Source organism: Staphylococcus sp. GDY8P54P (assembly GCF_017892645.1).
GTDB lineage: Bacteria > Bacillota > Bacilli > Staphylococcales > Staphylococcaceae > Staphylococcus > Staphylococcus ureilyticus.
This window is the reverse complement of the sequence record NZ_JAESLN010000010.1, coordinates 113,523-228,865: the sequence shown is the minus strand read 5'-3', so window position 1 is coordinate 228,865 and position 115,343 is coordinate 113,523. Positions and strand designations below refer to the sequence as shown.

Here is a 115,343-nt window from a genome sequence, read left to right as displayed (position 1 = left end):
GAAGCGCTATTTCAACTTCAATATCATCTTTGGATTGATGCACATAAATCGGTTCTTCATGAATAGGTTCTTTATTTTCATTTAACATTTCAACGTAAGATTTTATACCACCTTCATAGTGATACGTATCTTCACGAACCTCTTCTTCTCTTTCATCTCTTAAAGTAATTGAAATACCTTTATTTAAAAATGCTAGTTCTCTGATACGTTGTTGCAATACTTCATAATTGTATGTTGTTGTTTCAGTGAATATCTCAGGATCAGCTTTGAAACGAATCGCAGTACCAGTAGAACCAGTACTCTCATCGGTTTTACCAATGATTTTCAAATCAAACTGAGGGATACCTTTTTTGTATGCTTGGTGATATATATTTTCATCTTTATATACATATACTTCCAAATCTTCCGATAAAGCATTTACAACAGAAGATCCCACACCATGGAGACCACCAGAGACTTTATAACCGCCTCCACCGAATTTACCACCGGCATGTAGTACAGTTAGAATAACCTCAACGGCAGGACGTCCCATTTTCTCTTGTATACCAACAGGGATACCACGGCCGTTATCTGTTACTTTTATCCAATTATCTTCTTCAATAATAACCTCGATTTGGTCAGCATAACCAGCAAGTGCTTCGTCAATACTGTTATCAACAATTTCCCAAACTAAGTGATGCAGCCCTCTTTCTGAAGTTGAGCCTATATACATACCTGGTCTTTTACGAACCGCTTCTAGACCTTCTAATACCTGAATCTGACCAGCACCATAATCTTCCGTGTTGTTCACATCTGACAATGCTTCCACCTTCACTTTCCGTTACTTTATAATTTCGCCATTATTAATGCGATAAAGTTTAGCGTTTTTCATAATTTCATGATCAATGCCATCAACTGATGTTGTCGTCACAAATGTTTGTACTTTATGTTGAATTGTGCTCAATAAATGAGACTGACGTGAATCATCTAATTCACTTAACACATCATCTAGCAATAAAATGGGGTACTCGCCTACTTCAATATTCATCAGTTCAATTTCTGCAAGTTTGATTGATAATGCCGTCGTTCTTTGCTGTCCTTGCGAACCGTAAGTTTGAGCATCCATACCATTTACGTTGAAACCTAAATCATCTCTGTGAGGGCCAAACAAACAGACACCTCTATCTTTTTCACGCTCTTTGTTATCATCTAGTAAAGTTAAGACTTCCTCTAAGCGTTCCGTCTCACTTTTTTCTTCAGCATCTAATTTGATACTAGGAAGGTACTTTAATGACAGTGTTTCATTCTCATCCGTAATACCAGAATGAATAGGTTTGGCTAATGATTCTAGTTCTTTAATAAAATGTTCACGTCTTAATGTAACTTTGAGTGCATATGCTGCAAATTGTTGGTTTAAGACGTCAAGCATAGTGCTATCAGTCTTTTGACCATATTGCAATTGCTTCAAATAATTATTCTTTTGTTTTAAAATTCTTTGATATTGAGACAAATCGTTTAAGTAAACAGCTGAAATTTGTCCAAGTTCCATATCTATAAATCTACGTCTTATTTGAGGTGCCCCTTTGACAATGTTTAAATCTTCAGGTGCAAACAAGACAACGTTTAAGTGGCCTATATACTGTGTTAGCCTACTTTGTTCTAAGTGATTGATTTTAACCTGTTTACCCTTTTTAGTTATAAACATCGTTAAAGGCATTTCTCCATATCTATAACTGAGTTCACCCTCTATTTTAGCATAGTCTCGATCAAAACGTATGAGTTCTTTATCATTTGATGTTCTGTGACTTTTAGCTAATGCTAATGTATAAATAGATTCTAATAAATTAGTCTTCCCTTGCGCATTTTCACCAATCAATATATTGACTTCAGGGTGACAATTTAGGGTAATTGACTCATAGTTACGATAATTGTCTAGCTGGAGTGTCTTTAGTTTCATTCTTCACCTTGATGTATAATCAAAAATGAACCGACTTCTGGTATAACGATGTTATCTTGATGGTTTAATTTTTTACCACGACGTAATTCGCGCTCACCATTGATCATTACTTCAAAATCTTGCAGGAACCATTTCGCTTGACCACCAGATTCAATAATACCTTCTGTCTTTAGAAATTGCCCTAAAGTAATGTCTCCATCAACAATTACTTCTTCAACCAAATCAATCACTCCATTCCTTTTAAACTCATCTATATATTATACCTTTTTTCGAGAAAAATTTCATGCAAAATGCAGATGGAAAGCGTTTTCTTATGTATGATTTTTACTATTTTTGAAAATTATTTATAAAGGTACTTTTAACAATGTAATACTCATATATTATAACAAACTTTTATTCGTATTATTCTATTTCTTTTAAAAATATTCTAACTAAATAATTATTTATTAATGTTTTTAACTACGCAATACTTCATAAAAGTATTTTTATATAAAGCGAATGGCTAATATTGTGATTTTGAATTTTAAAGACTTTCTCAGCTTAATTATTAATTTTAGGTATCATAAGTCTAAAAAAGTTTAAGTTGCTTATATTTAAGCTCTAAGTAGCTTGTACGTATCTTTGAATATTTATTATTAATATATCTTTATCAATATACACGTTTCATTTTATGAAATTACTTCTAAAAAAAGAGTGAGACAATGATTTAAATGTGACAGAGTTTAAGACAAGATAAAATTCTAACCTTTTCTACTTAAGTTGTCTCACTATGTTTTAAATATCCATATTATAAAAACCCGAGACATCAATTTGTCTCAGGTTCTATCTCTTTAAACAAAAGTTTAATATGTTCTGATTGGTAAAATTAATTGTGTAACTGAATCATCATCTTTTGGTTTTAAAATAAATGGTTTCATCGTACCAAAGAACTCAACTTCCACTTCATCGTTATCGATTGCTTTTAGTGCATCCATCATATACTTAGAGTTGAATGAAATTTTTAAATTGCCACCATCAACGTTATCCGCTTTTACTTCTTCTTTTACAGTACCGATTTCTGGTGATGTAGAGGATAATTCAACTAATTCATTACCTGTACTTAATTTAATAACATTGTTTCCACCTTCACGTGCTAATAGAGAGGCACGATCAATAGCATGATAGAAATCTCCGTTATCGATGCCTATTTTAATTTCATAGTTTTCTGGGAATAAACGTGAAGTATCTGGATAGTGACCTTCTAAGAGACGTGATATAAAGTTTATATTTCCGACTTTAAATAGCACTTGGTTTGAAGCAAAGAAAATATCGATATCTTCTTCACTATCTGACATAATTTTATTTAATTCTGCTAAAGCTTTACCTGGAATAATGACATTTTTATTTTCAGATTCATCTTCTAAAGCTACTTTTCGCACAGCTAAGCGGTGTGAGTCAGTCGCTGTGCATATTAATTCATTATCCTGTATAAGCCAGTTAACACCAGTGAGTACTGGGCGTGTTTCTGAGGTGGACACTGCGAAATTTGTTTGTGCTATCACGTTTTTAAGGACTTTTACAGATAATTGAATCGCATCATCACGTGAAACTTGTGGTAATAAAGGATATTGATCTGGATCTAAACCACTTAAATTAAATTCTGAATGTCCAGAAGTTATTAAAGTTTGGAATTGTTCATTTGTTGACAATTTAACTTCTTTTCCTGGTAGTTTTTTAATAATATCTACAAAGAAACGACCAGGGAGTACAACTGAACCAGTTTCTGCAACTTCAATAATATCTTCTCCATCTACTTGTTTAGGAATTGTAATTTCTATTGAGATTTCTGAATCTGAACCAGTAAGTATGACTTCATTGTTTTTAACTTCAATTTTTATACCCGTTAGTATCGGTAATGTAGTTCTTGGGGAGATTGCTTTTAATGTGTCATTTAATTGATTTATAAAATAATCTCTTCTAATTGTAAATTCCATTTTTAAACTCCTTCCAGTCGTTTATATAATAATTATATAGGTTTTAAACCCGTAGTAATAATAGTAGGGCTTGTGGATTAGGGGATAACTCAAATTAATACAATCATGTCATTGTTTGACGACTGTGGATAACTTGTGCACAGTGTGTACTACTTTTGCACATTGTCCACAAAGTTAAAAAAATAAGTTATTTTGTTATACCTCTAAATTGATTCATTAATCTGTTATAGTACAGATTGTTTTATTGGTTTCTAATTTCTTTTTCAAGATTTTCGACTTCTTGTTTAAATGTCGGATCATTATTGATATCCTTCACAATTTTTTCATGTGCATGAATAACAGTAGTATGATCACGTCCACCAAACTCTTCCCCGATTTTAGGTAGTGAGAAGTCGGTTAATTCTCGTGATAAATACATTGCAATTTGACGTGGATATGCAATTGATTTTGTACGTTTTTTGGCACTAAAGTCTTCTATTCTCACACTATAGTATTCTCCAACAACTTTTTGGATATCTTGTATAGTAATTTTTTTAGATTTAGGTGCTTGGATGATATCTTTTAGCGCAGCTGCTGTTAATTCAGTTGTGATCGGTTGTCCTTGTAATTTTGAAAAGGCTAATACGCGATTAAGTGCACCTTCAAGTTCACGTATATTAGATTGTATTTGATTAGCGATATACGTCAGGGCTTCAGTAGGAATATTTATATTTTCTTCACCAATTTTTTTCTGTAAAATTGCCATTCTTGTTTCGTAATCCGGTGGAGTAATGTCTACTATTAATCCCCATTCAAAGCGAGAACGTAATCTGTCTTCTAATTTAGCAATTTCTTTAGGTGGTCTATCACTAGAAATAACAATTTGTTTATTCGCTTGATGTAAATCATTAAATGTGTGGAAAAATTCTTCTTGAGTTTGCTCTTTGTTTTGAATAAATTGTATATCATCTATTAAGAGCACATCGATATTACGATATTTTTCTCTAAAACGTTCAGTTTTATTGTCTCGGATAGATTTAATGAATTCATTAGTAAATTTTTCACTAGATGTATAGATTACTTTGGCATCTGGATTATTATCTAATACATAATGGCCAATAGCATGCATTAGATGGGTTTTACCTAATCCCACACCACCATATATAAATAATGGGTTATATGCTTGGGCTGGTGCTTCAGCTACAGCTAAACTTGCAGCATGTGGGAATCTGTTTCCAGGGCCGATGACGAATGTTTCAAATGTATTATTAATATTGAATTGTTCATCACCCATTTTTGCTACATCCACTGTATCAAGATCTATCTCTTTTTCATCAGTACTCTGATTAGCATCTTGCTTTTTTTCAGATTTTAAACTTTCTAATTCATCTTCAGAGTAAAATACTGGCGTAATTTCATGACCAATAGCTTCATATAATGCAGATTGTACGATTTCAACATAATGTGTCTTTAACCAATTAGCTACAAAGGGATCGTCAATGACTACAATAGCTTCATCATTTTGCAACGAATAAAGTTTTGTATCTTTCAAAAAAGTTTGATAGCTAGGATAGCTGACTTTTTCTTGAGCTAAAGTTAAAACGTTTTCCCAAATTTCTTGTTCTGACATAATAGCAAACTCCAACTTTCTATATTTTAAAAGTTATACACAGAAATAACATGTGTGAATAAACATAATCACAAGTTGTTAATAATTATCCACAAGTTACACACATTCAGTGGATAACTCACAGTGAATTATAAGTTACACACAACCATTTAGGATATATTTTTATAAATTAATCCCTTATTTATCAATATTTAGATAACTTATCCACACAATTATACTTTTTAACAAACACCTCTGTCAAATGGATGTGAATATGTTGTTAAATCGTCAATAAACCTGTGTATAGATGGAATATTATCCACAAAACAAGCGTGTATATCTGTGAATAAGTGGATAACTTACAAGAATGAATAGTATATCAAAAAATAACCAATTTGTGGTTTTGGGAAATAATTTATAAAAGTGTATGAAATTTGTATAATTGAAAAATCGATAGATTTGAAGCGAAAAATATTTATATGCTAAGGTGAATCTACTATATTAATAGATGTATTTATCAATACAGTTTTAAAGTATCAAGTGCTGATTTGTATTATTAGCAAGATGAAAATATGCTTGAAATTGATGCTTGCTTTATAAAAAAGATTTTGTTATATTGTAGTAGTTGCTTGAATTATGACTAGAAATTAATAATATTAAATCAAGACTTGAAGCAAAAAGCTTATATTAATTTATCTATTATAATAATTAGATAACCGAATACAGATGGAGGTGTTTTTGCATGGTAAAACGTACTTATCAACCAAATAAACGTAAACATAGTAAAGTTCATGGTTTCAGAAAACGCATGAGCACAAAAAACGGTCGTAAAGTTTTAGCGCGTCGTCGTCGTAAAGGCCGTAAGGTATTATCAGCATAAGATCACTGACTCATCAGTGGTCTTTTTTTTGGTTTAAAATAACGTAAATTAATAGCAAAATTATTGTTATTATTAAAAATTCAATACATGTTATGGCTTGATATATAATAATGAATGTAATGAAAAGATAAGCGAGTGATGTTTCGTGGAGAAAGCATACCGAATTAAAAAGAACAGTGATTTTCAATTTATATACAAAAAAGGAAAATCAGTAGCAAATCGTCAATTTGTAGTCTATACGAAACCTAATAAAGAACTAGAACACTTTAGACTGGGTATTAGTGTTTCTAAAAAATTAGGTAATGCTGTTGTTAGAAATAAAATTAAGCGTGCTATTCGTGAAAGCTTCAAGGTGCATAAGCAAAATATATTACCAATGGAAATTATTGTCATAGCTAGACAGCCAGCTAAAGATATGGATACTCTTCAAATCCAAGCAAGTTTAGAACATGTTTTAAAAATCGCTAAAGTTTTTAATAAACGAATTAAATAGGGTAGGGGAGATTGAATATTTAAGACTTACGTCAGTCTTACCTCAGACAACCCTTAGGCCAACTTCTTATATTTTTTAAACAAGATGTTAGCTTTTTAATCCAAAACTATTTACAATATTATAATGATAAATTTTAGAATAAAAGGAGGCGAGATGGATGATGGATTTAGATACGATAACGAGTATATCCACACCTATGGGTGAAGGTGCTATCGGTATTGTACGTTTGTCAGGTGTTGACGCAGTAAATATTGCAGACAAATTATATAGAGGGAAGGAACCATTAGAACATGTACCTTCTCATACAATAAATTATGGACATATTGTTGACCCTGAGACAAATGAAGTGGTCGAAGAAGTAATGGTGTCTGTCTTACGTGCACCGAAAACATTTACTAGAGAAGATATCGTTGAAATTAATTGTCATGGTGGTATTTTAACCATCAACAGGGTATTAGAGTTGACGATGACACACGGTGCTAGAATGGCAGATCCTGGTGAATATACAAAACGTGCGTTTTTAAATGGGCGTATTGATTTATCTCAAGCCGAAGCGGTGATGGATTTTATTCGTTCTAAAACCGATCGTGCATCTAAAGTTGCAATGAATCAAATTGAAGGTCGTTTAAGTGATATGATTAAGCGACAGCGACAATCCATTCTCGAAATCCTTGCACAAGTAGAAGTTAATATAGATTATCCAGAATATGATGATGTGGAAGATGCCACAACAGAAGTATTATTAGAAAAATCGAATCAAATTAAGTCAGAAATTAATAAGTTATTAGATACAGGTACACAAGGGAAGATAATGAGAGAAGGTTTGGCAACGGTCATAGTTGGTAAGCCTAATGTTGGTAAGTCATCCATGCTAAATAACCTGATCCAAGACAACAAGGCGATTGTAACAGAGGTACCTGGTACGACTCGAGATACTTTAGAAGAGTATGTAAACGTCCGCGGTGTACCTTTAAGGTTAGTAGATACTGCTGGCATACGTGAAACAGAAGATATCGTTGAGCGTATTGGTGTAGAGCGTTCACGCAAAGCTTTAGGTGAAGCGGATTTAATCTTGTTTGTGTTAAATTATGACGAACCTTTAACAGAAGAAGATCGCAAGCTATATGAAGTTATTAAAAACGAAGATGCCATTGTCATAATTAACAAGATGGATTTAGACAAACGATTAGATATTTCAGAAGTTAAAGAAATGGTTGGAGATATGCCAATCATTCAAACATCAATGCTAAAACAAGAAGGTATTGATCAGTTAGAGATACAAATTAGAGATTTGTTCTTTGCAGGAGATGTCCAAAATCAGGATATGACATATGTATCGAATTCAAGACATATTTCATTGTTAAAACAGGCGAGAAATTCAATTCAAGACGCTATAGATGCTGCAGAAGCTGGTGTGCCAATGGATATGGTTCAAATAGACTTAACGAGAACTTGGGAAATTTTAGGTGAAATTATCGGAGAATCCGCAAGTGAAGAATTGATAAATCAGTTATTTAGTCAATTCTGTCTAGGGAAATAAAAGGGAGGAAAAAAATATGGCTCAAGAATATGATGTAATAGTAATTGGAGCCGGACATGCTGGTATAGAAGCTGGACTTGCTTCAGCAAGACGTGGTGCCAAAACGTTAATGTTAACAATAAATTTAGATAATATTGCATTTATGCCATGTAACCCATCAGTTGGTGGCCCGGCTAAAGGTATAGTAGTTCGTGAAATAGACGCATTAGGTGGCCAAATGGCAAAAACAATCGATAAAACACATATCCAAATGCGTATGTTAAATACTGGTAAAGGACCAGCAGTCAGAGCACTTCGCGCACAAGCAGATAAAGTACTTTATCAACAAGAAATGAAACAAGTCATTGAAGATGAAGAAAACCTTGAAATTATGCAAGGCATGGTAGATGACTTAATCATTGAAGATGAAGTTATCAAAGGTGTACGTACGAACATTGGTACAGAATACTGGGCAGATGCAGTCATTATTACAACCGGTACATTTTTACGTGGCGAAATCATTTTAGGTAATATGAAATATTCAAGTGGTCCAAACCATCAATTACCATCTATTTCACTAGCTGATAATCTTAGAAATCTTGGATTTGAAGTAGTGAGATTCAAAACAGGTACACCACCACGTGTTAACGCCAAAACGATTGATTATTCTAAAACAGAAATACAACCAGGTGACGATGTTGGTAGAGCGTTTAGTTTTGAAACAACGGAATATATTTTAGATCAGCTACCTTGTTGGTTAACATATACGAATGGAGAAACACACCAAGTTATAGATGACAATCTACATTTATCTGCGATGTACTCCGGTATGATTAAAGGTACAGGACCTAGATATTGCCCATCAATTGAAGATAAATTTGTAAGATTCAATGATAAACCTAGACACCAACTTTTCTTAGAACCAGAAGGTAGAAATACTAATGAAGTATATGTACAAGGACTATCAACAAGCTTACCTGAACATGTTCAACGTCAGATGTTAGAAACAATCCCAGGCTTAGAAAAAGCGGATATGATGCGTGCAGGATATGCCATTGAATATGATGCGCTTGTACCAACACAATTGTGGCCAACACTAGAAACTAAAAAAATTAAAAATCTATATACTGCAGGACAAATCAACGGAACTTCTGGCTATGAAGAAGCGGCAGGACAAGGCATCATGGCTGGAATTAACGCAGCGTCAAGAGTATTAGGCGAAGAAGAAGTCATCTTAAGTCGTTCAGATGCTTATATTGGTGTCTTAATAGATGACCTTATAACAAAAGGTACAAATGAACCATACCGTTTATTAACATCTCGTGCAGAATATCGTTTATTATTAAGACATGACAATGCAGATTTACGATTAACAGATTTAGGTTATAAATTAGGTATGATTTCTGAAGAACGTTATGCACGTTTCAATGAAAAACGTCAAATGATAAAAGATGAGCAAGCACGCTTAAATGAAATTAGAATAAAACCTCACGAACGCGTACAAGAAATTATTGAAGCGCAAGGCGGTTCTCGTTTGAAAGATGGTATATTAGCTTTGGAATTATTGCGTAGACCTGAAATGACGTATAACTTAATTCTAGAAATTTTAGAAGAAGAAAACCAATTACCAAGTGATGTAGCAGAACAAGTTGAGATTCAGACAAAATATGAAGGCTATATCAATAAGTCGTTACAACAAGTTGAAAAAGTAAAACGTATGGAAGAAAAGAAAATTCCAGAAGACTTAGATTATAGTAAAGTCGATAGTTTAGCGACTGAAGCACGCGAGAAATTAGCGGAAGTTAAACCGTTAAATATTGCGCAAGCATCTCGGATTTCAGGTGTGAATCCAGCAGATATTTCGATCTTATTAGTGTTCCTAGAACAAGGTAAAATACAAAGGGTGGAAAGTTAAGATGAGTGTAAAATGGTTAACTGAGCAACTCAGCACACAAGGTATCGAACTTACAGAGAATCAACAACATCAATTTCAAACGTATTTTCAAATGCTCGTTGAATGGAATGAAAAAATGAATTTAACAAGCATTACTGAAGAACATGAGGTGTATTTGAAACATTTTTATGATTCGATTGCACTCAGTTTTTATACGGATTTGACACAAGCGCAAACAATTTGTGATATTGGTGCTGGTGCTGGTTTTCCAAGTATTCCATTAAAAATTATTTATCCTAATTTAAAAGTTACAATTGTAGATTCATTAAATAAACGTATCCATTTTTTAAATCAGTTAGCAGAAGCATTAGATTTAGAAAATGTGAGTTTTGTACATGATCGCGCAGAAATATACGGGAAGGGAGACTACAGGGCGTCTTATGATATTGTAACTGCACGTGCAGTTGCTAGACTTTCCATATTAAGCGAATTGTGTTTACCGTTAGTTAAAAAGGGTGGACAATTCATTGCTTTAAAATCAGCTAAAGGCGAAGAAGAATTGGAAGAAGCGCGTTTTGGTATAGGAGTCCTCGGTGGTAAACTTCAGGATGTCATTTCATATGAATTACCAGAAGATGCTGGTGAAAGGCAAATAATCAAGATAGATAAGAGAAGCGAGACACCAAAGAAATATCCAAGAAAACCAGGAATGCCCAATAAGTCTCCATTACTTGAAAAAGAAAAGTGATTTAATACAACTAATTTAGAGGGAGCGCATAAAATATGAAGAAACCTTTTTCTAAATTATTTGGTTTGAAAAATAAAGATGACATTGTTGGTTATATTGAAGAGGATCATAATAGTGTTGAATCTATTCATACTGAACGTATTGTGCCAAATCGTTATCAACCAAGACAAGTATTTGAGCCAAATAAGATTAAAGAACTCGCAGAATCAATAGATGAGCATGGATTGTTACAACCGATTGTAGTGCGTCCTATAGAAGAGGATATGTTTGAAATTATTGCTGGAGAGCGTAGATTTAGAGCCTTACAATCGTTGAATAAGACATACGCAGATGTCATTATCAGAGATTTAGGCGATGAAGAAACTGCAGTGGTAGCTTTAATAGAAAATATTCAACGTGAAAATTTATCTGTTGTTGAAGAGGCAGAAGCTTATAAGAAACTTTTAGAACTAGGCGATACGACACAAAGTGAATTAGCTAAAAGTGTAGGTAAAAGTCAAAGTTTTATAGCAAATAAATTGAGATTACTAAAATTAGCGCCTAAAGTGATAGAACGTTTGCGTGAAGGCAAAGTTACAGAACGTCACGCACGTGCGATGCTAAGTTTATCAGATGAAGATCAAGAAACATTAGTGGAAACGATTATAAGCCAAAAGTTAAATGTGAAACAAACTGAAGCAAGAGTAAAACAAAAAGTTGGCCCTGAAAAAGTGAAAGCGCAAAGTTTTGCATTTGAAAAAGACTTAACAGATGCACGTGAAGCGGTAGGCAAAAGTTTAGAAGAACTTGAAAAAAGTGGCATCAAGTTTGAACATCAAGCGAAAGACCATGATGATTATTATGAAATCAAAATTAAACTTTATAAAAAATAACATTTGAGGTTAATTAAACATATGACCTCCGCAAAAAGTACAACTTCGTTTTAATTTAAATGAGGTTGTACTTTTTTTATTTATTATAAATATTTATGAATTAGTTATCATTTAAATACAAAGATTATTTTAAAAGTATTATTTATTTTATATTCCCTAAAAATTAAAAATAAATAAATAAAAAAACGTTTGTAGGATTGTAGAATAATAAAATATGTGATTAAATTAAGAAAACGCTTACATATTAAAGGGGGATTTAAAATGGTAACGTTTATTGTATCTATTATATTATTAGTTATAGGTTATTTCACTTATGGGAAGTATATTGATAAAATGTTCGGAACGAAACAAGATAGGCCAACGCCGGCATATAATCAACGTGACAATGTTGATTATTTACCTATGAAGACGTCATCAAATTCACTCATTCAGCTATTGAACATTGCAGGTGTAGGTCCGATTTTTGGACCGATTATGGGCGCATTATATGGACCAGTAGCATTTATATGGATTGTTGTGGGATGTATTTTTGCAGGTGCAGTGCATGATTATTTGACTGGAATGATTTCAATTAGAAACAAAGGGGCACACTTACCGGAGCTTGCTGGTAAATTTTTAGGTCAGGTCATGAAACACTTTGTAAATATCTTCTCAATTTTATTATTATTGCTTACTGGTACAGTTTTTGTGACAAGTCCAGCGTTGTTACTACATAATTTATTAGATGGTCGCATTGCATTAGGTATCATTATCTTTGTGATTTTTGTTTATTATATTTTGTCTACAATTTTACCTATAGACAAAATCATTGGACGCATTTATCCAATTTTCGGTGCATTATTACTCATTAGCGCAGTAGGTATAGGTTTCCGTCTTATTCAAACAGGTGCACCGATACCTGAAATTAATTTGAAAAATATGCATCCAGACGGTGCTCCCATATTTCCACTACTATTTTTTACAATTACTTGTGGTGCTTTATCTGGTTTTCATGCTACACAAACGCCTATTATTTCGAGAACGACAAACAAAGAGAAAAATGGTCGCTTTATATTCTACGGCATGATGATTGCTGAAGGTATTATAGCTATGATTTGGGCTGCTGCAGGCATGAGTTTATTTAATGGATATAGTGGATTAAATGATGTTTTAGCACGTGGTGAAGCCGCACTTGTTGTAAGTGAAGCATCACATCTATTATTAGGTTCTGTGTTTGGAACGATTGCAGTACTGGGTGTTATCATCTTACCAATTACCAGCGGTGATACTTCTTTCCGTAGTGCACGTATGATTATAGCTGATTATTTAAATTATGGTCAGCGTAGTATGTTAAAACGAGTGATTGTAGCCGCACCATTATTTATCGTAAGCTTTGGTTTGACTCAGGTAGATTTTACTATTTTATGGCGCTATTTCTCTTGGGCAAATCAAACTACAGCTGTCGTCGCCTTATGGGTAGGTGCAATGTACTTACTTATTGCGAAAAAGAATTTTTGGGTGGCAGCAATTCCGGCAGTCTTTATGACTTGGAATATTTTCACTTATATTTTAAGTCAGAAGATAGGTTTAGGTTTGGATCTTAATTTAAGTTATATTCTCGCCTTTGTATTCACAATTTTATGGATTGGTTACTTTACTTATCAATATAAAAAAATTACTGCAGGTGCTTCATTTGAATTAGATCATCCTATACCGTATCAACAACAACAAACTGTGACGTAAGTATAAAACGATGATGGATGCTGATTTTTAAAATCAGTGATAAAAGCGAGTTAAAGATGAATGACAATAATGAGAGTAAGATACGTAATTAAAACATAATTTAGTTGCGGTCTTACTCTTGTTTTATGTAAGACTAAGGGATGTCTAATAAATGCTGTAATAGCAGCATAACAAAAAGTTTTTACATAATTAAATGTGCGTATGTCAATATAATTTGGTAGTCTAAATTAGAAACACACTATAGTCTCAAGTTAAAGGAGCTTGGCAAATGAACATAGGTAATCAAATTAAATTTTTTAGACAGCGCGATCATTTATCACAAGAAGATTTAGCCGCAAAATTGTATGTTTTACGACAAACAATTTCAAATTGGGAAAATGATAAAAGTTATCCAGATATACATAATTTGTTAATGCTTAGTTCTTTGTTTCAAGTTTCTTTAGATAACTTAGTTAAAGGAGACATAGAGATTATGGAACAAAAGTTAAAACAGAGCAAATTTAATTTATGGAGTCATTTAATGATTTGGCCTATGTTATTATCCGCAATCTTAGCAGGTCCAACCCTCTACTATTGGACGCCATTATGGATTATAGCTGAAACTATACTTTTAGCGACAATGATTATTTCATCATTTAAAGTAGAATCATTAAAAAAATCGTATAGAATACAAACGTATGATAGGATAGTTGCTTTTATGCATGGAAAAGCCCCTAATGATATCTATAGTAGTAAATTACGTAATACCGTAACTTTTATGTATAGTTTTATACTTTGTGTTGGGTTATTTATAATACTTGTGCTATTAAGTATGTATTTTTTTGATGTATTGTAATAGTTATTTTTCGTAACGCCTTGTAGTTAAAGATTTATTATAACTACGAGGTGTTTTATTTATTAAATATATGATTTTTTCAATCGTATACACTACGCATGAGCAAATATTATTTCTTATAGAATAATATTCAAATTTTAATAATAGTATTGCTTTACCACCCGGGAAATATTAATATTAAGTAAATAATTTGTAAATAAAATATTAAGAAAAATGATTGCTAATTTAGGGGTGATTGTATGTTTCGTTTTTTAAAACCGGCAAAGCATGTGGATCCTTTACCATCTGACAAGGTAGATGATACATATAAAAAATTACGATTACAGGTTTTTTTAGGTATTTTTATCGGTTATGCAGGTTACTATTTGTTGAGAAAAAACTTTTCATTAGCGATGCCTTCTTTAATTGAAGATGGTTTCAGTAAAGGGGAACTTGGTATCGCACTTTCAGCGATTTCAATCGCTTATGGTTTTAGTAAATTTGTAATGGGCACCGTAAGTGATCGCAGTAATGCACGTGTATTTTTAACATTAGGTTTGTTACTGACAGCAACTGTTAATTTATTGCTAGGATTCGTACCATTCTTTACTTCTAGTATTACAATCATGTTTATTATGTTATTTCTAAATGGATGGTTTCAAGGTATGGGATGGCCGCCATCAGGTCGTGTACTCGTACATTGGTTTAGTGTAAGTGAGCGTGGTAGTAAAACGTCTATTTGGAACGTAGCGCATAATGTTGGAGGAGGTCTAATGGCACCGATTGCAACATGGGGCATTTCTATGACTGCGCTTTATAATTTTGGTTATTTAAGAGGGTTTGAAGGCGTTTTTATTTATCCAGGGTTATTGGCGATTGTTATTGCAATTATTGCATATTTTTTGATCAGAGATACTCCTCAATCACAAGGCTTACCACCTATTGAACGTTTTAACAAAGATTATTCAACGACGACGCATGAAACACTTGAAACAGAGTTAACAACAAAAGAGATATTGTTTAAATATGTATTAAATAACAAGTGGGTGTGGGCGATCGCCTTTGCTAATATTTTTGTCTATTTTGTACGTTATGGTGTACTAGATTGGGCACCTACTTATTTAAGTGAAGAAAAACAATTTAATTTAAACGAATCAGGGTGGGCTTATTTCCTTTATGAATGGGCTGGCATTCCAGGAACACTATTGTGTGGCTATATTTCCGATAAAGTATTTAAAGGGCGTCGTGGTCCAGCAGGTTTCTTCTTTATGCTAGGCGTTACAATCTTTGTATTGATTTATTGGTTGAATCCACCAGGTCATGCATGGTTAGATAATTTATCATTAATTGCAATAGGATTTTTAATCTATGGACCAGTGATGTTAATTGGTTTACAAGCTTTAGATTATGTACCTAAAAAGGCAGCAGGAACAGCTGCCGGTCTAACAGGCTTATTTGGTTACTTATTTGGAGCTGTGATGGCAAACATTGTTTTAGGTTTTGTCGTACAACATTTTGGATGGGATTTTGGTTTTGTTTTATTAACCATTATTAGTATTTTAGCGATGCTAAGTTTTATTTTAACTTGGAATAAACGAGGACAAGAACAAGTACATTAAAAATAAGCAATATATGGCGCGAGTGTGAGGTCAACTGAGTGATATTGACTTCATAGTCGCGCCTATTTTTATAAACGAAAATCATTTTAGAAATTATTCGTGTAACGGTTAGTTGTTCATGTAAGCAATAAACCATAGGTATTATTAAAAGAAGAATATTAATAATTGAAATATTATGTTAATAATGGTTATTTAATGAATAATTTATATAAAAATGTGGTAATTAAATAATAAGTGAGTACACTAAAAATTTTTATGGTATCGATACTTCATTGTTTCAATATAAAATGCGGCTCAATACGTTAGTTATTTCATTAGTAAAATACGCATTAAGGCACCAAAAATATATTTAAACGAGCAAAATTGCATGTGCTGTTTTGTATCAGTTTAATTAAGAAAGGTGATTGATTATGTTTAAAATTATTTTACTACCATACTCTTTTGATAATGATTTCGATAACATTCCTGAAAACTTAGCAAAATTAGTCGGCGAAGATTCCACTGTAGTTGTTCATAATGTCATGACTGAAAATGATCTATTAGCGAGTGTACGTTATGAAAATAAACATAAAGAAGATATCATTAAAGAAAAAGAAGAAGAGCTTTCTCCATTTCTTGAAAAATTAAAAGCACAAGGTATTAATTATAAAGTCGCTATCGAATTTGGACCTGTAAAAGATACCATACTTGAGAGAATTAGTTTTGGGGATATGGATGTAGGTGATTTTGATTTAGTAGTAATGAGTAACCATCGCGTGAGTATCGATATCAAACATGTACTTGGAGATGTTACGCATAAAGTTGCTAAAAGAAGTCCTGTACCAGTACTGATAGTGAAATAACATCAAAATTATGTATTGAAATGCTTTTAATGTAGTAACACGCGTTATAATTTCTCAAAAACATCATATTTTTAAGACTAGATTGTAATGCTAAAATTATTTTCTAGTCTTTTGTTTTGAAATTAAAATATGCACAAGTTTATTTTAAAGTAAATGATTTTATCTTTCATAAATATATTTTTAGAAATATTGAACTTTTAGTTTTAGTTTTGTAACCCTTTGATGACGGCTTTAACCGCATTTTATTATATTAAAACAAGCTTTGCTGCTGTTGTTTTAATATATAAAGTCTGTTATTCTGCCTAATGTTCAATTATAAGGGAGGTTACTAATTTTGGAAAATAAACAACATAATGCTAATGGGAAGAAACTGTCTTCTGTTTTTACTTATAGTATTATTATTACCGCAATAGTTGTATTATTGGGTGCAATCTTTCCAACTCAGTTTAATGAAATAGGGACAAATATTACTGGTTGGATTACTGAATACTTTGGTTGGTATTATATGGTTATTGTAGCACTCATGATATTCTTCTGTGTTTTCTTAATATTTAGTCCAATCGGAAAATTGAAATTGGGAAAACCTGAAGATAAACCTGAATTTAACACAATTTCATGGTTTGCGATGCTATTTAGTGCTGGTATGGGAATTGGTTTAGTATTCTGGGGAGCAGCTGAACCAATCAGTCACTTTGTATCACCACCATCTGGAGAGCCACAGTCAGCACATGCTTATAAAGAAGCTTTAAGAGGCGCATTTATGCAATGGGGCTTCCATGCATGGGCAGTATATGGTGTTGTAGCATTAGCGTTAGCTTACTTCCAATTTAGAAAAAATGAACCTGCATTAATTTCAAAAACATTACGTCCAATTTTCGGAAATAAAGTAGACGGTCCGCTTGGTACTGTTATTGACGTAGTATCTGTTTTTGCCACAATTGGTGGTGTTGCGGTATCACTAGGTTTAGGCGCTATGCAAATCGCAGGTGGTCTAAACTACCTATTTGATATTCCGAATAATATTGTGACACAAGGTATTATTATTGTGATTGTTACAATCTTATTCTTAGCGAGTGCTTGGTCAGGTTTAAGCCGTGGTATCCAATATTTAAGTAACGCTAATATTGGTTTAGCTGGCATAATCTTATTGTTTATTTTTATTGTAGGACCAACTGTTCTTATTTTAAATATGCTAACAAGTTCAACAGGTGAGTATTTAAATACGTTATTATTTAACATGTTTGATACGGCACCATTAGATCCACAGAAAAATGAATGGATGAAATCGTGGACGTTCTTCCAATTAGCTTGGTGGATTAGTTGGAGTCCATTTGTTGGTATATTTATTGCACGTGTATCTAAAGGACGCTCAATTAGAGAGTTCGTATCTGGAGTTATGTTAGCACCGGTACTTGTAAGTCTAGTTTGGTTTGCAGCATTCGGTGTTCTAGGTATCGAAACTGCGAAAGATAATCCAAAAATATTTGATATGCCTCCAGAAACTGCATTATTTGGTGTGTTTAATGAAGTACCGTTAGGCTTTGTACTGTCCATTGTGACATTGCTATTAATAGCAACATTCTTTATTACGTCAGCCGATTCAGCGACTTTCGTATTAGGAATGCAAACAACATTTGGTTCATTAAACCCATCAGCTATGATTAAAGTGGTTTGGGGTATTGCGCAAGCATTGATTGCATTTATCTTATTATTCTCAGGTGGAGATAATGGATTAAATGCTCTACAAAATATGGCAATCATGACCGCCTTACCATTCTCTATCATCATTCTTTGTATGATGGTCAGCTTCTATAAAGATGCGAATAAAGAACGTAAATTCTTAGGTTTAACACTATCACCAAACAAACATAGATTAGAAGAATATACGAAAATTGCAGAAAATAGAAGCGGCAATAAATCAGAGTAATTATTAAATATAAGAAATAACTGGGACATAAATTTCAATCTCAAAATAGAGGACTAATTCGTTTTTCAAACGAATTAGTCCTTTTTGTATGAAAAATGTTTTGATTTTGTTCGTGCATGCTTGCCTTGGGATACGGCTCGAGCCTGTAATCTCTCGCTCATATTATTTTCCAGGATTTCATTAAAGTGCAAAATTGCGACTCAGCAAAACAATCGTTCAAAATGAGTAACTAATTGTATAACAACAAAACAAACGTCAACATCTATTATAGAAATAGGTGTTGACGTTTAGGCTTAATACAAAAATATTAAATACTTATCTTTACAGCTATTTTAAAACGTAGAACTTTTTTATTTTATCTTTGTGATGTGAATCGAACAGTATAAAAAGATTTTAGCATGCTGTCATTTTTACAAAAATTGATGAATCTATCAAAATTGATTGAGCGTCATAATGTTTTCTTTCCTGTACTACATCCACGTTTAGAGCCACAAGAATTACATTTACCTGCTTTGGCTTTCTTGAAAAAGTTGAATAATGTAAAAACAACATAACTAATAATAGCTAGAAAGATAATTACATTGATAATAATCGTCATTAAATCACATCCTTAATAAAATAATAATCCAATTTGATAAAAGACAAATGAAAGTAAATATGCAGTGATTAATGGATATGCTACAGCCAATATAGTCCATTTTAGAGAATATGTTTCTTTACGAATGGTCGCAACCGTAGATAAACAAGGAATATATAGCAAGATGAAAATCATAAACGAATATGCTGATAATGGTGTGAAATGACTTTGTATAATATTTACAAGACCAGCTTCGTCTGATGCATAGATAATTGCCATAGAGCTAACGATAACTTCTTTTGCTAAGAATCCAGGTATTAACGTAGCACCCGCCTGCCATGAACCAAAACCTAATGGCGCAACTAATACAGCAAAGAAACTTCCAATTGAATGTAAAAAGCTATCATTAACATCGACATTGAAACCACCGGGACCGGTATAATTCAATAGCCAAATAATTACTGAACCAGCAAAGATAAATGTTCCTGCTTTTTTAACAAAACCTTTAGCTTTTTCCCATGTACTTCTCCACAGTGTTTTGACTGAAGGTAATCGGTAAGTAGGTAATTCGACAATAAATACAGAATCATCATTTTTTAATACTGTTTTCGTTAGTAATACACTTGTTAATAAAGCGACGACGATACCAAGTACGTATAAACTTAAGACGATGAGCGCCTGATGAGATTCAAAAAACACACCTACAAACAGTGCGTAAACGGGTAATCTCGCTGAACAAGACATAAATGGTGCAATCAAAATCGTTGTAAGTCTTTCTTTTTCACTTTCAATGCTACGCGCTGCCATAATACTTGGCACGTTACAACCAAATCCAATAATCATTGGTATAAAAGATTTACCACTAAGACCAAAGTATTCCATAATACGATCCATTAATATTGCAATACGAGACATATAACCAGAGTCTTCTAACAGAGAAATGAAGAAGAAAAGCACCAGTATTTGTGGCACAAATACAAGTACTGCACCCACACCAGCAATAATACCGTCATTGATCAAATCTTGTAAAAATGGAACGAGGCCTAACTTATCCATCAGGTTGGATACTGTATCTGTAAAGGTACCGCCTAAAAATTCATCTAATGCATCGGATATAGGTGTTCCAATCCAAGTGAATGTAACGTGGAAAATAAGCCACATAATGATTAAAAAGATTGGGATACCTAAATATTTATTTGTTAAAATACGATCTATACGATGAGTGAAATATTGTCGTTCTTCATCAGGATATTCAACCGTATCTTTTAAAATATTGTCTATATATGTATTGCGTGTTGCTTGTATTTCATCTCGTATAGAATTATCTAATTCTTCTGATAAATTTTGACGCAATAATGTTATTTCTTTCAAAACAGCGTCATCTAAAAAGTCATGAATTTTTGGATTTTCTAATAAAAATTGTATTGAGATAAAACGTGCCAATTGTTTATCAATAGAGGTGCTAGATGTTAAATGTGATTCAATTTGTGATATTGTAGCTTCAATGTGCTTACCATAATTTAATTTTAATGGTCTATTTTTGGATAAGCCATTGTCTTTCAAAGAATCTAATAATTGATGTGTGCCTTTTCCATTTCTTGCTATTATAGGTAGTAGTGGCAATTTTAATTTTTTCATAAGTGCTTGCTGGTTGATACGAATACCACGTTTTGTAGCAACATCAACCATATTTAATCCAATAATTAAAGGTGCACCTAATTCCATTAGTTGAACTGTAAGCTGCAAATTACGTTTGAGTTGGCTGGCATCTATAATATTAATCATGCCAGAAAATTGACTATTCAATAAATAATCAGTAACAACCATTTCGTCTTTTGATATAGGTGATAATTCATAAATACCTGGTAAATCAACGAGGTCTCCAATATGTTGTTTGAGACGACCTACTTTTTTCTCTACAGTTACACCACTCCAGTTTCCTACATATTCGTATGTGCCAGTCAATGCGTTAAATAATGATGTTTTTCCAACGTTAGGGTTCCCTAAAATACAATAACTGTTAGTCATTGGCTTCCTCTAATTCGATCTGACATGCATCACAGCCACGAATACTTAAGCATTGACCATTCACTTCTAATATACAAGGACCCTTGAACAAGCACTTTTGTTTAATTTTTAACTTCGTACCATTCACTAAACCAAGTGCATTTAACCGATGACGCATGTGTTGATTTTTAATGTTCATTTCTTTGATTTTGTAACTCTTTTTTAAGTCTCCACTTTTTATGCTTAACATAAAACTCACTCTTTCTTATAATGAGATAATAATAATCATTATCAATTATACTATTATGCCAAATATAATAGAAGTAAATTTTAATATAATTCTGTGAATGTTTTGTTAAGCATTATTGCCTGTAACATATATTACTTTGTTTTTTTGATTTTAAAAAATAAAAAGACAAATCATTGAGCAAAGAAATTGCTATCACTACGATGTAATATTACACTTAAATTAAACAATAACTATACTAAGTATGAGATGAAATAACTCAGTCAAAAGATGTTTGGAAGATTAACTGGTGTTCAATGCTTTTGAGTTTCGGATATGAATCATAAATCGTTATATGAAAATATATGTGTGTTTAAAAATTGAATTACATATTGAGATAGGAGGGATTCAAATGGTTATCCGTGATAATAAACGCATAAAAGTAAAACGTTTAAATGAAACGCGCTCAAGTGGGATTTCTGTCATGATTGAAGAAGGTGGTTTGGGAGCTGACCAATATTATCAAATTGAAAAGCAAAATGCGAAAACATCTGAAGAACACTTACATCAATTTGAACATGAAGTAAGTGAAAAAAATAATGCTGAACTGATTGATTTATTAATTATAAATGCGCAAGAAAGTACGAATAAAGCGTATAGTGAGGCGTTAAAGACAATTCAGCAAGAAGTGTTAAACCGAATGAAATCATAAATATTGTATTTAAACCAAGATTTAATAAATAAGAAGATAACCAAGACTATTGATATAACTATTTACAGTTGTATCAATAGTCTTTTTAATATTTAAACATAGGTAAGACTTAGGGTACGATAAATTAAGTGCTGCAGAAATGAAATAATATTCAAATTAAATTAGGCCAACCACGATAATACAATCAACCATAAAGTATACAGCTATAAAAAGCCATGCTACACAGATATATTACTCGTATTTGTCGATGATATTGTTCAATTTATTTAAATAAGCTTCTTTTAGTTGCTTAGGATATATGATATGGACATTTTCACCTAAAGCAATTAAATAATTCACCATATAATCCAGTTCTTCAATATTATAACCACCAGTAATATAAGGTGTACCTTTTATATATTCTAAGTTCATATTGGGATAGTTGTTTTTAGAATATTGCTCTACTCCAAATGGTGTGAGCTGACATTTAAATGTGACATTATGATACGTGCTTTCATATTGTTTTTGAAATTCAGCAAGTTGTTCTTTTGTATAGTTATTTTTTCTCGAAAGATTGATTGTTAATTGTTCGATATAATCACATCGAAATGTACCCCATTTGTCATTTTTTATATCATATGCGCTACAGAACCATATGCCGTTTCTATAAAACAACTCATAAATCTGTAATTCTGTATCAATTTTTTTGTATTGTGTATAACGGATGTGAACGGTTTGTTCATAGATGATAGATTTTAAAATACTAGATAAATATTTTACATGACTGACAGGTGGTACATTATGATAAGTAACAAAATCTAATGTTTTCAAGATCTTATGTTGCTGTTCCGTTGGTATTGTAGCTAATAATTTTTCACTGATTTGTGTATAAGATTTTTGAAAAGGTGTTGTAGATAATAAATCTAAAGCTTTAAGTGCAAAAAAGATTGCTAATACTTCATCATTATTAAAATATATGGGTGTTAACAAATTCTGTGAAATGATTTTATATCCGCCATAGCCCCCGTTTTCTACATATATACTAAGTCCCATGTTTTCTAATGCTTGTACATCTCTTAACGCTGTTCTTTTTGAAATATTAAATTCTCTCATTAAATCAATTAAATGAAAAGCATGTTTGTTACTTAAAAAGATAAGCTCTTGATTTAATCGTTCAGATTTTTTCATATTTTCTCCTTTAAAGGTGACTTATTTAGACACCATTGAAATATATACTTAGGTTAACAAATTTTTAAGGAGAATGTATATGAAAACTTTAATGATTAATGCACATCCTGATTTTAAAAAAGAAGATAGTTTTTCTTTTAAATTAAAAGAAATGTTTCTTGAAGCATATGGACAATTGTATCCAAATGAACAACCAGAAGTTTTGAATTTATATGACATTCAGTTGCCTCGTATTGAAAAAAATCAATTACTGAATGTATGGCACAAGCAACGTGAAGGAGAAAAACTATCCGAAGTAGAAGAACTGATTTCAACCAAAACATCAGAGTTACTACAACAATTTAAAGCTTATAAAAGAATTGTCATTATTTCACCATTACACAATTTTAATATTACGTCACGACTTAAAGATTATATAGATAATATTATGATTGCACGTGAAACGTTCAAATATACTGAAAATGGATCTGTAGGTTTAATGACAGATAATTATAAAGCGTTATACTTACAAGCAAGTGGTTCAATTTATACAAATGATGATCGTTATAAATTATTAGATTTTTCTTATCATTATTTGAAAGCGATGTTTGAAGATATTATGGGGTTTGAAGAATTTTATGTAGTTAGAGCTCAAGGAACTGCGATATTACCTGAAAATGACATTTTAAATGATGCAAAATTAGATTTAAAGCAAGTATTGCCATCATTTTATGCAAAATAAATTGATTGTAATAAGGAGATTAAGACAAAAATAAGATCATATCTTTCATATTATATACGTACCATATAAGAGATAGTTGTATGATAAATATATGAAAAAAGTATGTTTATATAGGTTTTGAAATTACTAAAATGTGTTTATTCAGATAAGAAATATTTAAAATAATCATGCATTTGTAAAAGATTCTTTTTTAAAAGGATATGTACATTACAATTAAAAATCACTATACTGTAATACGTGTTTGTACATTATTAACAAGGAGAAAATTGATGAATCTTTTAAAACAAATTTTCAAAAAGGAAGATATTGCTAAATTTCAAAATAAAGATGCTCATTTAGAGCGTACATTAAGAATAAGAGACTTTTTAGCTTTAGGTGTCGGTACAATTGTTTCTACTGCTATTTTTACGTTGCCTGGTGTTGTAGCTGCAGATCACACGGGTCCTTCAGTCAGTTTATCCTTTCTAGTAGCAGCTATTGTGGCAGCATTGGTAGCATTTGTTTACGCAGAAATGGCATCTGTCATGCCTTTTGCTGGATCAGCATATACTTGGATTAGCATATTATTTGGAGAATTTTTTGGATGGATTGTAGGTTGGGCATTAATTGCTGAATATTTAATTGCGGTTGCATTTGTGGCATCAGGATTTTCAGCTAATTTGAGAGGTTTATTAGAGCCTTTTCATATATCACTACCTCAGTCATTATCTAACTCTCTCGGTACAGACGGAGGTATCGTTGATTTATTAGCAGCTATTGTAGTCATTATTACTGCGGTATTACTATATAGAGGAACGTCAGAAGCGGCCCGTGTTCAAAATGCACTCGTGATTCTCAAAGTATTGGCTATTTTCTTATTTATTATCGTAGGTTTATCAGTGATTGATATTGGTCATTACATACCTTTTATTCCAGAGTACCGTGAAACTGCAGCAGGTGCATTTGGTAGCTGGCAGGGAATATATGCAGGTAGCTCTGTCATTTTTGTTGCTTATATCGGTTTTGATTCTATCGCTTCAAACTCTGGTGAAGCGATTAATCCACAAAAAACAATGCCACGAGGGATTTTGGGCTCTTTACTGATTGCGGTTACTTTGTTTATAATCGTTTCACTTGTATTAGTGGGAATGTTTGACTATGCGCAATATAAAAATAATGCTGAACCAGTAGGTTGGGCTTTGCGTATGAGTGGTCATAGTACCGTTGCGGTTATAGTGCAGGCAGTCTCAGTGATTGGTATGTTTACTGCTTTAATTGGTATGATGATGGCGGGTTCTCGCTTACTTTATTCATTTGGTAGGGATGGCATCTTACCGTCTTGGTTAGGAAAATTAGATAATAAGAATTTGCCGAATCGTGCGTTAATCGTACTATCGATTGTTGCAATTATTATTGGTTCTGTATTTCCGTTTGGCTTTTTAGCACAATTAATTTCAGCGGGTGCGCTTGTAGCTTTTATGTTTGTGACAGTAGGTATTTTTTCATTACGTAAAAGAGAAGGACATGATTTACCAGAACCAGCATTTAAATTGCCTTTTTATCCAGTGATGCCAGTTATTATTTTTATTTGTGTATTTATTGTGTTCTGGGGATTAAGTGGTCAGGCTAAAATCTATACATTAATTTGGTTCTGTGTCGGCATCATTTATTATGTATTGTATATTTTAAAAAATCTTAAAAACATCAAAAATTAAACACATTATGGTTTAGACAAAATCTAAGCATTGATTATTATAGTATGTGTTATTTCTTAGTTGAGTAGAAATTTGGAATTAATCGACATTGTTAATTCCGTTTCTACTCTTTTTTATAGCTTGTCTTAAAGTGAAAAGTAGGAAACATGTTAAAATCTCAGACTAAAATGTAATATAATATGGGTTTAATTGGTAGGAATTGATATGAAAATGCGTTTTAATTAAGTTTTAAAATATAAAATATCACTACTCAATAGAATTGAGTAGTGATATGTATATCATTATTTAGATTTATTAACAAAACGATTTTTAAACATTAGTAGACTAAGTCCAGCAGTTAATGCTAATAAACCAGCACTAATACTTAAAATTTCAGCATTATTCTGTTGTCCAGTATCTGGTAAATTTTGTTGTTCCATTTGGTTATCTTGAGCGTTTGGTGTAACGACTCCTTGTGGTGTATTAATTGATTGATTATTTTTATTGGCAATTTTTTGTGTTTCATTTTCTATAGCTTGTTCGTATGCTTCTGGTGAAACTTCTGTTGGGTTTGGTACGTTATTTTCTAATTGTTGGTAGTCTTCGTGAGACATACCATCAGGTTTTACACCACCATATGGTCTATTACCTTGCGTAGTTTGATGTGCTTGTTGTTCTTCTTTTGCTTGTTCAAAGATACTTGCAACTTTTTCATTATAATTGACTTGAGATAACTCGCCAGAATCTTTTTGCTGAGTAAGTTGTGTTATTTCATCTTGATATGTTTGTGGTAGAGCAGAGATATCAAAGTCCATGTTTGCCCAACCATCACCGTCAGGGTCAGTACTACTTGGTAGCGTTTCTCCTGTAACAGTTTTAGCACCATTTTCCTCAGCATTAGCTGTGCCGTTGATTCCCGTCACTGCTATTGAACTTGCTAATAATGACGTAAGTAAAATGTTTGATTTTTTCATTAATTATCCCCCTTTACTATTATATTAATATCATAAATATAACCCCCTCATCAATATTGTTCAAAACATTTTAAAAGTAAATTAATAATGTTTGCTATAGAATTTTTCCTCTTCGCTAGCGATAACCTTTTTATTGCTAAGATCAATAGTGTTACAAGTACATATTAAATTTTTGCTTTATAGAAATTATTCTATGTTATGTTGTTTTTTTAATGATAAAGCCAAAATGAGTACGATAATCAGTAGAATGCCAATTAATTGAAAACTACGAAACGTAACATTAAGCCAAAAGGCACTTGCTAATATGGCCATAACAGGTTCAATTGTGACGAAAAGCGTTGTTTCTTTTGCCGATAAGTAATTTAAACTTTCAATAAAGAAAAAGAATGCTATAGCGGTTCCAGCAATAATACCAAAAGTTAAATAAAGTGCAGTCGATCCTGTTAAATGAGACCAGTCAAACTGCCATATAAGTGCTTTGAAATTCTTGACAATGCCTGAAATTAACATGGCCCAGCCGACAACTAAAATAGATGGAAACCGAGTTAATAATTGTGTTGCGTAAAGTGTATAGAAAGCAAGTGCTAAGCCTGATATAATCCCCCAAATTACGCTTGGTGTAGATACCACAAGCTTACTAAAAGATCCGTTGGTTAGTAGTAAAAATGTACCTGATAATGTGAGGATAATTGCAACCAAATCAAAAGGTTTAAAGCGTTCTTTACGTCTAATCACATACCAAATAATGATATATACTGGGGCTATGTATTGCAGTAAAGTAGCGACTGCGGCATTACCAAAATTGATAGACGCCATGTAAGCATATTGAACGAGTAACATACCAAGAATTGAGAAAATGATAAGTTGAAATAAGCTATGTTTATTTTTAAATATATCGAATAATGAAGATTTTCTATTTATTATTTTGTAAATCATTAATAAGACGAAGCCACTGATTAATAACCTCGCAGTTACATACCAATTGACATCAATGTCCCTTTGTTGAAAAAGAAAATCTGATACCGTACCACCGAGCCCCCAAAATGAAGCCCCTACAATAGCTAATAAAATACCTATGATTCGAAATTTTGTTTTATTTATCATATCATCACCTGTGAAATATTAATATATTTATACTATAGCGATAAAATAAGCGATATAATATATAAAAATAAGCTTAAAATAGCAAAATATTGAGGTGTCTCATTTATGTATCAAGAAATTATCGTAGAAAATACAAGAGAAGAATTAATACAATTTCCTGATAAACAATGGAAACATATTATTTTACATACACATTTAAATCGCACGATTTTTGGCTATATTCCTATACATTGGCACCACGCATTACAATTCATGTATGTGGTTAATGGAACACTCGATGTTTCAATTGGTGACGACACATTTAATATTAAAAAAGGAGACGGGCTTTTTATCAATTCAAATGTTGTGCATGAGTTAACAAGTGAATTTTCACAAACAGAGTATTATTGTTGGAATATTGAGATACCAGAAACTATCAATTATTTAGAATTTAATCATGTATCAGAAATTATAAATAAAGCACATTATGTCCCCTATATATACTTATCCCAAGATGACAAACAACAAAGAGAACTCTTAGAGATTATTAACTCAGCTGGTCAAATTTATGAAAAACAAAACTCATACTTTGAACTAGATATTACTGCCAAATATTATAAAGCAATAAAATGGTTATTACTGCATTTTGCAGTAGTAAATGAACAAAAGCGTTACTACTTTGATTATCGTATTAAAAGACTGATAACGTATTTGCAAAATCATTTTCACAAGAAAATTTCATTACAAATGTTAAGTGATGAGATTCATATGAGTAAATCTGAAACGGTTAGATGTTTCAAATTTTATGTAAATCAGACCCCTATGCAATACTTGGTGAATTTACGATTAGAACACAGCGTAAGAATGTTGCGTAGTAAACAATCATATACGATTACTGATATTGCAATGGCATGTGGTTTTTCAACAACGAGTTATTTTATTAAAGTTTTTAAAGAAAAATACAAGCTCACCCCAAAACAATTTCAGAAAAAGCAAATAACTGCGACGTCATGACTCAATACGGATTAGAAAAATTGCTAATTATAATGATAAGTAGATACAATAAGTTAAATGCCAAATAAAGGGGTCGTTTTTATGAATATTAAACTGATTGTCATGGACATGGATGGCACATTTTTAACTGATGATAGCCAATTTAATTACGAGACTTTTCAATTGTTAAAAGAAAATTGTGCAAATCAAGATATTCGCTTTGTCTTTTGTACTGGTAAGCAATGTGAGCGTGTAGAAACGATTGTAGGTGATCTCGCAACAAATACATTTATTGTAGGCGACAGTGCAACACGAATTAAATACAATGGGGATTTTATTTACAATGCAGTGATAGAAAATCAAAAAGCAAAAGAAATTATTGATACGATAAGAGCAATTGATGATACACAAACCATTTTGGCTTGTTCGAAAAACGGTGCATACGTGTTAGACAATATTTCTGAATCAGAGAAAAGGCACGTGCATGGTTCTTATCAACATGTGCACTATATTAAAGATTATAACGATATTGAAGATGATTTATTGAAAATTACTGTTCATGACGCAAGTGCTCACTGTAAAGAGACTGCCGACCGTCTAAAACATTTTGAAAAAGATGTTTATATCGTAGCTTCAGATGAATCATGGATTGACATTGCAGACTTGGGCGTGAATAAAGGAACTACAATTAATCGAATTCAGAATTTACTTCAAATTACACCTTCAGAAACTATTGCATTTGGTGATGGGTATAATGATTTAGATTTATTTAAAGCGGCGAAATATAAAGTCGCTATGGATAATGCTTATCCTGAATTAAAAAAAGAGGCAAATTTAATTGCAATTAATAATAATGAAGATGGCGTTGTACAAACTTTAAACTTACTTTTAGGATTTAAATAAAAGTAGATTTTTATATGAATTGGAAAAATAGTAAGAATTCATAAAATAAATTGTACTTTGTATGATAATATCTATCTAGTGCGTATTTTTATATGCAATATTTAGATGAGGAGGTTCATGCATCGTGAGTACAAAGCAACAATCAAACAACAAATTGATTTTAGCTATTGTGTTAAGTGTGTTAACGTATTGGCTTTTTGCTCAATCGTTTATTAATATATCTACACAGGTTCAACATACCTATCAAACAACACCAGGTGTTGTTAACTTATCTGTCAGTTTAGCATCATTTGCTACTGGTATTTTTATGGTCGGTGCAGGTGACGTTTCTGATAAAATTGGAAAACTAAAAATGACTTATATTGGTATCATTTTTAGTATTTTAGGCTCATTACTTATTATTGTGTCTAGTGTGACAGCGTTCTTATTGGTAGGACGTATGTTGCAAGGACTTTCGGCGGCTATTTTACTTCCTTCTACCGTAGGCGTGATTAATGAGCAATTTAAAGGTAAAGAAATGCGTAGAGCATTTAGCTACTTGATGATCGGTAGCGTTGGTGGTATCGGTTTAGCATCGATGGTTGGGGGATTGATAGCGACATATGTCAATTGGCAATCTAACTTTATCATCTCTATCATTATTTCAATTATTGCATTTTGGTTATTGTGGGGAACAGAAGAAGTAGAAAAAGAAAAAATTGACACAAGACCATTTGACTATATTGGGATGTTTTTATTTGCAGTTTTAATAGGAAGTATTACATTGTTTGCCACACAAGGGTTTGAACAAGGTTGGTTCAGTACCTTTTCAATTACATGTTTTGTGATTTTTATAATTTCTACAGTTATTTTTATATTCTTTGAAAGGCAAAAACATGCACCGTTCATTGATTTTTCATTATTCCGAAATCGTGGTTTTGTTGGTTCTTCAATGATCAATGTTGTACTCAATTCTGGCATAGGTACGACGACAGTATTTAATATGTATGCGCAGACAGAATTAGGATTAAATGCCTTTCAAGCAGGACTTGTGACTGTTCCTTATGTCATTATGGCAGTTGTGATGATCCGTTTAGGAGAAAAATTATCCTTACGTTTTGGAGGCAAGCCACTGTTATTGGTAGGACCACTATTTCCAGCAATAGGAATTATGTTTATCAGTTTAACTGTATTACCAACAGATTGGTATGTAGGCATTGTCGTGTTTGGATTTGTCATTTGTGCTATAGGAAATGGCTTATGTGCTACACCAGGAATTACAGTTGCAATTTTAACAATTCCTGATGAAAAAGTTGGTTTAGCTTCAGGTATCTACAAAATGTGTGCGACACTAGGTGGTGCACTAGGCATTGCGCTTAACACAACTATTTTTGCAGCAGTGCAAGTCAACCATAGTGCTAGTGTAGCTGCGACGACTTCATTTTTAACAGGTTTATTGATTATGATTATAGGTGTGATTTTGACTCAAATCATCATTCCTAAAAATATAAAAGCTTAAGCATATATTGAAATTCATTAATAAATGATACCGCGCTATAAATCTCATATTTAAAATAAGGACTAATCCGTAAGATAATCATGGATTGGTCCTTTTATATTGCCGTTATTATGAATTTGATATACATGTTTAATAAGCGAACGGTTTAAACTTATTAACTACTTAAACGATTAGTTACAGTTGTTGATGCTTATTTTACATCATTTATAATGCGAACTTTATAGCTATCACTAAGTCAATTACATATATTTATTAAGTTGATTTCAATTAAGAATCAGTTAAATGAACAATAAATGTTTTAACGCTAACGGCTGTTCCAGTTATTTTTATTTCCCATTCATTGTTTTTAAAAGTAACGTTAACCTTCACCTTACCATTTTTACCAATTTCTTGGCCTTGTTCAACGATAAGATTGAGTGGATGGTCTGAATTGTTATGTATGTATTTAACAAAGTAAGCTCCCATAATTCCAGAAGCGGTTCCAGTAACTGGATCCTCTGTTGTTCCAGAGAAAGGTGAAGAAAAATGACGTGCATGCATATTAGCATCTGGATGATATGTTTCAAAACAAAATGGATGAATAGACACGTTAGGCTTTTCGCTTAATATAGAAGGGAATTGGTCATTGTTGGGTTTCATTTTCTTACAAACAGCTAGACTTGTCACTGGAACCAGAAGTGTCCAAACGCCTGTACTTCCATATAAAACTGGTAAATTATCGACGATATCTTCTTCTTCGATACTTAGTGCATGAGCTAAATCTTTATTAGAGCCATTGAATGCCTCAAATTGTGGTGTGGCATGTTGCATAGTGATATATATTTGGTCATTATGAGATACATTCATTCCAATAGCTAAAATGCCTGCTTTAGTTTCAATTGTAATTTCGTTTTTATTTTTTAGTAATTGTTTTTCTTTTAAAGCATAAATCGTGGCAATTGTTGCATGACCACAAAGGTCCATTTCATGGCCTGGCGTGAAGAAACGTATTCTAAGGTCTGCCTTATCAGATTTAACAGGAAATGCAGTTTCATTAAAGCCAATTTTTGATGCAATTTCTTGCATTTCCCAATCTGTTAAATTTTCTGTATCCAATACAACGCCAGCAGGGTTCCCTTTATTGGCTTCTATACTGAATGAGTCATAATGATAAACCTGCACGGATTTAACCATTTCATTCCTCCTGATTTTTAAATTCTCTATAAGTTGTAGAACAATTTACATGAGTTTGTTTAGCAATTTTACTTGTAGCTATTATTTTAAAAGAATTTTAATTGATTTATCAACTTTATTATCTCTTTATATAGAGGTTATGACGCTTTTTAGCCTTTATATTAAACTTTGACTTATCCTTTTTTTACTGCTTGTACGCATATAAAATAGTTTTTAGTTAATCATTAGGTGTTATGTCGCGTTGTTTATGTATGGATTCCTCTACGTAATGATGAATAAAATTAGTCGAATAAGACACATTCCAAACCCCCCTTACTATTTTCAGTAATAAGGGGTTTTTGTGAATTAAACACAGCTATTGTTTTATAAGTGGATTATTACATTTTGATGGGTAAGAATACAAAATTATGTGTTCCGCAATAGACATAACTATTATTGATATTATTAAAAAGGAAACTATGAATGGAATTAGAAAAAGAGTTTGAATTTTATAATTATGTTTTCAACCGGTTACGTTATATTGGTGACCTCTTACGATAAAAGTACTGACAAAATAGCAGAGAATTATATAGTATAAGTAAAAAGAGGGGGGGCGGTACTATGGAAAGTGACGTACGAGTTCATCTGAAAGTAGACGAAGTTCGCACTATAACAGAAGTAAACATCAATACTTTTGATAGAAAAACAGGTGAAAGTTTATTAGAACACATTAATAATTTCACATTTTCAAATTTAGATAAACTAGGGATTAAAACATCAGAAGGTATATTCATGATCAGTAAATCAGATATCATGTTCGCTGAAATATTTGATAAAGAAATCACAATTACGACAACAGAAAAAGAACTTACAACACGTATGGCTTTAAGTACATTACAACATAAGTTGGCCGGCGCTTTCTTTATAAAAATATCTAAATCATCAATTATTAATGTTCATTTTATAAAGAAAGTTAATCCATCCTTCTCAGGTAATCTAATAGCTACACTTACGAATGGCAAGAAAGTGTCTATATCTCGAAGATACGTCAAAAATTTAAATAAAGCATTAGGCATATAACATATAAGGAGAGGATTATAATGAAAAGAACCTTAAAAGAAATGTTACAAGGTGTCGGATTTAGCAGTAGCATCACGATTATATTTCTCGCAGCTAATCACATGAGCATTGGTTTTGGTGATGTATTAGGAATATATTTCTTTGGAGCTATTTGTGGCTTATTATCTAGTATTTATGTAGTAGAAAGTATACCTTTATTACTGCAATTATTCATTCATTTAAGTGGTAGTGTTATTTCATTTATTGTTGTAGCTTATCTTAATCATTGGTTACCGATGGAGGTTTCCACAGTGGTTTCATCAATTACTATATTTGTGATTATTTTTCTAATATTATGGTTAATATTTTTTATTAATAATCTACTACACAGTAAAAAAGTTAACGCGCAACTAAAAAAGTAAGGAAATGAAGGTTGCCAACAAATAACGATATAAAAGCCAACAGAACAAAGTAATATCATCATTTTTCTTCACATACAGCACATTCTAATGAAACAAAGACGCCACTAAAAATATTAGCATTTTTCAGCAATCACTTGCTTGATATCGCGCTCTAAGGTTTACGATTGAATTATATTCAAAGGAGGTTATATAATATGGGTAAATTTGACAGTCTACAGGACAAAGTTGTAGTTATTGCTGGTGGTGCTAAGAACCTTGGTGGCTTATTAAGCACTACTTACGCTAAAGAAGGCGCTAAATTAGTAATCCATCACCATGATGAAAATTCTTTAGATGATGCAAAAGCGACACTTACAAAAGTTGAAAATCTGGGCGGAGAAGGTACATTATTTTCTGGTGATTTGACCAAGGTTAGCAATGTCAAAGCTTTATTTCAGCATGTTGAAGCAACGTTTGGAAAAGTAGATATTGCAATAAATACTGTAGGAAAAGTGCTTAAAAAACCGATTTCAGAAACGTCTGAAGAAGAATTCGATAGTATGGCGGACATCAACGCAAAGTCAGCTTATTTCTTTATTAAATATGCTGAAAAATCTATGAATGATCATGGTAAAATCATCACTTTGGCTACTGCATTGCTTGCTGCTTACACAGGTTTTTATTCAACTTATGCTGGTGGCAAAGCACCTGTTGAGCATTATACACGCGCAGCATCCTCAGAATTTATGGATAGAGGGATTTCAGTAAACGCTGTCGCTCCAGGGCCAATGGATACGCCATTCTTCTATCCACAAGAAGGCGATGATGCTGTAGCATTCCATAAATCCCAAGCGCTTCATAACCAACTTACAAAAATAGAAGACATCGCGCCGATTATTACTTTCTTAACTTTAGACGGATGGTGGATCAACGGTCAAACATTATTTGCAAATGGTGGTTATACGACTCGCTAGTTTACTTTTTAATCATAAGGAGGTCATTTTGATATGTATTACTTTTTAGCAATATTTAAAGGGAAAGAAACAGATATCAAAATTATTACAGAAGCCAAGGTAATAGATGAAAAGAATGTATCTGTGCCAAGTCATAATTACGTTAAAGCATTAGCCGAAGAGATTATTGAGCTATCGCATCAAAATAATTTATTCCATAATGATATTAAAAGCATTGGTTTGAGTATAGATAATCCTGAACACATTGGTTATAACAGTGTGGCGTCATTAAAACATGATATGACATCAACATTTGGATTTGAAGCTATCATTGACAATGATTATGAAGAACTGCTAGTTCAACTTATGAAATAGACAAAAAGGTGACTTTATAAGGTCACCTTTTTTAGGAGGTAAATTATGCAAGTCAAACAAGTTGCCGATAATTTAGGTATCAGTGAACACACCATTCGATATTATGATAAAGCAGGGCTTTTTCCTTTTGTTCAGAGAAATAAGAATGGCTATAGAGATTTTTCAGAAGAAGACTTATATTGGATTGAATTTATAAAATGCATGCGTCAGACACATATGCCTATATCAAAATTAAAAGAAATTGCGGAGTTATATCATCAAGGCAGTGACACAAAAACGAAGCGGAAAAATATATTTTTGGAACATCAAAAAAATTTAATTGAACAAAAAAAGATTATAGATCAAGGGCTTCAAACATTAGAAGAAAAATTTAAATTGTTGGAGAATGAATAGATAAAAGTACAGCGCGAGTGGTAGCAGCAAGTGATATACAAATGACTGTTTCCTTTTTTGTAGTACCTTACAACAGAAAATGTAATGAATACGTCTGGGACAAAGCAATCATGTTCCAGATTTTTTTATTATCTTTGGATATATCCTTTTTTTAATAAAACATTTTGTTTGCCTAGTTCTCTTTCAATGATTTTCATATTTTCCTTCACACACTTCCAAAACCGTCATAGCAGATGTTGTGTATATTTTCACAATTCACTATAATCGTAAAATTTAAAATTTTTGCATAAATTTCAAAAATAATGGTATATTACATGTAAGGGCTTACATACATGAAGAAAGGAGATATTTATCACTCAATATTTTATTAGTTGGATTAAACATAGATAGGAGAAACTGTATGAAAATTATTCCATTTTCAGATTTGAAAGACATCGTAAAAGAAGGTGATGTTATAGCTCTGGCAGCCTTATCTACAGCAAATTTACCAGCTGAGATACTTAAAACGTTAGTCGAACAATATGATGAGGATCAATCACTTAATAATTTAACGTTCATGCTTGCTAATGATATTAGTGACTATAGAGGTGACAGTTATGATTTAGATTCATTCGTTTCAAGGGGTATGGTTAAACGATTAATCACGAGTATTATTACTGGTTCACCAGCAACGATTCAAGCAATGCAGAACAATGAAATAGAGGCTTATTTCCTTCCTCAAGGTGTTATAACCACACATTATCGAGGAAGTACGGAAGCTTTTCCAGGGCCGATTACTAAAATTGGTTTAAATACAAATGTGGATCCACGTTATTCTGGTGGAAAAGTCAATACATGTACGACTGAGGATTTGGTTTCTTTAATAAATATCAATGATGACACTTATTTGAAATATCAGTTTCCAGAAATTGATGTAGCTTTACTAAGAGGTACATATGCTGATGAAGCAGGCAATATTTATATGAAGCATGAGACACACTTAGGAGAAGGTTTTAGTTTAGCAGCAGCTACGCATAAAAATAAGGGAAAGGTCATTGTTCAAGTGAAAGAAGTGATTCAAAGTGGTCGTTTCAATCCAAATGAAGTGTTTATACCTGGCAAATTAGTAGATTATATTGTAGTGAACCGTGATCCAAAATATCATAGACAAGTGATTCAAACGTACTATGATCCGGCACTTTCAGGACATTATCAAATTACAGAGATGCGAGAACCATATATAGAATTGAACACTCGAAAAGTAATTTTGAGACGTGCTGCTCAATTTTTACTTCAAGGTGATGTCATCAGTATTGGTTTTGGCATAAATAATGAGTTATCCAATGTTTTAACTGAAGAAGGGGTTAATAATTTAGTACAGCCCAATATAGATACAGGCGTGTTTGGTGGTTTGATTAGCAGCGGAAAATATTTTGGTATGAACTATAACTTAAGTGCACGTATGAGACACGATATGACTTGGGATTTCATTTATAACGGAGGCGTTGATATAGCCTTTCTAAGCTTTGCTCAAGTAGATTCCAAGGGTAATGTAAATGTCTCAAAATTTGGCAATAAAATGAATGGCTGTGGTGGGTTTATCGACATAAGTCAAACGGTAAAAACAATTGTCTTTTCCGGTTCATTAGTTGTCGGGGGTCAACTAAGTTATGAACAGCGCAAGGTTAATGTAGAACAAGAAGGTCACATACCAAAATTTATCAATGAAATTGATAATATTGATTTCAATGTTGAAAATGCGTTTTTGCTTGAACAAGAGATTTACTTTGTCACCGAAAGGGCTGTATTTGAACTCACACAACAGGGATTAATGCTCATTGAAATAGCTCCTGGTCTTGATTTAGAGCGAGATATTCTAGCAAATATGGAATTCAAGCCGCTCATTGCAACGCATTTGAAAGAAATAAATAGCGATATTTATCAAGATAAGTGGGGAGGATTGTCTGATGCAATAAAGTCGGATTATCGTATTTAAACTAAGGGGGAGAAAAATATGAACTACGACTGGATTAAAACAAGAGCGACATTTGATGATGAAAAAGCCGCAGTGATTGACCCATTCAAAGGCACAGAATGGACTTATCAAGATTTAAATATTCGTGCAGAAAATTTAGCTAATCATTTACAAGATCAAGGTGTAAAACGTGGCGATGTCGTCGGTATATTTACACCTAATGACGTAGCATTATTAGATTTGATGTTCGCTTCATTTAAATTGGGGGCTGTATACTTACCAATTAACTGGCGTTTGAAAACACAGGAAATAAAAAGTGTGATTGCAGATTCAAATGTCAAACTCATTTTTTACGCTGAGAAGCATGTCTCAAGTTTAGAAGGTATTGCAGATGACTTACTGCACATGGATATTGACTCAAAAGTATATGATGATATAGTAGATCCTTCGCAACACCGTCCTTTCAATACTGTTAATGTGGAAGGAAACGATTTAGCATCGTTAATGTATACAAGCGGTACAACGGGATTACCTAAAGGAGTTATGTTTTCATATGATTCTTTTGTAAATAATCCAATCAATATTGCACTGACTTATAAAATTAATTCGACATATACAACAATTATTTCCACACCAATGTTCCATGTCTTAGGATTTAACGATTTGACGCTGCCTTTATTAATGGCTGGAGGCACTCTGATATTACAGCGTTATTTTAATGGCGAAGCGCTAAATGATTTAATGGCTCAGTACAAACCAAATTATTTAATTCAGATTCCAACGATGTATTATGCCATGTTGGTAGCAGAAAATTTCGACTTAAAAAACTTTGAAAGTATCGATTTCTTAATTCAAGGTGGTTCATCACCTTTACCAATGGTGCAAAAGAAATTTAATAGTTTAGGCTATTCAATTATTAACGGTTATGGCTTAACTGAAGCACCGCTCGTAATGGTCAATACACCGGAAAATGGTGCGCAGAAACCAGGCAGTATTGGTAAACCAGTCATGTTTACGGATATATGCATATTCGATGATAACTTTGAAGAGGTAGAAGTTGGTGAAATCGGTGAACTTGGCGTTCGTGGTAATAATATAACACCTGGTTATTGGAACAAACCTGAAGAAACTGGAAAAACATTTCATGGCGAATATTTCTTAACAGGCGATTTAGCAAAAGTAGACGAAGATGGTGATGTCTATATCGTTGATCGTCGTAAAGAAATGATTATTACTGGTGGTGAGAATGTCCTACCTTCCGAAGTGGAAACGGTATTAGCAGAACACCCACTCGTAGCTCAAGGGGTTGTCGTTGGATATGATAGTCCTAAATATGGTGAATCAGTTGCTGCAGCAGTTGTGCTTACCGAAGATGATCCGGATTTTGAAGCAAAATTAGATGCGCATATGCGTGAAAATATTGCTGGTTATAAAATACCGAGATTATATTTGAAATTGACACACATGCCATTGAACTCTACATCAAAAGCAGACAAATTAGAACTTCAGAAATACATGAATGAGAAAGCTCAAGAAGAAGCCAAAGGTGTTGACGATTTGAATTAAAATAAAATGCTGAAAAGCACAAAATTTTTTTACTATAAATGTAAGCGCTATCAAAAAATGGAGGTTTTAATTATGCCAACAAAAGAAGAAACACTAAAAGCATTGTACCCAGAAGATATTTTAAGTATTGGAAAAGATTTAACGGAAGGCGAAGTGAAATTATTAAAACAATTGAATGATATGTTAGAAGAAAAATATCGTGATTCTGTGAATGAACATTGGTTAAATGCCACTGAGCCAGAAGGTTATTTTGACGAGTTAGGAAAACTTAACTATTTTAATAATCCATTGCTGTTTGAAGGTCGTGAAGGCGCCCGTACACCGAGTCAAATGTTCCAGTTTTTCATGTCATATACGATTGCAAGATTTGATGTATCTTTAGCAACATTGTTAGGTGTGCATCAAGGATTAGGACATAATTCATTTTGGTTTGGCGGTAGTAAAGAACAACAGGCCTATTATCTACCCAAGTTACAATCACATGAATTACGTACTTGTTTTGCGCTGACAGAACCAGAACATGGCTCTGATGTCGCAGGAGGGTTAGAAACAACTGCAAAACGTCAAGGCGATGAATGGATTATTAACGGAGAAAAGAAATGGATTGGTGGAGCAAATGTTTCAGATGTCATGCCAGTCTATGCCGTAGATGTTGAAACTGGCAAACCGAAAGGATTTATAATTGAGCCAAGTCAAGAAGGCGTAGAAATTGAACTGTTAGAACATAAAATTGCACTAAGAATCGTACCTAATGCAAAAATTCGTTTGAAAAATGTTGTCGTCAAAGAAGAACAGCGTTTACAAAATATTAATAGCTTTAAAGATATCGCGAAAGTTTTATATTCAACACGTGCAGGTGTGGCTTATATGGCGACAGGTGCAATGGCTGGCGCATTGAAAGCAACGACAGATTACGTAACAAAACGTAAACAATTCGGTAAAGAAATTAGTAAATTCCAACTTATTCAAGAAAAATTGGCAATGATGCAAGGAAACTTAGCACAAGCCATGACTACATGTGCACAGCTCGCACGTATGCAAGCTAACGGTGAATATGATGAAGTAGCGACTTCAACAGCTAAGATGATGAATTCATTAAGATTGAGAGAGACTGTAGCCATGGGTCGTGGTGTTCATGGTGGTAACGGTATATTAGCTGGAGAATATGATATCGCTCGTTTCTTTGCAGATGCAGAAGCAATATACACATACGAAGGTACACACGAAGTCAATGCATTAGTTATCGGTAGAGCAATTACAGGAGATTCCGCATTTATATAAAGATTTATGTGTAAGATGTTAATGAAAAAATTGGAGGGTTTAGTATGACGATAAGAAAAGCAACAGTGCTAGGTGCAGGAACAATGGGTAGTCAAATTGCTGCACTACTTGTAAATGCAGGCTTAAAAGTTAAATTATTGGATATTGTCATTGATGAAAATGATCCTAACAAAATCTCGAAAAAGGCTTATGAAGCAATTACAAATCCTAAACGTCCACAACTGTTTGATTTATCATTTGCCTCAAACTTATCATACGGTAATTTTAATGAAGATTTACAAGATGATGATGCAGATATATATATTGAGGCGGTTAAAGAAGAAGTGGACATAAAGCATCAAATTTGGGATCAAGTTAAAAAAGTAGCGAATAATGATGCAGTGTTTGCAACAAATACTTCAGGCATTCCAATTGAAGCAATTGCAGAGGTATTTGATGATAGTGATAAAGAAAGATTTTTCGGTATGCACTTCTTCAATCCACCTAGAATCATGAAATTAGTGGAAATTATCCCCAATAAACAAACACATTCAGCGGTTGTTGAACGGGTACAAACCTTTGCAGAAGATGTATTAGGTAAAGGGGTAATTGTAGCAAATGATGTACCTGGTTTTGTTGCCAATAGAGTTGGCACACAAACAATGAATGATATTATGTATCGCGCAGAACAGCAAGGTTTCTCTATTACTGATGTTGATGCATTAACTGGTCGCAGTATTGGTCGACCTAAAATGGGCACATATGGGCTGTCTGATTTAGTAGGATTAGATATTGCTATGGCTGTAATCAAAGGATTGCAAAAAATTCCAGAAGAGCAACCATTCTTCAAAGATGTAACACTTTCTGAAAAATTAGCCGAAAATGGTGCACTCGGAAATAAAACAAAACAAGGGTTTTATAAAAAAGTAAATAAACAACGTTATGTTTATGATGAACAGCAAAATGACTACGTTGAGCCAAAGCAGCCACAACTAGAAATTTTAGGTCGTTTTAGTAAAGACCTTGCCTCAAATTTAGATGTTATCTTTAATGCACAAGATGATGCAGGTGTATTCTTATGGGAAACATTGAGAAATAATTTCTATTATTCAGCATTGAATGTACCAAAAGCTGCGGAAGATTTTAAAGATATTGACCGCGCATTAGTTTGGGGATTCAACTGGAAATTAGGACCATTCCAATTATGGGATTTAATGGGATATGAACGTGTTAAATCTCGTATGAAAGAAGAATTAGGTCAGTTACCAGATTGGATTGAGCAACGCAACGAACCGTTTTATGCTGAAGGTGAATCTATTGAACGCGTGACACCTGTAACAGCTTATATCGATTCAGAATTGTGGGATAGATCCGATTCTAATTTATCTATAGCAAATAAAGATCAATTATTATTAAAATTACAAAGTAAAAATAATGTCATTTCAAATAGCTTTTTATCTGACTTATTAGAAGCAATTGATAAGCTTGAAAATGAAGACTTCACGAGCATGGTGATTTACGCAGGTGGTAACAACTTTAGTGTAGGTGCTAATTTATATCAAATGAAGAAAGCACATGAAGACGGGAAAGTGGTTTCTGAAGTAGGTGAAGCGGTCGAACAATTACACCATGTATTTGCGAGACTAAAACATGCGTTGAAACCTGTTGTAACAGCTGTTCAAGGACGTGCATTAGGAGGCGGTTGTGAACTTGTATTACATTCACCAATTGTTGTAGCGGCGAGTGAGTCTTACATTGGCCTTGTAGAAACAGGTGTAGGTTTATTGCCAGCAGGTGGCGGACTAGCAGAACTAACAGATCGTATTATGCGTACAAATCATAAAAAAGATGATAAACAAGCGTCTATTACCAATATTTTAATGCAAATTGGCTTTGCTAAAGTATCTACAAACGCTTATGAAGCAAAAAGATATGGCTATTTAAAAGAAACAGATACAGTTATTTTAAATACCGAAAGACGTATTGAAATTGCATTGAAACGTGCGCGCTATGAATCTGAAGCGAATTATGTACCACTTCCAAAAACTCAATATATCGCTTTAGGTCGAGACTTTAAAGCGTTAGCGGAAGGTCAATTAGATGCACAGCGTGTGGGTCACTTTATTAGTGATTACGATTATGAAATAACATTGAAGATTGCAGAAGTACTAAGTGGTGGAGATGTTCCACGTAACACCTATGTAAATCAAAGATATTTACAAAAACTTGAAAAAGAAAGATTTTTAGAATTACTTCAAAATAAAAAAACATACGATAGAATTTCTCACATGTTAGAAAAAGGAAAACCGCTACGCAACTAATAATCGAACATTATAGAGGAAAGGGTGAAACTAAATGCGAGACGCGTATATAGTAGCTTATGGACGTTCAGCAGCTGGTAAAGCAAAAAATGGTGCAATGACTCATGAAAGACCTGATGAAGTAGCTGCAAAAGTATTGAAAGGTGTTTTAGAAAGAGTTGGAGGTTCATTTGAACCTAGTATGGTTGAAGATGTCATTGTTGGGAATTCATTTCCAGAAGGCTTGCAAGGACAAAATATTGCTAGAACAATCGCCTTATTAGCAGGGATGCCAAATGAAGTACCTGGTCAAACAGTCAATCGTTATTGTTCTTCAGGCTTACAAACAATTGCACATGCAGCAAATCAAATTATAGCGGACCAAGCAGACATTCTAGTTGCTGGAGGTATTGAACTTATGAGTGCGGTACCGATGGGGGGCAATGAGCCAACCAATAACCCGATACTGCAAGACGAAGATTCTGGTGTATCTTATCCAATGGGGTTAACTGCAGAAATGGTGGCTGACACTTACAAGGTTTCTAGAGAAGATCAAGATGCCTATGCAGTACAAAGTCATGCCCGTGCTGCTAAAGCACAAGCAGAAGGTAAATTTGAAGATGAAATTATTCCGATTGAAGTGAATAAAGTGGATTATGATGAAAATGGTCCGGTCGTATCGCAGGCAGTATTTAAAGATGATGAATTGATTAGACCAGATACGAATCAAGAAGCATTATCTAAATTACCCACTGTTTTTAAGGCGGATGGCACAGTGACTGCAGGCTCCTCGGCACCCTTAACTGACGGTTCAGGCTTTGTAGTAGTAATGTCAGGTGAAAAGGTAAAGGAATTAGGCGTAGAACCAATTGCGAGATTCGTAGGTTTTAAAGCAGTTGGTGTAGATCCTAAATTGATGGGGATTGGACCTGCTTATGCAATTCCTGAAGTGTTAAAACAGGCAAACTTGAATGTAGATGATATTGATTTAGTAGAGTTGAATGAAGCATTTGCATCTCAAACAATCGCTTCAATGAGAGAGACAGGTTTAGATGCTCAAAAGACGAATGTTAACGGCGGAGCAATTGCCTTAGGTCATCCATTGGGTGCTACGGGTGCGATGTTGGTTGGCAGATTACTTTCAGAAATGAAAAAACGCCCGGATACACAATATGGTATGGTAACGATGTGTATTGGTGTAGGTATGGGTGCTGCCGGTATCTTTGAATATGTAAGATAATAGTTTAGTAATTAGCTAGTAAAGTAATAAAACACTGAAATAACTATATTCTGTTAGGAATGAGTATAGACAATGCATATGCTCCCTTCAAAGTGACATTTAAAAAATGAAACTTGAAGGGAGCTTTTCTATGCTGAAAACTATTTTAGTATATGTTCATCGCATATAAAGTGATAAGGCAGGATGAGCATTGATAGGTCAGGTTTATGAGCGTAAGCGTTGCTTTGCTGTGTGTGTAGCTTTGGTTACTTTTTCGTTATTACGTGCTTTTCCTAGACCAAAATCGGGCATGTTAATATAAATATTTTCATATTGATTCGCATCGACATTATAAGTCTCATGATAAAAACCTACAGCATCATTTTGCTTAAGTTCTTTCATAAAACGTCGCCATGCTTTTAAATGTACCGGCATTTTTGAATAAGAAAGTAATTTTTCATTAGATTCCCAATATTGAACAATCATCACACCACGATATTTAAATAGCATTTCAAAAGATAAACATCCCAGCGTTTTATCTTTTGATAATTCTCTGAGCATAGGTGGCATAGCTAAGAGTACAGGTAACCATTTATGAATTTTATACCATTTATTTATACGAAGTCCTATTAGAAAAACTGTGACTGAGGCATTGGGTATTACAGTGTATCTCCCTTTATTCATGTTTTTCACCCTTTCTTTTTGAAAGCATAGCGTTAATTTCATTGATATCGTTTTGATTACGTTTCGCTTCTATTGACCAAATGATAAAATAGACAATTGTATAGATAATGATAAAAGATACTAAAGCTGAAACTTTAAGTGGAAACCATCCCGCTAGTATTGCTAAAGGGAGCATGATAACGAACATTAGGGTGAAGTGCACAGATGTTTTAAATAATAATGATTTTCTAGAACTTGAAAATATGAGTGCTCCAAAACTAAATGTAATACCAATTAATGCCCAGATGATAACTGCGATAAACATTGTTTGTAATTCGCTTAAATATTGAAAGTATAAATGACCCATTGTTGAGACAGGGGAGACTGGATGAAATGAAGTATGTGAAAAAACAACTGAAAAAAATAAAGAAATGATAACTCCAATAGCAATACCTGTGATTGCGCCGTGTAATAAGCGTTTCATAATTTTAAAGCCTCCTTGATTAATGGTAAATACCTTCTTGATGAATAAGTGAAATCATTATTAGTAAAACGAATTTCAATTGTGCCATTTTTATTGAGTTTCAAATAATCAATATAATTAATATTTATTATTTCAGATTTAGAGATTTGTAGAAAATAGGTGTTGATTTGAGATTTGATTTCGTATAGTCGCTGATTCATTGTAAATTGTTTGTCTGCGGTAATCATAGTAAGAATTTTATTTTCTATGCGAAAGGAAATAATATCTTCTTGTTTTATAAAGTGCGTTTCCCCTTTATATTTTCCGGGAAATAACTTCGTTTTGGCTAATTTGTTAATATAGTTTACAATGTCATTCACGTGCTCAGTGTGTTCATTGACTTCAATGATTACTTGATTGTTGTCTAAATGCTGATTATATATTACCTTCACATCCATGCTCAGTTCGCCTCCTTCTTATTGATAAGTAAAACAAATAAATGATTTGATTACCATACAAAATAGGTAAGTGGTTGTAATATTATTCTAAACGGCATTTTTAACAGCAATTTAGTATAAAAAAACCACCTCCGTGCGATTATCTGAAAAATAATCGCTGAGGTGGTTGTAGGATTCATATCAATGTAATGATGATGCAGTGATTGGCTCAACTATTAATAAACATCACGTTGATATCTTTGATTTTTAATTAGTTCTGTTAAATAATCTTCTGCTTGTGCTTGATTAAAGTTACCATGCTGAATGAGTACATTGACAAAAGATTGGTGTACTCCTTTTGCCATCTCTTCTTTGTCACCGCAAAGATAAATGGTTGCACCATTTGTTAACCATTGATAAAAATCTTCCCCATTTTCTTCAATTCGGTGTTGAACATAGATTTTATTTTCTGTATCTCTTGAAAATGCTAAATCTAGTTTACTAAGCACGCCTTGGTCAAGCCATGACTCTAAATCATTGCGATATAGGAAATCTGCATCAATATTTTGATTTCCAAATATGAGCCATTGGTTACCTTTCAATCCTAAATGCGCTCTTTGTTGGAGATAAGCTCTGTAAGGCGCAATGCCAGTACCTGCACCAATCATAATGACTGGTGTTTGTTCATCGTAAGGGAATTTAAAATTAGGGTTCTTTTTAAGGTAAACAGGTAATTTATCACCTAATTGTGTACGATCTGCGAGTTGTACAGAACATACGCCATGACGTTCACGATGATGTGCGTCATATTTAACTACGCGTACAGTGATATGGACGGTATGTGGATTTACTTGATTACTGCTAGCAATAGAGTATTCTCTTGGCGGCAATTTTCTCAATAAGTCTTTTAACATATCAGGTGACAGCGCGACAGGTGTAAAATCTTTAATTAAATCAATGAAATCTCTGCCATAAATATAATCTTGTACCCATTCGTTGTTTTGAACATTTGCATTTAGCATAGGATTTCCAAATAACGCAGCTGCATTATTTAATATAGATGGTGTTAATTTAGCAATTTCAAATTCATTCGTAAGTGCATCCTGTATAGTGGTACTATTACCGCTATTGTCTATGTCTATTGTTGTTGTGCCATCCCAATCCAATGTTTGGATTACTTCTTCTACAAGTTCTGGGTTGTTTTTAGGGATAATTACTAAGCTGTCTCCAGGTTCGTAGGCTTCGCCATACCCTTCTATAGATAATTCAAGATGTCTGACTTCACGGGTAGCAGTTGGTTCAGTTAACACACTATTTTTGATGATTTCAGCATAAAATGGATGTGTTTTTGAATAAGTTGCTTGCGGTTCTTCGACAACGACATCTTCATCTTTAGGTTCATTTTTTGAACTACCAGGAGACATTTGAGACAAAAGTTCAAGCATGTCAATAATCCATTGTTCAGATACTTCTTCAAAATCAAAATCACATTCAACGCGATCAGCTAATCGATGACCACCTAAATCACCTAAGATTTTATCGAAATCTTTGCCCGCTTGACAGAAATCAGGATAGTCTTGGTCACCTAATGCGAGTACTGAGAAGTTTAAATGACTTAAATCAGGTGCCTCGTCACTATGCAGGTAGTCATAAAAATCCAACGCATTAATCGGAGGTTCTCCTACACCATGCGTTGAAGTAATGATAAACACATGGTTAACTTTTGATAAGTCCTCTTGAGGAAAATCATCCATTTCCCAAGTATGAACTGTAAAATCATGTTCTTTTAATTTTGTTTCAAATTCATCAGCAATTTCTTCAGCATTGCCTGTTTCTGTTCCAAATAAAATGTTTACTTCTATAGGCTCATCCGTAGATATTGTCGAATGCGTCGTATCTTCTGTTGGTATTTCTGAATTAGTTGTGTTAATGGACGATGTTAATTCAGCTGTTGCGTTTGCGTGTTCAGATGTTTCAGGATGATCGGTATATTGCGATGGGTCACCTTCATCTGTAGAAGCATTAAGCAAATAGCCACTTAACCAAGACTGTTGATTTGATGACAGTGTTGGCATAAGTTGTTGTATAAGTTCCAATTGATTTTCATCAAAAGGGGAATTTGATTTATTTAATTCCAAAAAGGTCACCTCGTATTGTATTAAAAATTTATAGTAAAGCATGCACAATAACACGCTATTTATATAATAGAATTTAATTGAAGTATAACATTGATTTTAATTTTTTAAATGATAGAGATTATCATCTATTAAAAATCCAACTTATGACCTATGTATTTATTCCATAAAAGTGGGACGGGATAGAAATCAAAAATTGTATTTGATATCAAATTCCCGCCCCAGTTAAGTTGGTAATATGTTGGTGTCTATAAACAGTTAATGATAATTGTTTGTGTAACGTTATTTCAAATAGTTACGTATCAACATAATCATATTTTAGAATTTATTGTCTATTTATAAAAGAGATATATGAATATAAGAAGTGCTCAATTTCTTATATATGATAATGGCTAGGTTTTATAAGTTTCATATTATTGAAGCGAAATGGACCGTTTCGCTTATGGTTTTAAGGTTTGATAGCAAAGGCACGTACTGGAAATCCAGGTGCTTTGTTTGGTTTTGGACTGATAGCATAAATAATGGCGCCTCGTGTAGGCAGTTGATCTAAATTTGTTAGTAACTCAAGTTGGTAGGTATCTTGACCTAATACGTAACGTTCACCGACAATATCACCATTTTTGACAACATCTACTGAAGCATCTGTATCAAACGTTTCATGACCGATAGATTGGACTTGTCTATCTTCAAGTAAATATTGTAAGGCATCCAAGCCCCAACCAGGTAAGTGTAGTTGTCCTTCTGCATCTTTATTTTCAAAATGTTCAATATCTGGCCAACGTTTGGACCAATCACTGCGAAACGCAACAAATGTGCCAGGTTCGATTGAACCATGTTTAGTTTCCCATTGTTTAATATGATCACGCGTTAAAATAAAGTCAGCATCAGCTGCCACTTCTTGTGAAAAGTCTAAAACAACTAATGGTAATACGAGTTCTTTTAGATCAATTTCATGAAGATAGCGCGTTTTTTCGACAAAATGTATCGGGGCATCTATGTGAGTCCCATACTGAGTCACAATATTCCAGTTTTGGACATAGAAACCATCGTCGGCAACATTAAATAGTGTAGAAACTTTTGCGCGTTCAAATTCACTAAAACACGGAATTGTTTCATCAAAAGTATGGGTTAAGTCTACCCATGTTGCAGTTTTTAATTGTTCTAACTGTTCCCATAGTGGATATGTCATTGGTATCACCTTCGTCATTAATGATTAAACTGTTGCAGGGTTTGTTGATTTACGTAATTTGTCTACTGAATTTACAAGCACAGTCAATGATTCTCTCACTTCATCTTCTTTACGTGTTTTTAAACCACAATCTGGATTAACCCAGAATAAAGAACGATCAATTTCTTGTAGCGCTCGGTTAATTGCTTCTGTGATTTCTGCTTCAGTAGGGATACGTGGACTGTGGATATCATATACCCCTAATCCAATACCTAAGTCATAAGTAATATCTTCAAAATCTTTAATTAAGTCGCCATGGCTACGAGATGTTTCTATTGAAATAACATCTGCATCTAAATCATAAATAGCATGAATGATTTGGCCAAATTGAGAATAGCACATATGTGTATGAATTTGCGTTTCATCGGCAACAGATGATGTAGCTAATTTAAATGAGTGCACAGCTTTATTAAGGTAATCTTCATGATATTCTGAACGTAATGGCAAACCTTCTCTCAATGCAGGTTCATCAACTTGAATAATTTGGATACCAGCTTTTTCTAAAGCTAAAACTTCTTCATTAATCGCTAATGCAATTTGGTCTTGTACGGTTTCGCGTGGCAAGTCTACACGTTCAAATGACCAATTCAAGATAGTCACTGGACCTGTAAGCATACCTTTTACTGGTTTATCCGTTAAACTTTGTGCATAAAGTGTCTCTTTAACTGTTAAAGGCTCTGTCCATTTTACATCACCATAAATGATAGGTGGTTTTACCGCACGTGAACCGTATGATTGTACCCATCCATACTTCGTCACTAAGAAGCCTTGTAATTTTTCGCCGAAGAACTCTACCATATCATTTCGTTCAAATTCACCATGGACTAAGACATCTAATCCGATATCTTCTTGGATTTTAATCCAGCGCGCAATTTCATTTTTTAAGAATGTTTTATAATCTTCATCTGTAATTCGATTATTTTTCCAATCTGCACGGAATTTTCTTACTTCTTGCGATTGTGGGAATGATCCAATCGTTGTCGTTGGTAAATCAGGTAAGTTGAGACGTGCATCTTGTGCTTTTTTACGCACTTTAAAAGGTGACTGACGTGTAGTACGCACACTGTCGAAATCATACTCTAGATTTTTAAATGATTGATTTTGGAAGCGCTCATAACGTGCTTTCAATTCATCAAATTTCTGACTGTCATTGTCATTAAATAATCGTCTTAAAGCATCCAATTCATCTAATTTTTCAGTGGCAAAACTCAAACCTTCTGCGATGGATTCGTCTAATGTTTCATCATCTAATGATACTGGTACATGTAACAATGAAGAAGATGGTTGAATAACAAGGTTATTTGTAGCACTTTGTAGTGTGTCGATTAATGATTTTTTAGCTTCAATGTCTGCTGCCCACACATTACGACCATCTATAATACCTGCATAAAGTGTTTTGTTTTTGTCTAGTTCGCCATTTTTAATTTGTTTTAAGTTATAGCCGTTATCATGTACAAAATCTAAACCTAATCCTTTTACAGGTAAGCTGTTGAGGAATTTTAAGTTGACACGTTCAAAATAAGTTTGAATCACAAGGTGATTACTTACGCCTGCTTCGTCAAAATAGTTATAAGCAGTACGTGTAATATCTTCAAATGGTGCACTATCATCTTCCACAAGTACTGGTTCATCGATTTGAATGTATTCCGCGCCTGCATCTACTAAAGACTGTAAAACTTCTTTATATAAAGGTAGTAAAGTATTTACTTTTTCTTCAAATGATTGCGAACCGCCCTTAGAAAGTTTTACGAATGTTATGGGACCCACAATTACTGGGTGCGCATTCACATTAATGGATTGTGCATATTTGAAGCGCTCTAATAATACATTGTCATTTAATTTTGGCTCTACGTTGTCCCATTCAGGTACAATATAGTGATAATTTGTGTTGAACCATTTGATTAATGCACTTGCAACATGTTCTTTATTACCTCTGGCAATGTCGAACAATAAATCGTTGTCTAATGCTCTGCCTTGGAAACGTTCTGGAATAATATTGAATAATAATGATGTATCAAGAATATGGTCATAAAGAGAGAAATCTCCGACAGGGACACTCGTTAGATTATAGTTCTTTTGTAGTAATAAATTCTCTTTATGCAAGTCTGTTAATTGTTGATTTAATGTAGGGGCATCTATTTTATTAGCCCAGTAACCTTCTATTGCTTTTTTCCACTCTCTTTTTCTGCCTAATCTTGGGAAACCTAAATTTGATGTTTGAATTGTCATAATATTGCCTCCTGTTTACTTGAAGTAATTGATTGTGAATATGATGCGAGTGCTAAAGTGTAATCGACTTTCTGGAACGGTGTAATTAAATATAAGCCGTTAAAATATTTATGGACGGTATCTATAAGTTCCTTAGAAAGTTTAAGGCTTAATGCTTTCGTTTTTTCTTTATCGTCTTTAACAGCTTCAAATTGTTCTAAAATGTCTTCGGATAGTTTGATTCCAGGCACTTCGTTGTGTAAAAATAGTGCGTTATTATAGCTAGTGACTGGCATAATGCCAATAAAGAATGGTACGTCTAAATGTTTGGTTGCTTCATATATTTCTTCGATTTTTTCGGTGCTATAGACTGGCTGTGTGATAAAGTAGTGTGTGCCACTCTCTATCTTTTTCTCAGCACGTTTGACTGACCCTTCGAGTTTTCGAACATTTGGATCAAAAGCACCTGCGATGTTGAAGTTCGTTTTCGTCTTCAGCGCATCACCATCTGTGTTAATACCTTCGTTAAAGCGTAATGCAATTTCTGTTAAACCTTTGGAGTTCACATCGTAAACATTAGTTGCGCCGGGTAAATGACCAATTTTTGATGGATCCCCTGTAATGGCTAGTATTTCATTTACATTCAGTAAGGATAGGCCTAATAAATGTGATTGTAGTCCAATGAGGTTACGATCGCGACACGTGATGTGAACGAGCGGTTCAATATTATATTGTTGTTTGATGATACTTGCTGCTGCGACATTACTGATACGCACAGTAGCTAAAGAGTTATCTGCTAAGGTCACCGCATCAATATGAGCATCATCAAGTTTTTTGATATTTCTGAAAAATGTTTCTGTATCTAAGTGTTTTGGCGTATCCAATTCTACTATAATAGTGGGACGTGCTTTGACTTTCGTTGTTAAGTTTTGTTGTTGTACATTGTTATGTGAAGGACTATTATATTTTTTAATAGGTATTACATTTTTACTGGATACCGGTTTGAGATTGGCTACAGAGGACTTAATGTATTGAATATGTTCTGGTGTAGTCCCGCAACACCCCCCGATAATCCTAACGCCTTCTTTGATCAACTGCTCTGCCACTTTACCGAAGTATTCGGCATTATCACTGTATTTAAATCGACTATTTTCAATATCTAATAAACTTGCATTGGGATAGCAAGATAAATAGGCATTGTCAGGTAATTCAATATGTGAAAATGATTGTTGCATGTGGTGAGGACCATGGTGACAATTGAGTCCAACGATATCAGCACCACTGTCGACAACGCGTTGTAAAGCTGTATTAATTTCCGTACCATCTCTCAAGTAATTTGTGTTTAATGCTGTTAATTGAGCAATAATAGGAATATGATGTTTGCGTTTTGTAGCTGTAATAATGTTGGTCAGCTCTTCTAAATCATAATAGGTTTCGAAAAGTAAACCGTCGACGCCTTCTTCAACTAAAGTATCTACTTGGATCTCGGTATGATATTGAATGGCTTCTAAACCTAAATCTTCCTGTTTTACACCTCTAAATCCACCTACGGTACCTAATATAAATGTTTCATCATTAGCTGCTCTTTTGGCAATTTGTACTGCGGCTTTGTGTATTTCTTTAACCTTGTGTTCTAAACCAAATACTTTTAATTTTTCAAAATTTGCACCATAAGTATTGGTCTGAATAATATCTGCACCAGATTCAATGTAGGAGCGATGTATCCGTTCTATTTTGTCAGGATGGGTTAAATTATATGCTTCTGGACAAGTATCTAAACCATCAGAATATAGAATGGTTCCCATTGCACCATCAGCGACTAAAATGTTCTGTTTCAGTTTGTTGATGAGTTGACTCATTGAAGGCCTCCTTCAGTGCGTAGTTTAAATCAGCAATTAATTCGTCAGCATTTTCTAAGCCTACACTTAATCTAAATAATCCAAATGTAATATTGCGTGCTTCACGAACTTCTTTTGGTACAGCAGCATGAGACATAGTAGCAGGGTGGGATAAAATCGTCTCAACGCCACCTAAACTGACAGATACAAGTGGTAGCGTGAGCGCATCTACAAAAGCTTGCGCTTTTGATTCATCTTTAAGTCTTAAGCCTAAAACAGCACCACCATGTTTTGCTTGAGATAAATGTAACTTGTCATTTCCTGGGTAATAGACTTCTGCAATTTCTTCGCGCTGCGTTAAGAAATCATAAACTTTTTGTGCATTCTCAACAGATTGATTGAAACGTACAGACAACGTTTTTAAATGCTGTGCTAACGTCCAGCAATCATGTGCAGACAATGCAGTTCCTGTACCGTTTTGCAATAGATAAAGTGCGTCTGCTACTGCTTTATTATTTGTGATAGCAGCGCCAGCAATGATATCACTATGACCACCCAAGAATTTTGTAGCACTATGTACGACGATATCTGCACCTAAAGCTAAAGGTGACTGACCAAGTGGTGTCATAAATGTATTGTCAACAGCGAGTAATAGTTCGTGTTGTTGTGTGATACGAGAGACGCCTTTAATATCAGTGATTTTAAATAATGGATTAGATGGTGTTTCAATATAAACCAGTTTTGTATTTGATTGAATCGCTTCTTCAATTTCTTGTAACTGTGTTGTGTCTACCGTGGTAAATTGAATATTAAAGCGTGTCAAAATTTGTTCTGTTAATCTAAAAGTACCACCATAGACATCATCTGGGAGAATGACATGATCACCTGCATTTAATGTGAGTAGTACAGCTGAAATGGCTGCAATACCTGATGCATAAGCAAATGAGTAATCGCCCCCTTCAAGTGCTGCTAATTTTTCTTCTAACAAAGCACGATTAGGGTTGCCACTTCGCGCATAATCATATTTAGCGTCACCACCTAAAACTTTTTGATGAAATGTCGAAGATGCATATAATGGTGGATTAGCTGAATCGTAATCAACACCTCTTTGTGCATCAAATACTACTTCTGTTTCTTTAGATAAACTCATATAATCACACTTTCTTTAGATTTTTCTAATGCTTGTATAATGTCTTGTTCAATGTCTTCGTAATCTTCAACGCCGATGGATAATCTCAGTAAATGTTCATCAATGCCTCGCTTTTCTTTTTCTTCATCTGGCATGTCAACGTGTGTTTGTGTATAAGGAAATGTGATAAAAGTTTCTGTTCCCCCTAAGCTTTCTGCAAAAATACATACTTTTAAGTTTTCTAAAAATTTATCGGCTTTATAATTTTTATTTAAGCGTAGACTCATCATTCCCGTTCGACCGCAATATAAGACCTGGTCAATGCCGGTTAAGTTACAACATCGTTTGGCTAATAATTGAGCATTATATTCTGAACGGTCCATTCTTAAATGTAATGTTTTTAAACCACGTTGTAGTAAGTAGCTATCAAAAGGTGATAAAGTTGCACCAATCATGTTATGAAATTCACCTAATTTTTCAGCTAAATTTTCATCTTTAACCGTCACGACACCAGCAAGTACATCATTATGCCCACCTATGTATTTCGTAGCAGAATGTAGTACAATATCTGCACCATCTTCAAGTGGTGTTGAGAGATATGGTGTTAAAAAAGTGTTGTCTATAATCGTTAGTAAGCGATGCTTTTTGCTTAAAATATAATATGGATCAACGTCTACTTCTTGCATTTGTGGATTTGAAATCGTTTCTATAAATAGCGCTTTAGTATTTTCTGTAATGCTTTCTTTAACAGTTTCATAGTTTAAGAAATCAACATATTTGAAATGTACACCGTATTGTTGCTCATAAAAATCAAATAATCTAAATGTGCCACCATAAAGGTCGAATGAAACGAGTATTTCATCGCCAGCTTTAAATAAATTACATATTAATTGTATGGCTGCCATGCCACTTGCAGTAGCAAATGAAGCAGTACCACGTTCTAACTTGGCAAATGATTCTTCAAAAGCTGAACGTGTTGGGTTTTTAGTTCTTGTATAATCAAAACCCGTCGATGTTCCTAAATGAGGGTGCTGATATGCTGTTGATAAATAAATTGGATTTGCAATCGCTCCTGTTGCATCTTGTGTCAGTGCGATTTGTGATAACTCAGTATTTTTCATAATACAGATAACCTCCTTTAAAAATAAAAAAAGCTTCCGTCCTTTAAACCCGAATCAATCGGATGTAAAGGACGAAAGCTTAGCTCGCGGTACCACCTTTGTTTGTTACTTTATCACTAAAGTAACCTTATCCAGTACGCCAAATTGCATTCATTACTTGTACTGAACGTGCGCTACCGTAATATGATCAAATAAAAAAACTCACTGCCACTGAAAGTGAAATGAGTATTAACGACATATACAACGCTTGGAATAATCCAGTACGCCATTAAGCAAAATGTTAATACTGTATCGCTATAACGGGCGATCCCGTTGACACCTCATATTGGCATCAACACTCAAAGGCCATTTTCAAACTTTCTTTCTGTGTCTCCTTTCAGCAAGTGAAGACTCTCTGTGTCAGCAGTGTAAGTTCTACTTTCCTTATTACTGTGTGTTGCTATTTCAAATTTGTTATCATTTAGATTACACATTAAAATAACTTTTGTCAATAACTTATCTGAAAATTTTGATTTAACCGATAATTTAAAATGATATTTTTCATTGCTGTAGTGATGATATACTATGTTTAACTAAAAAGGTCATTTTTATTTAAGAAAGTAGGTGTAAACGATGAATGATGCTATAGATGAACGACTCAAAGTAGATCACAATGCGCACGTAAAAGAAATAGCACTCAATAGCATTAAACCTAATCCTTATCAACCTAGGAAATCATTTGATCAAGAACGTTTGGAAGATTTGGCTGAGTCGATAAAACTACATGGTATTTTACAGCCTATCGTGTTACGAAAAACAATATCTGGTTATAACATTGTAGTAGGTGAGCGACGTTTTCGAGCATCAAAACTAGCAGGATCAACGACAATACCCGCCATCGTTAAAGTGCTATCTGATGAAGATATGATGGAACTCGCTGTGATTGAAAATCTACAACGCGAAGATTTAAATGCGATTGAGGAAGCAGAAAGTTATCGTAAATTAATGGATGAGTTAGCGCTAACACAGCAAGAAGTGGCACAGCGATTAAGTAAATCTAGACCATATATTGCCAACATGTTGCGTTTACTACAATTGCCTAAGGACATTACTCAAATGGTCAAAGATAACAAACTATCAGGCGCACATGGACGCACGCTATTAGCGATAAAAGATAAGCAAAAGATGAAAAGCATAGCTAAGCAAGCCTACCGGGAGTCTTGGAGTGTACGTACATTAGAACAATATGTAAATGAAAACACTGAAAATAAAAAATCTATTAAATATAAGTCGCATACAACTAAAAAACCTAAGTTTATACAACAACAAGAGCGACAGCTAAAAGAACAATATGGTTCAGCTGTAACGATATCTAACAAAAATAAAAAAGGTTACATCACTTTTGAATTTAAATCTGAAACTGAGTTCAGAAGATTAATACACCAATTGAACGAGAAATATAATTAAAACAAGAAATTTTACCCATCGTTTGAATTAAGTAATAATAATAAATAACAAACCTAAAACCACATGCGAACTGATATACCACCAGGTGTATGTGGTTTTTAAGTTTGCAAAAATGAATTATCAATATAATATATTTTATTTTAGATTATATAGTGAATAAAAATGAGCGATATTTTTCAATATATTATCTTTTTTAAAAATCATTAATCAAAAAATAGTTACAAATTAATGAATATCGAATGTGAAATTTATGTGAAATTAAACACATTTGCTTGTAAGCAAAATAATGTAGTTCAATAATGGAAGTGAAGGAATGACTAGGAGGGGTTTTATGTTAAATCAAGAAGAAATAAAAACAATAAGAGAAACGGTACCATTATTGAAAGATAAAGGACAGACAATAACATCAACTTTCTATAAAAGATTATTCGAACAACATCCTGAATTGAAGAATATGTTTAACCAGACCAATCAAAAAAGAGGATTACAATCTTCTGCATTAGCGATGGCAGTATTAGCGGCGGCAGAAAATATAGATGACTTATCATCAATTGTTCCCGCAATTATGCCTGTGGTTTACAAACATTGTGCTTTACAAGTAAAAGCTGAGCATTATCCAATCGTTGGTGAAAATTTGATTTGGGCAATTCAACAAGTGACTGGCTTAAAAGAAGAAGATCCTATTATCCAAACTTGGATTAAAGCATATGGAGAAATTGCTGATGCATTTATTGGTTTAGAAAAAGAAGTTTACAGTAAAATGGCTTGGGATGGCTTTAAACCATTTACTGTAACCAATATCACTGATGAAACCGAAATCATTAAATCTTTCACAGTAACATCAGACGACATTGATTTAAGTCAATTTGTACCTGGACAATATATTACAGTAGATATATCTAGTGATAAGTTGCCTTACAGAGCTAAAAGACATTATTCCATTGTAGATGGTGACAAAGATTTCTTAACATTCGGTGTACGTAGAGACGTTACGGAAGAACATGAAGGTGAAGTATCTACAGTACTACATGATGAAGTCAAAGTGGGAGATACGCTATTTTTATCTGCGCCAGTTGGTGGATTTGGATTGGCAAACAAAGATCATAAACAATTATTCATAGGCTCTGGTGTAGGCGTGACACCTCTTGTTTCAATGTATAAAGAAGCGGTTGATGCTGATTTAACTTCAACATTCCTTCAATCAACATCAGATGCTCAAAACGTAGCATTCGAAGAAAATTTAGAAGCAATCACAGCACAATCTTCAGTAGCACAATTTGATAAACATTTCCGTAATCAAGACGGATTTATAGACGCTGAACAATTAAAACAATACCTTGATGGTGAAACAGAAGTTTATGTATGTGGTGGTAATTCATTCTTAAAAGCTATGATTCAAGAATTACAGAAATTAGAAGTGCCAATGGACCATATTCACTACGAAACATTCATTCCAAGATTGAGTTTTTCAGTATAGTGTAACGCGTTTTACACATTTTATATAAATTAAAAAATAAATCATAAAATAGATAGCTCATTTTATTTATCTGGAGACTTTTCATATTTTTTAAATAATAACCTCGACTAATAGTTTAGTCGGGGGTTTTTTATTTTATGTTGCGCAAATATTTTTCAAATATATTAAAAATACAAAGACATGCTGCCAATTAAGTAAAATTTCCCAATTCATAAAACCATATGAGCATAAATTGTATGTATAAAAACAGTCATTAAGTTGCCGCCTTATAACGCTTTGTAAAAATAATGAAAATTTTAGGTTTATATTATTGACCTATTTAATTCAAGAGAGTAGTATAAACAAAGTACTTTGTTAAAAGTACTTTTATAAAACTATATATGCGTGTTAGAAAGGATAATTAAGATGAAATTTAGTGATTTTTTAAAATCAAAAGGGGCAATTGGCGCAATATTTATGGGGATTTTTTATGGATTAGTGATGTTGGCCATCTTTTTACCTGGTTACAAAGCGATGCCAGGTAATATTGATAAATTACCTATTGCAATCGTTAACGATGACAACGGAGATTATGGTAACCAAATATCAAAACAATTGAACAACAGTTTACCGTTCGATCATATAAAAAAAGATATTTCTAATTCGAAAGCAAATAATCAGTTGGAGCATAATGAATTGAATCTTGTAATTCATATACCTCGAGATTTTTCAAGTAATTTAAAATCTGAAAAGGGTACAGCAGGGCTAGATTTTAAAGTAAATGATGCTTCTCCAACAATGATTAGTCAATCTATGGATTCAATTGGAAGTGAAATTAATAGTCAGCTTAGCAAGCAATTTTCTAATCAAACAACTGAAGGTGTATTAAAACAAGCAAAAATACCTGATGAACAAATGGACGGTTTAATTAAGCAAATCAACGCTTCTTATTCTGGTAACATTAATCATATAAATAAAATGCCATCAAGCATGAATTTTAAAATGTTACCTATGTTTTTAACTTTAGCTGGATATGTAGGCGCAATGATTGGAGCGATGCAATTAGTTAGTGCATTTAAAGAAAACAGACACAGAGCTAGTAAAACCAAGTTGTTTATCTATGTGCAACTAACAGCTCTAATCATTGGATTAGCTTCTTCTGTCATTTCTTTAGGTATTGCTTATTTAGTCAATGATTTAGAAGCTGATAAATTCTTAAGTATTTTTGGTCAATTAGTATTGAATTATTGGGTTTCCTTTAACTTTACAGCAATCGTCGTATTCTTAATAGGACAGGCAGGTATGATTTTAAATATTCCTATTTTACTCATACAAACAATTGCTAATGGGGCAACAATGAGTCGTGATATGATGCCTACAGTTTATAACTGGATGAGTCATATTTCCCCAATGTATTATTCAGTTCAGGGTCACTTTGCAAACATTTTTGGAAGCATACCACAAACACCTTATATTTTATCTATGGCAGCTGTAGGTGTCGTTGCTATGTTCGTTAATATTGTTATCGTTACGTTTCTTTATAAAAAAGAATCCGATATCGTTTTTGAGAATTATAAAAATACTAACGAAACGCTTGCAAACTATTAACACCTTCTTTAGTTCTGTTAAAATAAAGGTATTAAGAAAAAAGGAGCCTTTAATAATGTCTATTCAAATATTTATATTAGGGAAATTAATGGAAAAAAACAGTTACCCTTATTTATTAAAAAAACAGCTATCAGAACCTATACCTTTTGATAAAATGAGCGGACTAACAGAAAGTAAGCTTTATTATAATTTTGAAGCATTATCCAAAAAAGGCCTTGTAGAAATAGTGGAGACAATTAAAGAAGAAAATCGTCCAGATAAACAAGTATTTCAAATTACTGAAAAAGGTAAACAAACTTTGCCTAAATTGATATATAAGTTATTCGAGAACGCTAAAGAAATTAACGAAATGTATGTTGGTATTGCTTATCTCAAATTTGTAGATAAGCAAAAAGTAATTAATATCTTAGAAAGCAAAGTTCAAGATTATAAACAAATGTTGATACAATCAAAAGAGATAAAGTATAAGATTCAGGTAACTACTGAAAATGAAGGGTTATTAAATTTTATGTCGGATCATTTTAACACTAAAACAAATAATACAATTCATTTTTTAGAAAAACTGATAACACTTATTGAAAATGATAATGTATGATATTAAAGATGGAACAAGTAACGTAAGAGGCGTTACTTGTTCTTTTTTACGTTGTTTTGAAAAGATTGTACTTTATATATATATCTACAATGAGAAAAAATGTTTAATATGTTTCGGACAATACTTTTAATTATTATAAAGAAGTAGTACAATATAATTAAAGAAATAAAATTTTGGAGGGATACCCAAGTCTGGCTTAAGGGAAATTAATAGTTAATATTAATTAGAAACATCTTGCTTGCGTTGGTTCGAATCCTTCTCCCTCCGTTAAATCATTTACCAAGCCTTTCAAGAGCTTGGCTTTTTTTATGATTTATATTGTTCAATGCATTATAAATTCAAATAGAAAGTAGGTTTACAATGTATTTCACTCACTTAAACATTGATGAATTTGAAAACTTTATTCATAACCATGCGGCACATTATACCCAAAGTGCTAACCATTTTCGTTACAGAAACCAACATAAAAATGATGTGCATATTGTAGGTGTTAAAGATAATGAAGATAACGTCATAGCAGCATGTCTTTTAACAGAAGCACGTTCCTTCAAATTTTTTAAATATTTTTATACACATCGTGGTCCTGTTTTAGACTTTTCTGATTATCAGTTAGTAAGATTTTTCTATAAAAGTTTAACGAAGTATTTGAAAAAGCATCGGTGCTTATATGTTTTAACCGATCCATACATATTAGAAAATATAAGAAATGCGCAAGGCGAAATATTAGAAAGCTATAACAATAAACCACTTATCAAGACTATGGAAGATATAGGTTATAAACATCAAGGATATACGGTAGGATATTCTCAAATAAGTCAAATTCGTTGGTTATCAGTTTTGGATTTAAAAGATAAAACAGAAGATGACTTACTTAAAGAAATGGATTACCAAACGCGTAGAAATATTAAGAAAACATACGAAATGGACGTGCGCGTACGTACACTGGCTATTGAGGAGACAAGTAGATTTTTTAAATTATTTAAAATGGCTGAAGAAAAACATGGATTTAAGTTTAGAGATCAGCAATATTTTGAAGAAATGCAAAATATTTATCATGATAATAGCATGTTAAAATTAGCATATATCGATTTGTCAGAATTATTAGTAAAGCAAAATAAGCAATTAGAAAAGTTGAATAAGGACTTAGAAAATACGAAAGAAAGCTTAGAAAACAATCCTAACTCGAAAAAAAGTAAAAATAAATATGATCAAGGATTACAACAAATAAAAGCACAAAAAAGAAAAATAACTGAAACAGAAGCATTAATCAAAACAGATGGCACTATACTGGATTTAGCAGCAGCGCTTTATATTTACAACGACTATGAAGTTTATTATCTTTCAAGCGGCTCCAACCCTAAATACAATACATATATGGGTGCCTATAGATTGCAATGGGAAATGATCAAGTTTGCGAAGGCGCATAATATCCAGCGTTATAACTTTTATGGCATAACTGGAGATTTCAGTGAAAATGCTGAAGATGCTGGTGTACAAAAGTTCAAAGCAAGTTTTAATGCACATGTAGAAGAGTACATTGGAGATTTTATTAAACCAATCAGACCTTTGCTTTATAAAATATATGACTTAATCAAATAGAGTATGTTTTGTTTGTCCGCGTTTAGTTTTATTTATATTTACAAAAAGAAATGAGTGAGACGCTGGGACATAAAGTTCTTGGACAAGTGAAAAAAGGGCAATTTCTATTGAAACAATATAGAAATTGCCTTTTTCTATATTTTTTTAATTATGGTTATCTCATTGATTCACTACTTGAGTTGATATAGGGCTTATTTTTAAAAATAATTTAATGTAAAATTACACATAAATATATTGTATTTTTGGTGAGACGCTGGAGGTATCAGAACAGGCTGAAGACTACAGATTAAATCTGTGCCCTAAGCAAACGAACCAACAATATGCCACAAGTATTGAATAACAAAGAGGCACGCAGATGTATAAATTAAATCATCTGTGTGCTATTTTTCTAGGATTTATGTTTCGGACTGTTTTAAAATACAATCAAGAATAAAAAAAGCAAAAAATTTCAGAAAAATTTGAAAAGGTTATAGCAAAGGCGATAATCCAATATAACAAGGTTGTTATAAAAATAAATTAAATTAAAAATCAGAAGTGCTAAAAACACTATAGCTATGCACTTTGTTTACAAATTTAATAAAAAATATACCTAATTCGTGTGTTCAAATATACACTTGACATAAAAATTTACAATGAGTAAAGTGTAAATCATAATTATTTTCAAATTATTCTAAATTAAAAATAACTCTAATTATAATATATTTATGAATGTTATGAGGGGGCGAATAAATTAATGTTTGAACCAAAAGTTACATATGCGCATTTTAACGCAAACGTCTTTGAGTCAATTGATATTGATGATGAAACAAAAGGTGCGCGTGAAATCGTCGCTTGGGCTTATCAAACCTATGGTGATTCAGTTATTTATGCTTGCAGTTTTGGTGCGGAAGGCATGATATTAATTGATTTGATTTATAGTGTTAAGAAAGATGCCCAAATTGTATTTTTAGACACAGGTCTTCACTTTCAAGAAACATACGATCTAATTGATCGTGTTCAAAAACGTTATCCAGAACTACGAATTAAACTTAAGAAACCTGAATTAACTTTGGAAGAACAAGCATCACAATATAATCCTGCACTTTGGAAAAATAATCCAAACCAATGTTGTTATATTAGAAAAATCAAACCATTGGAAGATGTTTTGTCTGGTGCTACTGCTTGGATTTCTGGATTACGTAGAGCACAATCGCCCAGTCGTGAAAATACTCAGTTTATAAATAAAGACGAACGCTTTCAGTCAGTAAAAATATGTCCGTTGATACATTGGACATGGGAAGATGTTTGGCAATATATTAAAAAATATGAATTGCATTATAACGAATTACACGATTTTAACTATCCAAGTATAGGGTGTATACCATGTACTACAGCTGTTGAAGGATCAGGAGATTCAAGAGCAGGCAGATGGACAAATTCAAATAAAACAGAATGCGGTCTTCATACTACAGATTAAACATCTTTATAGTTAAAAAATTTTTTTTGCTATTAATCCTTAGTATTCCAATCGGATAGATATAACTAAAGATTGGTCATCAAATCAATCTTATAGTGATAGTTACATTTACCCGTGAAAAGTTATGGAATCAACTGTTGAGTGATTTTAGATAAATGATTGTTAAATAAAAAATTAAAATGAGGTGAAATGGTTGTGAACTTATCTGTAATAAATAGTCCATTTGATGAAAATCAAGCTACACAACTAAACCAAATTATTCAAAATCTTACGATTGAGCAGCAAGTTTGGTTAAGCGGTTATTTAACTGCAAATTTACAGAGTGTTACTACAAAACAAGAAACACCATCGGAAGTAGCTCAGTTTGTATTGAATAAAGAATCTACTTCAAATAGTGAGAGACATATCACTGTTTTATATGGTTCAGAAACTGGTAATGCACAAGGTTTAGCTGAAAAATTAGCTGATCGTCTTGTCGAACTTAATTTCAATGTGAAATTGAGTGCAATGGGTGATTACAAAACTAAGGATTTAAAAAAAGTAGAAGATTTATTTATTATTTCTTCTACTCATGGGGAAGGAAACCCACCCGATAATGCCATTAGCTTTCATGAATTTTTACATGGAAGAAAAGCGCCTCAGTTGGAAGGTGTACGCTATTCAGTTTTATCACTCGGGGACGCGTCGTATGAGTTCTTCTGTCAAACAGGTAAAGACTTTGATGCACGTTTAGAAGATTTAGGTGCTTCCCGCTTGGTGGATAGACAAGATTGTGACTTGGATTTTGATGATACGGCTGAATCCTGGATGGATCACATTATCGAACAGTTAAGTGATGCTTCATTGAGCGAGGAAAAAGTGACAACAACGAACACTGTGCCATTGACAAATGACAAAAGGTATTCAAAAACACAACCATATGAAGCTGAAATATTAGAAAATATTAACTTGAATGGTAGAGGTTCTAATAAAGAGGTTAGACATATTGAATTACAATTTGAAGATTATGGTGAAGACTACGAGCCAGGTGATTGCTTGGTAGTGATTCCAGAAAATGATGAAAAACTGGTAGAAACGTTACTAAATCAATTAGATTGGGATGCTCAAACAGAAGTACCAATCAATGACAAAGGTGATGTACTCACAGTAAAAGAGGCACTACAGCACCATTTTGAAATCACTAAATTAACAAAGCCATTATTACAAAAAGCAGCTGAGCTGTTTGGAAATAAAACATTGGCAGAAAATGTTATAGATCAAGATTGGATTAAATCTTATGTATATGGTCGAGATTTAATTGACTTAATTCAAGACTTTAGACCTGAAAAACTCGAGCCTGAAGTGTTGTACCAATTTTTAAGAAAACTGCCTCCTAGAGAATATTCTATAGCAAGCAGTTATGAAGCAAATCCTGATGAAGTTCATATCACCGTGGGCGCTGTAAGGTATCAAGCGCATCAACGTGAACGTCAAGGTGTTTGTTCAATTCAATTAGCTGAACGTATGGAACCTGGTACATCTATATCTGTCTATCTAAAGAAAAATCCGAATTTTAAATTTCCATTCGATGAAGCTACACCTGTCATTATGATTGGACCCGGCACAGGTGTCGCGCCTTTTAGATCTTATTTACAAGCACGTGAAGAATTAGATTTATCAGGACAAACATGGTTATTCTTTGGTGAACAGCATTTTACAACAGACTTTTTATATCAAACAGAGTGGCAAGATTGGCTTAAAGAAGGCGTTCTTAGTAAGTTGGACTTGGCATTTTCAAGGGATACAGAAGAAAAAATTTATGTTCAACACAAAATTGAAGAACAAAGTAAAACTTTTTATGAATGGTTGAAAAACGGTGCAGCATTATATGTATGTGGTGACGAACAAAATATGGCTAAAGATGTACACAAAGCGATACATCAGGTTTTAGTTAAAGAAGGTAATATGTCAGATGAAGAAGCTGAGACTTATTTGACACAGATGAAACAAGACAAACGATATCAAAGAGACGTTTATTAAAAAAGGAGTTGATCACGTGACAGAATCAAATTTAAATTTTTCTCAAAAACTTGATGAGATGGAACGTATCAAAGCTAATAGTAATTACCTTCGCGGCACAATTGTCGAAGGGTTAGCAGATAGAATTACAGGTGCGATTTCAGAAGAAGATACTAAATTATTAAAGTTTCATGGAAGTTATATGCAAGATGATAGAGATCTTCGCGACGAACGCCGTAGACAAAAATTAGAGCCTGCATACAGTTTCATGATAAGAGTGCGTGCGCCAGGTGGTGCTTCGACTCCAGAACAATGGATTGCGATGGATGATATTGCGAACCAATATGCAAATCAAACGATTAAATTAACAACAAGACAAGCATTTCAATTCCATGGGGTTTTGAAAAGAAACTTAAAGCAAACAATGTTTGATATCAATCAATCTTTATTAGACACGTTAGCAGCATGTGGCGATGTTAATAGAAATGTAATGTGTAACCCTAACCCCTATCAATCTGATGTGCATGCGGAAATTAATCAGATTGCAAGTGATATTAGCCGTCATCTTTCACCTAAAACACAAGCTTATCACGAAATTTGGTTAGACGGAGAAAAAGTGTTAGATACAAGTGATCAAGAACCAGAGCCACTGTATGGTAAAACCTATTTACCACGTAAATTTAAAATTGGTATTGCAGTCCCACCTTCTAATGATATCGATGTATTTTCTCAAGATATTGGGTTAATTTCGATTATTGAAGATGGTGAATTAGTTGGATTTAATCTTACGGTTGGTGGCGGCATGGGAATGAAACATGGAAATACTGCGACATATCCACAAGTTGGCCGTTTGATTGGCTATTTTCCAAAATCACAGGTCATCGATGTTTGTGAAAAAATCCTGACAATTCAGAGAGACCATGGAAATCGTGAAGAGAGAACAAATGCACGTTTTAAATATACGGTGAATCGTAAAGGCGTAACATGGATTACGGATGAGCTCAATCGTCGGTTAGGTTGGGAACTAGAGCCTAAGCGTGCATTTCACTTTGAAGATAATGGTGATCGATATGGTTGGACTGAAGGCAGTGGCAAACATCATTTCACATTATTTATTCAAAATGGCCGTGTTAAAGATACAGAAGAATATCAATTGAAAACAGCGTTAAGAGCGATTGCTGAAGTGCATACTGGAGATTTTAGACTTTCGCCTAACCAAAATTTAGTAATTGCGAATGTTGAAACACAGAAAAAGCCAGAAATTGAAGCGCTGATAAAGCGATATGGTTTAACAGATGGCGAACATTATACGGGATTGCGGAAAAATTCTATGGCTTGTGTCGCTTTTCCTACTTGTGGTTTAGCAATGGCAGAATCTGAACGGTACCTACCTTCGCTAATAACGAAAATAGAAAGTCTGTTAGATGAAGCAGGCTTAAACGAAGAAGAAATAACCATTAGAATGACGGGATGTCCTAACGGTTGTGCACGTCCAGCATTAGCTGAAATTGCATTTATTGGAAAAGCACCAGGTAAGTACAATATGTACCTAGGTGGCGGTTTCGCTGGTGATCGTTTAAATAAGTTGTATAAAGAAAATATTGATGAAGCGGAAATATTAGAAAGTTTAAGGCCTATTTTATTGCAATATGCACAAGAAAGAACTGTTGGTGAACGTTTTGGTGATTTTGTCGTCAGGGCAGGTATTGTTGAAGCAGTTACAGACGGTCAATTATTCCACAGTTAATCAATTAAGAAAGTGGTGTTAGGATGGGAAAAGTATTTTTAGTAGGTGCGGGCCCTGGTGATCCGGATTTAATTACAGTTAAAGGTAAAAAAGCGATTGAAACGGCTGACATTATTTTATACGACCGTTTAGTTAACCCTGAGTTATTAGATTATGCATCTATAACTGCTAAGTTAATATATTGTGGTAAAAATCCTAACCATAAATCAGTGTCGCAAGTAGATACTAACCAATTACTTGTCGATTTAGCACAAGAAGGACACACGATTACACGTTTGAAAGGTGGAGACCCATTCGTGTATGGCAGAGGTGGCGAGGAAGCAGAAGTATTAGCCACAAATGATATATCATTTGAAATCGTACCAGGTATTACTGCAGGTATCGCAGCACCTGCATACGCAGGTATCCCTGTAACGCATCGAGACTATAGCTCTTCAGTTGCATTTGTTACGGGTGTTATCAATAAAGAAATTGACAAGGATGAATACTGGAGACATCTAGCTTTAGGGCCGGAAACGTTATGTATCTATATGGGAGTTAAAAAGCTGCCAGAAATTGTTGAGTTATTAACTAAAAATGGACGTAATAAAAATACGCCAGTAGCACTTGTACATATGGGTACATCTCAATTACAAAAAACCGTTGTAGGCACATTAGAAACCATTGTCCACGGTGCAAAAGAGATTGAAAATCCAGCTATGATTATTGTGGGTGAAGTCGTGAAATTACGTAACCGAATCAGTTGGTTTGAAGAAACATATAAAAATGAATTATTAACACAACTCACATCATAGTTGTTGGAGGGGTTATGATATGCAAGGCGTTTTATATGTCAGTCATGGTAGTCGTGTAGCAGAAGCAGTCGAAGAAGCAACGTCATTGATTGCGCGTGTACAAACAAAAATTAATATTCCTTTACAAGAAACATGTTTTTTAGAACTTGTAGACCCGGATATATCTGAAGGTTTTAGGAAATTAGTGCACCAAGGTGCAACAGAAATTTCAGTGGTACCTGTATTGCTACTTAGCGCAGGACATTACTACAAAGATATACCTGAAGAAATTGAACGTATGAAAGCACAATTTCCCAATGTGAAAATTAATTATGGTAAACCTTTAGGCGTACAAAAACGATTAACGGAAGTGCTTAAACAACGTTTAGAAGAACGTAAAATCACACCTAATGCTGACGCTAAATTATTAGTTATTGGTAGAGGAAGTTATAATCCGCAAACAAAGCAAGATTTTTCGGTAATAAAGTCACAATTATCAGAAATGTTCCCCTCTAAAAGTATAGAAGTGTGCTATTTAGCAGCTTGTGAACCGTTATTTGAAGATGCACTGGACCGATTAGTAAATGAAGGTCATTCGCAAATATTTATTTTACCGTATATCTGGTTTACAGGTATTTTAGACCAACACATCGCTAATGTTGTGAGTGCTTACCAATTTAAAAGTGACATTATTTTAGCAGCGCATCTGAGTCATCATGAGACATTACAAATTGCATTAAAAGAACGTGTGGAAGAGACATTTGATACAGTTTAGTCATTTTATCAAAGTTGAAAGTACCTTATCTGAGGAGTGACATTATGTCTTACATCCCTTTAATGGTTGATATTTCGCAAAAACAAATCGTTGTTATAGGTGGCGGAAAAATAGCAGAAAGACGTATCAATCTTTTAAAAACATATACAAAACTAATTCAAATTATTAGCCCCACGCTCACTAATAACTTAAAACAATTAGTTGATAAACAAGAGATTCAGTGGCGGAATAAAATATTTGAAAGTAGTGATGTGCAAGATGCAGATTTAATTATTGCTGCGACGAATGATACAAATGTAAACCAGTCTATATTACAAGCAAAGCCAGACAAGGCATTAATTAATATGGCAGGTCAAGCGTTAGCAGGTGATGTATTGATACCAAGTATATTGCGACGTGGTAAGTTAACGATCAGCGTTTCAACACAAGGTGCCAGTCCTAAGCTGGCCAGTCAAATTTTAGCTGAGTTACAACAACATTTTAATAGCGCATATGGTGATTATGTAGATTTCCTATATGAATGTAGACAGCAAGTTAAACGTAGCTCACTTTCATCGGAGGAAAAAGAACGGTTTTTGAAGCAAATCTTAAATAATAAATATTTAAAAATAACTAAGCAAAATGAAGTTAGAAAGTGGTTATCAGCGCTGAAGTAAATTGAAAGGAAAGGGGACATCATATGTATAAATTATTTGTTTTTGCACTGGCTGGTTTTCTCGCTCAATTAATTGACGGTTCATTAGGCATGGGATTTGGCGCATCATCTTCTTCAATATTATTGACATTTGGTGTAGCACCGGCAATAGTCTCAGCTACAATACATTTTTCAGAAATTGCTACTACAGCAGCGTCAGGAACGTCGCATTGGAAATTTGAAAACGTACATAAACCTACCATGATTAAATTAGCGATTCCTGGAGCGATAACAGCTTTTATTGGTGCTGCTATATTAAGTCATATACACAGTGACTTTATTAAACCATTTATCGCTGTATTTCTATTATCAATGGGACTCTATATTTTATACCAATTTTTATTTACTAAAGAAAAACCATTATCAAAAACGAATGAACAAACATCCCGCTTTGTATTAATACCACAAGGCGCCGTGGCAGGATTTTTAGATTCAATTGGTGGTGGAGGCTGGGGACCGGTAAATACGCCATTAATACTTGCTCAAAAGAAATTGGAACCTAGGTATGCGATTGGTACAGTATCGGCAAGTGAGTTTTTCGTGACAGTATCTGCGTCGCTAAGCTTTATTATTTTTCTTGGTTGGAGTCAAATTAATTGGTGGCTTGTCGTGTCATTAAGTGTCGGTGGTATGATTGCTGCACCGTTTGCAGCATGGTTAGTCAGACTGTTACCGATGAATATATTAGCTGTGTGTGTGAGTGGATTGATTATTTTCACAAATACAAATTCACTGATTAGTGTTGTTGAAATCAATCACGCTTTATCAATCGCAATAAAAATTGCATTGATTGTGATTTGGTTCGGATTAATTTTATATGCTTTATACCAAAATAATAAATTACCGTTTGCTACTTTTAAAGATGAAACCAATGTAAATAAATTAGATTAATTCATTAAGGAGTGTGACAACATGTCATTAATAAACGAAAAAGATCAATCTACCATCCAACCTCATGGTGGTGCACTTATCAATAGGGAGGTCTACGGCGCAGAGCGAGAACAATTGCTTAAAGAAGCTGAAACACTCGCATCTATCACTTTAAATCCGTGGAGTTTATCAGATTTGGAATTAATTGCAATAGGTGGCTTCAGTCCACTGACAGGCTTTATGAATAAAAACGATTATACCAACGTGGTAGAACACTTACATTTAGATAATGGTTTGGTTTGGAGTATTCCGATTACATTACCTGTGACAACAGCGCAATCTCAAAATTTGAATATTGGCTCTCGTGTGGCTTTGTATGGGGAAGATGGTGTTTTATATGGTGTGATTGACTTAGAAGAAAAGTATACGTATGACAAACAAAAAGAAGCGCAACTTGTATATGGAACGACGGATGTTGATCATCCTGGTGTCAAAAAGGTCTATGAAAAAGGGGACGTCTATCTCGCAGGCCCAATTTATTTATTAAATAGACCTAAACACGACGAATTTGTAGATTATCATTTGGATCCTAAAGAAACAAGACAACTCTTTACAGACTTAGGATGGCAAACAGTAGTAGGTTTTCAAACTAGAAACCCAGTACATCGCGCACATGAGTATATTCAAAAGGCTGCTCTAGAAGCAGTAGATGGCTTGTTGTTGAATCCTTTAGTAGGTGAAACAAAATCTGATGATATTCCAGCATCAGTACGTATGGAAAGCTATCAGGTTATATTGGAAAATTATTACCCGGAAAATAAAACGCGCTTAGTTATTTATCCTGCCGCAATGAGATATGCAGGGCCTAGAGAAGCGATATTACATGCTACAGTACGTAAAAACTATGGATGTACACACTTTATTGTAGGGCGTGACCATGCAGGCGTAGGTGATTATTATGGCACGTATGAAGCGCAAGAACTGATTGCTAAATACGAAGCAGAATTGGGTATACAAATATTAAAATTTGAACATGCCTTTTATTGTAAAACATGTGAAAACATGGCTACAGCAAAAACGTGTCCACATGATGCTTCAGCACATTTACATTTGAGTGGTACGAAAGTTCGTGAAAAATTGAAAAACGGAGAAACGTTACCGAAAGAATTTTCAAGACCTGAAGTGGCTCAAGTTCTTATAAATGGATTGAAAGAACAGAAATAAAAGGAGTGTAGACATAGTAATGGGAGAATCTAAAAATATAACATGGCACGCATCAGAGGTTACCAAAGATGAAAGGTTACAGCGTAATCAACATAAGAGTGCAGTCATTTGGTTTACAGGACTTTCAGGCTCAGGAAAATCAACGATATCCGTAGAACTCGAAAAAGCACTATTTAACCATCAAGTCCATACATATCGTTTGGATGGAGATAATGTTAGACATGGATTGAATCGTAATCTAGGATTTTCACCTGAAGATCGTAAGGAAAACATACGGCGTATAGGGGAAGTTAGTAAATTGATGGTAGATGCAGGTTTGATAACAGTTACTGCTTTTATTTCTCCTTATAAATCAGATAGAGAAGCGGTGCGCCAATTATTAGATACAGATGATTTTATAGAAATTTATACGCAATGTAGTCTATCAGAATGTGAAAATAGAGACCCTAAAGGTTTATATAAAAAAGTAAGAAATGGTGAAATTGCAGAATTTACTGGCGTAAATGCGCCATATGAAGCGCCTACACAACCAGAGATTGTATTAGATACAGAAACCCTCTCTGTTGAAGCATCAGTATCTAGAATTATGGATTATTTACAACAACATCAGTATATCGATAGCATTTAACTTTAATAATAAAAAACTGAAGGGGCAATCGAATGGAGATATTAAATATCATTGCCATAATATTATTTATTATATTTATTTTAGTAATGTTGAGTGGATTGTTACTTGTGCGTTTAGGTCAAAATAGAAAACACTTTCTTATAGAATTAAAAATAATGATCTCAATTATGGTAGTATCCTTTATTGGCATAGGTATATCAATGATAATACTAGGTCATTATAACCAATTATAAATTATGAATGCATTGATAAACAGGGTTATGAAATCAAATCACGAGTTTGGTTTCACCCTGTTTTTAAATGTTAATGCGCGTATCAACTTTTAAAAAGGCTTACTATAAGGTGTTTTGTAGGTAAGTAAACAGTATTGAATCATACTCATATATTTTATAGAAATGTGAAAATTAAAGTGTTATATTAAATAAATCAAATTTATCTGATTAGCATTTTAAAAGTAATGAACACAATATAAAGGTAGGGAAGTTTACTAAAATGAATCAAAGTATAAAGGAGATTCCTAAAATAGAATTACATTGTCATTTAGATGGTTCAGTCAGCAAACATTTAATTCGACAATTGGCTCAAGAACAAGGCGTACATCTAAACGAGGATCGTCTCACGGTGCAAGAGGATTGTGAAAGTTTAGCGTCGTATTTGAAGTGTTTTGATGAAGTATTAAAAGTATTGCAAACAGCAGATAGTCTTAAGCGTGCAATTGTAGATGTTGCGCAACAAGCTTATGAGGATAATGTTAAATATATAGAAATTCGCTTTGCACCATTGTTGCATATGGAACAGGGGATGACCCTTTTAGATGTACTAAAAGCAGTAGAAGCGGGCGTTAATATTGTACAAGATACATTACATATGAAAGTGAATTTACTGATTTGCGCAATGAGGCAACATGCAGCGTCTGTGAATAAACAATTATTTGATGATGTGTCTGTATATAACAGTGAAAAAATATGTGGTATTGATTTTGCGGGTCCTGAAGTAGGATTTCCACCACATGAAATACAAGATACCATTCAATATGGGTTAGAAAAAGGTATGAATTTAACACTCCATGCTGGTGAGTGTGGATGTATACATAATGTTTTAGAGTCAATCAAAATAGGTGCTAAACGTATCGGTCATGGTGTTGCTGCTAATTTAGATGAAGCAATATTAAATGAAGTTAAAGCGAAGGATGTATTATTAGAAATATGTCCTAAAAGTAATTTGCAAACTAAAGCTATAGAGACGTTGTCACAAATCAATATTCCCTACTTATTAAAAAATGATATACCTTTTATTATCAATACAGACAATCGTATGGTGACACAAACTTCATTAAATGAAGAATATACGTTGCTATTAAAACATCAGTTAATCAATAAAAAGCAGATTAAATATATTAATAAGCGTGCCGTTCAATATGCCTTTTTAACTGAAGCAGAAAAAAAGCAAGTGCTTCAGTCAATGTCATAACGCGTATACACTACTGTTTATTTTAGTATTGATATGCAAAAGATTTGATAGTTTGAATAAAATGAGTCATAGCAAGACTTAAATGATAATTTCTATTCCAAATAAAGTCTGTCGAGATATTACTATATTTGTCTGGCAATTCATAGCTATATAATGAGCCGTTTTCCAAATCATTTTGTACCGATGATTTCGGAACTAAACTAATGCCGATACCTGATTTTACACTACCGATAATTGTTTCCATAGTGCCGAATTCTATAAGTGTTGGTTTTTTAGTATTTTCGGATTTTAACCAGGCTTCAAGATTTCTTCTATAATTACAGCCATTTTTAAATACCAAAAATACTGCGGATGTTATGTCTTCTAATTGGGTCATCTCTGTACTGGAGATTAATACAAGTTTTTCCTTAAATAACTCCACTTTATTTATATGATGATGATGTTTGAAACCAGTGACAAATCCACAATCTAAGTTTTGATTGACTATTTTTTTAGAAATATTGGCAGTAACATCGGTATGTAGTGAAAGAGAAACGTGTGGCGAATTTTTCCGAAACATAGATAATAACATCGGTAATTTAGTAATAGTTTCGACAATCCCAATATCAATTTTGCCACTAGATGTTTCTTGTTTATCAAAATCATGTTCTATTTCATTTAAGGTGGCTAAAATTTTTTCAACATATATTTGGAATTTTTCACCATCTTTCGTCAAAGTTGTACCTTTATTATGACGTAAAAAAAGTTGTGTGTTGAGTTCTTGTTCTAGTTGTTTTATGCGAAATGTAACATGAGATTGAACATAATTTAGTGATTTAGCAGCCTTACTAATACTTTGATGTTGACTAACGCTTTGAAAAATTTTAAAGTCTTTGATTTCCATAATATCACCTGAGTTTTCGTTTGAGGCTATTATACATGAAACAATTTCTTTTATGCAGAAAAAAGTACTGCCGTCACTATGACGGCAGTCTAATTATGTTGCATATTTTTTAATTAATGCTTTGAAAAAGTCTATAGATCGTTCGAAAGCTGCTATTTCTACATATTCGTTGGGTTGATGTGCTAATGTTTCTATTCCTGGCCCATAAATTAATGTGGGAATGTCACTTTTAGGATTTAGCACGGATCCATCGGTATAATAAGCCATTCCAGTAATATCATTTTCTTCCGAAATATCTAAGGCTTTTTGAATAATTTCAGCATCGACATCCGTTAAAACAGTCGCCCGGTCAAGCAATATTTTTGTGTTTACTTTTGGAGAGTTACTATCAGCAAATATCTGAGTTAAGCGTTGACTAAATTGCTTGTACAGTTTGTCATGAATATTAGGTGTAACTGTTCGTATATCAACATTTAATGTACATTTGTCGGGTATCACGTTCGTTTGAATACCACCGTTAACCATATTTGCTGAGATGCTACTCTTACCTAAAGCTGCTGTTTCTTCTGACCATTCGTCTTTTAAATCATTTACCAATTGAATGACTTTGTTTATGCCCTCAACTGCATTAATACCTTGTTCTGGCATTGCGCCGTGTGCAGTTTTTCCAGTCAAAGTGACTTCTATCCATAATGCTCCTTTATGTCCAATTGCAACTTTCTCAGTCGTGGGTTCTGCTATGATGATAGCAGATACATTATCCATATTTGCGTTTTTGATATAATGTTCCGCACCGATTGAATCTACTTCCTCTCCTGCAGTGGCTAAAAATTCAATATTTTTTTTGAATTCATAGTTTTCCTCAATCAAAGATTCTAAAGCAAGATATAAAGCAGCTAAACCACTTTTCATATCTGTTGTTCCTCTTCCATATAATTTTCCATGAGCAATATCGCCTTTAAAAGGATCATAATCCCATTTTTGTGCGCCTATCTTTACAGTGTCGGTATGGCCAGATAATAAGAGTTTGCTAGCGTTTGGATGCTCAGATTTTAAAGTTACTGAAAAATTACTTCTTTTATCACTTAAATGTGTAATGTCAAAAGGAATATTACGAGATGCACATCGTTGTTTAAAAATTTGTACAACGTTATTTTCGTTAGCAGGTGGGTTGGTGCTATCGACATTGATGAGCGATTGTAAGAATTCTAAATTTGATTGTGTCATGTTTAAACCCCCCTTGCTTTATTAAAAACTTTTTCTTTATTTTCAGGCTGTAAACTTGGACGTGTTATTTTAAATAGTGATATATCTTGTTTGGACTTACCTTTAGTGGCTAATTCATATAATATTTCTCCGACGGCACTTGAAAATTTATAGCCATGTCCTGAAAAACCAGCAGCAATGACAATATGTTCATATTTGGGATGTTTGTCTATCACAAAATGCTCATCTAATGTATTGGTAAACATGCAAGTTTTACCTACATTGATATTTCCATTAGCTTGTTGCATATATGCGTTCAAAAAACCACTAATATCTTTTTCATCTTTTACATAAGACCCGAATGATTTATTGTAATAAGTTGGATCGATAGGATCTCCGTTATCATAACGTCCTATTTTTAAACCAGTACCATCAATAGAAGGGAATCCATAATATACACCACTCGGAACGTCGGCAAAAAAGCCTGGAAATCCATCTGACTTGTATAAAATATCATTGGAATCAAACCATGCTATCGTTTGTCTAGAAGGTTGAAGTTGTAGTTTTAAATCTAAATCATCTAGAATTTTTTTATTCCAAGCACCACCAGTAATAATTAATTTATTTGCTGTAACTGTTTCAGAGGGGGTCTGAACTTCTACTGAGTCATTAAGAATATCAATATGCATCACTGGCGAATTGATTTTTAATTCGGCACCATGATTTAGAGCGAGTCGCTTAAAAGCGCGAATACAATTTTGAGAAAATAGCACACCTGCTTCAGGTTCATAGCAACCAATTTGGTCATCAGGTATTGTAATACCTGGCCAAGTTTCGTTAATTTGTTTAGCAGATAAAGTTTCAGTATTTAGATTATATTGCCGAGCACCATTGATTGCAGTTTGTACAAATAATGAATCACTAGGACCAAAAGTAATAACACCTGTATTTAAAAATATACGTTCATTTGTTTGTTTTTGAAGTTCATTCCAAAGTTCTTGTGCTCTCAAAGCAATGGGGACATACGATAAACCTTCTCCACAAGCATGTCTTATTAATCTTGTATCACCACTATGACTTCCATTTTCATGTGGTGGATCAAAAGCATCTATCATTAGTGTATTCCACCCACTTTTTGCTAAATAGTATCCAGCTGACATACCCATAGAGCCAGCTCCGACAACGATGACATCGTAATGTTTTCCCATTTCCATCTCTCCTTAATTGAAACAAATTTAATCATTTGGCAAGTATTTCTTTCAAGTCTAATAGCAATAGTTCTAGGTGTAAAATTACAAAAAGAGATGGTTGATATCTCTAAAAGTGATATCAATACACATAAGTATTTTGCCTAACTGTACTTTTATTATTAAATTAAGACAGTTAGGAACTTAATTAAACGAATTGAGAAAAATTTAACATTTTAATTATTAATTAGCATACAATGTAATTACACAAACAAGTAAAGGGGTGTATTGACATGATGATTGCAGATATTATCGGTGGTATCATTAAATTAATCAAAACTTTAGTTGACACTTTCGCGTAATTTTTAAATAACAAATTAAATCAATTTAAAGGAGTGCTTACATTATGTCAGGTATCGTAGAAGCAATTTCAAATGCAGTAAAATCAGGTTTAGATCACGACTGGGTAAATATGGGAACTAGCATCGCAGATGTAGTAGCTAAAGGTGCAGACTTCATCGCTGGATTCTTTGGTTAATAGACATATTTTCAATTAAATATATACTTAAGAAAAACTACTGTTTCACACATAAAGTGTTAGAAAGCAGTAGTTTTTTTGTTGTTCAATTCATTGGGAAGGAAATTCGTGTTTGCAATGCATAACTATACAAAAATTATACATTTAAATTTGTATGATTATACATTTTGAGGAGATTACGTTAACTGTCCAGAAGCTAAAAAGAGACTGGCATCTTTGTTCATAAATATATTTTTGCCTTGATAAAAAGTATGGCTGTCTATATTCGAAAGTCCTATTGTGTGTAGTGATTTTTGGATATCTTTTTGTTCGAACCCATTATAGATATTCGGATGATTAACATTTTCGTTTTTATCGAAGTCTACTATGATAAGTAAGCCATTACTATTTAATTGCGTGACTAACTGTTGTAGTAATGCCATGTAATTCCCACTATGAAGTAATACAAGAGAAAGCAATATCACATCATAAGTTTGATGAAGCAGTATATTGTTCGAAGCGAGCAAGTCACCTTCAATGGCTGCAATGTTAGTTTTATTTAATGTTTTAATTTTGGTATTACATATTCCAACCATTTTCGGTGAAGCATCTAAAACAGTGATGTGATTGAAATGATGTTCGATATCGAATGTGACAAGGCCAGTGCCACCACCATAATCTAATAATGAATCATACGTACCTTTGTTAAATAATAAATTTAATTCGGAAGAGATCGTTTTAGCGAGCTTTATTCTTTCGTTATTGTCATAATTTCGGGCTATTTGATTAAATTGAGATTGATTCAAATTTGTCATCCTTTAATGTAGATTTCCATATTATAGATTTTAAAGTTATTAAAGACTTTTAAAATCTATAATAAAGTTTAGCATAATGGACATAATCTTTTCAAATCAATACGTTTACAGTTATCTCGTGTAATTTAAAATTATAGATAATTAATTGATACTTTTTAAAAAGTAAATTTGTTCATTTTATGTATAGATAAAATATTTAAATAGAAATACATAATATACGAATAACATATTAAATTAGGTAAGCCTAAAGTCTGATTGAGCATGCTTGTTATATCTGGTTTACTAGGTGGTGGACGTTTATAATGAGGTGCAGAAATGAAGAATATTTTAAGAATGATTAAGCAACGGTTAAAAGGTCTAGATTATGGGATGCTAATTAGTTTTATTATACTAGGCATTTTAGGTGTCGTCATGATATATAGTGCGAGCATGGTATCGGCATCTAAAGGCGCTTTAACTGGTGGCGTTTCAATTGAAAGTAATTATTTTATGAAAAGACAATTTATCTTTTTGATTATGGGTATTGTAGTCGTTATATTTATTGCATTGTGCATAAATATAAATTTCTTTAAAAGTGCTCATATACAAAAATTGATGGTTATTGGCACCTTATGCTTGCTATTAATTACAATTTTGATAGGGAAAGAGATTAATGGTTCAAGAAACTGGATTAATTTAGGAATATTTAGTTTACAATCCTCGGAATTTTTGAAATTAGCTTCGATTTTTTATCTTTCTTACATTATTAATCAACGTGTGAGGAGTCACAAAGATTACCAATTAAAGCATATGTTACCACCACTTGCCATATTAGGTATTGGTTTATTGCTTGTGTTGATGCAAGGAGATCTAGGCGGAACGTTACTAACAGTAGCTATTATTGGTTGTATATTAATATACTCAGATATAAAAAATAAAATTAAATTTCAAATTATGGGAATTACACTCGTGCCATTAGTTATTTATGGAATTTATACACTGATTTTTGATTCTAAAAATTTATATAGACTAAAAAGGATAAAAGTGATGTTAGATCCGTTTAAATATGAAGATAATGATGGTTATCAATTAACGAGTGCCTTAACCTCGATTGGCAATGGTGGACTGACGGGTAAAGGTTTAGGCAATGGGATAGCCAAGTTAGGGTATTTACCAGAACCGCACACTGATTTCATATTTACTGTTATTTCAGAAGAGTTAGGACTACTTGGCGTACTATTCACACTTACAATTTATGGTTATCTCTTAGTAAAAGGGCTTATTTATGCGAATAAAACAAATAATCAGTTTTATAAATTGATATGTGTTGGCGTGATTAGTTACATATTTATGCAAGTTTTTATTAATTTAGCTGGTGTGTCTGGTATTATTCCATTAACTGGTGTGACTTTGCCGTTATTGAGTTATGGTGGTTCTTCCATGTTGAGTATCAGCATAGCGTTTGGTGCTTTTCAGTATTTTTAATAGGTACGTTTATGAAATATGTCATTCAACGACCGAGACCAACCGCATATTTTGAAGGTTATAGTTTTCCCAGTATGCATGTTTTAAGCGTGTGCATATTGGTAAGTCTAATATTATTAATAAAAAGGAATAAAATATTATATTGTATAGCAATTATTTTAGTAGCTTCAATCATAATTTCCCGTATTTACGTGGGCGCCCATTATTTTACTGATACTATGGGGAGTTTATTAGTCATTTCAGTTATGATTCAATCACTTAATTACAATAGTCATGTAAGCGGAAAACTAGATAAAATCGAATAATTTGTTAAGCTAAATGCTAATCTATAAATTAATTTTTGATTAATACATATGATGATGGAGGAGGGGGCATTTAATTGAATTATGAAAAATATTTAAATAGGTCAATCGAGCTTGCCGAGGAAGCGTTAAACGATGGTAATGAACCTTTTGGTTCACTATTAGTGGATGTTGAAGGTAATGTTTTATTTGAAGATTATAATAGAATCAGTAGCGGAGATGCGACTGAACACCCTGAAATTGCGATTGCAAAATGGGCAGCAACTCATCTTACGCCTGAAGAAAGAAAGCATACAATTGTTTTTACATCAGGAGAGCATTGCCCGATGTGTGCGACTGCACATGCACTCGTTGGTTTAGATAAAATTGTATATGTGAGTTCCTCAAAACAATTGAGTCAATGGTTGGAAGCTATCAATGTTGCGCCGGCACCTTTTAAAAATTTACCTATTGAAAGCGTAATTAGAGATGCGAATGTTGAAGGACCTTTCGAAGCCTTGTCGCCTAAAATTGAATCACTACATCTTCGGTATCATCAACAATAAATGAAAATATGAATCCTCTCTGGCAGTTAATAGCTGAAGGGGGTTCATATTTTTTTGCATAAATAAATGTTTTTCTTTTCCATTATAATTATCACTAAGGCATTTAAAATTATAGATGGATGTAAAGTGTTGGTTTGCGTTGTATGGTATGTAATTTTTATCATTGCTTTTTCGTTAAATGTCTATAAAATAAAATAGCTTTAATGACTGTGATAAAAGCTTTTGGCATGTTTAAGAATATGCAAAATGGGAAAATTATGCATAATATCGTAATAACACAACTAAGGGGTTAGTGATAAGGGGGACATTCTGATGAGCACGTTAATTTTTCTATTAATTATAGCTGTAATCATTATAATTTATTTACTAGTGAAACAACGTTTTGCTAAAGATTTTAAAGATCAAAAGCATAAACGTTATAGAGAGAAACGAGTGATTGATTTTATTCATAGTGCGTATAAAATTGAAAATATTGAAGCAATTCACCGGAAAAATGATCATTTAGAGCTAATTTATCATCGTAAAACGTTAGATGTAAAAAATGAACAAGTTATTTTTGTCGACGAAGCAAATCAGGAAGATGTCGAGACGAACTTCACCCTAAAAGAAGAGGATGAAAGAGAAGACTTATTTGATAAAATTTTAGAGAACACCTATTTTTATATGACAAAAGAACGTTTCGATCAGTTAATGATTCAGTCTAAAGCGTAATAATTAATATGAACTTGTGAATGATGATGAAGGACATTTTAAGAGGAGGTCTTTCTTATGAAACCAGTAGTTAAAGCTTATAAGAATGATAGTGAATTAGAAGTAGATGTTGCAGCATTACAGGATAAAGGTATCGGTAATCAGGACATTTATGTATTATCATTGGATAAATCCCGAACTGATAAAATTGTAGAAGATACGAGTATTTTAGGAATAGATATAAAAAATGAAAATGATTCTGAAAGAGATGCATTGAAAAGAAAATTGATTGGGCTAGGCGTAGATGAAGGTGAAATCGCATCTTTTAAAAGTGATATGGATGACGGCAAAGTGTATTTAATTGTTACTGATTCAAGAGTTAGAGGACTATTGTAAAATTTTGAAGGAGAAAAACATTGCTTTAAGGTTGTAAGCAAACAAAAATGCAATGCAGCTCATGTTTTGAAAAACTTAAATGCTGAGATTTATCATAAACAAAAACGTCAATTTCTATTAAGGTAGAAATTGACGTTTTTTATCAATAATATCGATAGTCTAAACATTGTATTGTTATTTACGCATGTTTATAAGGTACGACGTTTTGGTTTGCTATCGTCCGTAAGTTTAAATGATAGTAGTAATCCAATAGCTGATATAACTGTAGCAACGATAAATGTTACGTTAACACCGTGAATAATACCGGTAATACCATCTTGAGGTATTGCTGAAACTGACATTAAAGTAATAAAGACTGCAGTACCAATAGCACCAGCCATTTGTCTGAAAGTGTTATTCATGGCAGTACCATGTGCGATTAGCTCATTTGGCAGTTGGTTTATTGCTAATGTCGTCATCGGCATCATAACCATAGCAATTGAAACCATTCTCAATGCATTTGAAGTAGCGAGATACGTAAATGTTGTATGCTCTGTTAACATTGTAAATGGTAATGTTGAAACAACTAGTACGAATAAACCGATTCGAGCGAGCCATTTACCTCCAAATTTATCGAATAAGTAACCAGTTATTGGGTTCATCATACCCATAATAATTGCACCTGGTAGTAATACTAAACCAGATTTTAAGGCTGAGTATTGTAGCATATTTTGCATATAAAGTGGCAAGATGATATTTGTTGCAATCAGCACACCAAATACAAACATACTTAGTATCGTACCTAACGTATAAATTCCGTAATTAAATACTCTAAACTCAAGCATAGGTTCTTTTAAATTTAATTGACGGCGAATAAATATAACGAGTGAAACGATACCAACGATGAGTGGTGCAATAAATTGAACACTAGTCCAACCTGCTTCACCAACAGAACTGAAACTATATAGTAAGCCACCAAATCCGAGTGTAGATAAGATAACTGAAGCAATATCTAGTTTTGGATGTGTTGTTTCTGTAACGTTCTTCAATAGGAATATAGAAGCAATAATAATAATAATCGCGATAGGGAATACAACATAGAAGACACTTCTCCATGTGAGGTGTTCGACTAAGATACCTGATAAAGTAGGTCCAATAGCTGGAGCAAATGCGATAACAAGTCCAAATAGACCCATTGCTGTACCGCGTTTTTCTTTAGGGAAAGTTAAAAATAGTATTGTTTGCATTAGTGGCATCATGATACCTGCGCCTGCTGCTTGTAGGACACGTCCGATTAATAGCATTGAAAAGTCAATACCAACTGCACATAACAACGTACCGACTGCAAAAATACTCATTGCAGTTAAGAATAACTGCCTCGATGTAAAGCGTTCAATTAAAAATGCAGTTACAGGAATCATAATTCCGTTTACTAACATAAATATAGATTGTAACCATTGTACTGTACTTTCTGAGACCTGGAGATCTTTCATTATTGGTGGTAATGCCGTTCCAAGTAAAGTTTGGTTTAAAATTGTTATAAAAGCCCCTGATAATAGTACGATAAACAGAGGTATTCTTTTTTCAACATGGAAGTTTCCAGTTTCTGTCAATATACTCACTTCTTTCTTAACAAATTACACATCTAATTATTATAGCACTCGAATCGTCGTAAATCTAAAAGTTGAACTTATTTTTTCAAATTTATCTGTGATAAGTTTGAAATATTGTCATGAAAGGGATTTCTTAAGTTGAGTATATATTAATTCCACTCTGTTATACATCAAAAGTTGTATAAAAATATAAATGAGGGTGAGACATGATTGACGTCTCATACCCTCGATTTTATTAAAAGTAACTGTATTTAGTTAAAAATGATTATCTATTATTTAAATGATTTGGTTTCATTTTTAAAGGAGAAAAAACATAATCGACATTATTCCAATTTAAAAAATCTGCGAATTTAAGATAAGATGCTTTGAAAAATTGAGTGATTGTATCAATGTCATGATGTTGTTGGTATTCAATCAGATATTCCATTAATTGTTTATCGAAATAACTATCTTTAGGAAATCGATCGTCAGTATCAAATGGCTGATCTGCAAAAGGATATGGCAAGACAAAGAAGGTTGGTCCTTCAAACTGATCATCACCAAACCAAAAGCCAAATTCAATCATTTCTTCATCAAAAGCTGCACGTTCAATAACCTTGCTATCATCTTCAAATGGTGCTGGTTGGTCTTTGACGATCATACAAGAAATATCAAAAGTCCCCCAAAATAAACCTGGTTTAGATTTTCTAACTCTTAGCCCATTAACGAAGTTTGCTTCAGCATGATAGGCGAATTTCATTAATGCTAATGCTTTTTTGGCAATTTTATCATCATAATGATGATGTTCTATGTCATTTTCAAATGGTATCGGGTTTGCTACTTCCTGTGGTAAAGTATTGATTTTTAAATGAATATCTGACTGGTTTAACAGTTTTTCAATTTCGTTATAATAATATTGTATAGTTCTTCCATTTTTTAAGGTAATGTCATGCACGTTTTGATCAACGACGACTTCAATGTGGTGTTGTATCAGGTTAACGCTTAGCGAAAATGTATGTGTTTCATAACTTAACATACCAGTTGAAAAGCCTTGGACATCTATATTTAGCGTCACGTGTGACCACTGGGGCTCTTGATAACTTGCTTCTAATTTATATTTACCTAATATTTGTGATAATAAATGTAGTGTGTCTTTTTCATTTTCCCAATCTTTAAAATTCATAATACGAATACCACCTCATATATTATTTGCTATAAATTTTATACCACAGAAACTAAAGTTGAAACACAATATAAAAATGCTTGTATCAAGTATATTAAAGTATCATTTGTTATAATGATACAATGATAAAGATATATGAACTAATCAAGTATGTGCTAAGTTGTAGTTCATTACAAAATGAATGTGAACGCAATGCTATTTTCTGAATAATCAAAATACAACTTGATATTGCCATGTATATTGTAAAATTAATTACCGAAATAAGGAGAGTAACCAATGAATAAAGCAGATTTAATTGCTCCAGAAACATATAATATAGTTAGCGAAATTGAAAAATATGCAAATGATCCGTCAAAAAAAGCGATTATTTTTAATGATCAAACTGGTAAAGAACGAGATATAACGTATAACCAACTGATAAAAAATGCAAACAAAATTGGCCATGTATTTTTAAAATATGGTCTGAAAAAAGGTGATAAATTATTAATCATGATGCCTCGTGCGATTGAGACATATGAAGTATATTTAGCCGCGTGGAAATTAGGTATTATCATTGTACCTAGTTCTGAAATGTTGCGTACTAAAGATTTACAATATCGTATAACGCATGGTGAAATTAAGGCAGTTGTAGCCACAGGCGATAGTATCGAAGAGTTCAAAGGCGTTCAAGAATATGACTCATTACTTAAATTTATCGTTGGCAGTAAGGTTGATCATTGGATTAACGTTGAAGAAGCGCAAACTGATGCTTCAGATACACTTGATATAGAAGCAACTTCAAGAGAAGATATTGCTTTATTATCATATACATCAGGCACAACAGGTAATCCGAAAGCAGTGGTACATTCTCATGGTTGGGGCTATGCACATTTACAGATGGCTCCGAAGCATTGGTTAAGCATAACTGAAGATGATATCGTATGGGCGACAGCAGCACCGGGCTGGCAAAAATGGGTATGGAGTCCATTTTTATCAATCATGGGTTCAGGCGCAACGGCATTTGTTTATAATGGTAAATTTAATGCTGAGAAATACCTCGAATTACTAGAAACGTATCAAATCAATGTGCTTTGCTGTACGCCAACTGAATATCGTTTAATGGCAAAATCCCCTGATTTAACAAATTATAATTTGTCACATTTACATAGTGCTGTATCTGCTGGGGAACCATTAAATAGAGAAGTTGTTGATAAATTTCAACAAAACTTTAACTTAACTGTTAGAGACGGCTATGGCCAGACAGAAAGTACATTGTTAATCGGTTTCTTAAAGGATACAGAAGGACGTCCTGGATCAATGGGTAAAGCTATCCCAGGCAGTTATGTTACGGTTATCGATGAGGATGGTAATCCTGCACAACCCAATGAAATAGGCAATATTGCAGTGCCGTTAGACTTACCTGCTTTATTTAAAGGCTATTATAAAGATGAAGCACGTACTGCAAATCCACAAATTGGCGAGTACTTTATTACTGGTGATTTAGCAAAAATGGACGCGGACGGTTATTTCTGGTTTGAAGGTAGAAGAGATGATATTATCATTAGTTCTGGCTATACTATCGGACCATTTGAAGTAGAAGATTCATTGACAAAACATCCATACGTAAAAGAATGTGCAGTCGTAGCGAGTCCACATGAAATCAGAGGGAATATCGTCAAAGCTTTTGTCATCTTACAAGATAACGTTACAGGTGATGAAGCAGTTGTTAAGGAATTACAAAATTTCGTTAAACAAGACGTAGCACCTTATAAATATCCGAGAGCAATTGAATTTGTAGATGATTTACCTAAGACTAACTCAGGTAAAATTAGACGAATTGAATTAAGAGAAGCGAAAAAAGAAAAATATTTATAAATCAATGTTGATTCATTTGAAAGCAAGCGCCTATCATACTGACAATAATAATGATGGGCGCTTGTTTTGTGTGTGAGTAGTGTTATATCAAAATAAAAACATGGAACGGAATGTTCCATGTTTTTTAGCAAATATATGTATTATTGGAAACTTGCTCCTATTAAGGCAAATCCAATTGATACAATGATGTATGCAATTGCCCAAATAATTGAAGCTTTTTTAGACAAACGATTCGTCGCAAAGAGCATAATGCCAAATACATATGCGCTGATTAGTGTTTGTAAGTTAAATGCGCCTAACATTTGGTTGCCTTTATCAAAGACATTTAAGCTTGCAATATTATAATCAGTAGGAGATAAACCAGCAATCCATTGGATTAATGCGACAATTAAACCTACGATGCCAGTAATTATAGTAAAACTTAATGTTGCAGAAAAGATAGGTTTTGCGGTTGCATCAGATTTCATTATTTTAGAAATAACTAAAAAGATTAAAAATGTAATACCAATACCAAAAATGCCACCAATTAAACCAGTGATGATGCCACCAATTAAACCAATCGTTTGCATATTACCCATATCTTGAGTACTTGCACCTGCATCTTGATAAATTTCATTGTAATCGATAGATAATGCGCTAACAGTTGTTGAGAGTGCAATGACTACGAATGCAATGATTAATTTGAGTCCCCATTTAGGTTGTTCGCGTAATTTTGAAAAATGTTGTGCGAATGGTAAGTTAGAATTTTCCATGAATCCCTTGCCCCCTATATATATTATTTTCCAAAGCATAACATTACCTACAATATTTTAAAACACTTTTAAGAAAAACTTTAAATAAAATTAAAAAAATAAAATCTTTTCGATTACTATTACTGATATTACAATATTGTTAGGTATATTTTTATCAAAAAATATTGTATATAAAATAATGTTATGCATTATATTTTTTGTTGTGTGATTATGATAGTATCTAAAATGAATAATAATTTAAAGGAGTGTTTTAGCATTGAAGAAAAAGTGGATGTGGATTATCGGTGTTATTGTCGTTATCGTATTAATTGCAATTGCATTAATTTTAAGGCAAGCAAATAGTAGCTCAGATAAAAAGGATGGTTATGATACATATAAAGTGGAGAAAGAAAGTCCGCTCAATTTAGAAGGTAAAGCTTCACCTAAATCAGTTAAAACATATAATAATAACAGTCAATTGGGAACGTACGTAAGTACACAAGTTGATGATGGTCAATCAGTTAAACAAGGTGACCCACTCATCAATTATGAAATTAATAATAATAAACGCCAGCAGTTAGTTGATAAAGTGGACAACGCCAAAGATGAAAATGAAAGAGCGGAAGCACAACAACAACTTAACCAGTATGATCGTCAAGTGAACGACAGTATTTATGCTGCTTTTGACGGTAAAATTGATATTCAAAATAGAGAAAATGTCTCTGATGGAGAGCCTATTCTACAACTTGTTGCAGATGAACCACAAATCAAAGCAACAGTGACTGAATTTGATCTAGGAAAGATTAAAGAAGGCGACAAAGTAGACGTTAAAGTAACAAGTACTGGCAAAAAAGGTAAAGGTGAAATCAAGAAAATTTCAGAGTTGCCAAAAAGTTATGAAGAAAGTTTAAGTAAATCTGGAGGCGGAGCAGCAGCTAGTTCAGGTAGTGAAGAAGATGGTGGTGCTCAAGCTTCTAATCCAGTTTCGGACCCGAGCGGTGGCAGTGACTCAGATTCATCTAAATATACAATCGTCATTAGCGATATAGATATTCCTGTACGTGCAGGTTATTCTATGGAAGTTGAAGTGCCATTAGATGCAATCAAGTTACCAAAATCAGTGTTAACTAAAGACAATAATGTTTTTGTACTAGGTAAAAACAATAAAGTTGAAAAACGTGATATTAAAATTGATAAAGTCAACGGTGAAATATTTGTAAAAGAGGGTCTGAAAAAAGGTGACAAACTAATTAAAAACCCTAAAAAATCTATGAATGATGGAGACAAAGTTGAGGTGTCATCATGATAGAACTTGTAGATATCAATAGACATTTCAAAAACGGTGATGAAGAAAATCACATTTTGAAAGACATCAATATCAACATTAAAGAAGGAGAATTCATAGCAATTATGGGGCCTTCAGGTTCTGGTAAAAGTACACTCATTAACATATTAGGTTTTATTGACCGTGGTTATGAAGGCGATTATTTGTTTAATAGCGAGAATTATAAAAAAAGTTCAGATAACGAATTGGCAGAAATTAGAAATAAAACAGTAGGGTTTGTTTTCCAAAACTTTAAATTAATTCAAAACAATACGATATTGGAAAATGTAAGTATTCCTTTAGTTTATGCAGGACTGGGGTCTCAAGCACGTAAAGAAAAAGTGATCAATACATTACACGATGTGGGACTATATGATAAAGAAAATTTAGTACCTAACAAATTATCAGGAGGGCAACAACAACGTGTAGCCATTGCTCGTGCAATCATCAATAACCCGAAATTTATCATTGCTGACGAACCTACAGGGGCACTTGATTCAAAAACGTCTGAAGATATTATTGATTTGTTTATGAAATTAAATAAAGAACATCGCACAACGATGATTCTCGTAACACATGATCGCAAAGTAGCGGATAAGGCAGATCGTATTATTCATATACTAGATGGTCGTGTACAAAGAGAAGAGGTGGTTGAATGAAGAATTTATCGAACATCATCGCCATTTCATTCAAATCCATTTTAAAGAATAAGCGACGTAATATTTTTACTATGATTGGTATCATCATTGGTATTGCTGCTGTTATTACGATTATGTCGTTAGGTAATGGGTTTAAACAAACAGCGTCAGAGCAATTTGAAGATACAGGAGCAGGCAAAGATTCTGCTACAGTAAACTATATGACGAGTAGTGGTGAAGGTGCGAAAGATAATCCTTTTAGCCAGTCAGATTTGGATATTGCTAAACAAGTGAATGGTGTTACAGATGCAAAAATCAAAGAAAGTGACGATCAAGGTTATTCTGCAAAAATGACAAATGCCCAGAAAAAAGGCGACGTTAGTATTTTAAAGAAAAAAGAAATGACTAGCCCAGAAAAAGGTAAAGGTTTTAATGAAGATGATAATGAACTAAATAAAAAAGTTGTTACCGTTGATGACAAAATTGCCAAAGATGTATTCAATAATGAAGCTATAGGTAAAACATTATACATTGATAATCAAGGTTTCGAAGTTGTAGGCATTGTAAACGATGCGATGAACCCTTCAGCTGTTCATATGCCTTCCAATACATTTAATAGGTATATGGGGCAGTTAACGCAAGATTTTCCATCACTTCAATTATCATTAGTAGATGGCGCTGATAAGAAAGAAGTCGCTGACAAAGTCGCTAAAGAATTGAATAAAAAAGGTTCAGGCGCAGGCGATGGAAACTATAGTTATACAGATATGGAAGAATTCATGAAAAATATCAACAAAGTATTTGATGGTATTACTTACTTTGTAGCTGCTGTTGCAGGTATTTCACTATTTATCGCTGGTATTGGAGTTATGAATGTGATGTACATTTCAGTTACTGAGCGTACAGAAGAAATTGCGATACGTCGTGCATTTGGTGCAAAAGCGCGAGACATTGAAGTCCAATTCTTGGTAGAAAGTGTTGTACTTTGTGTGATTGGCGGTATCATAGGTCTAATCATAGGCATACTTGTCGCAAGTCTAGTAGATGCAGTAACACCAGATTATATTAAGAGTGCGGTTAGTCTAAGCTCAGTGCTCATTGCTGTAGGTGTTTCTACATTGATCGGTATCGTATTTGGTTGGATTCCAGCGCGTTCAGCTGCGAAGAAAGAATTGATCGATATAATTAAGTAGTATTTAAAAAAGATATAAAAAGAGCCATTCGCTTTTATAAAAAGGTTTCGTCATTTTATGCGATACAAGTTGGATACAAAAAACATAAACATTTATAGCTCAAGTATAAATATGACATGCAAAAGGCTGGGACAAAAGAATAGTCTCAGCCTTTTATCCCATTCATCCCTAGTTCTTCTCGATGCAGTAGGGGTCTGCAGTCATTTTAAATACATCAGATTTCAATCTTGATTCACTACTTGTTTTAAAAATATGTTCATGCAGGAACAAAATTTATGTCTATCAGATGGAAACATGAAATTTACGAGATCTGCTAGTGTCGACTTTTGAGATGCTTTGCCATATAAATGTAATTATCAGTTAATGTTTCCAGTGATTGTGCATTTAGATATATATTTAATTAAAAATAATAAGAATAAATATTTTAAGGAAATGTATTGTGTAAATTGACTAGGTGTATTATGTTAATTTAGAAAGTGATTTCATGTAAAAGGTTAAGCTTTTATCAAAAAAGGGGGATTATTATGGAGTATTTGCTCAATGTACAAAATTTAAACAAAACTTACGTTGATTCAGATTTTAATTTAAATCAGATTAATCTATCGATTGAACCCAATACAGTGGTAGGGCTTGTTGGGAAAAACGGTTCTGGTAAATCTACGTTGATTAATACATTGGTGGGAAATAGATTTGCAGATGCTGGAGACATTCAATTTTTTGATACGCCAATTTCTCGTGAGGATTATGCGTATAAAGAACATCTAGGCGTTGTATTTGATGATCTTCGACTGCCTAATAAACTTAATGCAAAACAAATTAGTAAAGTATTTTCTAATATTTATCGCACATGGGATGAACAGCATTTTTTTGAAATGCTGGAGAATTTTGAATTACCGAAAGAACGTCAGATTAAAACTTTTTCCCGTGGTATGAGCATGAAAATCTCAATATCTATTGCACTATCTCATGATAGTAAACTTTTAATTTTAGACGAGGCTACGGCAGGAATGGATGTTTCTGGACGTGAGGAAGTGTTAGAAATACTTGAAGATTTTGTTGATAAAGGTAATGGTATTTTAATTTCATCTCATATTTCGGAAGATATTGAGACGCTTGCAGATAAATTAGTATTTATGAAAAATGGGCGTATTTTATTACAAGAGCACAAAGATACATTATTAAATAATTATGGCATTGTTTCATTTGAAGAAGGAGAATTCGATGTTAATCACAGTAATGTTGTTGCGTATCGCATACATAAAGGTACAGGAAAAGCACTTGTAAATCAAAACAAAGATATAGATTTAGCACAGCCATTAAAAAATATTGATGATGCCACAAAAATATTAATGAGAGGAGAATTAGCATGAAAGGTTACTTAATGAGTTATTATTTTACAAATCAAAAATCAATTTACATATATTTATTGTTAAGTATTCCAATTTGTTTGTTTTTCTCTTTTACAAATCCAATAATGGCTAGTTTCATGCCTATGATATTTTTAGTATCACCAGCAACAGATAATTTAAAAAATGAAAAAGACTCAAAGTGGATGTATTTTGTTTCTACATTACCCTATAGCAGAAATACTTATGTGAGTAGTCATTTTGCATTTTATAGCTTATTAGCATTAACAGGTATGGTGGTATCACTTGTGATTAATGCAATTGTTGCGGGGAGTATAGTAAGTGGTGTGAATTCAGCGTTACTTGGTACAGGATTTATCGCGTTGTATTCGCTTATTTTTCCATTTACTTTTAAAATGGGGGCAGAAAAATCAAATGTCATATTTATGATTGTATCCATTATCGTAGTCATTTTATTCTTTATTTACTATTTTGTAGGTATGGCCATATTATCTGGGACAGGTAATCTTATAGAAGAAATAAGTAAAAACTTGTGGTACGGTGGTATTTTTGCAGTGATTGGCTTAATTGTTATGGCGCTTTCATTTATTGCTTCGAAACAAGCATTTAAGTATAAAGAGTTATAAACAACACGGCTTAACCTATTGTCTATCTTGACAAACACGAATAATCGTTATATCTTATTAATATTAAAAGTTAAAAATTTAGGCATACTTTTCTATGTTTTTCTACATAATTAAAGCTTTAGCAAGTTGTTAATAAAAGTATTGGCAAATTGAAAAAGTGAATAAATAGTGGTGAATATAAGGAATTGTACGTCTTACTGCATAAAATGTAGAATAAGCAAATTCTCAAATAAATGAATATATATATAATAGGTAGCAAAGCAAAACACTCGTCATAAGTGCGTTGTAATGAAGCCGACAATGATAATAAGTCAGTATGGATTTATTATTAATTGTCGGCTTTTTTTCGTGGAAAATGTAATTTTAAATCAAGTGTTGTATTACTATTATAAATTTAAATGTCGTATTACAGAAGGTAAGGTGATTGATCATGATTGACGCGCATATTTTTCTAACATTATTATTTCTAACTTTAACTATTTCAATTTTAAGTAGTCTCTTTTTCTTAATAAAAAAAGTACCGCCTAAATATGCTCGAATACATATTTATATTGTAGCATTGCCAGCAATTGTAGCTAGCTTAGGTCTTATATTGTCACAGAAAAATATAGAGGTAGGTATATGGCGTTCTGACGTATTATCTTGGCTCATGGTTGGTTTTGTCCTCGTTATTGGTGTGATTATCCAACGTTACTGTATTCGTTATCTAGCTGGTGATAAGAGCTATAAAAAATACTTCACTTTATTTACTTTCACGACTACCTTTGCATCATTTGCTTGGTTAACTGCGGATATGAGAATGATGGTAATCAGTTGGGGATGTACACTATTAGGACTTACGATTTTAATCAGTTTAACAAGTGACTGGAAAGTTACACGTGAGGCAGCAAAAGTTACAGGAAAATTATTCTTGTTAAGTTGGGTTGCGTTAATCAGTGCTGTTTTGTGGATTGGATTATCGACAGGTGAATGGCATTATTCTGTAGCCTTAAATGAAGCACATCTATCCTTGATTAGTGGTTTGGCACAATTTGGCATTAATTTACTCATTGTACTAGCTGTTATGATTCCAGCGGCACAATGGCCGTTTCAACGTTGGTTAATTGAATCTGTAGCAGCACCTACACCGGTTTCTGCGATTATGCATGCTGGTATCGTTAATGCTGGTGGTATTATATTAACCAGATTTTCAGGTATCTTTAGTGGTGATATCGCATCTATTGTTTTATTAATTTTCGCAAGTATTTCAGTATTACTCGGTGCAAGTATTAGTTTAGTCCATGTGGATTATAAAAGATTATTGGTCGGTTCTACAATAGGCCAAATGGGCTTCATGCTAATTCAATGTGCATTAGGTGCATATATTCCTGCGATCATTCACTTGATTTTACATGGCTTATTTAAAGCGACTTTGTTTCTACGTTCTGGGTCGGCAGTGCGTCATTTCAGTGTCCCGAGTCGTGCAAATGAAAGAATGTCTTATGTATGGATAGTCAGTGGTCGTATTTTAGCGTTTCTAATTGGATTAGGTTTTTGGTTGAGTGCACCAGAAGAAAGTTATCGTCTGGTAAGTGGTCTCATCTTAGCATGGTCCTTATCTGTCTCGTGGACACAGTTGGTAGCTTTTGGTGAAGGTAATTTCGGGCGTGTCATGGGTATGTCGATACTCATTGTTGTTGGTGCAGTTTATTTTGTGGTACATCATTATTTTTCAGATGCATTACATACTTTGACAATTCATAGCGTGCAGCCACCCGCTTTTATCGTTATTGCCGTAGCATTCATTTTATTGCTCGGTAGCTTAATTAGTACGTGGGTAGCACGTCACCGATCTTCTGTCGTATTTTCAATTTTGTATATGTGGATAGTTCGTTTAGGAGATGCAAAAATTGAAACGGTTGAACGTCATCCTAATTATTTAAAATCTTATTTGTCAAAAGGAGGACACTAAAATGGGGAAACATAAAGCAGTGACAAACCAAAGTCAACATAAAGATAATATCGATCAAATAATTTCTAAAGCGAGCCGAGTTATCGTTCCTTTATCACCTATTTCTGTGTTTGCCGCAAGAAACCCTTGGTCAAATTTAGAACAGAATGAATTTCAAGATGTGGCGCAATGGTTAACAAATGTCCGTGACGTAGATATCTATCCTACAATGCATATGTTTGAACAAGCATATCAACGTGATGAAATTGATAAAGATATGATTGAATTTAAGTTACAAACATGGCTAAATCAATCGATGCTCTCGATAGATAGACAATTTGCTGAAAGATATGCTAGAGCAATGTTAGATTTGTCTAATATTGTAGACGTAACGCGTTATTCTGAAAACAAAAAACAAGTGAATCAACACAATGAAACAATAAATTTAGATGATGAAACTCATACAGTGCCATTAGTGAGCACCTATCTTATGGATAAAGATGGTAGACGATTGATAGATATTGTAGACTATCACGTTATTAAATGGTGCAAATTATATTTGGATGATGCACAATCCGGATGGACGATGCCTAACAGAGAAAAAGGTCTATTCTTTGCATGGCAACGTTTGGCACAACATGATCCAGCATTGACCAAGCAACAACGCTCACGGTTGAAAACACTGCCAAGTCAAGCTGAAGCGCTCATTCATACGGTCCTACAAAAGTTAGACATTGCTGAAGCACAGTATCAAACATATTTGGAAAATCATTTGCTATCGTTACCTGGATGGGCTGGTATGATGCTATGGCAAGATGAACAAACGTCTAATGATGATCAAATGTTATTGTCATATTTAGCTATTCGTCTTGGTATAGAATGGGCAATTGTTGAGCCATATTTACCCGTGAATTTACCAGAAAATTCAAAAACATATGAATACGATGAATTAGCAGAGCATTGGCTTGCTATTGGGATATTTACCAGTGAACAATGGCAACAATTATCTGAATCCGAAAAAAATGCTTATATAAATTTTGCATTACAATTTGAAAAACATGGTCGCAGACAAATTTTATTAACGGCTTGGGAAGCAACATACGAGCATCAATTAGAAGCGACCGTGACCACAAACCAAGATAATGAGCAAGAAAGCCAAAAGCCACAAGTACAAATGGCATTTTGTATAGATGTACGCTCGGAACCTTTTCGTCGACAAATAGAAGCGGCTGGTGCATTTGAGACAATCGGTGTTGCTGGGTTTTTTGGACTCCCCATTGTCAAAGAAGAACTGGGACAATCCCACAGTCACCCATCTTTACCTGTGATGAATCAACCGCAACATAAAATTAAAGAATACACGCATGAGCAAGAACCTACATCTTTTCGCCAGCATCAACACATACTCAAATCGATAACGTATACATTTAAAAAGATGAAACAAAATGCTTTACCGAGCTTACTTTTACCAGAACTAAGTGGACCTTGGTTAACGCTTCAAATGTTTTCAAGAAGTTTCGCACCGAGACCTATCGGTAAATTGATACGAAAATTTTATGATGGTTGGTTACAAAAACCGAATGATACAACGTTATCATTAGATCATTGCAATATTAATGAAGAAGGTATACCAGTTGGTTTCACAAATGAAGAAAAAGTGGACTATGTCCAACAAGCGTTGCGTTTAATGGGTTTGGAATTAGAGTTTGCCCCATTAATCGTATTGTGTGGACACGGCAGTCAAAGTGCGAATAATCCTTATGCTTCTTCACTTGATTGTGGTGCATGTGGTGGTGCAGCCAGTGGGTTTAACGCGAAGGTATTAGCACAGCTTTGTAACTCGACTGAAGTTAGAACGGCATTAAATGAGCGAGGTATTGTCATTCCAGAAGACACTATTTTTGCGGCAGCGGAGCACCAAACATCTACAGATGAATTAAAATGGATATACGTACCAACAATGTCAAAAGCTGGACAAAATGCTTTAAATCAAATTCAAGCCGCAATGTCTGACATTACTTATCGCGCAAATAAACAACGCTTGAAAGCATTACCAGACAATCACATCTTAAAACAAGACCCAATCAAAGAAGTACATCGCTTAACAAATGATTGGAGCGAGATTAGACCCGAATGGGGCTTAGCGAGAAACGCTTCATTTATTATAGGTTCACGTGATTTAACCAAAAATAGCGACTTAAAAGGGCGCGCCTTTTTACACAATTATGATTGGAAACAAGATAATGATGGGAGCCTTTTAGCGAATATCATTAGTGGTCCAGCCACCGTGGCACAATGGATTAATCTACAGTATTATGCCTCAACTGTTGCACCTCATTATTATGGTAGCGGTAGTAAAACAACACAGACGATTACGGCAGGTATAGGCGTTATGCAAGGTAATGCGAGCGATTTGTTGACGGGTCTACCTTGGCAATCAGTAATGTCGGCAGACAATAAAATGTATCATTCTCCGATTAGACTACTCATTGTCGTGCATGCGCCCAATGCTTATATTAAACAGCTACTCAATGAGCAACACGATTTTTATCAAAAGGTGCACAATGGTTGGCTTAAATTAGCAAGTATTGATGAATTTGGTGATTGGCAACATTGGTCAGTTGGTTAACTTAAAAAAGCGTTGTTCTGATTCTTAAAGGACAGAAGAAGTAAGCGATAGTTATATTATTTTCTGGGTAATTGCACATAACTATGGAGAAAAGTATATAAAAATGATAATGTTAGCATTATTAAATAATACGACAATTAATTTTGATTCTATGGGAGATGCATTCGACATGAAAACAACTAAAGGTACCTATGAGTCTGAAATCAGCAAAGCAATTACACAATGGGAAAAAGACTTCCTTGGTCGTGGTTCACTGTCTGTAAAAACTGATATTTTGCGTGATATGATTATTGTTAGTTTGCAGGGTGTGTTAACACAAGCTGAATATAAAGTTTGTGAGACACATGAAGGATTATTAACAATTAAACGCACCAGATCTAAGCTTGTAGAATCTGGTATAGAGGCACTTGATGAAATTGTTTTTTCAGTTACTGGTGAAGCAGTCAAAGGCTTTCATACTGATTTGAGTTCTAAAACAGGCGAACGTGTTATGATATTTAAACTATACGATAATCTTGAGAAAAAAATAGCCGAATAAAGAAAATGATTGATGAAAGTGATGACTAAAAACTGAAAATCCTTTATTTCAAGGTGTATTTATAGTAATATGACTTACTGAGAAATAGAGAATCATAATTTTAAATTATGGTTCTTTTTCTTTTGTCTTTTTTAAATTACATAATTTAAATTTAATTAAACATGAAAATTATATAAACTATATTTAAAAATTGATAGTATAAAGAGAGTAATGATAGTATGGTGGCTTCTGATTATTATCCTATAAGTTGTAGTATGCTTTCTATGTAAATGAAATCAAATATATACTTCAAATGATCTGTGTAATTGTTTTACAAATTTAAAATTTAGTCGGAAGTTGGATGTGTTTAACAGTTTAAATAATTATAATAAAATGAGAAGAGTCTTTGACTAAGGGAGGAAATATGATTGGATCAAATAAAAAGTATTATGTATTCCTTAATAGAACCTTTAACTAAACCGGAAACATATCAAACGCTACTTTCAAATCTCATTATGATTGTGATATATATCATTGTAGCGTGGATAGTATTGCGTTTTATTAATAAAGGAATAGAGCAATTTTTCAAAATACAAAATAAAGGCAAAAAAGCGAATAAAAAACGTTCAGCAACATTAATATCATTAGTTCAAAATATCGTATCGTATGTGGTATGGTTTATAGTGTTAACAACCATTTTAAGCAAGTTTGGTATCAGTGTTGAAGGTATTATCGCAAGTGCTGGGGTTGTTGGTTTAGCAGTTGGTTTTGGTGCACAAACCGTTGTTAAAGATATTATCACTGGTTTCTTCATTATATTCGAAAATCAATTTGATGTAGGAGATTATGTTAAAATAAATAACGGTGGTACAACTGTTGCAGAAGGTACAGTTAAAGTCATAGGTTTAAGATCGACAAAAATAAATACAATTACAGGTGAATTAACGACATTACCAAACGGCAGTATGGGTGAGATTACAAATTATTCAGTGACCAATGGTGAAGCAATTGTCGAAATACCAGTTTCGGTAGAGGAAGATATTGATCAAGTAGAAAATGTACTCACAGACTATTTTCAATCTATACAAACAAATTATTATTTGTTTATCTCTACACCACAAGTCGTTGGTATCAATTCAATCAGTCGAGATGAAATTGTATTGAGTGTGTCTGCTGAAACAATACCAGGTGAGGGTGCTTCCGGAGCGCGTATTTTAAGAAAAGAGATATTGAAATTGTTTAAGCAAAAAGAGATTAAAACACCTAAGCCGATGATGTTACAATATGACCCTAATCAACAAAATAACGCTTAAATATTCGGAGGAGTGACAGAATGACATCAAATTACGGTTTAAATGACATTGTAGAGATGAAAAAGCAACACGCCTGTGGTACGAATCGCTTTAAAATCATTCGTGTAGGCGCAGATATCCGAATAAAATGTGAAAATTGTCAAAGAAGCATTATGATTCCACGACAAACGTTTAATAAAAAAATGAAAAAAATATTAGTATCTCATCAAGATACGGAAAAATAAGGAGAATGAATAAATGGCTCTAACAGCAGGTATCGTTGGGCTTCCAAACGTAGGGAAGTCAACGCTTTTCAATGCAATTACTAAAGCGGGTGCGCTCGCAGCGAATTACCCATTCGCAACGATTGATCCTAACGTGGGGATTGTCGAAGTTCCAGATAGTAGATTAGATGTATTGACAGATATGGTACAACCAAAGAAAACAATCCCAACAACTTTTGAATTCACTGATATTGCAGGGATTGTTAAAGGAGCTTCAAAAGGTGAAGGGTTAGGAAATAAATTCCTATCTCACATTCGTGAAGTTGATGCAATTTGCCAAGTCGTACGTGCGTTTGATGATGATAATGTGACACATGTTTCTGGTCGCGTTAATCCTATTGATGATATTGAAGTTATCAATATGGAACTTGTATTGGCAGATTTGGAATCAGTTGAGAAACGTCTACCAAAATTAGAAAAAATGGCAAGACAAAAAGATAAAGATGCTGTTAACGAAGTTCGCATTTTATCAAGAATTAAAGAAGCTTTAGAAGAAGGTAATCCAGTAAGAAGTTTAGATTTTACGGAAGAAGACCAAAAATATGTAAACCAAGCACAATTATTAACATCTAAAGAAATGTTATATATTGCTAATGTCGGAGAAGACGAAATTGGCGATGAAGATAATGAAAAAGTTCAAGCTATTCGTGAATATGCTGAAAAAGAAAGCTCAGAAGTCATTGTTATCAGTGCTAAGATTGAAGAAGAAATTGCTACATTGGATGATGATGATAGAGCAATGTTCTTAGAAGATTTAGGCATTGAAGAGCCTGGTTTAGATCGTTTAATTCGCACAACGTATGACTTATTAGGTTTGGCAACATACTTTACAGCAGGTGTACAAGAAGTACGTGCTTGGACATTCATAAAAGGTATGACAGCACCGCAATGTGCAGGGATTATTCATACTGACTTTGAACGTGGTTTCATACGTGCAGAAGTAACGAGCTACGATGATTATGTAGAATTTAATGGTGAAAATGGTGCTAAAGAAGCTGGAAAACAAAGATTAGAAGGTAAAGAATACATTATGAAAGATGGAGACATCGTTCACTTTAGATTTAATGTATAAAATAAAAGCTTACGTGTTACTTAATATGGTAACACGTAAGCTTTTTTCAGAAATTTGGAAAGTAAGTATGCCGGGAGTCTTGAATGTTCATTTTGTTCATAGAAATTTTTTCATTAAATTTAATTGGCATAAGGTTAAAATTTTAACTATATATACTTCTTAATTATTGATGTATGAATAAATACAAACGGTGATACGAATATTGGTTAAAGGTAAAAGTGACATGACATTAGTTGTACTAAGTTTTACTTATCAAAATAGCATTATGAATGCTGCGATGAAAAACTTAAGATGTAAACCATGATGTGTCTACACCAGGTCCCGTATAATTTGCATCGACATTTTGGTTTAATTCAGGTGAAGCATAGCTATCTGTATATTGCCATAACACATGTTCTTGTGTTGGTTGCTCTTGGTTATAGTTAGCGAGCCAATAACCATCATATTGTCCCACTGATTCTGAAGCATGTTCTTTCATAAAGTTTTCATATGAATAAAATAAGATTTTTTTATCTCCAGCAAGGCTACGCATTTTGTCATACCAGGCAGTTGTACTTTCATCAGCGGTACCCGATGTCACAGTATTTTCTTCAAAATCATTGATATAAAAACTGGCTTTAGGTGCACGATTGTATAAAGTTTGCGCTTCATATCTGGCATCATCAGGATTTTCGTACATACTATAAGAATAAACACCAAAGTCCAAGTTATATTTATCTAATAAATTTGAGTTATGTTCTAATGTTGCATCGACTTTTTCAGAACCATATTGTGCACGAATAATAATGAAATCATAATTTGCTTTTAAATCTTTGACTTGTTGTGCTGAAAGCTTACCTTGCCATTCGGAAATATCTAAGACCCTTTCACCAGTAGCGGTTGTATTGGCGTTTGAACGAAAGGCACTTTCTTGAGTTTCATTATTTTTTTCTTCAGGGTGTTTTTCAATATACTTTTGATAGCCATATCCCATGGTTCCTTTTTCGCTTGCTGTATTTTCAGCCGCATGTACAGTATTAAATGTTATTGTAGTTGCAAACAGGACACTCATGGACAGCAATCCTTTTTTAATAACTGAAGTCATATAAATCTCCTTTGATTAATTTTGAATTATGTAAACATGTCCTTGGATTTTAATGATATAAATCAAGAACGTATATGATATGCTATTAGAATTAAAATGATTTATCAAGTTTATCTGAAATAACTTTTAAATTTATTTATAATCATTTAAAAGGGAATATAATATTTTATGAGTTAGATGGAATGTCGCGTGAATTTGCAAGTTGTAGGATGCTGAGGTAATGAAATGTTTCATATGAAACATGAGATAAAAATGTCATTTTGAACGTCTGATAATCATTGTAAAATGTAAAGCTCTGTGCTATAATTCTTGATTGTGAGTAATGAAAATTATTCCTTGCTTACCACAAAGATGGTGAGCCGCATAGACCACAAGGAGGTGCAATTATAAAATGAGAACATATGAAGTTATGTACATCGTTCGTCCGAACATTGAAGAAGATGCTAAAAAAGCTGTTGTTGAACGTTTCAACGGTATCTTAGCTTCTCACGGATCAGAGGTTTTAGAAACTAAAGATTGGGGCAAACGTCGTTTAGCTTATGAAATTAATGATTTCAGTGAAGGTTACTACAACATCGTACGTATCCAAACTGAAGACAATGAAGCGACTGACGAATTCCAACGTTTAGCTAAAATCACAGACGATATCATCCGTTATATCGTAATTCGTGAAGACGAAGATAAGACAAGAAAATAATAAATGGGGGTCGTTTAAATGATAAATAGAGTTGTTTTAGTCGGTCGTTTAACGAAAGATCCAGAATATAGAACAACACCCTCAGGCGTGAGTGTTGCGACTTTTACTCTAGCAGTAAATCGTACGTTTACAAATGCGCAAGGGGAACGCGAAGCTGATTTCATTAACTGCGTTGTTTTTAGAAAACAAGCAGAAAATGTAAATAACTACTTATTCAAAGGTAGTCTAGCTGGCGTTGACGGTCGCATTCAATCACGTAGCTACGAAAACCAAGAAGGTCGTCGTATATTTGTAACTGAAGTTGTCTGTGATAGCGTTCAATTCCTTGAACCTAAAAACCAAAATCAGCGTCATGCTCAAGAAGGAAATAATAATTTCCAAAATTTTGGTGGACAACAATCCGGACAAAATACGTCTTCTTATCAAAACAATAACAACAATAATCCATCAAACAATAATCAATCAGATAACCCATTTGCAAATGCAAACGGCCCTATTGATATTAGTGATGATGATTTACCATTCTAATTATAATGAACGTATAAAACTAAAAAAATTTTAAAAGGAGGCAGTTACCATGGCAGGTGGACCAAGAAGAGGCGGACGTCGTCGTAAAAAAGTTTGTTATTTCACAGCAAACGGAATTACACACATCGACTATAAAGATACAGAATTATTAAAACGTTTTATCTCAGAACGCGGTAAAATTTTACCACGTCGTGTAACAGGTACTTCAGCTAAATATCAACGTATGTTGACATTAGCTATTAAACGTGCACGTCATATGGCATTATTACCATATGTTAAAGAAGAACAATAATAGATATTGTATCTGAAAACCCCGTAGGCTAAGGCTTGCGGGGTATTTTTTGTGCGTTTGAAGTTTTAAATTTCGCAAAAATTTCGCAGAGTGTGAGATTTTATGGAATTTAGGCATAAAAAAAGAGGCAACCGTCGCAACAGTTAACCTCAGGTACACTCCGCAGATGTATACCGCTATTTGTTTACAATTATATATCTTTATTACATATATATCAAGAAAAATTATTTATATATTGATTGATTTGCTTTAGCTTACTCCGAACGTCAGTACCAATGATTTTGTCGTACGTACTTACATTAAGATTTTGTCTTAATTCATTAAGATGCAATTCAAATGATTTAACAACTTTTCTTAATTCAGTTTTGTTATAGCCTAGAGAAGATATGATTAGAACTATTACCGCTAAATAGTCAACAATTCTATTGAAGTGGATATATTTCACCTTCATTTTTATATTAAAATATTCAGTTAGCTGCTTTCCTACGTTACTTTCTTTGAATCTACAATCAAAAAGAACTCCATTATGCGCTATAGCATTTCTGAGACCTTTTAAACAGTCAATTAAGTCTCCTATTAACCTATCATTTTTATCAAAAGATGAATGATAAAGACCTAAGTCAGTTATTATTTGTAATTTTAAAGTTGAATTCATACATCTAGTAAAAAATACCAAATTGCCTAAAGTGAATAATTCGAAAACAGCATAAAGGGGTACAGGCCTATCATTATAGATAAAATGATTTATAAATGGTTTTGTATTAAAATTGGAATGGATTTTTTCATATATATCATTTCTGAGTTTCATTGTTTGTTTGAATTTTTCTTTATATTTAGTCGAGCGTACTGTATGTTTTTTATAATCAGTCAATACATTATCGAATAGTTTTTCTAGTTCAGTTCCTGAATGAACATGAATAATTTCTAACAAACGATTTTTAATAGCAGTTTCAGCGAACATTACATGTTTGTAAAATAAAGTTTTGATATTTGAATCAAACTCATAAAGTGCAACTACCTCGCTAAAATCGTTAAAGTGTAGTTCATTGTCTTTTTCTTGAAAAAAACTATAACCTTTATACCCATGAAAATAGCCAATGTTCCGTAATTGTCTTTTTTGTTTACTACCATTGATTCCAATATCTTTATTATTTCTAATATGTCTCATTAGACCATCGGTAGTTTTAGGTTTTTTATTATCCATTCTTTAAACTCCCAATTTCCTCTAGTTTATTCATCATATCTTTAGCCATCTGATCTGTAACGTGGGTGTATATCTCTAATGTGGTCTTGTAGTCACTGTGACCAACTCTATCTTGTATAGCTTTTAGGTTTATTCCTAACTGTGCAAGTGTAGATATATGCGTGTGACGTAATGTGTGCGTTGTAACACGTTTTTTTATTGAACTAATCTCAGTAGCCTCTTTAATAATGCTATTCACTTTGTTTAAGTCTATAGGGCTGCCGGCTGTGTTAGTGAATACATATCCTCTATCAATAAAATCCTCATTCCACTGGTTTTCTTTCTTATTCTCTAAAATAAGTGATTTAAGTAAGTTGATACTTTGGGTAGTAAGACCAATCGTTCTATAACTTTTATTTGTTTTAGTAGTTTCTTTAACTCCAAATGCCCCCGTTTCTTTATCAGTTACCCAATTAATTGTACCGTCAATTTCTAGTGTTTTATGCTCAAAATTTATATTGTCTTTCTTGATAGCAAGTAGTTCGCCGATACGCATGCCATTGGCAATTTGAAACTGTACTATGGCTTTAACCATATTGTAGTTACGTTTACGTGTAGCATGGCTTTTTTGCTTTATCAAATAGTCGAAGCACTCTAGTAACTCCTTTATTTCGTTATCCTCTAAATAGTTGTGACGTTTAGCTTGAAGTTCATTTCTAGTTTTAGCTTTCTTAGGTATATCTATTTTATCTAATATACTAATATCATGCAGATCATAATATTTAAACGCATATTTGAATACGGAACGTATCACAATGACTAATGATTGTACGTGACCGATACTGTGCAATTTAGCCCACTCATTAATGATGTCTTGTAAGTATGTATGTGTAATTTTGCTAATAAGTATATTTTTATCAATTGCATTTTTAACCGTGTTTACATTGCTTGTCTTTTCTTTAATCGTTGTAGGTTTTGATCCCGAATGTCTCTTATAATGTTCTAGCCATTCGTCACATGCAGTGTGGAATGTTAAATATTCAAGTTGTTTTGTGCTATTGTTCTTCAGACGTTGATCTATAATCCTGTTTAATTCAAGCTGTGCATCTTTCTGTGAGCGTGTATTGTGCTTATTTCTGACTACTGATACTGTCTTATATTTATTAGTTAAAGGGTCTGTATAGCGTTCTAAATAGCGATAAGCAGTATTTCCCTCTTTTGTTTTAAATTCACGTACCCACATAAGTTACACCTCAATTTTGTTCGGATAAATATTGTTTTAGTTCTTTTAGCGTAGTCATTCTTACTAGACGTTGTAATTTTAACGCATCTTGATTTTTTACGGCTTTTTCAACTTCTTCATGATATTCTTTCGCTGTGAAAATTTCTCTGTCATTATTGATAGAAGCTAAACGACTGATGAAAACATCTGAATCATTAATTTGATTGTTGAGTAAATCAAAAATTAAATCATATTCTTCAGATTTTTTTCTATCATTATTCTCATCGTTTTGGAATTTTCTTACTTCGATAAATGAAGCTTTAATTTTTTTAATTTCTTTTTCAAGAGTATATTTTTCTTCGGGTCTTAAAACAAATATTTCTTCACTTATTTTTTCCCCATTGTTACCCAAAACATAGTCTCCAGTTTTGCCTAAAAAAACATGATAATTATTTTGTTCAAGTAACCATTCAATATCAAAACTCGGCACATCTAATTCTACGATTGACCTGTCTTTAGTGCTTATTCTCATTTTATTTGTCATTTTAGTTAGATCTTGTTTGTAGGTCTTTTTGTTTACATATTCGTTGAAAGTCCTCTTTGGGTTGTCTAAAGGAAGTTTTAATTTTTTAGAAAATTTTTGAAATACTTGGTCATAACCCTGCGAATCTAATGCATAACTTATTGCCAATAATTTTTCTGTACTAGGGTTTTGCTTATCACCTTTTTCCATTTGCGACAAATATGCTTGAGATATATTAGTTTCTCTTGATAATTGTCTTAAAGAATATCCCTTTTTTTCACGTTCATTTTTCAATATATCATGTAGTTCCATACGACACCTCCGATTTAATTCTATCACGTTTTTATTTAGTTATCACTTAACTATACTATTGATAACTATACTATTGATAACTATTTTTTGAAAGTTTTTGCGCTATTATAGTTATCAAAGCAAAATTTTAATATACATATATTTGCTAACTTAGACTAAATGTGATACACTTCGTTTATAGTTATCAAAGCAAATTAAAAATAAATTAATGATAACTGTAATTGGTGATTATAAGTGAGGTGAAAATATGGTTGAAGTAATTGAGATAAAAAAACGTATGGCTTCAAACGGGTTGAATGCTAAAGATTTAGCGAGTAGAGTTCCTATGAATTATATATATTTAATTCAAATACTTAACGGAAAAAGAAAACCTTCAGAACTCATGGCTATCAAAATAGCAAATGCTTTAAGTGTAGATGTATCAGAAATATTTGATATTAAGGAGGAAGTTCGATGATTAAAGTGCAAAATATACCAACTAAAGAAAATACCGTAACTGAAAGTGCGCATGTGATAGTAAGACCATTATTTGCTAAACCTAAGATGTTGGCTGAAATATTTGGGATTAGTTATTCATCAGTAAACCGCATTCTCAAAGAGTGGGAACGGGACCACAACGGAGTAGATAATCTTTACTACAGTTTATCAAGCACTATGACAGTAGTAAGCATTGAACGTTTTGAAGAGTTTTTGAAAAAACGTAATAAGAAGTGGATGTAAGGAGTGGTTTATATGATAAAGCAAATTTTCAATGATAAAGAAATCCGTTTTATTGAAAAAGATGGTGAGTATTGGGCAGTAGCTGGAGATGTTGCTAAAGCATTGGGCTACACACATACACCACATATGACTAGATTATTAGATGGCTCAGAGAAGGCTGTCCATAATGTGGACACCTTAAAAGGTAAACAAAACGCAGTAATTATTTCAGAAGTAGGTATTTACGAATCTATTTGGAATAGTAGACGTGATGAAGCAATAAAATTTAAGAAATGGGTTAAACAAGTCATCAAAGAGTTACGCCAATCAACAGGGCTAAAAGGATATGAAGCATTCCGAATGTTAGACAAAGAAAAACAAAAAGAAGCTATGGATAACTTAAAAAATGGTATTAAAGCTATTTCAAAAAAAGATTATTACAAAGCTCAATCAATTAGTAATAAAGCAGTATCAAATGTGTTCGGCTTTCCTAAGATGGTTCAAAAGGGAGATATGACACAGGAAATGCTGGAGTTAAGACAACAAGTATTAAGTGACACAGTAGAATTCATGGTATTTGTTGATAAATATAATCTTCCTTTATCAGTAAAAAAGCATATTTACGATAAATACAACAATAAGCAACAAATGGCTTAAGGAGGCGTAACACATGTTTAATATCGGCATTGATGAAGATGAAGCACGTGACATGCTACAACAAGCAATTGATGAACGTGTAGAGGAATTGGCATCAGAACGCTATTGGTTAACCTACAAGGAATTAGCAGATTATCTTAATTTATCAAAGATTTAAAAAGTTTAAAGAAGGTGAAATCATGAAATTATTTGCAACACTTATCACAGCAAGCTCATTGACTTCATTTGCAGTAGGTTATGTAACGGAGGATATTTTTAATAGTATGGCTTTATATAGTCCACTAGCTATTACATCATGGGCAATAACAGAATGGTTTAATGATAGAAAAATTAGAAAACAATTATTGGAGGAAAAATAATATGAAAAATACAAGCCCACTAAAAGATTTTTGCATGACTTTTGCAGAAGTGAAATATCAATACGGAAGATTTGAAACACATAAAGAAATGGTTCAAGCAATTGATTTATTTATTAAAACTAATTGTACTAATGAAGATGCTGAAGCAATTACAAAATTAATAGAATTACGAGAAATAATATCTAAAGATTTAGAAGATGAAGCTAATAAGTTTGATGAAAAATCTTCTAAATTTGAAACAAAAGAAATTGCGTTTGACAAACATTATGGTATAGAAGGAGAGTTTTAAGATGGTCAGAGAAGAAAAAGTAACTAAAGGTAAAGTATTAGTAGAATTAGCTCATTACGGTGCTAAGGCTAAAGCATTTAGAGCGTCAATAGATTTAATTGTAAGAAAAATGGATTTAATCACTGATAAAGATAGTAAAGAATATAGCGAATTAAGCGAAGTTGCCAATTTAATATGGGCAATGCATGATGCAGCAGAAAAAACAGAAGCAGAAGCAAATGAGAAACTTGATGAAATATTAGAGCAAGAAAAAAACGCATTATCTACTGCCGACCAAAGCGAAGATAACGCGTAAGAAATGAATGTTAAAGAAACTTTATGTATTTCAATTATAGCAAAAATAACGGTATGTTTCTACAAAAACAATAAGAGGGGGATTTGATGGCTATAAAAACCAAAGATTCAATACTAGATGTGAATGAACTGGAAATACCTCATGAGCTTAAACAATTAAACCAATGGGTCTTATGGCGTGCCGAATGGGATGAAAGCCGTCAAGAATACAAAAAAGTACCCTATCAAGTGAATGGCGTGAAAGCTAGCTCAACAAACAATGATACGTGGAGTAATTTCCACGATGTTCATTCACTATATGATAGTAGCAATAAATATGATGGTATAGGCTTTATATTAAGCAAAGAGAGCAATTATATTTGTCTTGATATAGATAATGCTGTAGATATCAATACACATCAATTACAAACAGATTTAGGATTTGAAATGACAGAACTCACATACTGTGAATTAAGTCCGAGTGGCACAGGGTTGCATTGCTTTTTTAAAGGTACTTTACCAGAAAATAGAAAAAGTAAACGTACTGATTTAGATATAGAATTATACAACACTAGTAGATTTATGACATTCACAGGTTACACTATTGGAGTTTCAGAAATTAGCGATGACCAAGAAACTATTAATAATATTGTTGAAAGATATTTTAAATCAGAACCTAAAAAGCAAAATATAAAAATAGCTAAAACTGGTAGTAGTATTTTTACAGATGATGAAATCGTTAAAATGATGATGAAGAAAAGTAAATACAAAAAACTACTTGCTGGTGAGTACGAAGGTATGTTTGATAGCCCGAGTGAAGCAGTACAAAGTCTATTAAGAGTATTAGCTTTTTACACTGGTAGAGATAAGTCACAAATGGAAAGTATATTTTTAACATACAATAATATTACTGATAAATGGTACGAAAAGCGTGGCAATTCAACTTGGGGAAATAACGAATTGGATACTGCAATTGCAAATCAAGAAACGATATATGAGCCTAACTCAAGAGGTACAGGGCAATCACTTCGATATACAATATCATTGATTCGTAAAGAAGAATTAGCGTTTATGAAGGCTGAATTTGAGAAAGCGAAAGAAAATGGTGAAGCATCAGGTAGACCACCACAAACAATTGGCACAAATAGATGTGCTGTATTGCTTAACGATGTAATGAAATTTGTGATATTCGATTTAGAAGAAAATACAAAATTAGCAATGTATCAAAGTGAAAAAGGTATCTACACACAAAATACTGCAATTATTAAACGTATTATTTCTTGGTTAGAACCTAGACACAATGAAAAAAAAGCATTAGAAGTCATCTATCATTTAACTAATATGGTAGACGTGGTAGACAAAACAAATGAACCACATTTAATACCAGTTAATAATGGTGTGTTTAATAGAGAAACTATGAAATTGGAATCTTTTACACCTAACTATGTGTTTACTACTAAGATTTCAACGAATTATTTTGATAATCCTAAAGCACCAGTAATTAATGGCTGGAGTTTTGATAACTGGTTAGATGAAGTGGCATGTGGTGATAGAGAAGTATTCACATTATTATGGCAAGTTATTAATGATTCGTTAAACGGAAACTATACACGTAAAAAAGCGATATTCCTAGTTGGTGATGGTAACAATGCTAAAGGCACTTTCCAAACGTTGCTTACTAACTTAATCGGTTTTGATAATGTGGCAAGTCTTAAAGTTAATGAATTTGTCCAAGAGTTTAAATTAGGAGTGCTAGAAGGTAAAACACTTGTGATTGGTGATGATGTTCCCGTAGGTGTGAATATTGAGGATAGTTCGAACTTTAACAGTGTAGTTACAGGTGATCCTGTGCTTGTGAATATAAAAAACAAACAACCATATCGAACTGTTTTCAGAACTACTGTGATTCAATCAACTAATGGTATGCCTAGATTTAAAAATAAAACAGGTGGGACAAACAGACGGCTTTTAATAGTACCATTTAACGCAGATTTTAACGGTGCAAAAGAAAATCCAGATATCAAAGAAAAATACCTTACTGATAAAAAGGTACTCGAATATGTACTTCACAAAGCTATAAATTTAAATTTCAATAAGTTTATTGTTCCTAGAGCATCAGCTAAATTGTTAGAAGAATATGTTCAAGATAACGACCCAGTATATGATTTTAAAATCACAGAGTTTGATAAATGGAAAATTGATAAAGTACCTAAAACAGTTGTCTATTATAAGTATAAAGTTTTCTGTGAACGTAGTGGTTATAGACCACTTTCTGAAAGGAAATTCTGTAAAAGTTTTGAACGTTATCTTGATAAAAATTGGAAGGTTGATAAACCTAGATATTATTCAGTGAATGATTTACAAGCAAAAGTAGGACATTTTGACCCTGTACTTTTACCACATGGGGAACAAAAACAATCATATATAAATACTAAATTTAAAGTATTGTGAATGAAAGTGTGAATGAAATGATGTATAAATAGAAATTTCGTTCACACCTAATAAATGTTGATATTACGACGTTTACAGTAGATTCAACCACTTTTTTACGAACTACTGTGAATGAAATATTATTATTCGTTACCACCTCTTAAGTATAGGTATGACAAGGTTTGCAGACAAAAGTGGTAATGGAATTTCATTTTTTAAGAAGTTAATATATAAAATAACTAAAAAGTAGGACATTAATATATAAGAAGTTTTTTCTCTATTTTCATTCTTTCATTACCAGTAAACTGCTATAACTGTTGTGGGAGTAGGTAAAACAGGTGGTAATGAACTGGTAATGGTGGTAATGAACTGGCGTTTTTGGTAACGAAATAAAATAAGTAACGGACAAAAAGGAGAATAAGAAAATGAGATACCTATATAACAGTGGTAACAGATATGGAACATTAGTAACTAAAAACAATACACACCGTGTGATTATAGAATTAACTTATTAAACATATTTCAAAACAGGAGGACTCATAAACTGTGTTAATGCATTCAATACCAACTGATCCATTCAAATTAAATAATAAGAAACTCAATATTAACGATATTAAGAATTTAGAAATTGCTAACAAACCTATTTGTCACATCTATAAAACACAGGGCAAGTATCAGTATTTAGAAATAGACTTTATAACATGTGATTGGTGTTTGTCGAGTTTAGGACAGGCAACCCTGCAATCAAGGTTAAATACTGAATCAATCTTCTTGTGGTTAAGAGGATATAATTTGAAACTCAATTATAACAGTGTAGGGCATATGACAATATATTTACGTGGTGATCATTTAGCGATTAATTATTTACTAGATGAAATTAATAAACTCACTGCAGATGCTAAATATTGGCAGAAATACAGAGATGGTAAACGTATGTTAGAAATTGATAGAAATAGTCACTATGTTATGCCGACCCACCATATTAAAGGTAATACACAGAAAATAAGTTAAGGGAGTGTTTCCATGAATCACAAACGGATAGCACATCAGATTCTAGCTCGTTTACCAACCCATGTGAACAATGTATCTGTTAGGTATATTGATTCACTGGTAAGGCAATATGCTAGAAATAAGAAAGACTTTAGTGCAATAAAGCGAATAATAAATCAAAAACGAAAGAAGGCATTTAATTATGGTAAAAACAGTACAAGACAATACAATCAATATCTTTGATAATCAAATCTATGATAAGGGTGTTAAGGCAAAAGAGATTAAACAGAAATACCATCAGCTAACAAATCGTATTAAACAGCTTAATAGTAAAATTACACATTACCAAAATAATGATGAATTTGCAGAAGCAACAAAATTAAAAAGTCTACAATCAGATTTAGAACAAGAATTAATCGAAGTCGACGAACAACTTAACTCATCAGATTATAAAGTAACTGAAGAAGAATTTGAGCAGTTCTACAAGGCATACAACAAAGAAATGACAGGATTTAAGGATGAACATCAAAAACTAGCGAAAGAGATGCAGGATAAACTGCAAGATGTTGTAAAAGTGTATCGTAAAATGATTGAGAATAAAAATGAGGCTGGTCGTCGTATATCTCGTGAACGTTATGTTAAGCAAGAGAAAAATAATCCTGGTAACATTCACAACCAGTATAAAGGCCAAATGTTAGCCCACGAAATTAAATTAGGTGATGGTGATAAATACGATGAACAAACAACGCCACGTGGTTATGCATGGAGAGTCGAACAAGCATTAGATGCCGTTTCTCGTGATGAGTTCCAAAAATATCATTATGGCAAGAAACAATGGTAAGGATGTGAGTATATGCTAACAACAATCAAACAATCAGATAATAACGTTAAATATAATAAGCAAAAGAATCGAATTACAGTACAAGCACTTACGACAGATAAACCTGTAGAAATGGGAACGACCAAAACAGTAGATCCTAACTATCAGACATTTAAACCATATGAGTTAGATAACAATGTATTTCAAGCATTAAAAGACAATGACAAGCTATGTGTGATGTTAGACAACAATAAGGATAGTAATATCCTAGCATCGATACATCGCGGCAATTTAACAGTGGTAGTTAATAAAGGACTGTATGGACTGTCTATAGAAGTGGATGACAAACCAATTATGCAAGAATTTATAAAGTTAGTGCAGCATAACAAAGTTAAGAGTGTACAAATCTATACAGATGAAGTGACATCGATGAATAAGCTCATTGAAAAGATTGGTAAAATAAAAGCAATTTCTATTAATACTAGATAATATAAAGTAGCATTATGACGGCGTTCATGGTATAATATAGATATTAAAGATATACTAAATCTTTAATGTTGAGCGCTCAGTATTAAAGTCTAAATTAGCCATTGGGCATTTAACTCCTTGTTATTTTCATTAGTTCCTAGTTCTTCTGTACGTTGGTTTAGGCCATCACTATTAATTGGTGGTGGTCTTTTCTTAAAGTATATATGTGAAAGTAATCACAATGATATATGTGGAACGCATTCAATGTGTAGCAGATACTTCAACATAGTATATAAAAGCACATGCAGTTATAAGACCCAAGTATTAAAGGTGCAGGCAAACAATGAGCATAGATAATAAAGCGCCATCTGTTATAAAGTGCCCAAGCATTAAAGACACTGTGTATTAAAGCACACTGCTTATTAAGGTGGATAGTTTAGAGGACTGCACAATAAAGTACGCAGTGATTAAGCTACCTACATTAAAGGTCAGACTATTGAACACAGAGTTTATAAGGTCATTACATTAAGTAATCAAACTCATTGTGCAAAGAGTTTCATTTGTTTGTTGTGATTGTTCATTGATAATAAAGAGAAGAAACAAATTATAATTTAAAATGATTCAATCAATTAACTTAAATCATTTGTTCTTATTTAACTAACATTAATTGTTTGTTAATGATTTTCTGTTTAGTTTCATTGTTGATTGTGTTCAGAATATAAATGATTTCTATTGTTGTTTCAATTGTGAAGTTCATTCATCAAATCAAAAAGGAAATGTTAAAGATAAAAGTAAATTGAGATTTGAATTACAAAATGTTTGTGAGAATAAATTTAAAAAGTAAATCGAAAACTAAATTAAGATTCTGATTTCAAATAAAAAATTTAAATAATAATTATTGTGATTAGATGATAAGTAACAACAATATGAGAAGCACAAACGAGTTACTAATCGTTATGACTAAGCGTGAATGGTTTGCTTATATACAATGGTGTTTGTAGCCATTTAGAGAATGATACAGCGCATGTATAGATGATTATATATTAAGTGTTACAAGCTGTTAAATAGTGTGTGAAAGCTGCTTAAATAGATAGATTAAAAGTGAATGAAAAAGCTGATTAAGAGCGAAATTTTTAGTTATAAATATACTTAAATAAAGCAAGTGTAAATTAAATGGTATGAATAATTTTAATGGGATAGATATTTTAATCGGGCAGTGAAAATAATACTGGAGATTATAAAAAAAGAAAATGAAATTTGAAAAAACAATTTCTAAATTTAAAGGGAGGCGTTGAATTTGCGCCCAGCCTTTTTAAAAATGAATTAAACGAGCCCATCTTATCTGTAACCGCATCTTGATATTAAAAGGTAAAATTGTGTAATTTTTCACAATATATACAGGCGATATAGATTAAATTTAAGTACATAACGCCCTATTATCAAGATAATCATGTTCTCAACGCAATATAGGGCTTTTCTCAGTAGCGATTATCGATGAATTAGTAAAGTTTTTAAAACCAATATGGTCAATCTATTTTCGAGGTTGGTCGAAGATTAAAACATGTGAAAGAAAATAATTTGCAATATGGAGAGTTTGGAAAATGGTTAGACGAAATTGGTATTGACCACACTTTTGCTAAAAGGTCTATGAAAATTTCTAGTGAGTTAAATATAGATAGTGCACATGTGCACCAATTAGGTATTAGAGCTTTAACTCAAATAGTGTCTTTACCAGAGGAAACGAGAGACGAAAAACACGAAACTTCTACTGGTGAAATGAAAACACCTTACGAAATGACTAATAAGGAACGTGAAGAATTTAAACGCCAACTCAAACAACGCGACGAACAAAACGCCCAACTCCAATCACAACTTGAACAATCACAACGTTCTGAATCAATTGCACGTAAGCAATTAGAGAAATAAATTTCAATACATAATATTTATAGGAGATGATATAAATGTCACAGAGAAAACTATTATCACAACAAAAAGCTTATCGTACCAAAGATGTACAAGAACAAAGAAATGCGACTGAGAAAGCTATGAATGAGCTTACACCTTTATCAAAAGAACCACCCGATTTTTTAGACGATGATGCTATTCAAGAATGGTATAGAGTGCTTCCACTCATTAATGAATTACCTATAAAAGATTTAGACAAAGGTCTGCTTGCTACTTATTGCCAAACATATAGTAACTACAAAAATGCCACACTCAAAATTCAAGAAAAAGGTATGGTGGTTGTGACTGAGCGTGGAAGTAAGCTCTCACCTCATTACACAATACAAAGGGATAGCGTGAATACAATGAACGCCATTTGTCCCAAATTAGGCTTAACTGTTGAGGCACGTCTCAAGATTATGGAACCTAAGACAAAAAATGAGTATGATCCTGTAGGTGATTTTGTGATAGGTAAGAAGCCTAAATCAGTATATGAAGAGTTTGGCATAGGTAATGATGATTAATGTGTTGGAAAAGTAAATGGATTATGCACAACAGCTAGAAAGAATAGAGGCGAAGAAAGCAAAAGAAAGGATGGCGACCAACAAGAAGGGTACGGTCCCGGGACCGTACGCTAAAAAAGGTGAAACACGAGAGATTGTTGGAAAAAAAGTTGGTTTTGGAAGTGGTCGTACTTATGGGAGAGCAAAATACATTTATGAAAATGCTGTTGAAACAACTAACCAAAGGTTAAATGTAATGCTAAATGCTAAAGATTTAATTGACGATTTACAAGAGCGTGC

General features: G+C 33.1%; 110 protein-coding genes, 1 tRNA gene, 1 pseudogene and 1 other annotated feature (2 of these 113 cut by a window edge). Of the genes and pseudogenes, 80 read left to right on the top strand and 32 right to left on the bottom strand.

Features of this window, described 5'->3' with window-relative positions; all coding sequences use genetic code 11:
* From gyrB to dnaA, 5 genes are all read right to left on the bottom strand, one after another.
* Nucleotides 1-808, bottom strand: partial view of a DNA topoisomerase (ATP-hydrolyzing) subunit B gene (gyrB, locus tag KA883_RS06950; RefSeq protein ID WP_174894797.1) — the 5' portion only. Its footprint begins 1,133 nt before the window's first position; 808 of the gene's 1,941 nt are visible here — the first part of the coding sequence; the start codon lies at nt 806-808; the stop codon falls past the left edge of the window.
* Between the two features lie 12 nt (nt 809-820).
* Complete coding sequence (gene recF / locus KA883_RS06945) at nt 821-1,936, bottom strand: DNA replication/repair protein RecF (protein ID WP_046207175.1); 1,116 nt, start codon at nt 1,934-1,936, stop codon at nt 821-823.
* Nucleotides 1,933-2,166, bottom strand: a complete 234-nt coding sequence (gene yaaA / locus KA883_RS06940; RefSeq protein WP_192573682.1) for a S4 domain-containing protein YaaA — start codon at nt 2,164-2,166, stop codon at nt 1,933-1,935. The genes recF and yaaA overlap by 4 nt, the downstream gene beginning before the upstream one ends.
* Nucleotides 2,167-2,778: 612 nt before the next feature.
* Nucleotides 2,779-3,909 (bottom strand): DNA polymerase III subunit beta, encoded by a 1,131-nt coding sequence (gene dnaN, locus KA883_RS06935; protein WP_046207173.1) that lies wholly within the window; start codon nt 3,907-3,909, stop codon nt 2,779-2,781.
* Nucleotides 3,910-4,150: 241 nt separating this feature from the next.
* The gene (gene dnaA / locus KA883_RS06930; protein ID WP_046207172.1) at nt 4,151-5,518 is read right to left on the bottom strand and encodes a chromosomal replication initiator protein DnaA; all 1,368 of its coding nucleotides are present in this window, start codon (nt 5,516-5,518) and stop codon (nt 4,151-4,153) included.
* A gap of 721 nt (nt 5,519-6,239) precedes the next feature.
* Between dnaA and rpmH the strand changes: the two genes are divergently transcribed.
* The 11 genes from rpmH to KA883_RS06875 all read left to right on the top strand — a co-directional run bounded on the left by rpmH (nt 6,240) and on the right by KA883_RS06875 (nt 18,827).
* Nucleotides 6,240-6,377, top strand: coding sequence for a 50S ribosomal protein L34 (rpmH, locus tag KA883_RS06925; RefSeq protein ID WP_000240855.1), 138 nt, complete (start codon nt 6,240-6,242; stop codon nt 6,375-6,377).
* Between the two features lie 145 nt (nt 6,378-6,522).
* Entirely contained in the window at nt 6,523-6,870 is a 348-nt protein-coding gene (gene rnpA / locus KA883_RS06920; RefSeq protein WP_046207171.1) for a ribonuclease P protein component, read from the top strand.
* A gap of 160 nt (nt 6,871-7,030) precedes the next feature.
* Entirely contained in the window at nt 7,031-8,410 is a 1,380-nt protein-coding gene (gene mnmE / locus KA883_RS06915; RefSeq protein ID WP_210139932.1) for a tRNA uridine-5-carboxymethylaminomethyl(34) synthesis GTPase MnmE, read from the top strand.
* 16 nt (nt 8,411-8,426) lie between these two features.
* Nucleotides 8,427-10,304: a tRNA uridine-5-carboxymethylaminomethyl(34) synthesis enzyme MnmG gene (mnmG, locus tag KA883_RS06910; protein ID WP_210139926.1), complete on the top strand. Its 1,878-nt coding sequence runs from the start codon at nt 8,427-8,429 to the stop codon at nt 10,302-10,304.
* Nucleotide 10,305: 1 nt separating this feature from the next.
* Nucleotides 10,306-11,031, top strand: a complete 726-nt coding sequence (gene rsmG, locus KA883_RS06905) for a 16S rRNA (guanine(527)-N(7))-methyltransferase RsmG (RefSeq protein WP_210139925.1) — start codon at nt 10,306-10,308, stop codon at nt 11,029-11,031.
* A 35-nt stretch (nt 11,032-11,066) separates the two neighbouring features.
* Nucleotides 11,067-11,903 (top strand): ParB/RepB/Spo0J family partition protein, encoded by an 837-nt coding sequence (locus KA883_RS06900; RefSeq protein ID WP_046207167.1) that lies wholly within the window; start codon nt 11,067-11,069, stop codon nt 11,901-11,903.
* Nucleotides 11,904-12,164: 261 nt separating this feature from the next.
* The gene (locus KA883_RS06895) at nt 12,165-13,625 is read left to right on the top strand and encodes a carbon starvation CstA family protein (protein WP_046207166.1); all 1,461 of its coding nucleotides are present in this window, start codon (nt 12,165-12,167) and stop codon (nt 13,623-13,625) included.
* Nucleotides 13,626-13,893: 268 nt separating this feature from the next.
* Nucleotides 13,894-14,460 carry a helix-turn-helix transcriptional regulator gene (locus KA883_RS06890; protein WP_210139924.1) on the top strand — a complete coding sequence of 189 codons (567 nt, stop codon included), beginning with the start codon at nt 13,894-13,896 and terminating at the stop codon, nt 14,458-14,460.
* A gap of 239 nt (nt 14,461-14,699) precedes the next feature.
* A complete protein-coding gene (gene glpT / locus KA883_RS06885) occupies nt 14,700-16,058 on the top strand; it encodes a glycerol-3-phosphate transporter (protein WP_046207164.1) in 1,359 nt (452 codons plus the stop codon).
* 410 nt (nt 16,059-16,468) lie between these two features.
* Entirely contained in the window at nt 16,469-16,900 is a 432-nt protein-coding gene (locus KA883_RS06880) for a universal stress protein (RefSeq protein ID WP_046207163.1), read from the top strand.
* Nucleotides 16,901-17,231: 331 nt separating this feature from the next.
* Entirely contained in the window at nt 17,232-18,827 is a 1,596-nt protein-coding gene (locus KA883_RS06875; protein WP_225792164.1) for a BCCT family transporter, read from the top strand.
* A gap of 448 nt (nt 18,828-19,275) precedes the next feature.
* Here KA883_RS06875 and KA883_RS06870 read toward each other — a convergent pair whose 3' ends face one another.
* The 3 genes from KA883_RS06870 to KA883_RS06860 are packed head-to-tail and all read right to left on the bottom strand — an operon-like array spanning nt 19,276 to nt 21,661.
* On the bottom strand, nt 19,276-19,425 hold the full coding sequence (locus KA883_RS06870; RefSeq protein WP_073345459.1) for a FeoB-associated Cys-rich membrane protein: 150 nt from the start codon (nt 19,423-19,425) through the stop codon (nt 19,276-19,278).
* A 12-nt stretch (nt 19,426-19,437) separates the two neighbouring features.
* Nucleotides 19,438-21,432, bottom strand: a complete 1,995-nt coding sequence (gene feoB, locus KA883_RS06865; protein WP_046207161.1) for a ferrous iron transport protein B — start codon at nt 21,430-21,432, stop codon at nt 19,438-19,440.
* Nucleotides 21,425-21,661 carry a FeoA family protein gene (locus KA883_RS06860; RefSeq protein ID WP_046207160.1) on the bottom strand — a complete coding sequence of 79 codons (237 nt, stop codon included), beginning with the start codon at nt 21,659-21,661 and terminating at the stop codon, nt 21,425-21,427. The genes feoB and KA883_RS06860 overlap by 8 nt, the downstream gene beginning before the upstream one ends.
* 388 nt (nt 21,662-22,049) lie before the next feature.
* Here KA883_RS06860 and KA883_RS06855 point away from each other — a divergent pair, with 388 nt between their 5' ends.
* A complete protein-coding gene (locus tag KA883_RS06855; RefSeq protein ID WP_046207159.1) occupies nt 22,050-22,349 on the top strand; it encodes a hypothetical protein in 300 nt (99 codons plus the stop codon).
* Nucleotides 22,350-22,580: 231 nt separating this feature from the next.
* Here KA883_RS06855 and KA883_RS06850 read toward each other — a convergent pair whose 3' ends face one another.
* Nucleotides 22,581-23,516, bottom strand: a complete 936-nt coding sequence (locus tag KA883_RS06850; RefSeq protein WP_210139923.1) for a helix-turn-helix transcriptional regulator — start codon at nt 23,514-23,516, stop codon at nt 22,581-22,583.
* A 79-nt stretch (nt 23,517-23,595) separates the two neighbouring features.
* Here KA883_RS06850 and KA883_RS06845 point away from each other — a divergent pair, with 79 nt between their 5' ends.
* The gene (locus KA883_RS06845) at nt 23,596-24,237 is read left to right on the top strand and encodes an FMN-dependent NADH-azoreductase (protein ID WP_046207157.1); all 642 of its coding nucleotides are present in this window, start codon (nt 23,596-23,598) and stop codon (nt 24,235-24,237) included.
* Nucleotides 24,238-24,506: 269 nt separating this feature from the next.
* Nucleotides 24,507-25,931, top strand: a complete 1,425-nt coding sequence (locus tag KA883_RS06840; RefSeq protein WP_107365387.1) for an APC family permease — start codon at nt 24,507-24,509, stop codon at nt 25,929-25,931.
* A 281-nt stretch (nt 25,932-26,212) separates the two neighbouring features.
* Here the strand turns inward: KA883_RS06840 and KA883_RS06835 are convergent, their stop codons facing one another.
* Complete coding sequence (locus tag KA883_RS06835) at nt 26,213-26,884, bottom strand: LPXTG cell wall anchor domain-containing protein (RefSeq protein WP_046207155.1); 672 nt, start codon at nt 26,882-26,884, stop codon at nt 26,213-26,215.
* Nucleotides 26,885-27,070: 186 nt separating this feature from the next.
* Nucleotides 27,071-27,988: a DMT family transporter gene (locus KA883_RS06830; protein WP_210139922.1), complete on the bottom strand. Its 918-nt coding sequence runs from the start codon at nt 27,986-27,988 to the stop codon at nt 27,071-27,073.
* A 105-nt stretch (nt 27,989-28,093) separates the two neighbouring features.
* Here KA883_RS06830 and KA883_RS06825 point away from each other — a divergent pair, with 105 nt between their 5' ends.
* From KA883_RS06825 to KA883_RS06815, 3 genes are all read left to right on the top strand, one after another.
* The gene (locus KA883_RS06825; protein WP_046207153.1) at nt 28,094-28,981 is read left to right on the top strand and encodes an AraC family transcriptional regulator; all 888 of its coding nucleotides are present in this window, start codon (nt 28,094-28,096) and stop codon (nt 28,979-28,981) included.
* Nucleotides 28,982-29,062: 81 nt separating this feature from the next.
* Nucleotides 29,063-29,863, top strand: a complete 801-nt coding sequence (locus KA883_RS06820) for a Cof-type HAD-IIB family hydrolase (protein ID WP_046207152.1) — start codon at nt 29,063-29,065, stop codon at nt 29,861-29,863.
* A 121-nt stretch (nt 29,864-29,984) separates the two neighbouring features.
* Nucleotides 29,985-31,361 (top strand): MFS transporter, encoded by a 1,377-nt coding sequence (locus KA883_RS06815; RefSeq protein WP_371090914.1) that lies wholly within the window; start codon nt 29,985-29,987, stop codon nt 31,359-31,361.
* A 267-nt stretch (nt 31,362-31,628) separates the two neighbouring features.
* On the opposite strand, the gene KA883_RS06810 is transcribed toward KA883_RS06815, so the two are convergent.
* The gene (locus KA883_RS06810; RefSeq protein WP_046207150.1) at nt 31,629-32,534 is read right to left on the bottom strand and encodes a PhzF family phenazine biosynthesis isomerase; all 906 of its coding nucleotides are present in this window, start codon (nt 32,532-32,534) and stop codon (nt 31,629-31,631) included.
* 600 nt (nt 32,535-33,134) lie between these two features.
* Here KA883_RS06810 and KA883_RS06805 point away from each other — a divergent pair.
* The 10 genes from KA883_RS06805 (at nt 33,135) to KA883_RS06760 (ending at nt 44,014) form a co-directional block, all read left to right on the top strand.
* Entirely contained in the window at nt 33,135-33,593 is a 459-nt protein-coding gene (locus tag KA883_RS06805; protein ID WP_046207149.1) for a LytTR family DNA-binding domain-containing protein, read from the top strand.
* A 20-nt stretch (nt 33,594-33,613) separates the two neighbouring features.
* Entirely contained in the window at nt 33,614-33,994 is a 381-nt protein-coding gene (locus KA883_RS06800; protein WP_046207148.1) for a DUF3021 domain-containing protein, read from the top strand.
* Between the two features lie 194 nt (nt 33,995-34,188).
* On the top strand, nt 34,189-34,947 hold the full coding sequence (locus KA883_RS06795) for an SDR family oxidoreductase (RefSeq protein ID WP_046207147.1): 759 nt from the start codon (nt 34,189-34,191) through the stop codon (nt 34,945-34,947).
* A 33-nt stretch (nt 34,948-34,980) separates the two neighbouring features.
* Entirely contained in the window at nt 34,981-35,301 is a 321-nt protein-coding gene (locus tag KA883_RS06790; RefSeq protein ID WP_046207146.1) for a hypothetical protein, read from the top strand.
* A gap of 45 nt (nt 35,302-35,346) precedes the next feature.
* Nucleotides 35,347-35,694, top strand: coding sequence for a MerR family transcriptional regulator (locus KA883_RS06785; protein ID WP_046207145.1), 348 nt, complete (start codon nt 35,347-35,349; stop codon nt 35,692-35,694).
* Nucleotides 35,695-36,094: 400 nt separating this feature from the next.
* The gene (gene fadX / locus KA883_RS06780; protein ID WP_046207144.1) at nt 36,095-37,669 is read left to right on the top strand and encodes a fatty acid degradation protein FadX; all 1,575 of its coding nucleotides are present in this window, start codon (nt 36,095-36,097) and stop codon (nt 37,667-37,669) included.
* Nucleotides 37,670-37,687: 18 nt separating this feature from the next.
* On the top strand, nt 37,688-39,214 hold the full coding sequence (gene fadD / locus KA883_RS06775; RefSeq protein ID WP_210139921.1) for a long-chain-fatty-acid--CoA ligase FadD: 1,527 nt from the start codon (nt 37,688-37,690) through the stop codon (nt 39,212-39,214).
* A gap of 72 nt (nt 39,215-39,286) precedes the next feature.
* Nucleotides 39,287-40,495 carry an acyl-CoA dehydrogenase FadE gene (gene fadE / locus KA883_RS06770; RefSeq protein WP_481906353.1) on the top strand — a complete coding sequence of 403 codons (1,209 nt, stop codon included), beginning with the start codon at nt 39,287-39,289 and terminating at the stop codon, nt 40,493-40,495.
* A gap of 44 nt (nt 40,496-40,539) precedes the next feature.
* Entirely contained in the window at nt 40,540-42,795 is a 2,256-nt protein-coding gene (fadB, locus tag KA883_RS06765) for a 3-hydroxyacyl-CoA dehydrogenase/crotonase FadB (protein ID WP_046207141.1), read from the top strand.
* 34 nt (nt 42,796-42,829) lie between these two features.
* Complete coding sequence (locus KA883_RS06760; protein ID WP_046207140.1) at nt 42,830-44,014, top strand: thiolase family protein; 1,185 nt, start codon at nt 42,830-42,832, stop codon at nt 44,012-44,014.
* A 204-nt stretch (nt 44,015-44,218) separates the two neighbouring features.
* Here the strand turns inward: KA883_RS06760 and KA883_RS06755 are convergent, their stop codons facing one another.
* From KA883_RS06755 to KA883_RS06715, 9 genes are all read right to left on the bottom strand, one after another.
* A complete protein-coding gene (locus tag KA883_RS06755) occupies nt 44,219-44,677 on the bottom strand; it encodes a DUF4188 domain-containing protein (RefSeq protein WP_046207139.1) in 459 nt (152 codons plus the stop codon).
* The gene (locus KA883_RS06750; RefSeq protein ID WP_046207138.1) at nt 44,670-45,140 is read right to left on the bottom strand and encodes a DUF3021 domain-containing protein; all 471 of its coding nucleotides are present in this window, start codon (nt 45,138-45,140) and stop codon (nt 44,670-44,672) included. The genes KA883_RS06755 and KA883_RS06750 overlap by 8 nt, the downstream gene beginning before the upstream one ends.
* Nucleotides 45,137-45,577, bottom strand: coding sequence for a LytTR family DNA-binding domain-containing protein (locus KA883_RS06745; RefSeq protein WP_052722064.1), 441 nt, complete (start codon nt 45,575-45,577; stop codon nt 45,137-45,139). The genes KA883_RS06750 and KA883_RS06745 overlap by 4 nt, the downstream gene beginning before the upstream one ends.
* 215 nt (nt 45,578-45,792) lie before the next feature.
* Nucleotides 45,793-47,694: a diflavin oxidoreductase gene (locus KA883_RS06740; protein ID WP_046207137.1), complete on the bottom strand. Its 1,902-nt coding sequence runs from the start codon at nt 47,692-47,694 to the stop codon at nt 45,793-45,795.
* A gap of 445 nt (nt 47,695-48,139) precedes the next feature.
* A complete protein-coding gene (locus KA883_RS06735) occupies nt 48,140-48,880 on the bottom strand; it encodes a cyclase family protein (protein WP_046207136.1) in 741 nt (246 codons plus the stop codon).
* Between the two features lie 24 nt (nt 48,881-48,904).
* On the bottom strand, nt 48,905-51,151 hold the full coding sequence (gene metE / locus KA883_RS06730; RefSeq protein ID WP_155390641.1) for a 5-methyltetrahydropteroyltriglutamate--homocysteine S-methyltransferase: 2,247 nt from the start codon (nt 51,149-51,151) through the stop codon (nt 48,905-48,907).
* Nucleotides 51,145-52,986: a bifunctional homocysteine S-methyltransferase/methylenetetrahydrofolate reductase gene (locus KA883_RS06725; protein ID WP_046207134.1), complete on the bottom strand. Its 1,842-nt coding sequence runs from the start codon at nt 52,984-52,986 to the stop codon at nt 51,145-51,147. The genes metE and KA883_RS06725 overlap by 7 nt, the downstream gene beginning before the upstream one ends.
* Nucleotides 52,940-54,115 (bottom strand): cystathionine beta-lyase MetC, encoded by a 1,176-nt coding sequence (metC, locus tag KA883_RS06720; RefSeq protein WP_046207133.1) that lies wholly within the window; start codon nt 54,113-54,115, stop codon nt 52,940-52,942. Before metC ends, KA883_RS06725 begins: the two co-directional genes overlap by 47 nt.
* Nucleotides 54,112-55,215, bottom strand: a complete 1,104-nt coding sequence (locus KA883_RS06715; protein WP_046207132.1) for a PLP-dependent transferase — start codon at nt 55,213-55,215, stop codon at nt 54,112-54,114. Before KA883_RS06715 ends, metC begins: the two co-directional genes overlap by 4 nt.
* 64 nt (nt 55,216-55,279) lie before the next feature.
* Nucleotides 55,280-55,654, bottom strand: a binding site (T-box leader).
* A 173-nt stretch (nt 55,655-55,827) separates the two neighbouring features.
* Here KA883_RS06715 and KA883_RS06710 point away from each other — a divergent pair.
* From KA883_RS06710 to add, 17 genes are all read left to right on the top strand, one after another.
* Complete coding sequence (locus KA883_RS06710) at nt 55,828-56,661, top strand: ParB/RepB/Spo0J family partition protein (RefSeq protein ID WP_046207131.1); 834 nt, start codon at nt 55,828-55,830, stop codon at nt 56,659-56,661.
* Nucleotides 56,662-56,992: 331 nt separating this feature from the next.
* Nucleotides 56,993-58,138 carry a globin domain-containing protein gene (locus KA883_RS06705; protein ID WP_046207130.1) on the top strand — a complete coding sequence of 382 codons (1,146 nt, stop codon included), beginning with the start codon at nt 56,993-56,995 and terminating at the stop codon, nt 58,136-58,138.
* Between the two features lie 405 nt (nt 58,139-58,543).
* Entirely contained in the window at nt 58,544-59,725 is a 1,182-nt protein-coding gene (locus KA883_RS06700; protein WP_046207129.1) for a YhgE/Pip domain-containing protein, read from the top strand.
* Nucleotides 59,726-59,780: 55 nt separating this feature from the next.
* Nucleotides 59,781-60,320, top strand: a complete 540-nt coding sequence (locus KA883_RS06695; RefSeq protein WP_046207128.1) for a PadR family transcriptional regulator — start codon at nt 59,781-59,783, stop codon at nt 60,318-60,320.
* Nucleotides 60,321-60,495: 175 nt separating this feature from the next.
* A tRNA-OTHER gene (locus tag KA883_RS06690) sits at nt 60,496-60,587 on the top strand.
* A 93-nt stretch (nt 60,588-60,680) separates the two neighbouring features.
* On the top strand, nt 60,681-61,919 hold the full coding sequence (locus tag KA883_RS06685; protein WP_046207127.1) for an aminoacyltransferase: 1,239 nt from the start codon (nt 60,681-60,683) through the stop codon (nt 61,917-61,919).
* Nucleotides 61,920-62,652: 733 nt separating this feature from the next.
* The gene (locus KA883_RS06680) at nt 62,653-63,375 is read left to right on the top strand and encodes a phosphoadenylyl-sulfate reductase (RefSeq protein WP_046207126.1); all 723 of its coding nucleotides are present in this window, start codon (nt 62,653-62,655) and stop codon (nt 63,373-63,375) included.
* Nucleotides 63,376-63,570: 195 nt separating this feature from the next.
* On the top strand, nt 63,571-65,394 hold the full coding sequence (locus tag KA883_RS06675; protein ID WP_046207548.1) for an assimilatory sulfite reductase (NADPH) flavoprotein subunit: 1,824 nt from the start codon (nt 63,571-63,573) through the stop codon (nt 65,392-65,394).
* Between the two features lie 58 nt (nt 65,395-65,452).
* The gene (locus tag KA883_RS06670) at nt 65,453-67,120 is read left to right on the top strand and encodes an NADPH-dependent assimilatory sulfite reductase hemoprotein subunit (RefSeq protein WP_245337600.1); all 1,668 of its coding nucleotides are present in this window, start codon (nt 65,453-65,455) and stop codon (nt 67,118-67,120) included.
* Between the two features lie 23 nt (nt 67,121-67,143).
* On the top strand, nt 67,144-67,914 hold the full coding sequence (gene cobA / locus KA883_RS06665) for a uroporphyrinogen-III C-methyltransferase (RefSeq protein WP_046207124.1): 771 nt from the start codon (nt 67,144-67,146) through the stop codon (nt 67,912-67,914).
* 19 nt (nt 67,915-67,933) lie between these two features.
* Nucleotides 67,934-68,668, top strand: a complete 735-nt coding sequence (locus KA883_RS06660; protein ID WP_046207123.1) for a sirohydrochlorin chelatase — start codon at nt 67,934-67,936, stop codon at nt 68,666-68,668.
* Nucleotides 68,669-68,712: 44 nt separating this feature from the next.
* Entirely contained in the window at nt 68,713-69,324 is a 612-nt protein-coding gene (locus tag KA883_RS06655; protein WP_046207122.1) for an NAD(P)-binding protein, read from the top strand.
* Nucleotides 69,325-69,347: 23 nt separating this feature from the next.
* Entirely contained in the window at nt 69,348-70,253 is a 906-nt protein-coding gene (locus tag KA883_RS06650; RefSeq protein ID WP_046207121.1) for a sulfite exporter TauE/SafE family protein, read from the top strand.
* 21 nt (nt 70,254-70,274) lie between these two features.
* Nucleotides 70,275-71,456: a sulfate adenylyltransferase gene (gene sat, locus KA883_RS06645; protein WP_046207120.1), complete on the top strand. Its 1,182-nt coding sequence runs from the start codon at nt 70,275-70,277 to the stop codon at nt 71,454-71,456.
* Nucleotides 71,457-71,475: 19 nt separating this feature from the next.
* A complete protein-coding gene (gene cysC / locus KA883_RS06640) occupies nt 71,476-72,084 on the top strand; it encodes an adenylyl-sulfate kinase (protein WP_046207119.1) in 609 nt (202 codons plus the stop codon).
* A gap of 32 nt (nt 72,085-72,116) precedes the next feature.
* Entirely contained in the window at nt 72,117-72,317 is a 201-nt protein-coding gene (locus KA883_RS06635; RefSeq protein WP_046207118.1) for a hypothetical protein, read from the top strand.
* 259 nt (nt 72,318-72,576) lie between these two features.
* Entirely contained in the window at nt 72,577-73,554 is a 978-nt protein-coding gene (add, locus tag KA883_RS06630) for an adenosine deaminase (RefSeq protein WP_046207117.1), read from the top strand.
* Nucleotides 73,555-73,576: 22 nt separating this feature from the next.
* On the opposite strand, the gene KA883_RS06625 is transcribed toward add, so the two are convergent.
* The 3 genes from KA883_RS06625 to solA all read right to left on the bottom strand — a co-directional run bounded on the left by KA883_RS06625 (nt 73,577) and on the right by solA (nt 76,851).
* Complete coding sequence (locus KA883_RS06625; RefSeq protein WP_046207116.1) at nt 73,577-74,437, bottom strand: LysR family transcriptional regulator; 861 nt, start codon at nt 74,435-74,437, stop codon at nt 73,577-73,579.
* Between the two features lie 93 nt (nt 74,438-74,530).
* Nucleotides 74,531-75,664: a M20 family metallopeptidase gene (locus tag KA883_RS06620; RefSeq protein ID WP_046207115.1), complete on the bottom strand. Its 1,134-nt coding sequence runs from the start codon at nt 75,662-75,664 to the stop codon at nt 74,531-74,533.
* 2 nt (nt 75,665-75,666) lie between these two features.
* Nucleotides 75,667-76,851 (bottom strand): N-methyl-L-tryptophan oxidase, encoded by a 1,185-nt coding sequence (gene solA, locus KA883_RS06615; protein ID WP_046207114.1) that lies wholly within the window; start codon nt 76,849-76,851, stop codon nt 75,667-75,669.
* Nucleotides 76,852-77,236: 385 nt separating this feature from the next.
* Here solA and KA883_RS06610 point away from each other — a divergent pair, with 385 nt between their 5' ends.
* Complete coding sequence (locus KA883_RS06610; RefSeq protein WP_046207113.1) at nt 77,237-77,368, top strand: beta-class phenol-soluble modulin; 132 nt, start codon at nt 77,237-77,239, stop codon at nt 77,366-77,368.
* A 176-nt stretch (nt 77,369-77,544) separates the two neighbouring features.
* Here KA883_RS06610 and KA883_RS06605 read toward each other — a convergent pair whose 3' ends face one another.
* Nucleotides 77,545-78,153 (bottom strand): class I SAM-dependent methyltransferase, encoded by a 609-nt coding sequence (locus KA883_RS06605; RefSeq protein WP_046207112.1) that lies wholly within the window; start codon nt 78,151-78,153, stop codon nt 77,545-77,547.
* 324 nt (nt 78,154-78,477) lie between these two features.
* Here KA883_RS06605 and KA883_RS13595 point away from each other — a divergent pair, with 324 nt between their 5' ends.
* The 5 genes from KA883_RS13595 to KA883_RS06585 all read left to right on the top strand — a co-directional run bounded on the left by KA883_RS13595 (nt 78,478) and on the right by KA883_RS06585 (nt 81,559).
* Nucleotides 78,478-79,626: an FtsW/RodA/SpoVE family cell cycle protein gene (locus tag KA883_RS13595; RefSeq protein ID WP_245337596.1), complete on the top strand. Its 1,149-nt coding sequence runs from the start codon at nt 78,478-78,480 to the stop codon at nt 79,624-79,626.
* 11 nt (nt 79,627-79,637) lie between these two features.
* On the top strand, nt 79,638-79,931 hold the full coding sequence (locus tag KA883_RS13590; RefSeq protein ID WP_245337595.1) for a phosphatase PAP2 family protein: 294 nt from the start codon (nt 79,638-79,640) through the stop codon (nt 79,929-79,931).
* 74 nt (nt 79,932-80,005) lie between these two features.
* Nucleotides 80,006-80,473, top strand: coding sequence for a nucleoside deaminase (locus tag KA883_RS06595; protein WP_046207109.1), 468 nt, complete (start codon nt 80,006-80,008; stop codon nt 80,471-80,473).
* A gap of 312 nt (nt 80,474-80,785) precedes the next feature.
* On the top strand, nt 80,786-81,184 hold the full coding sequence (locus KA883_RS06590; RefSeq protein WP_046207108.1) for a hypothetical protein: 399 nt from the start codon (nt 80,786-80,788) through the stop codon (nt 81,182-81,184).
* A gap of 57 nt (nt 81,185-81,241) precedes the next feature.
* Nucleotides 81,242-81,559 carry a YflT domain-containing protein gene (locus tag KA883_RS06585; protein WP_046207107.1) on the top strand — a complete coding sequence of 106 codons (318 nt, stop codon included), beginning with the start codon at nt 81,242-81,244 and terminating at the stop codon, nt 81,557-81,559.
* A gap of 188 nt (nt 81,560-81,747) precedes the next feature.
* Here KA883_RS06585 and KA883_RS06580 read toward each other — a convergent pair whose 3' ends face one another.
* Entirely contained in the window at nt 81,748-83,151 is a 1,404-nt protein-coding gene (locus KA883_RS06580; protein ID WP_046207106.1) for an MDR family MFS transporter, read from the bottom strand.
* A 265-nt stretch (nt 83,152-83,416) separates the two neighbouring features.
* Nucleotides 83,417-84,313, bottom strand: coding sequence for a DUF5996 family protein (locus KA883_RS06575; RefSeq protein WP_052722063.1), 897 nt, complete (start codon nt 84,311-84,313; stop codon nt 83,417-83,419).
* 276 nt (nt 84,314-84,589) lie between these two features.
* Between KA883_RS06575 and mbcS the strand changes: the two genes are divergently transcribed.
* Nucleotides 84,590-86,167, top strand: coding sequence for an acyl-CoA synthetase MbcS (gene mbcS, locus KA883_RS06570; RefSeq protein ID WP_046207104.1), 1,578 nt, complete (start codon nt 84,590-84,592; stop codon nt 86,165-86,167).
* 140 nt (nt 86,168-86,307) lie between these two features.
* Here the strand turns inward: mbcS and KA883_RS06565 are convergent, their stop codons facing one another.
* Nucleotides 86,308-86,919 (bottom strand): YIP1 family protein, encoded by a 612-nt coding sequence (locus KA883_RS06565; protein ID WP_046207103.1) that lies wholly within the window; start codon nt 86,917-86,919, stop codon nt 86,308-86,310.
* Between the two features lie 256 nt (nt 86,920-87,175).
* Between KA883_RS06565 and KA883_RS06560 the strand changes: the two genes are divergently transcribed.
* From KA883_RS06560 to ychF, 11 genes are all read left to right on the top strand, one after another.
* Nucleotides 87,176-88,204 (top strand): efflux RND transporter periplasmic adaptor subunit, encoded by a 1,029-nt coding sequence (locus tag KA883_RS06560; protein ID WP_046207102.1) that lies wholly within the window; start codon nt 87,176-87,178, stop codon nt 88,202-88,204.
* Nucleotides 88,201-88,881: an ABC transporter ATP-binding protein gene (locus KA883_RS06555; protein ID WP_046207101.1), complete on the top strand. Its 681-nt coding sequence runs from the start codon at nt 88,201-88,203 to the stop codon at nt 88,879-88,881. The genes KA883_RS06560 and KA883_RS06555 overlap by 4 nt, the downstream gene beginning before the upstream one ends.
* The gene (locus tag KA883_RS06550; protein WP_046207100.1) at nt 88,878-90,053 is read left to right on the top strand and encodes an ABC transporter permease; all 1,176 of its coding nucleotides are present in this window, start codon (nt 88,878-88,880) and stop codon (nt 90,051-90,053) included. Before KA883_RS06555 ends, KA883_RS06550 begins: the two co-directional genes overlap by 4 nt.
* Nucleotides 90,054-90,577: 524 nt before the next feature.
* On the top strand, nt 90,578-91,423 hold the full coding sequence (locus KA883_RS06545) for an ABC transporter ATP-binding protein (protein WP_046207099.1): 846 nt from the start codon (nt 90,578-90,580) through the stop codon (nt 91,421-91,423).
* Entirely contained in the window at nt 91,420-92,046 is a 627-nt protein-coding gene (locus KA883_RS06540) for an ABC-2 transporter permease (RefSeq protein WP_046207098.1), read from the top strand. The genes KA883_RS06545 and KA883_RS06540 overlap by 4 nt, the downstream gene beginning before the upstream one ends.
* A gap of 430 nt (nt 92,047-92,476) precedes the next feature.
* Nucleotides 92,477-93,997, top strand: a complete 1,521-nt coding sequence (locus KA883_RS06535; protein WP_046207097.1) for an NADH dehydrogenase subunit 5 — start codon at nt 92,477-92,479, stop codon at nt 93,995-93,997.
* A 1-nt stretch (nt 93,998) separates the two neighbouring features.
* Complete coding sequence (locus KA883_RS06530; RefSeq protein ID WP_046207096.1) at nt 93,999-96,605, top strand: DUF2309 domain-containing protein; 2,607 nt, start codon at nt 93,999-94,001, stop codon at nt 96,603-96,605.
* Nucleotides 96,606-96,774: 169 nt separating this feature from the next.
* Entirely contained in the window at nt 96,775-97,143 is a 369-nt protein-coding gene (locus KA883_RS06525; protein WP_046207547.1) for a Na-translocating system protein MpsC family protein, read from the top strand.
* Between the two features lie 407 nt (nt 97,144-97,550).
* Complete coding sequence (locus KA883_RS06520; protein WP_046207095.1) at nt 97,551-98,435, top strand: mechanosensitive ion channel family protein; 885 nt, start codon at nt 97,551-97,553, stop codon at nt 98,433-98,435.
* Nucleotides 98,436-98,455: 20 nt separating this feature from the next.
* Nucleotides 98,456-98,659, top strand: coding sequence for a DUF951 domain-containing protein (locus KA883_RS06515; protein WP_046207094.1), 204 nt, complete (start codon nt 98,456-98,458; stop codon nt 98,657-98,659).
* A 13-nt stretch (nt 98,660-98,672) separates the two neighbouring features.
* Nucleotides 98,673-99,770 carry a redox-regulated ATPase YchF gene (gene ychF, locus KA883_RS06510; RefSeq protein ID WP_046207093.1) on the top strand — a complete coding sequence of 366 codons (1,098 nt, stop codon included), beginning with the start codon at nt 98,673-98,675 and terminating at the stop codon, nt 99,768-99,770.
* 286 nt (nt 99,771-100,056) lie between these two features.
* Here ychF and KA883_RS06505 read toward each other — a convergent pair whose 3' ends face one another.
* On the bottom strand, nt 100,057-100,854 hold the full coding sequence (locus tag KA883_RS06505; RefSeq protein ID WP_046207092.1) for a GH25 family lysozyme: 798 nt from the start codon (nt 100,852-100,854) through the stop codon (nt 100,057-100,059).
* 391 nt (nt 100,855-101,245) lie between these two features.
* Between KA883_RS06505 and rpsF the strand changes: the two genes are divergently transcribed.
* Genes rpsF through rpsR form a run of 3 tightly spaced genes read left to right on the top strand, consistent with a single transcriptional unit; the run spans nt 101,246 to nt 102,371 of the window.
* Nucleotides 101,246-101,551, top strand: a complete 306-nt coding sequence (rpsF, locus tag KA883_RS06500) for a 30S ribosomal protein S6 (RefSeq protein WP_019469843.1) — start codon at nt 101,246-101,248, stop codon at nt 101,549-101,551.
* An 18-nt stretch (nt 101,552-101,569) separates the two neighbouring features.
* Complete coding sequence (gene ssb, locus KA883_RS06495) at nt 101,570-102,079, top strand: single-stranded DNA-binding protein (protein WP_046207091.1); 510 nt, start codon at nt 101,570-101,572, stop codon at nt 102,077-102,079.
* A 49-nt stretch (nt 102,080-102,128) separates the two neighbouring features.
* Nucleotides 102,129-102,371, top strand: a complete 243-nt coding sequence (rpsR, locus tag KA883_RS06490; protein ID WP_042737618.1) for a 30S ribosomal protein S18 — start codon at nt 102,129-102,131, stop codon at nt 102,369-102,371.
* Between the two features lie 214 nt (nt 102,372-102,585).
* Here the strand turns inward: rpsR and KA883_RS06485 are convergent, their stop codons facing one another.
* From KA883_RS06485 to KA883_RS06475, 3 genes are read right to left on the bottom strand one after another with little or no spacing between them, the layout of a single operon-like run.
* Nucleotides 102,586-103,575 carry an Abi family protein gene (locus KA883_RS06485; RefSeq protein ID WP_210122417.1) on the bottom strand — a complete coding sequence of 330 codons (990 nt, stop codon included), beginning with the start codon at nt 103,573-103,575 and terminating at the stop codon, nt 102,586-102,588.
* A complete protein-coding gene (locus KA883_RS06480) occupies nt 103,568-104,797 on the bottom strand; it encodes a tyrosine-type recombinase/integrase (RefSeq protein ID WP_210139919.1) in 1,230 nt (409 codons plus the stop codon). The genes KA883_RS06485 and KA883_RS06480 overlap by 8 nt, the downstream gene beginning before the upstream one ends.
* Nucleotides 104,798-104,807: 10 nt before the next feature.
* Nucleotides 104,808-105,611: a helix-turn-helix domain-containing protein gene (locus KA883_RS06475; protein WP_107524198.1), complete on the bottom strand. Its 804-nt coding sequence runs from the start codon at nt 105,609-105,611 to the stop codon at nt 104,808-104,810.
* A gap of 247 nt (nt 105,612-105,858) precedes the next feature.
* Between KA883_RS06475 and KA883_RS06470 the strand changes: the two genes are divergently transcribed.
* The 15 genes and pseudogenes from KA883_RS06470 to KA883_RS06400 all read left to right on the top strand — a co-directional run.
* Nucleotides 105,859-106,068 carry a helix-turn-helix transcriptional regulator gene (locus KA883_RS06470; protein ID WP_070657309.1) on the top strand — a complete coding sequence of 70 codons (210 nt, stop codon included), beginning with the start codon at nt 105,859-105,861 and terminating at the stop codon, nt 106,066-106,068.
* Nucleotides 106,065-106,331, top strand: coding sequence for a helix-turn-helix domain-containing protein (locus KA883_RS06465; RefSeq protein WP_070657311.1), 267 nt, complete (start codon nt 106,065-106,067; stop codon nt 106,329-106,331). Before KA883_RS06470 ends, KA883_RS06465 begins: the two co-directional genes overlap by 4 nt.
* Nucleotides 106,332-106,343: 12 nt before the next feature.
* Nucleotides 106,344-106,967, top strand: coding sequence for a BRO-N domain-containing protein (locus KA883_RS06460; RefSeq protein WP_107524197.1), 624 nt, complete (start codon nt 106,344-106,346; stop codon nt 106,965-106,967).
* A 13-nt stretch (nt 106,968-106,980) separates the two neighbouring features.
* Nucleotides 106,981-107,118: pseudogene (locus KA883_RS06455) on the top strand (excisionase); the annotation flags it as partial.
* Between the two features lie 28 nt (nt 107,119-107,146).
* Nucleotides 107,147-107,326 carry a hypothetical protein gene (locus tag KA883_RS06450; RefSeq protein WP_204180362.1) on the top strand — a complete coding sequence of 60 codons (180 nt, stop codon included), beginning with the start codon at nt 107,147-107,149 and terminating at the stop codon, nt 107,324-107,326.
* Between the two features lies 1 nt (nt 107,327).
* A complete protein-coding gene (locus KA883_RS06445) occupies nt 107,328-107,615 on the top strand; it encodes a hypothetical protein (RefSeq protein WP_204180363.1) in 288 nt (95 codons plus the stop codon).
* 1 nt (nt 107,616) lies between these two features.
* Entirely contained in the window at nt 107,617-107,910 is a 294-nt protein-coding gene (locus KA883_RS06440; protein WP_204180364.1) for a hypothetical protein, read from the top strand.
* Between the two features lie 86 nt (nt 107,911-107,996).
* A complete protein-coding gene (locus KA883_RS06435; protein ID WP_210139918.1) occupies nt 107,997-110,339 on the top strand; it encodes a phage/plasmid primase, P4 family in 2,343 nt (780 codons plus the stop codon).
* A gap of 531 nt (nt 110,340-110,870) precedes the next feature.
* Nucleotides 110,871-111,329: a hypothetical protein gene (locus tag KA883_RS06430; protein ID WP_245337599.1), complete on the top strand. Its 459-nt coding sequence runs from the start codon at nt 110,871-110,873 to the stop codon at nt 111,327-111,329.
* Between the two features lie 12 nt (nt 111,330-111,341).
* Nucleotides 111,342-111,551, top strand: coding sequence for a hypothetical protein (locus KA883_RS06425; RefSeq protein ID WP_019469467.1), 210 nt, complete (start codon nt 111,342-111,344; stop codon nt 111,549-111,551).
* Entirely contained in the window at nt 111,511-112,149 is a 639-nt protein-coding gene (locus tag KA883_RS06420) for an HAD family hydrolase (protein WP_210139916.1), read from the top strand. The genes KA883_RS06425 and KA883_RS06420 overlap by 41 nt, the downstream gene beginning before the upstream one ends.
* Nucleotides 112,150-112,161: 12 nt before the next feature.
* Nucleotides 112,162-112,617: a hypothetical protein gene (locus KA883_RS06415; protein ID WP_040030199.1), complete on the top strand. Its 456-nt coding sequence runs from the start codon at nt 112,162-112,164 to the stop codon at nt 112,615-112,617.
* Nucleotides 112,618-114,159: 1,542 nt separating this feature from the next.
* Complete coding sequence (locus KA883_RS06410; protein WP_481906483.1) at nt 114,160-114,522, top strand: pathogenicity island protein; 363 nt, start codon at nt 114,160-114,162, stop codon at nt 114,520-114,522.
* Nucleotides 114,523-114,557: 35 nt separating this feature from the next.
* On the top strand, nt 114,558-115,064 hold the full coding sequence (locus KA883_RS06405) for a phage terminase small subunit P27 family (RefSeq protein WP_210139915.1): 507 nt from the start codon (nt 114,558-114,560) through the stop codon (nt 115,062-115,064).
* A gap of 16 nt (nt 115,065-115,080) precedes the next feature.
* A protein-coding gene (locus tag KA883_RS06400; protein WP_192945212.1) for a hypothetical protein crosses the window boundary here: on the top strand, nt 115,081-115,343 show its 5' portion. The gene runs 142 nt beyond the window's last position; the window shows 263 of its 405 coding nt (coding positions 1-263); the start codon lies at nt 115,081-115,083; the stop codon falls past the right edge of the window.

Bases quoted from the DNA above. Each gene is read 5' to 3' on its own strand.
- solA (WP_046207114.1), bottom strand. From the start codon at position 76,851: ATGGGAAAACATTACGATGTCATCGTTGTCGGAGCTGGCTCTATGGGT.
- KA883_RS06870 (WP_073345459.1), bottom strand. From the start codon at position 19,425: ATGACGATTATTATCAATGTAATTATCTTTCTAGCTATTATTAGTTAT.
- KA883_RS06565 (WP_046207103.1), bottom strand. From the start codon at position 86,919: ATGGAAAATTCTAACTTACCATTCGCACAACATTTTTCAAAATTACGC.
- fadD (WP_210139921.1), top strand. From the start codon at position 37,688: ATGAACTACGACTGGATTAAAACAAGAGCGACATTTGATGATGAAAAA.
- mnmE (WP_210139932.1), top strand. From the start codon at position 7,031: ATGGATTTAGATACGATAACGAGTATATCCACACCTATGGGTGAAGGT.
- KA883_RS06685 (WP_046207127.1), top strand. From the start codon at position 60,681: ATGTATTTCACTCACTTAAACATTGATGAATTTGAAAACTTTATTCAT.
- KA883_RS06480 (WP_210139919.1), bottom strand. From the start codon at position 104,797: ATGTGGGTACGTGAATTTAAAACAAAAGAGGGAAATACTGCTTATCGC.
- KA883_RS06790 (WP_046207146.1), top strand. From the start codon at position 34,981: ATGTATTACTTTTTAGCAATATTTAAAGGGAAAGAAACAGATATCAAA.
- KA883_RS06725 (WP_046207134.1), bottom strand. From the start codon at position 52,986: ATGAGTCAACTCATCAACAAACTGAAACAGAACATTTTAGTCGCTGAT.
- KA883_RS06825 (WP_046207153.1), top strand. From the start codon at position 28,094: ATGTATCAAGAAATTATCGTAGAAAATACAAGAGAAGAATTAATACAA.
- KA883_RS06805 (WP_046207149.1), top strand. From the start codon at position 33,135: ATGGAAAGTGACGTACGAGTTCATCTGAAAGTAGACGAAGTTCGCACT.
- KA883_RS06575 (WP_052722063.1), bottom strand. From the start codon at position 84,313: ATGAATTTTAAAGATTGGGAAAATGAAAAAGACACACTACATTTATTA.
- KA883_RS06845 (WP_046207157.1), top strand. From the start codon at position 23,596: ATGAAAACTTTAATGATTAATGCACATCCTGATTTTAAAAAAGAAGAT.
- KA883_RS06880 (WP_046207163.1), top strand. From the start codon at position 16,469: ATGTTTAAAATTATTTTACTACCATACTCTTTTGATAATGATTTCGAT.
- KA883_RS06680 (WP_046207126.1), top strand. From the start codon at position 62,653: ATGTTTGAACCAAAAGTTACATATGCGCATTTTAACGCAAACGTCTTT.
- KA883_RS06850 (WP_210139923.1), bottom strand. From the start codon at position 23,516: ATGAAAAAATCTGAACGATTAAATCAAGAGCTTATCTTTTTAAGTAAC.
- KA883_RS06855 (WP_046207159.1), top strand. From the start codon at position 22,050: ATGGTTATCCGTGATAATAAACGCATAAAAGTAAAACGTTTAAATGAA.
- dnaA (WP_046207172.1), bottom strand. From the start codon at position 5,518: ATGTCAGAACAAGAAATTTGGGAAAACGTTTTAACTTTAGCTCAAGAA.
- KA883_RS06890 (WP_210139924.1), top strand. From the start codon at position 13,894: ATGAACATAGGTAATCAAATTAAATTTTTTAGACAGCGCGATCATTTA.
- rpsR (WP_042737618.1), top strand. From the start codon at position 102,129: ATGGCAGGTGGACCAAGAAGAGGCGGACGTCGTCGTAAAAAAGTTTGT.
- KA883_RS06450 (WP_204180362.1), top strand. From the start codon at position 107,147: ATGAAATTATTTGCAACACTTATCACAGCAAGCTCATTGACTTCATTT.
- fadX (WP_046207144.1), top strand. From the start codon at position 36,095: ATGAAAATTATTCCATTTTCAGATTTGAAAGACATCGTAAAAGAAGGT.
- KA883_RS06760 (WP_046207140.1), top strand. From the start codon at position 42,830: ATGCGAGACGCGTATATAGTAGCTTATGGACGTTCAGCAGCTGGTAAA.
- KA883_RS06860 (WP_046207160.1), bottom strand. From the start codon at position 21,661: ATGTTAAGCATAAAAAGTGGAGACTTAAAAAAGAGTTACAAAATCAAA.
- rpmH (WP_000240855.1), top strand. From the start codon at position 6,240: ATGGTAAAACGTACTTATCAACCAAATAAACGTAAACATAGTAAAGTT.
- KA883_RS06635 (WP_046207118.1), top strand. From the start codon at position 72,117: ATGGAGATATTAAATATCATTGCCATAATATTATTTATTATATTTATT.
- fadE (WP_481906353.1), top strand. From the start codon at position 39,287: ATGCCAACAAAAGAAGAAACACTAAAAGCATTGTACCCAGAAGATATT.
- KA883_RS06670 (WP_245337600.1), top strand. From the start codon at position 65,453: ATGGAACGTATCAAAGCTAATAGTAATTACCTTCGCGGCACAATTGTC.
- rsmG (WP_210139925.1), top strand. From the start codon at position 10,306: ATGAGTGTAAAATGGTTAACTGAGCAACTCAGCACACAAGGTATCGAA.
- KA883_RS06590 (WP_046207108.1), top strand. From the start codon at position 80,786: ATGAGCACGTTAATTTTTCTATTAATTATAGCTGTAATCATTATAATT.
- KA883_RS06610 (WP_046207113.1), top strand. From the start codon at position 77,237: ATGTCAGGTATCGTAGAAGCAATTTCAAATGCAGTAAAATCAGGTTTA.
- KA883_RS06460 (WP_107524197.1), top strand. From the start codon at position 106,344: ATGATAAAGCAAATTTTCAATGATAAAGAAATCCGTTTTATTGAAAAA.
- KA883_RS06700 (WP_046207129.1), top strand. From the start codon at position 58,544: ATGAAATTTAGTGATTTTTTAAAATCAAAAGGGGCAATTGGCGCAATA.
- KA883_RS06465 (WP_070657311.1), top strand. From the start codon at position 106,065: ATGATTAAAGTGCAAAATATACCAACTAAAGAAAATACCGTAACTGAA.
- KA883_RS06710 (WP_046207131.1), top strand. From the start codon at position 55,828: ATGAATGATGCTATAGATGAACGACTCAAAGTAGATCACAATGCGCAC.
- mbcS (WP_046207104.1), top strand. From the start codon at position 84,590: ATGAATAAAGCAGATTTAATTGCTCCAGAAACATATAATATAGTTAGC.
- recF (WP_046207175.1), bottom strand. From the start codon at position 1,936: ATGAAACTAAAGACACTCCAGCTAGACAATTATCGTAACTATGAGTCA.
- cobA (WP_046207124.1), top strand. From the start codon at position 67,144: ATGGGAAAAGTATTTTTAGTAGGTGCGGGCCCTGGTGATCCGGATTTA.
- KA883_RS06535 (WP_046207097.1), top strand. From the start codon at position 92,477: ATGATTGACGCGCATATTTTTCTAACATTATTATTTCTAACTTTAACT.
- cysC (WP_046207119.1), top strand. From the start codon at position 71,476: ATGGGAGAATCTAAAAATATAACATGGCACGCATCAGAGGTTACCAAA.
- KA883_RS06650 (WP_046207121.1), top strand. From the start codon at position 69,348: ATGTATAAATTATTTGTTTTTGCACTGGCTGGTTTTCTCGCTCAATTA.
- KA883_RS06705 (WP_046207130.1), top strand. From the start codon at position 56,993: ATGTTAAATCAAGAAGAAATAAAAACAATAAGAGAAACGGTACCATTA.
- KA883_RS06620 (WP_046207115.1), bottom strand. From the start codon at position 75,664: ATGACACAATCAAATTTAGAATTCTTACAATCGCTCATCAATGTCGAT.
- KA883_RS06795 (WP_046207147.1), top strand. From the start codon at position 34,189: ATGGGTAAATTTGACAGTCTACAGGACAAAGTTGTAGTTATTGCTGGT.
- KA883_RS06550 (WP_046207100.1), top strand. From the start codon at position 88,878: ATGAAGAATTTATCGAACATCATCGCCATTTCATTCAAATCCATTTTA.
- dnaN (WP_046207173.1), bottom strand. From the start codon at position 3,909: ATGGAATTTACAATTAGAAGAGATTATTTTATAAATCAATTAAATGAC.
- KA883_RS06695 (WP_046207128.1), top strand. From the start codon at position 59,781: ATGTCTATTCAAATATTTATATTAGGGAAATTAATGGAAAAAAACAGT.
- KA883_RS06430 (WP_245337599.1), top strand. From the start codon at position 110,871: ATGCATTCAATACCAACTGATCCATTCAAATTAAATAATAAGAAACTC.
- ssb (WP_046207091.1), top strand. From the start codon at position 101,570: ATGATAAATAGAGTTGTTTTAGTCGGTCGTTTAACGAAAGATCCAGAA.
- glpT (WP_046207164.1), top strand. From the start codon at position 14,700: ATGTTTCGTTTTTTAAAACCGGCAAAGCATGTGGATCCTTTACCATCT.
- KA883_RS13590 (WP_245337595.1), top strand. From the start codon at position 79,638: ATGAAATATGTCATTCAACGACCGAGACCAACCGCATATTTTGAAGGT.
- ychF (WP_046207093.1), top strand. From the start codon at position 98,673: ATGGCTCTAACAGCAGGTATCGTTGGGCTTCCAAACGTAGGGAAGTCA.
- KA883_RS06830 (WP_210139922.1), bottom strand. From the start codon at position 27,988: ATGATAAATAAAACAAAATTTCGAATCATAGGTATTTTATTAGCTATT.
- mnmG (WP_210139926.1), top strand. From the start codon at position 8,427: ATGGCTCAAGAATATGATGTAATAGTAATTGGAGCCGGACATGCTGGT.
- KA883_RS06415 (WP_040030199.1), top strand. From the start codon at position 112,162: ATGCTAACAACAATCAAACAATCAGATAATAACGTTAAATATAATAAG.
- KA883_RS06900 (WP_046207167.1), top strand. From the start codon at position 11,067: ATGAAGAAACCTTTTTCTAAATTATTTGGTTTGAAAAATAAAGATGAC.
- feoB (WP_046207161.1), bottom strand. From the start codon at position 21,432: ATGACTAACAGTTATTGTATTTTAGGGAACCCTAACGTTGGAAAAACA.
- KA883_RS06715 (WP_046207132.1), bottom strand. From the start codon at position 55,215: ATGAAAAATACTGAGTTATCACAAATCGCACTGACACAAGATGCAACA.
- KA883_RS06405 (WP_210139915.1), top strand. From the start codon at position 114,558: ATGTCACAGAGAAAACTATTATCACAACAAAAAGCTTATCGTACCAAA.
- KA883_RS06840 (WP_107365387.1), top strand. From the start codon at position 24,507: ATGAATCTTTTAAAACAAATTTTCAAAAAGGAAGATATTGCTAAATTT.
- KA883_RS06585 (WP_046207107.1), top strand. From the start codon at position 81,242: ATGAAACCAGTAGTTAAAGCTTATAAGAATGATAGTGAATTAGAAGTA.
- KA883_RS06525 (WP_046207547.1), top strand. From the start codon at position 96,775: ATGAAAACAACTAAAGGTACCTATGAGTCTGAAATCAGCAAAGCAATT.
- KA883_RS13595 (WP_245337596.1), top strand. From the start codon at position 78,478: ATGAAGAATATTTTAAGAATGATTAAGCAACGGTTAAAAGGTCTAGAT.
- KA883_RS06810 (WP_046207150.1), bottom strand. From the start codon at position 32,534: ATGGTTAAATCCGTGCAGGTTTATCATTATGACTCATTCAGTATAGAA.
- KA883_RS06755 (WP_046207139.1), bottom strand. From the start codon at position 44,677: ATGAATAAAGGGAGATACACTGTAATACCCAATGCCTCAGTCACAGTT.
- add (WP_046207117.1), top strand. From the start codon at position 72,577: ATGAATCAAAGTATAAAGGAGATTCCTAAAATAGAATTACATTGTCAT.
- KA883_RS06540 (WP_046207098.1), top strand. From the start codon at position 91,420: ATGAAAGGTTACTTAATGAGTTATTATTTTACAAATCAAAAATCAATT.
- KA883_RS06660 (WP_046207123.1), top strand. From the start codon at position 67,934: ATGCAAGGCGTTTTATATGTCAGTCATGGTAGTCGTGTAGCAGAAGCA.
- KA883_RS06895 (WP_046207166.1), top strand. From the start codon at position 12,165: ATGGTAACGTTTATTGTATCTATTATATTATTAGTTATAGGTTATTTC.
- KA883_RS06750 (WP_046207138.1), bottom strand. From the start codon at position 45,140: ATGAAACGCTTATTACACGGCGCAATCACAGGTATTGCTATTGGAGTT.
- KA883_RS06545 (WP_046207099.1), top strand. From the start codon at position 90,578: ATGGAGTATTTGCTCAATGTACAAAATTTAAACAAAACTTACGTTGAT.
- KA883_RS06420 (WP_210139916.1), top strand. From the start codon at position 111,511: ATGGTAAAAACAGTACAAGACAATACAATCAATATCTTTGATAATCAA.
- KA883_RS06785 (WP_046207145.1), top strand. From the start codon at position 35,347: ATGCAAGTCAAACAAGTTGCCGATAATTTAGGTATCAGTGAACACACC.
- KA883_RS06820 (WP_046207152.1), top strand. From the start codon at position 29,063: ATGAATATTAAACTGATTGTCATGGACATGGATGGCACATTTTTAACT.
- sat (WP_046207120.1), top strand. From the start codon at position 70,275: ATGTCATTAATAAACGAAAAAGATCAATCTACCATCCAACCTCATGGT.
- KA883_RS06435 (WP_210139918.1), top strand. From the start codon at position 107,997: ATGGCTATAAAAACCAAAGATTCAATACTAGATGTGAATGAACTGGAA.
- rpsF (WP_019469843.1), top strand. From the start codon at position 101,246: ATGAGAACATATGAAGTTATGTACATCGTTCGTCCGAACATTGAAGAA.
- KA883_RS06555 (WP_046207101.1), top strand. From the start codon at position 88,201: ATGATAGAACTTGTAGATATCAATAGACATTTCAAAAACGGTGATGAA.
- metC (WP_046207133.1), bottom strand. From the start codon at position 54,115: ATGAGTTTATCTAAAGAAACAGAAGTAGTATTTGATGCACAAAGAGGT.
- KA883_RS06735 (WP_046207136.1), bottom strand. From the start codon at position 48,880: ATGACATATCCACTATGGGAACAGTTAGAACAATTAAAAACTGCAACA.
- KA883_RS06440 (WP_204180364.1), top strand. From the start codon at position 107,617: ATGGTCAGAGAAGAAAAAGTAACTAAAGGTAAAGTATTAGTAGAATTA.
- KA883_RS06425 (WP_019469467.1), top strand. From the start codon at position 111,342: ATGAATCACAAACGGATAGCACATCAGATTCTAGCTCGTTTACCAACC.
- KA883_RS06475 (WP_107524198.1), bottom strand. From the start codon at position 105,611: ATGGAACTACATGATATATTGAAAAATGAACGTGAAAAAAAGGGATAT.
- KA883_RS06515 (WP_046207094.1), top strand. From the start codon at position 98,456: ATGACATCAAATTACGGTTTAAATGACATTGTAGAGATGAAAAAGCAA.
- KA883_RS06505 (WP_046207092.1), bottom strand. From the start codon at position 100,854: ATGACTTCAGTTATTAAAAAAGGATTGCTGTCCATGAGTGTCCTGTTT.
- KA883_RS06745 (WP_052722064.1), bottom strand. From the start codon at position 45,577: ATGGATGTGAAGGTAATATATAATCAGCATTTAGACAACAATCAAGTA.
- KA883_RS06800 (WP_046207148.1), top strand. From the start codon at position 33,614: ATGAAAAGAACCTTAAAAGAAATGTTACAAGGTGTCGGATTTAGCAGT.
- KA883_RS06485 (WP_210122417.1), bottom strand. From the start codon at position 103,575: ATGGATAATAAAAAACCTAAAACTACCGATGGTCTAATGAGACATATT.
- KA883_RS06470 (WP_070657309.1), top strand. From the start codon at position 105,859: ATGGTTGAAGTAATTGAGATAAAAAAACGTATGGCTTCAAACGGGTTG.
- KA883_RS06530 (WP_046207096.1), top strand. From the start codon at position 93,999: ATGGGGAAACATAAAGCAGTGACAAACCAAAGTCAACATAAAGATAAT.
- fadB (WP_046207141.1), top strand. From the start codon at position 40,540: ATGACGATAAGAAAAGCAACAGTGCTAGGTGCAGGAACAATGGGTAGT.
- KA883_RS06625 (WP_046207116.1), bottom strand. From the start codon at position 74,437: ATGGAAATCAAAGACTTTAAAATTTTTCAAAGCGTTAGTCAACATCAA.
- KA883_RS06655 (WP_046207122.1), top strand. From the start codon at position 68,713: ATGTCTTACATCCCTTTAATGGTTGATATTTCGCAAAAACAAATCGTT.
- KA883_RS06445 (WP_204180363.1), top strand. From the start codon at position 107,328: ATGAAAAATACAAGCCCACTAAAAGATTTTTGCATGACTTTTGCAGAA.
- KA883_RS06835 (WP_046207155.1), bottom strand. From the start codon at position 26,884: ATGAAAAAATCAAACATTTTACTTACGTCATTATTAGCAAGTTCAATA.